This is a genomic window from Bacillus sp. J14TS2, from assembly GCF_018333015.1.
GTDB lineage: Bacteria > Bacillota > Bacilli > Bacillales > Bacillaceae_C > Lederbergia.
The window spans coordinates 1-115343 of sequence record NZ_BORE01000014.1; the positions used below are offsets into that span (position 1 = coordinate 1).

116 protein-coding genes, 3 pseudogenes, 1 riboswitch and 1 other annotated feature (1 of these 121 running past the window's edge) are annotated in these 115343 nt (G+C 38.2%); of the genes and pseudogenes, 20 read left to right on the top strand and 99 right to left on the bottom strand.

Annotation, left to right across the window (positions count from 1 at the left end):
• Window positions 1-423: 423 nt before the first annotated feature.
• The 8 genes from rpsA to prsW form a co-directional block, all read right to left on the bottom strand.
• Window positions 424-1560 carry a 30S ribosomal protein S1 gene (gene rpsA / locus KI375_RS19295; protein ID WP_212975079.1) on the bottom strand — a complete coding sequence of 379 codons (1137 nt, stop codon included), beginning with the start codon at window positions 1558-1560 and terminating at the stop codon, window positions 424-426.
• 143 nt (window positions 1561-1703) lie between these two features.
• On the bottom strand, window positions 1704-2288 hold the full coding sequence (locus tag KI375_RS19300; protein WP_207452262.1) for a lysophospholipid acyltransferase family protein: 585 nt from the start codon (window positions 2286-2288) through the stop codon (window positions 1704-1706).
• Entirely contained in the window at window positions 2288-2962 is a 675-nt protein-coding gene (cmk, locus tag KI375_RS19305) for a (d)CMP kinase (protein ID WP_212975080.1), read from the bottom strand. The genes KI375_RS19300 and cmk overlap by 1 nt, the downstream gene beginning before the upstream one ends.
• A gap of 170 nt (window positions 2963-3132) precedes the next feature.
• Window positions 3133-3336 carry a DUF5359 family protein gene (locus KI375_RS19310; protein ID WP_212975081.1) on the bottom strand — a complete coding sequence of 68 codons (204 nt, stop codon included), beginning with the start codon at window positions 3334-3336 and terminating at the stop codon, window positions 3133-3135.
• A gap of 33 nt (window positions 3337-3369) precedes the next feature.
• Complete coding sequence (locus KI375_RS19315) at window positions 3370-4023, bottom strand: flagellar brake protein (RefSeq protein ID WP_212975082.1); 654 nt, start codon at window positions 4021-4023, stop codon at window positions 3370-3372.
• A 386-nt stretch (window positions 4024-4409) separates the two neighbouring features.
• The gene (gene ypeB, locus KI375_RS19320) at window positions 4410-5756 is read right to left on the bottom strand and encodes a germination protein YpeB (protein WP_212975083.1); all 1347 of its coding nucleotides are present in this window, start codon (window positions 5754-5756) and stop codon (window positions 4410-4412) included.
• 18 nt (window positions 5757-5774) lie between these two features.
• Window positions 5775-6575: a spore cortex-lytic enzyme gene (gene sleB, locus KI375_RS19325; RefSeq protein ID WP_244852864.1), complete on the bottom strand. Its 801-nt coding sequence runs from the start codon at window positions 6573-6575 to the stop codon at window positions 5775-5777.
• A 707-nt stretch (window positions 6576-7282) separates the two neighbouring features.
• On the bottom strand, window positions 7283-7969 hold the full coding sequence (gene prsW / locus KI375_RS19330; RefSeq protein WP_212975085.1) for a glutamic-type intramembrane protease PrsW: 687 nt from the start codon (window positions 7967-7969) through the stop codon (window positions 7283-7285).
• Window positions 7970-8108: 139 nt separating this feature from the next.
• Between prsW and KI375_RS19335 the strand changes: the two genes are divergently transcribed.
• Together KI375_RS19335 and KI375_RS19340 are read left to right on the top strand one after the other, a co-directional pair.
• Window positions 8109-9086 (top strand): asparaginase, encoded by a 978-nt coding sequence (locus KI375_RS19335; RefSeq protein ID WP_212975086.1) that lies wholly within the window; start codon window positions 8109-8111, stop codon window positions 9084-9086.
• Window positions 9087-9167: 81 nt separating this feature from the next.
• A complete protein-coding gene (locus KI375_RS19340; protein WP_212975087.1) occupies window positions 9168-9965 on the top strand; it encodes a cytochrome c oxidase assembly protein in 798 nt (265 codons plus the stop codon).
• A 13-nt stretch (window positions 9966-9978) separates the two neighbouring features.
• Here the strand turns inward: KI375_RS19340 and KI375_RS19345 are convergent, their stop codons facing one another.
• The 3 genes from KI375_RS19345 to KI375_RS19355 all read right to left on the bottom strand — a co-directional run bounded on the left by KI375_RS19345 (window position 9979) and on the right by KI375_RS19355 (window position 13027).
• Window positions 9979-10938, bottom strand: coding sequence for a YpdA family putative bacillithiol disulfide reductase (locus KI375_RS19345; RefSeq protein WP_212975088.1), 960 nt, complete (start codon window positions 10936-10938; stop codon window positions 9979-9981).
• A gap of 247 nt (window positions 10939-11185) precedes the next feature.
• The gene (locus tag KI375_RS19350) at window positions 11186-11758 is read right to left on the bottom strand and encodes an adaptor protein MecA (RefSeq protein WP_212975089.1); all 573 of its coding nucleotides are present in this window, start codon (window positions 11756-11758) and stop codon (window positions 11186-11188) included.
• Window positions 11759-12217: 459 nt separating this feature from the next.
• The gene (locus KI375_RS19355; RefSeq protein ID WP_244852848.1) at window positions 12218-13027 is read right to left on the bottom strand and encodes a metallophosphoesterase; all 810 of its coding nucleotides are present in this window, start codon (window positions 13025-13027) and stop codon (window positions 12218-12220) included.
• A 203-nt stretch (window positions 13028-13230) separates the two neighbouring features.
• Here KI375_RS19355 and KI375_RS19360 point away from each other — a divergent pair, with 203 nt between their 5' ends.
• A complete protein-coding gene (locus KI375_RS19360; protein WP_212975090.1) occupies window positions 13231-13620 on the top strand; it encodes a YuzC family spore coat inner layer protein in 390 nt (129 codons plus the stop codon).
• A gap of 178 nt (window positions 13621-13798) precedes the next feature.
• Here the strand turns inward: KI375_RS19360 and KI375_RS19365 are convergent, their stop codons facing one another.
• From KI375_RS19365 to KI375_RS19385, 5 genes are all read right to left on the bottom strand, one after another.
• A complete protein-coding gene (locus KI375_RS19365; RefSeq protein WP_212975091.1) occupies window positions 13799-14254 on the bottom strand; it encodes a DUF2663 family protein in 456 nt (151 codons plus the stop codon).
• Window positions 14255-14632: 378 nt separating this feature from the next.
• The gene (locus KI375_RS19370; protein WP_212975092.1) at window positions 14633-15319 is read right to left on the bottom strand and encodes a LysM peptidoglycan-binding domain-containing protein; all 687 of its coding nucleotides are present in this window, start codon (window positions 15317-15319) and stop codon (window positions 14633-14635) included.
• Window positions 15316-15915: a CPBP family intramembrane glutamic endopeptidase gene (locus KI375_RS19375; RefSeq protein ID WP_212975093.1), complete on the bottom strand. Its 600-nt coding sequence runs from the start codon at window positions 15913-15915 to the stop codon at window positions 15316-15318. The genes KI375_RS19370 and KI375_RS19375 overlap by 4 nt, the downstream gene beginning before the upstream one ends.
• Window positions 15916-15921: 6 nt before the next feature.
• Window positions 15922-17376, bottom strand: coding sequence for a RecQ family ATP-dependent DNA helicase (locus tag KI375_RS19380; protein ID WP_212975094.1), 1455 nt, complete (start codon window positions 17374-17376; stop codon window positions 15922-15924).
• Complete coding sequence (locus KI375_RS19385) at window positions 17373-18428, bottom strand: YpbB family protein (RefSeq protein WP_212975095.1); 1056 nt, start codon at window positions 18426-18428, stop codon at window positions 17373-17375. Before KI375_RS19385 ends, KI375_RS19380 begins: the two co-directional genes overlap by 4 nt.
• 190 nt (window positions 18429-18618) lie before the next feature.
• On the opposite strand from KI375_RS19385, the gene KI375_RS19390 reads away from it, so the two are divergent.
• The gene (locus KI375_RS19390) at window positions 18619-18870 is read left to right on the top strand and encodes a ferredoxin (RefSeq protein WP_212975096.1); all 252 of its coding nucleotides are present in this window, start codon (window positions 18619-18621) and stop codon (window positions 18868-18870) included.
• A 66-nt stretch (window positions 18871-18936) separates the two neighbouring features.
• On the opposite strand, the gene KI375_RS19395 is transcribed toward KI375_RS19390, so the two are convergent.
• The 14 genes from KI375_RS19395 to KI375_RS19460 all read right to left on the bottom strand — a co-directional run bounded on the left by KI375_RS19395 (window position 18937) and on the right by KI375_RS19460 (window position 32568).
• A complete protein-coding gene (locus tag KI375_RS19395; protein WP_212975097.1) occupies window positions 18937-19518 on the bottom strand; it encodes an ECF transporter S component in 582 nt (193 codons plus the stop codon).
• Window positions 19519-19765: 247 nt separating this feature from the next.
• Window positions 19766-19900: riboswitch (FMN riboswitch) on the bottom strand.
• 58 nt (window positions 19901-19958) lie between these two features.
• Entirely contained in the window at window positions 19959-21134 is a 1176-nt protein-coding gene (locus KI375_RS19400; protein ID WP_212975098.1) for a hypothetical protein, read from the bottom strand.
• On the bottom strand, window positions 21127-21660 hold the full coding sequence (gene sigX / locus KI375_RS19405; protein WP_212975099.1) for an RNA polymerase sigma factor SigX: 534 nt from the start codon (window positions 21658-21660) through the stop codon (window positions 21127-21129). The genes KI375_RS19400 and sigX overlap by 8 nt, the downstream gene beginning before the upstream one ends.
• Before the next feature lie 173 nt (window positions 21661-21833).
• Window positions 21834-23606 carry an ATP-binding protein gene (locus KI375_RS19410; protein WP_212975100.1) on the bottom strand — a complete coding sequence of 591 codons (1773 nt, stop codon included), beginning with the start codon at window positions 23604-23606 and terminating at the stop codon, window positions 21834-21836.
• The gene (locus KI375_RS19415; protein WP_207452840.1) at window positions 23603-24316 is read right to left on the bottom strand and encodes a response regulator transcription factor; all 714 of its coding nucleotides are present in this window, start codon (window positions 24314-24316) and stop codon (window positions 23603-23605) included. The genes KI375_RS19410 and KI375_RS19415 overlap by 4 nt, the downstream gene beginning before the upstream one ends.
• Window positions 24317-24455: 139 nt before the next feature.
• Entirely contained in the window at window positions 24456-25646 is a 1191-nt protein-coding gene (ccsB, locus tag KI375_RS19420) for a c-type cytochrome biogenesis protein CcsB (protein ID WP_212975101.1), read from the bottom strand.
• Window positions 25639-27294, bottom strand: a complete 1656-nt coding sequence (resB, locus tag KI375_RS19425) for a cytochrome c biogenesis protein ResB (RefSeq protein WP_212975102.1) — start codon at window positions 27292-27294, stop codon at window positions 25639-25641. The genes ccsB and resB overlap by 8 nt, the downstream gene beginning before the upstream one ends.
• A gap of 15 nt (window positions 27295-27309) precedes the next feature.
• Entirely contained in the window at window positions 27310-27843 is a 534-nt protein-coding gene (resA, locus tag KI375_RS19430) for a thiol-disulfide oxidoreductase ResA (RefSeq protein WP_212975103.1), read from the bottom strand.
• An 87-nt stretch (window positions 27844-27930) separates the two neighbouring features.
• On the bottom strand, window positions 27931-28668 hold the full coding sequence (locus KI375_RS19435; protein WP_212975104.1) for a pseudouridine synthase: 738 nt from the start codon (window positions 28666-28668) through the stop codon (window positions 27931-27933).
• Window positions 28669-28774: 106 nt separating this feature from the next.
• Window positions 28775-29308, bottom strand: coding sequence for a spore maturation protein (locus KI375_RS19440; RefSeq protein WP_212975105.1), 534 nt, complete (start codon window positions 29306-29308; stop codon window positions 28775-28777).
• 3 nt (window positions 29309-29311) lie between these two features.
• Window positions 29312-29908, bottom strand: coding sequence for a nucleoside recognition domain-containing protein (locus tag KI375_RS19445; RefSeq protein WP_212975106.1), 597 nt, complete (start codon window positions 29906-29908; stop codon window positions 29312-29314).
• Complete coding sequence (locus KI375_RS19450) at window positions 29901-31025, bottom strand: D-alanyl-D-alanine carboxypeptidase family protein (protein ID WP_212975107.1); 1125 nt, start codon at window positions 31023-31025, stop codon at window positions 29901-29903. Before KI375_RS19450 ends, KI375_RS19445 begins: the two co-directional genes overlap by 8 nt.
• Window positions 31026-31229: 204 nt before the next feature.
• A complete protein-coding gene (scpB, locus tag KI375_RS19455; protein ID WP_212975108.1) occupies window positions 31230-31823 on the bottom strand; it encodes an SMC-Scp complex subunit ScpB in 594 nt (197 codons plus the stop codon).
• On the bottom strand, window positions 31810-32568 hold the full coding sequence (locus KI375_RS19460) for a segregation/condensation protein A (RefSeq protein WP_212975109.1): 759 nt from the start codon (window positions 32566-32568) through the stop codon (window positions 31810-31812). Before KI375_RS19460 ends, scpB begins: the two co-directional genes overlap by 14 nt.
• A gap of 166 nt (window positions 32569-32734) precedes the next feature.
• On the opposite strand from KI375_RS19460, the gene KI375_RS19465 reads away from it, so the two are divergent.
• Window positions 32735-33238 carry a DUF309 domain-containing protein gene (locus KI375_RS19465; protein ID WP_212975110.1) on the top strand — a complete coding sequence of 168 codons (504 nt, stop codon included), beginning with the start codon at window positions 32735-32737 and terminating at the stop codon, window positions 33236-33238.
• 74 nt (window positions 33239-33312) lie between these two features.
• Here KI375_RS19465 and KI375_RS19470 read toward each other — a convergent pair whose 3' ends face one another.
• The 21 genes from KI375_RS19470 to KI375_RS19570 all read right to left on the bottom strand — a co-directional run bounded on the left by KI375_RS19470 (window position 33313) and on the right by KI375_RS19570 (window position 55327).
• Window positions 33313-34659, bottom strand: a complete 1347-nt coding sequence (locus tag KI375_RS19470) for an ABC transporter substrate-binding protein (protein WP_212975111.1) — start codon at window positions 34657-34659, stop codon at window positions 33313-33315.
• Window positions 34660-34799: 140 nt separating this feature from the next.
• Window positions 34800-37187, bottom strand: a complete 2388-nt coding sequence (locus KI375_RS19475; RefSeq protein ID WP_212975112.1) for a glycosyl hydrolase family 95 catalytic domain-containing protein — start codon at window positions 37185-37187, stop codon at window positions 34800-34802.
• Entirely contained in the window at window positions 37180-38316 is a 1137-nt protein-coding gene (locus tag KI375_RS19480; protein ID WP_212975113.1) for a DUF6807 domain-containing protein, read from the bottom strand. Before KI375_RS19480 ends, KI375_RS19475 begins: the two co-directional genes overlap by 8 nt.
• The gene (locus KI375_RS19485) at window positions 38300-39184 is read right to left on the bottom strand and encodes a sugar phosphate isomerase/epimerase family protein (protein WP_212975114.1); all 885 of its coding nucleotides are present in this window, start codon (window positions 39182-39184) and stop codon (window positions 38300-38302) included. Before KI375_RS19485 ends, KI375_RS19480 begins: the two co-directional genes overlap by 17 nt.
• Window positions 39185-39201: 17 nt before the next feature.
• Complete coding sequence (locus tag KI375_RS19490; protein WP_244852851.1) at window positions 39202-41010, bottom strand: rhamnogalacturonan lyase; 1809 nt, start codon at window positions 41008-41010, stop codon at window positions 39202-39204.
• Between the two features lie 140 nt (window positions 41011-41150).
• Window positions 41151-42002: an AraC family transcriptional regulator gene (locus KI375_RS19495; RefSeq protein WP_212975115.1), complete on the bottom strand. Its 852-nt coding sequence runs from the start codon at window positions 42000-42002 to the stop codon at window positions 41151-41153.
• 56 nt (window positions 42003-42058) lie between these two features.
• Entirely contained in the window at window positions 42059-42427 is a 369-nt protein-coding gene (locus KI375_RS19500) for a GNAT family N-acetyltransferase (protein WP_207452824.1), read from the bottom strand.
• An 81-nt stretch (window positions 42428-42508) separates the two neighbouring features.
• Window positions 42509-42727: a hypothetical protein gene (locus KI375_RS19505; RefSeq protein WP_212975116.1), complete on the bottom strand. Its 219-nt coding sequence runs from the start codon at window positions 42725-42727 to the stop codon at window positions 42509-42511.
• A 154-nt stretch (window positions 42728-42881) separates the two neighbouring features.
• The gene (gene lysA / locus KI375_RS19510; RefSeq protein WP_212975117.1) at window positions 42882-44201 is read right to left on the bottom strand and encodes a diaminopimelate decarboxylase; all 1320 of its coding nucleotides are present in this window, start codon (window positions 44199-44201) and stop codon (window positions 42882-42884) included.
• A 93-nt stretch (window positions 44202-44294) separates the two neighbouring features.
• The gene (locus tag KI375_RS19515; protein WP_212975208.1) at window positions 44295-45752 is read right to left on the bottom strand and encodes a spore germination protein; all 1458 of its coding nucleotides are present in this window, start codon (window positions 45750-45752) and stop codon (window positions 44295-44297) included.
• 130 nt (window positions 45753-45882) lie between these two features.
• Complete coding sequence (sigF, locus tag KI375_RS19520) at window positions 45883-46641, bottom strand: RNA polymerase sporulation sigma factor SigF (RefSeq protein ID WP_212975118.1); 759 nt, start codon at window positions 46639-46641, stop codon at window positions 45883-45885.
• Window positions 46642-46653: 12 nt separating this feature from the next.
• Entirely contained in the window at window positions 46654-47094 is a 441-nt protein-coding gene (gene spoIIAB, locus KI375_RS19525; protein WP_212975119.1) for an anti-sigma F factor, read from the bottom strand.
• A gap of 1 nt (window position 47095) precedes the next feature.
• A complete protein-coding gene (gene spoIIAA, locus KI375_RS19530) occupies window positions 47096-47446 on the bottom strand; it encodes an anti-sigma F factor antagonist (protein WP_207452820.1) in 351 nt (116 codons plus the stop codon).
• Between the two features lie 556 nt (window positions 47447-48002).
• Entirely contained in the window at window positions 48003-49166 is a 1164-nt protein-coding gene (locus tag KI375_RS19535) for a D-alanyl-D-alanine carboxypeptidase family protein (RefSeq protein WP_212975120.1), read from the bottom strand.
• A gap of 157 nt (window positions 49167-49323) precedes the next feature.
• Window positions 49324-50517, bottom strand: a complete 1194-nt coding sequence (deoB, locus tag KI375_RS19540; protein WP_212975121.1) for a phosphopentomutase — start codon at window positions 50515-50517, stop codon at window positions 49324-49326.
• Between the two features lie 243 nt (window positions 50518-50760).
• Entirely contained in the window at window positions 50761-51660 is a 900-nt protein-coding gene (xerD, locus tag KI375_RS19545; RefSeq protein WP_374706876.1) for a site-specific tyrosine recombinase XerD, read from the bottom strand.
• Window positions 51660-51887, bottom strand: a complete 228-nt coding sequence (locus KI375_RS19550; protein ID WP_207452816.1) for a YqzK family protein — start codon at window positions 51885-51887, stop codon at window positions 51660-51662. Before KI375_RS19550 ends, xerD begins: the two co-directional genes overlap by 1 nt.
• 343 nt (window positions 51888-52230) lie before the next feature.
• The gene (fur, locus tag KI375_RS19555; RefSeq protein ID WP_212975122.1) at window positions 52231-52695 is read right to left on the bottom strand and encodes a ferric iron uptake transcriptional regulator; all 465 of its coding nucleotides are present in this window, start codon (window positions 52693-52695) and stop codon (window positions 52231-52233) included.
• Window positions 52696-52876: 181 nt separating this feature from the next.
• Window positions 52877-53521: a stage II sporulation protein M gene (spoIIM, locus tag KI375_RS19560; protein WP_212975123.1), complete on the bottom strand. Its 645-nt coding sequence runs from the start codon at window positions 53519-53521 to the stop codon at window positions 52877-52879.
• Between the two features lie 95 nt (window positions 53522-53616).
• The gene (locus KI375_RS19565; RefSeq protein WP_212975124.1) at window positions 53617-54777 is read right to left on the bottom strand and encodes an endonuclease Q family protein; all 1161 of its coding nucleotides are present in this window, start codon (window positions 54775-54777) and stop codon (window positions 53617-53619) included.
• Window positions 54770-55327, bottom strand: coding sequence for an NUDIX domain-containing protein (locus KI375_RS19570; protein WP_212975125.1), 558 nt, complete (start codon window positions 55325-55327; stop codon window positions 54770-54772). Before KI375_RS19570 ends, KI375_RS19565 begins: the two co-directional genes overlap by 8 nt.
• 277 nt (window positions 55328-55604) lie before the next feature.
• On the opposite strand from KI375_RS19570, the gene KI375_RS19575 reads away from it, so the two are divergent.
• The 5 genes from KI375_RS19575 (at window position 55605) to KI375_RS19595 (ending at window position 59735) form a co-directional block, all read left to right on the top strand.
• Window positions 55605-56522, top strand: a complete 918-nt coding sequence (locus KI375_RS19575; protein WP_212975126.1) for an aldo/keto reductase — start codon at window positions 55605-55607, stop codon at window positions 56520-56522.
• Window positions 56523-56952: 430 nt separating this feature from the next.
• Window positions 56953-57126 (top strand): anti-repressor SinI family protein, encoded by a 174-nt coding sequence (locus KI375_RS19580; protein ID WP_207452810.1) that lies wholly within the window; start codon window positions 56953-56955, stop codon window positions 57124-57126.
• A 193-nt stretch (window positions 57127-57319) separates the two neighbouring features.
• Window positions 57320-57649 carry a helix-turn-helix domain-containing protein gene (locus tag KI375_RS19585; RefSeq protein WP_212975127.1) on the top strand — a complete coding sequence of 110 codons (330 nt, stop codon included), beginning with the start codon at window positions 57320-57322 and terminating at the stop codon, window positions 57647-57649.
• 263 nt (window positions 57650-57912) lie between these two features.
• Window positions 57913-58569 carry a 5-bromo-4-chloroindolyl phosphate hydrolysis family protein gene (locus tag KI375_RS19590; RefSeq protein ID WP_244852853.1) on the top strand — a complete coding sequence of 219 codons (657 nt, stop codon included), beginning with the start codon at window positions 57913-57915 and terminating at the stop codon, window positions 58567-58569.
• Window positions 58566-59735 carry a toxic anion resistance protein gene (locus KI375_RS19595; RefSeq protein ID WP_212975129.1) on the top strand — a complete coding sequence of 390 codons (1170 nt, stop codon included), beginning with the start codon at window positions 58566-58568 and terminating at the stop codon, window positions 59733-59735. The genes KI375_RS19590 and KI375_RS19595 overlap by 4 nt, the downstream gene beginning before the upstream one ends.
• Window positions 59736-60070: 335 nt before the next feature.
• Here the strand turns inward: KI375_RS19595 and KI375_RS19600 are convergent, their stop codons facing one another.
• Window positions 60071-60400, bottom strand: a complete 330-nt coding sequence (locus KI375_RS19600; RefSeq protein WP_212975130.1) for an iron-sulfur cluster biosynthesis family protein — start codon at window positions 60398-60400, stop codon at window positions 60071-60073.
• 329 nt (window positions 60401-60729) lie between these two features.
• Window positions 60730-61530: an SDR family NAD(P)-dependent oxidoreductase gene (locus KI375_RS19605; RefSeq protein WP_212975131.1), complete on the bottom strand. Its 801-nt coding sequence runs from the start codon at window positions 61528-61530 to the stop codon at window positions 60730-60732.
• 217 nt (window positions 61531-61747) lie between these two features.
• Between KI375_RS19605 and proC the strand changes: the two genes are divergently transcribed.
• Window positions 61748-62569 (top strand): pyrroline-5-carboxylate reductase, encoded by an 822-nt coding sequence (gene proC, locus KI375_RS19610; protein WP_212975132.1) that lies wholly within the window; start codon window positions 61748-61750, stop codon window positions 62567-62569.
• 103 nt (window positions 62570-62672) lie between these two features.
• The gene (namA, locus tag KI375_RS19615) at window positions 62673-63692 is read left to right on the top strand and encodes an NADPH dehydrogenase NamA (protein WP_212975133.1); all 1020 of its coding nucleotides are present in this window, start codon (window positions 62673-62675) and stop codon (window positions 63690-63692) included.
• Between the two features lie 253 nt (window positions 63693-63945).
• On the opposite strand, the gene rnz is transcribed toward namA, so the two are convergent.
• Complete coding sequence (rnz, locus tag KI375_RS19620; RefSeq protein WP_212975134.1) at window positions 63946-64875, bottom strand: ribonuclease Z; 930 nt, start codon at window positions 64873-64875, stop codon at window positions 63946-63948.
• A 150-nt stretch (window positions 64876-65025) separates the two neighbouring features.
• On the opposite strand from rnz, the gene zwf reads away from it, so the two are divergent.
• Window positions 65026-66516, top strand: a complete 1491-nt coding sequence (gene zwf / locus KI375_RS19625; RefSeq protein ID WP_212975135.1) for a glucose-6-phosphate dehydrogenase — start codon at window positions 65026-65028, stop codon at window positions 66514-66516.
• 94 nt (window positions 66517-66610) lie between these two features.
• The gene (locus tag KI375_RS19630; RefSeq protein ID WP_212975136.1) at window positions 66611-67054 is read left to right on the top strand and encodes a YueI family protein; all 444 of its coding nucleotides are present in this window, start codon (window positions 66611-66613) and stop codon (window positions 67052-67054) included.
• 12 nt (window positions 67055-67066) lie between these two features.
• On the opposite strand, the gene KI375_RS19635 is transcribed toward KI375_RS19630, so the two are convergent.
• The 3 genes from KI375_RS19635 to KI375_RS19645 all read right to left on the bottom strand — a co-directional run bounded on the left by KI375_RS19635 (window position 67067) and on the right by KI375_RS19645 (window position 70308).
• Window positions 67067-68257, bottom strand: a complete 1191-nt coding sequence (locus KI375_RS19635; RefSeq protein ID WP_212975137.1) for a DNA polymerase IV — start codon at window positions 68255-68257, stop codon at window positions 67067-67069.
• A gap of 35 nt (window positions 68258-68292) precedes the next feature.
• Window positions 68293-68763 (bottom strand): chemotaxis protein CheW, encoded by a 471-nt coding sequence (locus KI375_RS19640; RefSeq protein ID WP_212975138.1) that lies wholly within the window; start codon window positions 68761-68763, stop codon window positions 68293-68295.
• 423 nt (window positions 68764-69186) lie between these two features.
• Window positions 69187-70308 carry a M20/M25/M40 family metallo-hydrolase gene (locus tag KI375_RS19645; RefSeq protein WP_212975139.1) on the bottom strand — a complete coding sequence of 374 codons (1122 nt, stop codon included), beginning with the start codon at window positions 70306-70308 and terminating at the stop codon, window positions 69187-69189.
• Between the two features lie 203 nt (window positions 70309-70511).
• Here KI375_RS19645 and prli42 point away from each other — a divergent pair, with 203 nt between their 5' ends.
• Window positions 70512-70604 (top strand): stressosome-associated protein Prli42, encoded by a 93-nt coding sequence (prli42, locus tag KI375_RS19650; protein ID WP_212975140.1) that lies wholly within the window; start codon window positions 70512-70514, stop codon window positions 70602-70604.
• A gap of 37 nt (window positions 70605-70641) precedes the next feature.
• On the opposite strand, the gene KI375_RS19655 is transcribed toward prli42, so the two are convergent.
• From KI375_RS19655 to KI375_RS19685, 7 genes are all read right to left on the bottom strand, one after another.
• Window positions 70642-71145, bottom strand: coding sequence for a L,D-transpeptidase (locus KI375_RS19655; protein WP_374706877.1), 504 nt, complete (start codon window positions 71143-71145; stop codon window positions 70642-70644).
• A gap of 136 nt (window positions 71146-71281) precedes the next feature.
• The gene (locus tag KI375_RS19660; RefSeq protein WP_212975141.1) at window positions 71282-71719 is read right to left on the bottom strand and encodes a BrxA/BrxB family bacilliredoxin; all 438 of its coding nucleotides are present in this window, start codon (window positions 71717-71719) and stop codon (window positions 71282-71284) included.
• A gap of 340 nt (window positions 71720-72059) precedes the next feature.
• Window positions 72060-73349, bottom strand: a complete 1290-nt coding sequence (locus KI375_RS19665; protein ID WP_212975142.1) for a dihydrolipoamide acetyltransferase family protein — start codon at window positions 73347-73349, stop codon at window positions 72060-72062.
• Window positions 73350-73371: 22 nt separating this feature from the next.
• Window positions 73372-74355 (bottom strand): alpha-ketoacid dehydrogenase subunit beta, encoded by a 984-nt coding sequence (locus tag KI375_RS19670; protein ID WP_212975143.1) that lies wholly within the window; start codon window positions 74353-74355, stop codon window positions 73372-73374.
• Window positions 74356-74359: 4 nt separating this feature from the next.
• Window positions 74360-75367, bottom strand: coding sequence for a thiamine pyrophosphate-dependent dehydrogenase E1 component subunit alpha (locus KI375_RS19675; protein WP_212975144.1), 1008 nt, complete (start codon window positions 75365-75367; stop codon window positions 74360-74362).
• A 36-nt stretch (window positions 75368-75403) separates the two neighbouring features.
• Window positions 75404-76822: a dihydrolipoyl dehydrogenase gene (gene lpdA, locus KI375_RS19680; protein WP_212975145.1), complete on the bottom strand. Its 1419-nt coding sequence runs from the start codon at window positions 76820-76822 to the stop codon at window positions 75404-75406.
• Between the two features lie 37 nt (window positions 76823-76859).
• Window positions 76860-77957: a Leu/Phe/Val dehydrogenase gene (locus tag KI375_RS19685; protein WP_212975146.1), complete on the bottom strand. Its 1098-nt coding sequence runs from the start codon at window positions 77955-77957 to the stop codon at window positions 76860-76862.
• 323 nt (window positions 77958-78280) lie between these two features.
• Here KI375_RS19685 and KI375_RS19690 point away from each other — a divergent pair, with 323 nt between their 5' ends.
• A complete protein-coding gene (locus KI375_RS19690) occupies window positions 78281-78526 on the top strand; it encodes a DUF2627 domain-containing protein (protein ID WP_212975147.1) in 246 nt (81 codons plus the stop codon).
• Window positions 78527-78870: 344 nt separating this feature from the next.
• Here the strand turns inward: KI375_RS19690 and KI375_RS19695 are convergent, their stop codons facing one another.
• The 28 genes from KI375_RS19695 to KI375_RS19830 all read right to left on the bottom strand — a co-directional run bounded on the left by KI375_RS19695 (window position 78871) and on the right by KI375_RS19830 (window position 103874).
• Window positions 78871-79614 carry a glycerophosphodiester phosphodiesterase gene (locus KI375_RS19695; RefSeq protein WP_212975148.1) on the bottom strand — a complete coding sequence of 248 codons (744 nt, stop codon included), beginning with the start codon at window positions 79612-79614 and terminating at the stop codon, window positions 78871-78873.
• Window positions 79615-79657: 43 nt separating this feature from the next.
• Complete coding sequence (gene spo0A / locus KI375_RS19700; protein ID WP_212975149.1) at window positions 79658-80443, bottom strand: sporulation transcription factor Spo0A; 786 nt, start codon at window positions 80441-80443, stop codon at window positions 79658-79660.
• Window positions 80444-80862: 419 nt separating this feature from the next.
• A complete protein-coding gene (spoIVB, locus tag KI375_RS19705; RefSeq protein ID WP_212975150.1) occupies window positions 80863-82146 on the bottom strand; it encodes a SpoIVB peptidase in 1284 nt (427 codons plus the stop codon).
• A gap of 108 nt (window positions 82147-82254) precedes the next feature.
• A complete protein-coding gene (gene recN, locus KI375_RS19710; RefSeq protein WP_212975151.1) occupies window positions 82255-83949 on the bottom strand; it encodes a DNA repair protein RecN in 1695 nt (564 codons plus the stop codon).
• Window positions 83950-84279: 330 nt separating this feature from the next.
• Window positions 84280-84729 (bottom strand): transcriptional regulator AhrC/ArgR, encoded by a 450-nt coding sequence (gene ahrC / locus KI375_RS19715; protein ID WP_212975152.1) that lies wholly within the window; start codon window positions 84727-84729, stop codon window positions 84280-84282.
• Window positions 84730-84840: 111 nt separating this feature from the next.
• Window positions 84841-85674, bottom strand: coding sequence for a TlyA family RNA methyltransferase (locus KI375_RS19720; protein ID WP_212975153.1), 834 nt, complete (start codon window positions 85672-85674; stop codon window positions 84841-84843).
• A 6-nt stretch (window positions 85675-85680) separates the two neighbouring features.
• Window positions 85681-87573, bottom strand: a complete 1893-nt coding sequence (gene dxs, locus KI375_RS19725; protein WP_212975154.1) for a 1-deoxy-D-xylulose-5-phosphate synthase — start codon at window positions 87571-87573, stop codon at window positions 85681-85683.
• Window positions 87574-87589: 16 nt separating this feature from the next.
• Window positions 87590-88198: a hypothetical protein gene (locus KI375_RS19730; protein WP_212975155.1), complete on the bottom strand. Its 609-nt coding sequence runs from the start codon at window positions 88196-88198 to the stop codon at window positions 87590-87592.
• A 747-nt stretch (window positions 88199-88945) separates the two neighbouring features.
• Window positions 88946-89824 (bottom strand): polyprenyl synthetase family protein, encoded by an 879-nt coding sequence (locus KI375_RS19735; protein ID WP_212975211.1) that lies wholly within the window; start codon window positions 89822-89824, stop codon window positions 88946-88948.
• Window positions 89825-89826: 2 nt separating this feature from the next.
• Window positions 89827-90057 (bottom strand): exodeoxyribonuclease VII small subunit, encoded by a 231-nt coding sequence (gene xseB, locus KI375_RS19740; RefSeq protein ID WP_212975156.1) that lies wholly within the window; start codon window positions 90055-90057, stop codon window positions 89827-89829.
• Window positions 90035-91405 (bottom strand): exodeoxyribonuclease VII large subunit, encoded by a 1371-nt coding sequence (gene xseA / locus KI375_RS19745; RefSeq protein ID WP_212975157.1) that lies wholly within the window; start codon window positions 91403-91405, stop codon window positions 90035-90037. The genes xseB and xseA overlap by 23 nt, the downstream gene beginning before the upstream one ends.
• A 141-nt stretch (window positions 91406-91546) precedes the next feature.
• Window positions 91547-92413 carry a bifunctional methylenetetrahydrofolate dehydrogenase/methenyltetrahydrofolate cyclohydrolase FolD gene (gene folD / locus KI375_RS19750; protein WP_212975158.1) on the bottom strand — a complete coding sequence of 289 codons (867 nt, stop codon included), beginning with the start codon at window positions 92411-92413 and terminating at the stop codon, window positions 91547-91549.
• Window positions 92414-92530: 117 nt separating this feature from the next.
• On the bottom strand, window positions 92531-92917 hold the full coding sequence (gene nusB / locus KI375_RS19755; RefSeq protein ID WP_212975159.1) for a transcription antitermination factor NusB: 387 nt from the start codon (window positions 92915-92917) through the stop codon (window positions 92531-92533).
• A gap of 175 nt (window positions 92918-93092) precedes the next feature.
• On the bottom strand, window positions 93093-93506 hold the full coding sequence (locus KI375_RS19760; protein WP_212975160.1) for an Asp23/Gls24 family envelope stress response protein: 414 nt from the start codon (window positions 93504-93506) through the stop codon (window positions 93093-93095).
• 15 nt (window positions 93507-93521) lie between these two features.
• A complete protein-coding gene (accC, locus tag KI375_RS19765) occupies window positions 93522-94877 on the bottom strand; it encodes an acetyl-CoA carboxylase biotin carboxylase subunit (RefSeq protein ID WP_207452770.1) in 1356 nt (451 codons plus the stop codon).
• 12 nt (window positions 94878-94889) lie between these two features.
• Entirely contained in the window at window positions 94890-95381 is a 492-nt protein-coding gene (gene accB / locus KI375_RS19770; protein WP_212975161.1) for an acetyl-CoA carboxylase biotin carboxyl carrier protein, read from the bottom strand.
• A gap of 303 nt (window positions 95382-95684) precedes the next feature.
• Window positions 95685-96218: a SpoIIIAH-like family protein gene (locus tag KI375_RS19775; protein ID WP_212975162.1), complete on the bottom strand. Its 534-nt coding sequence runs from the start codon at window positions 96216-96218 to the stop codon at window positions 95685-95687.
• Complete coding sequence (gene spoIIIAG, locus KI375_RS19780) at window positions 96218-96880, bottom strand: stage III sporulation protein AG (protein WP_212975163.1); 663 nt, start codon at window positions 96878-96880, stop codon at window positions 96218-96220. Before spoIIIAG ends, KI375_RS19775 begins: the two co-directional genes overlap by 1 nt.
• A complete protein-coding gene (spoIIIAF, locus tag KI375_RS19785; RefSeq protein ID WP_212975164.1) occupies window positions 96867-97484 on the bottom strand; it encodes a stage III sporulation protein AF in 618 nt (205 codons plus the stop codon). Before spoIIIAF ends, spoIIIAG begins: the two co-directional genes overlap by 14 nt.
• 12 nt (window positions 97485-97496) lie before the next feature.
• Entirely contained in the window at window positions 97497-98684 is a 1188-nt protein-coding gene (gene spoIIIAE / locus KI375_RS19790; protein WP_212975165.1) for a stage III sporulation protein AE, read from the bottom strand.
• A 29-nt stretch (window positions 98685-98713) separates the two neighbouring features.
• The gene (spoIIIAD, locus tag KI375_RS19795) at window positions 98714-99097 is read right to left on the bottom strand and encodes a stage III sporulation protein AD (protein ID WP_207452764.1); all 384 of its coding nucleotides are present in this window, start codon (window positions 99095-99097) and stop codon (window positions 98714-98716) included.
• Window positions 99098-99118: 21 nt separating this feature from the next.
• Entirely contained in the window at window positions 99119-99322 is a 204-nt protein-coding gene (spoIIIAC, locus tag KI375_RS19800; RefSeq protein ID WP_057983258.1) for a stage III sporulation protein AC, read from the bottom strand.
• A 130-nt stretch (window positions 99323-99452) separates the two neighbouring features.
• On the bottom strand, window positions 99453-99968 hold the full coding sequence (gene spoIIIAB, locus KI375_RS19805; protein ID WP_212975166.1) for a stage III sporulation protein SpoIIIAB: 516 nt from the start codon (window positions 99966-99968) through the stop codon (window positions 99453-99455).
• Window positions 99961-100890 (bottom strand): stage III sporulation protein AA, encoded by a 930-nt coding sequence (spoIIIAA, locus tag KI375_RS19810; RefSeq protein ID WP_212975167.1) that lies wholly within the window; start codon window positions 100888-100890, stop codon window positions 99961-99963. The genes spoIIIAB and spoIIIAA overlap by 8 nt, the downstream gene beginning before the upstream one ends.
• A gap of 191 nt (window positions 100891-101081) precedes the next feature.
• Window positions 101082-101639 (bottom strand): elongation factor P, encoded by a 558-nt coding sequence (gene efp / locus KI375_RS19815; protein WP_207452761.1) that lies wholly within the window; start codon window positions 101637-101639, stop codon window positions 101082-101084.
• 21 nt (window positions 101640-101660) lie between these two features.
• Complete coding sequence (locus KI375_RS19820; RefSeq protein ID WP_212975168.1) at window positions 101661-102722, bottom strand: M24 family metallopeptidase; 1062 nt, start codon at window positions 102720-102722, stop codon at window positions 101661-101663.
• Window position 102723: 1 nt separating this feature from the next.
• On the bottom strand, window positions 102724-103167 hold the full coding sequence (gene aroQ, locus KI375_RS19825) for a type II 3-dehydroquinate dehydratase (RefSeq protein ID WP_212975169.1): 444 nt from the start codon (window positions 103165-103167) through the stop codon (window positions 102724-102726).
• Between the two features lie 83 nt (window positions 103168-103250).
• Window positions 103251-103874: a YqhR family membrane protein gene (locus tag KI375_RS19830; RefSeq protein ID WP_212975170.1), complete on the bottom strand. Its 624-nt coding sequence runs from the start codon at window positions 103872-103874 to the stop codon at window positions 103251-103253.
• A gap of 111 nt (window positions 103875-103985) precedes the next feature.
• Between KI375_RS19830 and KI375_RS19835 the strand changes: the two genes are divergently transcribed.
• Window positions 103986-104336, top strand: a complete 351-nt coding sequence (locus tag KI375_RS19835; RefSeq protein WP_212975171.1) for an SA1362 family protein — start codon at window positions 103986-103988, stop codon at window positions 104334-104336.
• A 4-nt stretch (window positions 104337-104340) separates the two neighbouring features.
• On the opposite strand, the gene KI375_RS19840 is transcribed toward KI375_RS19835, so the two are convergent.
• The 7 genes and pseudogenes from KI375_RS19840 to KI375_RS19870 form a co-directional block, all read right to left on the bottom strand.
• A complete protein-coding gene (locus KI375_RS19840; protein WP_212975172.1) occupies window positions 104341-105225 on the bottom strand; it encodes a patatin-like phospholipase family protein in 885 nt (294 codons plus the stop codon).
• 222 nt (window positions 105226-105447) lie between these two features.
• Entirely contained in the window at window positions 105448-106662 is a 1215-nt protein-coding gene (gene tyrS / locus KI375_RS19845) for a tyrosine--tRNA ligase (protein WP_212975173.1), read from the bottom strand.
• A 397-nt stretch (window positions 106663-107059) separates the two neighbouring features.
• Window positions 107060-107312 (bottom strand) — a binding site (T-box leader).
• A gap of 208 nt (window positions 107313-107520) precedes the next feature.
• Window positions 107521-108117 (bottom strand): annotated as a pseudogene (locus KI375_RS19850) (vitamin B12-dependent ribonucleotide reductase); the annotation flags it as partial.
• 71 nt (window positions 108118-108188) lie between these two features.
• Complete coding sequence (locus tag KI375_RS27500; protein ID WP_244852856.1) at window positions 108189-109013, bottom strand: HNH endonuclease; 825 nt, start codon at window positions 109011-109013, stop codon at window positions 108189-108191.
• A 186-nt stretch (window positions 109014-109199) separates the two neighbouring features.
• Window positions 109200-110399: pseudogene (locus KI375_RS19860) on the bottom strand (vitamin B12-dependent ribonucleotide reductase); the annotation flags it as partial.
• Window positions 110400-110636: 237 nt separating this feature from the next.
• The gene (locus tag KI375_RS19865; RefSeq protein WP_212975174.1) at window positions 110637-111524 is read right to left on the bottom strand and encodes an endonuclease domain-containing protein; all 888 of its coding nucleotides are present in this window, start codon (window positions 111522-111524) and stop codon (window positions 110637-110639) included.
• A gap of 123 nt (window positions 111525-111647) precedes the next feature.
• Window positions 111648-112442, bottom strand: a pseudogene (locus tag KI375_RS19870) (ribonucleotide reductase N-terminal alpha domain-containing protein); the annotation flags it as partial.
• A 340-nt stretch (window positions 112443-112782) separates the two neighbouring features.
• Here KI375_RS19870 and KI375_RS19875 point away from each other — a divergent pair.
• The 3 genes from KI375_RS19875 to KI375_RS19885 all read left to right on the top strand — a co-directional run.
• Entirely contained in the window at window positions 112783-113178 is a 396-nt protein-coding gene (locus tag KI375_RS19875) for a rhodanese-like domain-containing protein (RefSeq protein WP_212975175.1), read from the top strand.
• Between the two features lie 161 nt (window positions 113179-113339).
• Window positions 113340-115022: a DEAD/DEAH box helicase gene (locus KI375_RS19880; RefSeq protein WP_212975176.1), complete on the top strand. Its 1683-nt coding sequence runs from the start codon at window positions 113340-113342 to the stop codon at window positions 115020-115022.
• A protein-coding gene (locus KI375_RS19885) for a YqhG family protein (protein ID WP_212975177.1) crosses the window boundary here: on the top strand, window positions 115009-115343 show its beginning. Its footprint extends 463 nt past the window's final position; only the first 335 of its 798 coding nucleotides appear in the window; its start codon is at window positions 115009-115011; its stop codon lies off the right edge, out of view. The genes KI375_RS19880 and KI375_RS19885 overlap by 14 nt, the downstream gene beginning before the upstream one ends.

The window sequence follows — 115343 nt, forward strand, 5'->3', positions numbered from 1 at the left end:
GGCTTATTGACCTCGGTGTTTAGCATTATCCACCTCGTCCTGCAAATGCGAGCAGTACGTTAAATTAAATTTGTACTATGCCAGGATGCACTTTCTGCAGAATTGAAAACGAGGCATTTCCACTTCAAATCCGAGAAAGCGTGGTGAATGAACATAGAGTTCACTGTTAGTTGCTACTTACTAAACCATTTTTTGGAAATTCACGGTGGTAGGTGTATTTCCTATACTTAAAAATGGGAAAAAAAGGATTTGACATAGTACGCTAAACCAGAACAAAAGCGCAAGCGCCCGTTTAGCGACGTACAAATTTTTTTAATAAGGATGAACGGCTTAAAACGTGCCATCCTGGCAGCAGACTCAAACGCGACGTCCTGTCGCTAAACGAAAAAAAACCTCCCGACGGTCTATTCGGGAGGGTGGCATTTATTTATTAAAGTCTTTTAATTTATCACCGATCATGTCACTTAACTGAAAACCGGAAGTTTCTTCTGGAAGCTCATAATCTTGATTGTTGTCTTCCTGTTCTTCTAGTTCTTTTATACTTAATGAAAGACGTTGATCGCCTTCATTAACATCCAATACTTTCACATGAACAGCTTGGCCCTCTTCTAATACTTCTTGAGGTGTTCCAATATGCTTATGAGAGATTTGAGAAATATGGACTAACCCTTCTACTCCAGGAAGTACTTCAACAAAAGCTCCAAAAGATACGAGTCGTTTTACAGTTCCTTCAAGAACGGAACCTACAGGTGCTTTTTCAGCAATATTTTCCCAAGGTCCAGGTAAGGTTTCTTTAATAGACAAAGAGATGCGTTCATTATCTCGATCTACTGATAAAACCTTAACCTTGACTTTTTCTCCTTCATGAACCACTTCAGAAGGTTTGTCAATGTGTTGGTGGGAAAGTTGAGAAATGTGCACCAAGCCATCTACTCCACCAATATCAACGAATGCACCAAAATCTGTTAATCTCTGTACAGTTCCTTCAAGCACCTGGTCTGCTGATAATTGATCTAATACATTCATTCTTTCTTGCTTCTTCTCTTCTTCAACTACAGCACGATGTGAAAGAATAAGTCTGTTTTTTTCCTTATCCAATTCTACAATTTTAAAAGAAAGCGTTTTTCCTTGATATTCTGCAAAATCCTCAACATAATGGTCTTCTACCATAGAAGCGGGCACAAAGGCTCTTACCCCTAGATCCACAACAAGACCACCTTTGACAATTTCATTCACTTCAGCATCAAAGATTTCGCCATTTTGATAGCGTTCTTCCAACTTCTCCCAAGCCTTTTCTGCATCTACTTTGCGCTTCGAGAGAACCAATAGTTCTTCTTCCACTTTTGTCACAATTAGGTCAAGAACGTCTCCCTCGTTAACAACATCCGATGCTTTTTCAACATGGAGGCTGGATAGTTCACTAATCGGGATGATACCATCAAGTTTACTTCCATCAATATTGACAAGAACTTGTTTTTCCTCGATTTTAGTGACAGTTCCTTTCACTAGATCTCCCTCAGAGAAATTTCTCACTTCAATATCATTCATATCCTCGGGCATATGTACTCCTCCTATCGGCTTTAAAAATATAAGAATTAATAAAAATTCCTTTGCCTTTAAGTTAATTTTAAATCGTCCTCTTATTAACTTCTTACAAATGAATACGTTTGTCAAGTAATTGTAACTATTGTGTCAATATTCAATTATCCAGTATGTTCATCTAAAAGTTTTTGAATTTCTGCCATGATTACCTCTGTTGCAATATCGGCTGATGTTTTCTTTTTACGAATCTCCGTAAAATCTATTGGTTTTCCAAAAACAATCTTTTGTTTTTTAAATGGCTTATAGGGTCCAATCACTGCACAAGGAAGTATCTGCGCATTCGAACGTAGAGCGAAAAAACCTGCGCCAGCGAGTCCCTTGCCAAGTTCCCCCGTTGAGCTTCTCTTTCCTTCTGGAAATAGCCCTACGACCCTATCTTCCTTTAATAACTTTAATCCGTTTCTTAAAGCTTCTCGATCACTCATGCCCCGTTTAACTGGAAAAGCATTGATTGCATTCATTAATTTCTTTGTGGCTGATTTTTGAAACAACTCTGCTTTTGCCATAAAATGCACTGGTCTGGGTGCTGACATTCCGACTGACGGGGGATCAAGATTACTAATATGATTAGAACATAGTAAAACCCCACCTTCTTTTGGAAAATGCTCAAGACCAATTACTTCAACACGATAAAGAGGCTTGATAATACATTTGACGACACCTCTTGCGAAATCGTAAAAACTCACTATTCCCCCATCCTTTCATTGGCCAACTGATAAATCCGGTCAGCCACTTCAACAATCGAAAGAAAAGATGTGTCTATTTCAATTGCGTCGTCTGCTTTTCTTAACGGAGAAACTTCTCGTTCTGAATCTTGTTGATCTCGTAAACTGATTTCTTTTTTTAGCTTCTCTAAATCTGAAGTATAGCCCTTGTCAATATTTTCAAGATGTCTTCTCTCTGCTCTTACTTCAACACTCGCTACCAAAAATACTTTTAATTCCGCATTTGGCAACACTTCAGTCCCAATATCACGTCCATCCATTACAACGCCGCCAGCTTGTCCTAATGCCTTTTGTTGTTTAACCATTTTTTCCCTTACAAGCCGATGAGCAGCTACGGTCGATACAGTATTTGTAACTTTATCTTCACGGATGACGTTTGTCACATCTTTTCCGTTGACAATGACAAGTTGTCCTTTTTCAGATGGAGTTAGTTCTATAACCGTATGAGATAATAGATCAGCCAATTCTTGATCATTTTGCACATTAACATTTTCTTCCAAAACCATGTATGTTAGAGCCCTGTACATAGCGCCTGTATCAACATATATATAAGTCATTTTCTCTGCCACAATTTTAGCTACAGTACTTTTCCCAGCACCTGCTGGTCCATCAATCGCAATACTGATTTTCTTCAAATTCCTTCACCTGCTTGCTTCATATAAATATGATTTTAATTTATTTCTATATTATCATATAACACGCTAAATTCCTTCTAAATATATTTAGAATTTAATTTAAATAAATCAGCAGGTGACCTTCCCTTTGCAACATGGAGCTCGAAGAAAGTTGAATCCCTTTTCATTTTTTATTCGTGTGATTCGATCTTTTGATGAAATACATCCAGTTTCTCTTGCTCTTCCATACCAGAGACCCCTTCATATTGAATTAACTTGTTTACATAATCAAACCAAGTTACATGTTGAAACAACATTTGAACACCAATTAGAATAAACAGGTGGACTAAAACTAATTTTAAGAAAATTCGTTCCAATCTCTTCATATTCACCATTCCGTTTTTCCATTTATTATCGCCAAGTTTGCATTAATTTATTTCACCCAACCCTCTTTTTCGATACTCTAATTGTTTTTCAAACGTAAAGCGAGTGAGCTGCTGTTGCTCTTGACTAGATAAATTTAAGAATTGTAAGGAAATAAGGTGCATCTTGCTTTTCTCAAAATTTCTTACAACTCTACAAGGAAGAGTAAGGTAAAGATAATCTTTTGAAGAAAATGGCAATACAAGCAAAACTTCACCTAATTCACCCTTTTTAATTTGGGTATGACGATTAATAATTGAACAACCTCCGGCACTTATATCTTTCGTTACGGTTGGAAAGTATGTTCCTGAAATTTTCAGTGAGGCATCTAGAGCTGTTTTTACACGAACAAATTCTCGGCGTTGGATCTTCATCAATCGATCCTCACTCGGGAAAAATAAAATCAATAATGGTATCTTATTTTTCATTTGTCCTAGCACCTTTGTCCTGAATAAATAAGCATCCCCTGAATCCTTGTCAATAAAGTTTGCAAATAACTCTTCCTCTTTTAGTAAAAAAATAACTTGATTTGATTCATTCCCCACCGGATAGGTTATATAAATTTTATTTTCAGCGTAATCAGCTATTTTTGCTTTAAAGCTTTCCCGTTTATTTTCCCTATCTAATTCTAATGTCAGTTCCATGCCCGCCTTGATCATCCAACATCCCACCCATTACTTTTTTACTAATCATTTAGTATTATCGCAAAGAATTTTGCGAATTTCTAGTATTTAGATCAAGAAAAGCGCCCGCATAGCAAAGAGGCCGGGACAAAAGTGTTTCACCAAAGAAAAAACCGAACTAGTATATCCCTGCTCCGGAAATATACTTCGCTTTCCACGGGCGGCTTGTGAGCTTCCTACAGAATGTAGGTCACGAAGGCGTTGCATCAGGACGGCGCATACTTAGCCTTTGATCCTTTCGCACTCCGAGATCTCACCAATGCCTTTCCTCCCGCTGAAGTCTACGTATATTTCCTCCGCTAAGGTAATACATTGTTCGGTTTTAGAGCTTAATTTTTTAGTTTTGTCCCAGTCTCTTCGACTTATAGAACGTCTTCGTATAATGGCTCGGCGTTTTGGAGTTTATCGACTTTTTCTTCCATTCCAGTTTCCGCATTAATAAAAATACGATACGTATCATTGTTCATGGTACCTACAAATTCATGACAAAATACATCTTTCCCTAGATCGTTAGCGATAATCGCTAACTGATGATCTCTAATTTCTACGTTTCCATTGATATATTCCTCTGCTTCTTGCTCAGTTAACTTCGGTTCAGGGATTTCCCGTTCATGTTGTCCTTTTAAATAATCCGAAGCAGCAAATCCAATAATCTGCCCATTATCAAGGGCAACCTTGACCTTAATTGATTCAGGGTAAATTGTTACATCATCCTGAATGGTCGTGAATGTAAACAATCCTTGGGTATCATATTGCAGACTTTCATTTAAGTGCAAATCTTTATATTGATGTGCTTGTAAATACTCTTCTGCTTTTGAAGCTGCTTCATTTAAGCTTATTTTTTGGTCTCCAATATCTCGATGATTAATTAACCAAATCGGATAGCCGCCTTTTTCAGTCATATCAAGACTAACTTGGTCTCCACCACTATCTAGATTTACACTATAAAAACGGTACTCTGAACCTTTTCCGCTCTTAGCTACCTTTACATCTGAAATATCTTTTAATCCTGCATAGTCTTTCGCAAGCGCAACAGCTTCTTCTTTCGAAATTGATTTACCTTTTAAATGCTTAAAATTCTCTTCTCTTTTTTGAAATGTGACCATCGTCGTATCTTCTAAATTTTCTTCATCAAATCCTTTAACTTTTTTATCAACTGTTTTGAATCCATCTATGATTGTATTATCGGCCGCTTCTTTTCCAGAAGCTAGAGCCAATTCAACATCCATCCACCGCAGATTGTTCTCCAACACTGAGTGTTGTACATTCCGCAGTTCTGAACGAATTTCATCACTTTGACTATACAGCTTTTGCAATGTTGTGTATTCCTTCTTGGATAGTGGTTCCTTATCTAAATCACGTACGGCTGTTTGATAGCTAAAATTTCCGATATTCGCAAGAAATTCCTCTGTCTTATTAAACGGTAACAATGTCAATGGCAATTGTCCTACCTGGGTTCTTGCTTCAGAAGTAATCCGCCAAACATCAGCAAGCGCTGGTGATAAGGATTTTTTAGAATTCATTGCAAGCGTTGTTCCAATTTTGTCGTGTAATACATCCATTTGATAGGACAAGTCGTGAAAAGCACGTTGATAGTTATTTTCCGAATTCATTAAAATGGCATTTTTTTCCTGGTGCTCCTGATACCCCCAATAGGCTGTACCAGCAATTCCTATTACTAAAACACCAATTAAGATAGACCTAATCAAAATTGAACACCTCCCTTATTACATGCAAAAGATATGTTTTCCAATTCGTTTGATTTGTGGACGAGTCCAAATCCACTCACTTGTTGCGGTATCCGGATTAAAGTAATACAGTGCGCTGCTTGTAGGGTCCCAGCCATTAATCGCATCCAAGACTGCACGTTTTGCGGTATCATTTGGCTCCAACCATATTTGACCATCCGCCACCGCGGTAAATGCGCGAGGTTCGAAGATAACTCCGGATACTGTATTTGGAAACGATGCGCTGTTCACTCTGTTTAAGATAACAGCTGCAACGGCAACCTGGCCTTCGTATGGTTCTCCACGAGCTTCCCCATGCACAGCATTAGCCATCAGTCGAATATCGTTTTGCGAAAAGCCTGCAGGGGTGTTTGTAGCAGATGGCTTTGGTTGAGAATCGCCACCACCTTGATTACCAGATTGTCCTTTATTAGGCGAAGATTGTTGAGATAGATCTGTTCCACCATAATGTGTAAATTTATTGCCTTTTTTAATTTGGTCCTTCACATACTGTTGATCGTACTTTGAAGCGTTCGCGAGTTTTGCTTTTGTATTTGCTCCAGCAAGTCCATCAATTGGTAAGCCAAATTCACTTTGGAAATTTCTTAGTGCCCAGTATGTTCCCCAGCCGAATACACCATCAATTTTTCCCTCATAAAAACCAATATACTGTAGTCTTGCTTGTAACTCGATGACATCGTCTCCAACTGCCCCTTTTTGAATCACTTGATTTGTAAATGCGCGTGTTTCATGTATTGTTGGGATAGATAGGACGATGATGCTCACAAATAATACAGTCAGTAGCTTGATCGCTTTGCTATCTCTCACTTTTATAGCCTCCAAAAATTGTTTTCCTATCCATATTGTCCTTAGGAAAACCCATTTTTATTCATAAAAGTCAAGAAAAATATCTATAGGACAAAAGCGCAAGCGCCTTGATCAGCCCCGACAAGCAAATGTTCCTGAACCTAGGAAGGGGCTTTTTCCCTTCATAGGTTCAGGGTTATTTGACCTCGAGGGGCTAGGCGCTGGAGCTGGATGACAAAACTCAAAATTACAACTTATCCACAAGCCAAGAATTTTATAGTTTCGCTTAACAATAAGAAAAGCGCAAGGCGCCCGCCTATCGGCGACAAGCAAATGTTCTGAGCCAAAGAAAGGCGTTCTTTGCCTTTCTTTGGCTCAGGTTATTATGCAGAACATCGGCTAAGCTTGCGCCGTCCTGGCGCAACACCGATGGACTCGCTCCTGCGGGCCTCGAGCCGATGGCGGTTGAAGCTGGACAACAACTGCCCAGCCTTGAAGCAATCTAAGAAAAACTTTATGCTTTCTTGTTTTAGTACAAAAAACTCAAGTGCTCGTTTAGCAATGTACAAACTTTTTAGAGCTTTGACTTATCGTAGGAAGAAGTCGAAAGTTTGCTAGCAGCAGCAATGACCTAAGCAAGTTATTCGCAAGCTACGATTTGATAAATTTCTGGCAATAAAAAAAACAGCCATCATTCTTAATTAGAATGCAGCTGTTTCGTCTTCGCTTTTATTTTGAAAATGACGTTTCGATAATACATGTGCATGTTTGGCTTTCTTCAGTCCAAAATACCATAGAAATAACATAAAAGGAATTATATAATAAATCCAGCTTTTCCCGACTAGAATAGAATCATAAAATCCATGCAAAATAAATGGAATAAAAAAGGATAAGCAAATCCATTTAGCCGGACTTCCCGCAATGTTGAATTTCGCTTTACCAAGATAATAGCCCATTAATACACCGAATAAAGCATGGCTAGATACAGGCAATAAAGCTCGCCCCATTGCAAACTCTACTCCATTACCTAGTAAATATAGAATGTTCTCGACAGTGGCAAATCCTAATGAGAGAGAAGCACCGTACACAATCCCGTCATAAGGCTCATCAAAGTCAGCATGCGGGTATACAGTTAGGAATAGAATAAACCATTTAAAAAACTCTTCTAAAAAAGCTGCGGAAATGAATGATCTAAAATATAGATTTACGATCATATTTTCAGCATCTATCACGTATTGCATAAACATAATCGGAAATGTTAAAATTGCGCCAAACAAAAACATTTTAAATACATTTGCGACAGGCTCTTGACCATATTGGTCACGCAAATAAAAATAACTTATTAAAGCTAACCCAGGAGCAATCCCGGCAGATAATATGCCAAACATAACCAGCTCTCATTTCTGTCTGTTTCTTTTATGTTAACATGGAAAAGGTGAATTGGGAATGATTTTGGTAATGAATCATACTAACAAGAAAAGCTAGGATTTTATAAATTCCTAAGCAACAATGAAAAGGTGAGAATAATTGAAAAACATACTTGTATTACATACTGGCGGGACGATTTCCATGCATGAAGACACTCAGTCAGGTGCGGTTGCTCCATCGCTGGATCATCCGCTCACAGACTTCACAGAGGAATTTAAAGATGTGGCGCATCTCACCACAAAACAACCACTCCACCTTCCCTCACCTCACATTAGGCCAACAGAGATGCTAATCTTGAAAACCTTAATTGAGGAAGAATACAGGCAACACTCATTTGATGGAGTTGTGATTACCCACGGAACAGATACCTTGGAAGAGACTGCGTATTTCCTAGATCTCACACTTGACATCGACATTCCAATTGTCATTACTGGAGCAATGCGGTCGAGTAATGAAATTGGCTCTGATGGTTTATATAATTTTATTTCTGCAGTTCGTGTTGCCTGTTGTAATGAAGCAAAAGATAAAGGTGTTCTCGTTGTTCTTAACGATGAAATTCATGCTGCAAAAAATGTGACAAAGACGCATGCCAGTAATGTCTCAACCTTTCAAAGTCCACAATATGGCCCCATAGGTTTAGTCACGAAGCGAGAAGTCCTGTTTCATTATAAACCACTCTATGGCGAACACTATGATATTCATCAGATTTCCAAAAGAGTCGCATTGTTAAAAGCTTACGCAGGAATGGAAGCAGATATGCTTGAGGCAATTTATGAGCAAAAATATGATGGAGTTGTGATAGAAGCATTGGGACAAGGAAATCTTCCACCTTACTGCTTACCTGGAATCGAAAAATTAATGAAGGCAAATATTCCTATTGTGATCGTTTCCCGCTGCTTTAAAGGTGTTGCTCAAGACGTTTATGATTACCAAGGCGGGGGAAAGCAATTGAAAGATATGGGAGTTATTTTTAGTAATGGTTTAAATGGACAAAAAGCAAGGATTAAATTACTCATTGCTTTAACAAAAACAGCTAAGCTTAACAAACTAACCCGCATTTTCCAAGATCCAGTTTGAAGCATGAAGAGTCAATAGTGATGATCCAACTCATAATAGCTGGCAAGAAGGCATATTTATAGAAAACATGGGGGTGATCACATGTTTTCTATGTATGTGCTTGTCAGTGATGAGTGGAGTGTTACTTTCTTGAGTATTCTAGTCTGTATTGCCATTCTGTATGGCTTCCTGATCAAACAGGCGACCAATTTAAAACTCTATTCTCCACAACCTCTGATTTTTTTATTGGGGTTATGTTTAACTTATTTAATTATAGAAAGCCCCTTATCTATCTTGAGTCACCTCTTATTTAGCTCTCATATGTTTTTCATGAGTATCCATTATTTTATTATCCCGCCTCTTCTGTTATTAGGGATCCCTCCTTCTGTATATGTTTATCTAAATCAATTTAAAATGATAGGTTGGATCAAACATTTACGAATCCAACCAACATTAGCCCTTTACTTATTTTCCATCCTATTCTTCACCTATCACTTCCAAATGATCTTACAAACCTTTACCCAATTTCCTTTTATCCATAAAATTTATATGCATTTGCTATTCTACCTATCGGTCAATATGTGGTATCCGCTTGTATATTCAACCATTAGCCATATGGAACAAAAAAAGAGCTTTGTTTTAAAAAGCTCTCTTCTGCTCATGCCTGCATGTTTATTTTTCATTTTAATTGGAATTTTGAATGAGACCAGTCATCTTCCTTTACAAGGTCAATTAACGGCAAGCCTTTGTCTACCTACTACCGATGTGATTAGTGATTTGTTGCCTATCAACGCTAAATACGATCCATTAATAGCCGGAATCCTCATGCTCGCTATTCACAAAATAAGTTTAATGGGCATTATGAAGTATGAGCATAGATTACGAAAACAAATGAAGTGAAAATCAATTTACATCAGCCTTCTTTTATACAATTTGCAATAAGATCGCCATGTAAACGGCCATTTTCAATAAAAATCTCATTGGCTTCATTTCCAGCTGCTATCACCCCTGCAATAAATAAATTTTTAATATTTGTTTCCATTGTTTCCGGATTAAATTGTGGTCTGCCTGTGATTTCATCGATTTCTACTCCCATTTTTTTGATAAAAGGATGATCCGGATGATAACCAATCATCGCAAAAACGAAGTCATTTTCAATTTCTTTCACTTCATCTCCCACTTGATAGCGAACAGAATGGGGGGTTATTTCTAAAACATGTGCGTTAAATTCCAATTTAATTTCTTCATTTCTGACCAAAGCTTGATATTCTGGTAATATCCATGGTTTTACACTAGCAGAATAATCATGTCCTCGATACAGGTTGGTTACTCTTGCTCCAGCATTATGAAGCTCTAACGCCGCATCAACAGCTGAGTTCTTTCCTCCAATCACCACTACATCGGTGTCAAAGTAAGGGTGTCCTTCTTTAAAATAATGAAGGACCTTGTCTAGATTCTCTCCAGGAACATTCATATAGTTTGGATGATCATAATAACCGGTCGCAATAATCATATATTTTGCTTCATATAGATCCTTCGAGGTTTCAACTGTGAAGCTATCATGTTCTTTTTTTACATTTGTCACTGTTTCATAGCGATTGATCCTTAAATCTTTTTCTTTCACTACTTCACGATAGTATGTAAGAGCCTGATTTCTTTTTGGCTTACGTTCCACTGTGATAAAGGGTACCCCCCCTATAGCCAGTTTTTCGCTGGAACTAAAAAAGGTTTGATGGGTGGGATAATGAAATAGGGCATTTGCAATATTCCCCTTTTCAATTATAAGTGGATCTTTCCCGATATTCTTTAAAGCGATAGCAGCAGCTAATCCACAAGGACCGCCACCGATAATTATACATTCTTCTTTTTGCATTTTATGATTCTCCTATTCTAATTAGAAAAGCGCACGGCGCCCGCCTATCGGCGACAAGCAAATGTTCTGAGCCAATAAAAGTCAAAACCGGACTTTTCTTGGCTCAGGTTATTAAGCGGAACATCGGCTAAGTTCGCGCCATTATCTAATCTTCTCCAAGTACTACACAAATCTATGTTCTGTAAAATAACGAAATCTCCCATCTATATATGATAGGAGATTTCAAAAATGAGTGCAAAGATTTTGATTAAAAGTTCGCATAAAGGGTCTGCATCGCTGTCTTATCAATGATAGTTGTTCCATATTCTTCCAAATAGGCCCATGTATAAGTACTTCTTTCTCCATATTCTTCTCCTAAAGCGAGTAAACGCTCTTGATACATATTCTCTTTCATCATGACTAAATAATATTGATCCTTAAATATATACAGAGAACTAATGCTTTGGATTCGCTCTAGATCGGACATTCTCTTAGTTAAGAAAATACAATCATCAATCGTGTCAAAAGTGAAGATGACAAACTCTTTCTCCAAGGCATTCTTTGGTTCATGGATTCCTATTGGAGAATCGATTATATCCTCTTCATCTAACGTTAATATTAGAACTAATTCATTTGCATTCATTGAATAAATTTCAACAGCCATTGCCTCACAATCCTGCAAATCATACATATGGCATGCCTCATCAAGCATTTTATCAAATAAAGCGTCCCAAACGTATGACTCTTCTAGCATTTCTTCTTCGGTCATCCCCTTAAAGGATAGTTCATCAAAGGAAATCGAGTATTTAATTTGATTTAGTGCTATGCGCTCCAGCTTCACGAAACCGCCCCCTGAAGTTGCTCTTTTCCTCCATAGTATGTAACACCATAAAGATGGTTCATGAAAGAAAAGCGCAAGCGCCTGTTTAGCGATGTACAAATTTAAAGACTTCTGACGAGATAAAGGAAACACGGTGAGGACGAAGGACGAAGCGATGTTGACTTATCGTAGGAAGAAGTTGTAAATTTGCTAGTCGCTAGGCGCTGGAGCTAGACAATGGAAAGCGGAAGGCGGTTGTCAAGGGGCGACAAGCAAATGTTCTGGAACCTAGGGAGAGTGGTTTTCTCTTCCAAGGTTCCGGATTATTTGACCTCGAGCCCCAACCGGCTGGAGCTAGACAATGGAAAGCGGAAGGTGACTGTTCAGCTGCGTCCACACTTGGATGATAAGGATGAACGGCTAAAAGCGCGCCGTCCTGGCGACAGACTCAAACCGCGACGTCCTGTCGCTTCGTCTGCACTAGTACATCCTATACGTCGCAACGCCGTTCTGACTCACGTTCTGCGGCCTCTTTTTTAAGATTAATAAATGTGTTTCAGGTTTAGCACCAAGTCGCAGAGGTAATAAGGAAGTTCCGTATCCATTACTAACTAAAAGAAGCGTCCCATTTCTTTCACGTATACTGCCTTTTTGATAAGGACCTAACCCAAAGATGCGAATTTGTCCACCGTGGGTATGGCCGCTTAAAATGAGTGAGAGTTGATGATCTTCAGGTAACATAGCTAAAATGGCTGGATTATGGCTGAACATAATTTGAAACGAATCTGGTTTTACATTTTCTAGAATTGATTCAATTGGTGGTAATTCTTGTGTACTTACATCATCGACACCTACAAAGCTAAGCTGTTCATTTTGTAATTCAAAAACCTCATTTTTTAATTCCCTTACATCAAAACGGACAAACAGTTCACGTAGTTGTTCTTCATTTACTTCATAATCGTTATTCCCCCAAACAAAATAGAGTGGGGCTATTTCTTTTAATATAGATAAATTATCAGCAATTCTTGCATAGGGAACCCCCTTTTCAGCTAAATCGCCGCCGATGACAATCCAATCCGGCTTTTGCTTGAGTTTTTTGAGTAACTCAACTGAGATTTTCCTGCGATGAATATCAGAGATAAAGAAAAGCGATTTTCCTTCTATTGAATGAGGAAGATTTTTAAATGAAAGTACCTCGGTATGCACATTGTCTTCAAATGCATTCCTTATCATATAAACAGTTAGGCCAATCCCTGCGAGTAAGATGATACAGATCCATATAATGATCAAGAAAATCCTCCATTCCCTCTTTTATCCCCGCCCGACTTGTAGTGTCTGCGGCATATAGTATCCTTCAAGTCATAAAATCCAAACTATTGGCCTGTGCTTCTAGTTTTAGAATAGACAGATTACTACCCATTATTACGGATCAATGAACTTAAATAATGAAATGCACATACATTGTATAAATAAAGCAGAGGGAGAGGTTTATTTTGTATTATATTCCATATACGTATTATCCATATTCTCCTTACCTTGTAGAGAATCAAGCATCTTTATATAAAAGACCAATGGTAAGAAAACAACATGTATATCCGACCGTGGAGACTGAGAAACTGCACCAATCTGCACAAAAATTTCAGACACTTATGCCGCAAGCGAACTTACTAATGAATAAAATTAATTCCTCCTCTACATTTGCTCATGAGCTAATGGAAGCCGCACAACAATCCAATAAACAAAAAGTTCAAAAACTGATCCAATCTACTGGCATTTCTTCCCCAGTTAAAAGCCACTTTAATCCTGATGGGATTATATTTGAATTCAGTAATGTAGAAAATGGAAAGGGCGGCTGCATTTTACACATTGCGCTCCAATGGTGAAAAAGTAAAATCTTATTCAATAGAGTTTATTGGTCTGCTGTTGCTCAATTTGTAAAAATCTAGATAATTTCTAAATTTAGCACCATATGCCAGTGAATCTCATACCCTCTATACATCCGATTTTTACAACCTTTTCCATAAAATCGATAAAAACAAGTAATCAAGTGTAAAGAAAGGATTACTTGCTTTGATGGTATAGATTAATATCGTACTTTTTCTTCATCTGCTCATATATTTTATGTCTTTCTCCCCATTGCTCTCCTTTCCATAAATCTCCACTCTTATCAATGACTTCACGTCGTAATGCATGAAAGTCTTGTTCACTTTTCTCCCTTTTTTCGAAGACAATCTTCACAGTTCCGAATAAACCAAAGGCGAGTAATAATAAAAATATAAAATGGTTTTGTTGTAAAACAAAAGTAATAAGATCGAAAACAGAGGAACGGTACGGCAAAACAGCCATATTGTAAACAGAATAAAAAAGAATAGTACTGAATAAGATCGCTGACGAAAATAAAATAAAATGTAATTGTTTAAATCGATTAAGCTTTAGCTTTCGATCAATTAAATTTTGTAAAATTCTTTTTGTTGTCGGATCCATCTTGTCCCCTTCTTCAAGTAGAAATGATTCCATTCTTACGACTCCCTCCCACATCCATTATAGAAGATGTTAAAAAGTCCGGTAAAAACGACACTGCTTTTAGCAAACTTGGTCCTTTTTATCCACCTTTTTAAACACGTATCTATATTGTTAAATTTATGTGAGAGGAAGTTGCTCTATGTCTCTTATCCCGCATTAACGGGCACTAATAGACTTTTGGGAATACGGCGGAGCATAGGCTGCCCGTAAAAGCCCGATTGGTTCAGGCCAACAAGATGTTGGTCACAAAGGCGAAGTGACGTATAGGGTGTACTAGTGCAGACGAAGCGACAGGATGTCGCGATTTTAGCCTTTGATCCTCTGAAATCAGTGGAGATGGAGGAAACCCCCACTGATTGAAGTTTCACTTTATCATTTAGGGATCTTTAACTTTTGCCCCACCGATATTTCATTTCCTGAGAGTCCATTCGCTTGGCGAATCTTTTCAATCCCATCTTGACTTTGGTAATGATTCATAGCAATACGAAAGAGTGTTTCTCCAGGTTGAACGGTGTGATAGACTTCTCCTCCTTCGTCTTGCGTTTGACTTTCATTCGAATCTTGTTTCTCTTGTTCTTCTTCTTTCTTTGGAGGCGCGGGCTCCTTCTCTTCCTTCTTCTCTTCCTGATCAGATTTCTTGTTATCCTTTATTTCCTCATTCTTCTGCTGATCTTTTTTATCAGTTTCCTTATCTTTCTGTGCCTTTTCTTCTTCTTTCTTATCACTCTGCTCTTTCTGCTCTTCTTGCTCTTTATTTTTTTCAGTTGATTCATCACTGACCGCTGAACGAATCGACGTATCTGTTGAATCCTCAAAGAGGAATTCCTCTCTAGACTGCCCACTCGATGTATTAGCGATAGAAATTTTATCTTTATTCGCATAAATCATAACCGCAATTGGCATCAATAATAATATGATGACTAAAATAGAGGGAATTGAAAGCTTCCTTTTTTTGGATGCCTCCTTTTTCCTTTCCGGTTTTTTCTTATTTTTTTTGCCATGAAGTTCTGCTCGAGACGGAAGCTCATTTTTGTACTTCTCATTTTTTTGTTCATTCATACTTCATTCCCCACTTTCCGCTTAGTGTTTAAACGAATAGAGATTCCTAACAAAAGATCAATGATAAAATGCATCAAGATGACTGGCCATAAAAGTTGCCCAGACCATTCAAAAACGAAACCTATCCATATACTTAAAACCAAAATATTGATGATTAAGTACCAATGTGCCCAATACCTCATATGAATCACAGCAAAAATAATACTTGTTGGGATTAAACCGAACTTCGTTTGAATAATGCCTCGAAACAGCCATTCTTCCGCAATGGCTATAATCAAAACAAGCAATATTATTTGTAGAAAATTAAGCTTTGAAAAGATTCTTTTATTGATACCACCATCATCATAATAATGTTGAGGTAGTCGTTTCATTAAAAATAAATCTAAACTCACAACCATCAGTCCACTAGTAATCCCGATACATATCCACTTGATATCCACCTGAAATAATCTAGAAAATGAGTGCCAATCCTTAAAAAACAAAGGACTTAAGATAGATGCGACAACTAAAAGGATCACTTGTGTAAAAATAACACTTACTATGATCTCTTTATCTGTTAAATTTTTAATTAATTCGGCTTGCTTGGTCTTTTTCATTTACACTCACTTTTCTAACAGGATTTTTTGCAATCTCCATTCCCAAGATTGGTTATTTTTCCGATGCTTTTCCTTTTGACTGCTAAAATAATAGGTCCTATCCACTTGGCATATATCGCAGCATATGTCCGGGGATACTTGGTCTGTTTCTTGAAAGTAAGTTAAGGCCTGCTTACGCCGACATTCCTCCGAATGAATCCAATTGGACATCGCCCATAGCTTGCTCAATTTTAGCTGTTTTCGAGCGTTCTTTATTTCTATTACTTTACCCGCTCTATCATGATGATCACAAAAAGCGGAAAAATAATATTCAAGAAAACGAAGTTGAGTTTCCGTTATGTTTAATTCAGTCATGATTTTTGCGCTATCGTTTACATTGGTCAATGAATCATAATTGTTAATCTGCCAATCTTCAGGTAGTTCCTGTTCAATCAATCGCATCGGTAACGTCTCATCGCCAGCTGCATAGAGAAGAAGAGCAATGCTTTCCTGTCCATCTCTTCCAGCACGTCCTATTTCTTGAATATATGATTCCATCTGCCCTGGCATGTGGTAATGAATGACAAAGCGAATATTTTTCTTATTAATTCCCATCCCAAAGGCACTTGTTGCACAAATAACATCTAATTGACCACATAAAAATTGCTGTTGAATTAAAATTCGTTGTTCTTGATCTATTCCTCCATGGTATGCTGCAGCATTTTCAACTCCATTTAACCGCAGAAAGTCTACAAATTCCTCTGTAAGACGCTTGCTGGAAAAATAAATAATTCCTGGCTTTTGAAAATTCCGAACTAACTCCAATAAGCGCTTCTTTTTTTCCTCAAAATGCTCATATTTTTCAACGACCATACTAATATTAGGGCGATCAATCGAATAAACAAATTCCTTTGGATATTGAAATTGGAGAAGCTGCTTAATATCTTCACGTACTTCTGGTTGAGCTGTAGCCGTTAAAGCAAGTAAAGGTGGATTTCCAATGGACATCCGGATCTTTCCTATATTCAAATAATCCGGCCTGAAATCATACCCCCATTGCGAAATACAATGAGCTTCATCAACCACAAATAGACTTATTTTAATCTGTTTTAATCGATCGACAATATTTTGCATTCCAAGCATCTCAGGTGATAAATAAATAAAGCGATAGTGATCTAATTGTCGTAATGTTTTCCCTCTCATTCTTCGATTTAAAAAGGAATTTATCGCGACAACTCTACGCTCCCCTAAGATATGCAGTTGCTCAACCTGATCCTGCATTAAGGAAATCAATGGAGAAACAATGACTACAGTACCTCCCAATAGATAGGCTGGCAATTGGTAACATAATGATTTACCTGTCCCTGTTGGAAGCATCGCTAATACATCATGACCTTGTAAAATAGCATCAATTGTTTCTTCTTGACCTTTATTGAACGATTCATATCCAAAAACCTTTTTTAAAATTTCTGCCTTTGTCATCCTTCTCCTCCTATCCTCGCAAGAGCAAGACGGATTTGAAAATATGTAGCCGCATCAATTTGTTCTTTAATCGGTTTAAGTTTTTTTACCTGCAAGTGTCGAGCTGCTCGAACAATTTCTTTAGCCAACTTGAAATCAATAAAAGGTTCAATAGAAAACGCAGGATCATTCATCGCTATTTCGATTATATGGTCTTCGATGGTACTCTTTTTTAAATTTCGCAAACATGCCACTTTCTCTACTGAGTGATGCATTGCCAATAATTCCGCTGTCTTTGCAGCTGTGTTCGTTAGCGGAATACTCTGATATACATCATCTACAAGGGAATGCATAATCCGAAATTGATTAGGCTTTGCTACGATCTGCGTTATCCAATAATGAAGAGCATTTAAAAAACGGAAATGATATTCGGTTTGCTCCAAATTCAAATATTCTGCTGTCTGCTTATCGGTATACCCGATCATTTGATAGCCGCTTAATCGCCAAATCACAGAAACGGGATCTTCTGGAAACGGCGTTGTTAATAATATTGACAGTTCTTCATGCAAATCAGCTGCTAGACTTCCTTTTTGCTCTTTATGGTGGAACAAATAGCTCTTTACCCAAGTTTGAATATCATGATCTCTTGTGACTGGGTAATAACGATTCTCCGCATGATTCATATAGGATAAAACTTGCACAAACAAGGTGAGTCTTTTCCACATTTGAATGGCTGCATCCTGAAATTTTAATCCATTTACATAATTAGGAATAGCTACCGCTTCAAAGTACGTTAAATAAGCTTCGCTTCCCTTATCGGTTATATGACCAATAAGAGTTTTGGGGTCATACTCAATATACTGTTGCTCGATGAAAATTTGTATATGATGGTCGAATTCCGACCGCCGCATATCTGGTATAGTTTTAAAAAAAGGCGCTAAATCAAAGAGATGAGCATCTTGTAATGTTTGTGATGACTTTTTCCCTACCAGTAAATGGTAAATCGAGTAAATGGTTCTTTCTCCATTTAGTTCCCGCAAACATTTTAATAGGAGTGCAGATAAAAATGTCATCCTTATTGACTCTCTCCTTCCCCTTGTTCTTACAATATTTTACCATGAATAAGGAATTTCGACTATGTTTCGACAAAGAAGATCCTAATAATATTGCAAACTTTGTAGAGATTGAAAAAATCAGGAACTAGCTATAAAATAATAAAGGAACCATGATTATTTTTTGAGTTGAAGGATGGAGGGAATTTTTGTGCCGAAATATACGATTGTAGATCAAGATACATGCATTGCTTGTGGTGCATGTGGCTTATCGGCACCTGATATATATGATTACGATGATGAGGGGCTTGCCTATGTAATCCTTGATGATAATTCTGGAACCGAGGCTGTTCCTGATATATTAGAAGATGACTTATTAGATGCATTCGAAGGGTGTCCAACAGAATCAATTAAAATAGCGGAAGAGCCTTTTGATGGGGATCCTTTCAAATATGAGGAATAACACAAGATAATCCGATATTAAACACCAATCAAAACGGAGATGCCAAACAAGGCATCTCCGTTTTGATTAGATATTTTTATATGAAATCTGTTTGCTTAACCAGCCATTTAAACGTTTATAGACAAGAAGAAATACAGCTGCAACGATTAAGCCTTTAATAATATTAAACGGTAAAACAGAGATGACCACGAGTTCACGTAAAGCTTCATTACTCATTGGTTCCCAGCCGCCAAGTCCCATGAAAGCTGGCAGAAACACAAAATAATTTAGAACCGTCATCAATACAGCCATAAATAAAGTACCTATGCAGAGGGAGACCATTAATCCCCACTTGGCTTTTAAATGTTTATACACCATATATGTTGGTAATACGAACAGCACTCCTGCAATAAAATTAGACACATTCCCAATCGGAATGCCTGTTGCACTTCCGGAAATAAGATAGTCTAATATATTTTTAAATAATTCCACAAGGATCCCTGCCGCTGGTCCAAGTATTAAGGCGGCTATCAGTGCGGGAATATCACTGAAGTCAACGGTTAGATAGGGTGGAAACGGTGGGATTGGAAATTTGATCAGCATGAGTACAAATGCCAAACTACTAAACATCCCAATGATAACAAACGACCTGACACTTAATTTTTTCAAGATTCTCTCTCCTTAGAGATCCATCCCTCGATGAAGCAAGGTTTACCCATAAATAGACGCTCAAAAATCCGATTTCCTTCATTTTGAACCTCCACTTTAAGCTACCACAAAATAAAAACCCTCAAAGAAAATGACTTTGAGGGAGAATATTCAGGTGCTTACAAAGGACTTAAACAAGGTAAATAGACATCATGACCATAAATATGATCATCATGAATATGACACCTTTGTTTAAATACAAGGCAACCTTCATCTTCTCCCATCCAGACTATACTGTCGGCTTTGGAATCACACCAAATCCTGCTTCAAAGAAGCTCGCGGGCTCAGAAACCAATGTTTCATTACCGCCGGTCGGGAATTTCACCACGCCCCGAAGATGAATCGTATTTTATTTTCAAATACATTATACAACAATTCTTTTTATTTGGGAAGAGGAATGCTTACTTTAAAACATTGGGCGCAATAGGGACCTGAATAGGCTGTTCGAAATCAAATCCTTCCCATTGCTCTGGCTCGATGCTTTCAAACTGAACCACTTGAAAACCATACTCTTTTGCAGCTAGTAAAATCCCTTCTAACATCCACATTTTTTCTTGCTGATCTCCGGCCGAAAGATCGAGTTGCTGATTAAATTGAATAGTAACCTGTTGTTCCTCTTCCTGAACAATTTCAAAATCGAGATTGCTAGGAATAAGAGTTTGGAGAGAATCATTAGGACTGTCTTTCATCACATGTAATGTATCATTAAAATTGTCCCCTGTTGTATTGCTATCCGAAACAATATAAGCTTGCCCATTATCAGCGTTATACAGATATTGAGCTCGATGTGGTTGTTTCTCAATGGGTTGATCCTGCACGATACCATTGTTGCCAAATTCAACAGGATTCCCATCTTGATCGGTAAATCGAACCTCTTCAATATCTGTATATTGGAATGTATTTTGAATAATATCCCCTAATCCATTTTGATAACCAAAGTTTTCCTTGAATTGATCATCAATGATAACATGGGCGGTTGTTTGATTTTCGATTACCATGGAATTTAGAATCGGTTCGATATCCATTAAATTTGGTGCATGTTTTTGGATAAGCTTTGCTTCCTGTTTATATTGCTCAAACCAATCGGTTCCCTCTTCTTTAGAGACAAGGATGCTAACGGAAACGGGAACTAATCCTCCATCATTTGTGAGGGTTGCGTAGGTTAATACTTGCTTGTTTCCTACATCCTCATTATACAAAGCAGTTCTGAATTGAGAGCCTTTTTTAGTTTCTTCCTGAGCTTCCATTGTTGAGTTTTTTTCATTCGATTTGAATAATTTTTTTTCATTTTGCTCGGTATTATCTTGATTACTCGTAACCCTTCTATCAGAAGTGGACGACTCTTTTTGTCCTGCATTCTGCTCAAATAAAGTAGGGGAAACTAACAGAAAGATCAATACAGCGGCAAGTAATGCGAAAGTGGGAATGAAAATTAATCCCTTCCTTTTCTTAGACTTCCGGTCCATATTTTGCTGCACTTTTCGATAAATTTCTTCTTTCGAACGTTGATCTGTCACTTCCGGAAGGTGCTTAATCATTTGGATCATCTTTTTCTTCTGTTTCATCTCTTCAGGCATGAAATGGACCTCCCTTCCTTGCGTGTAATTCCATTTTTTCCCTGAGTGCCTTTAATGCACGATGTTGGGTGGTTTTGACCTTACTTTCCGACCAACTAAGCGTTTGAGCCGTTTCTGCTACAGAAAAATCATTCATAAATCGCATTATGATGACGAGCCGATGATTCGTTGTGCACATATCCAAACAATTAAATAAACGTTCCATGTCCTCATTTTGGATTGTAACATCCTCCGGTAAAGGTCCAGTATCCTTGATTCCGCCACGGTCCCAATCAAATTTATCATATAGACGTTGTTTCCAATTTTTTTGTTTTCTAAAATGGTCAATGGCGACATTTTTGGCAATCGAAAAGAGCCAGGTTTTTTCACTACTTTTCCCTTCAAATCGATTATAAGAACTCATCACTCGGATATAGACTTCCTGTACTAAGTCTTCAGTTTCCTCCCGATTTTTCACCATATAAAATAAAAACTGAAAAAGATCGCGATGATATTTGTCATACAATTCATCGAACACGGAGTCCATCTACTTCCCTCCCCCGTTACGTATTAGTCGTTCACTATTTATAAAAGTTACAAAACTTTTGTTCGATTATATAAAAATAACGGATTAAACAACCTTTTCAAGTTATTCAATCCGTTTCGTTATCCACAATCGTTTCTTGTGGAACAAGATTTTATTGCAGCATTCAACATTTTTTATTTCGCGTTCGGTAAAAAGACGATAAATGTCGTTCCCACATCAACCTTACTTTGTACCGTTATTTCTCCATGATGAGCATCAACAATATTTTTCACAATCGCTAGTCCTAATCCTGTTCCGGCTTTTCCTCTCGTTCGAGCTTTATCCGCCTTATAAAATCTTTCAAATACAAATGGTAAATCCTCTTCCGGAATACCCGTTCCGTTGTCGGATACTTTAATCGTTATACCAGCATCATTTCTTGTTTGTGTAATAGTCACACGCCCATTCTCAGCAGTATGACGAATGGCATTATCAATCAAATTGGTTAAGACTTGCTCAATCCGATCTGGATCCATAGAAAACAGCTGATTATCATGGAGCTGACTCTCTAATATTACCTGCTTTTCCTTGGCTATACCACCAAATTTATGCATAATTCGTTGAATAAATGTACTAATTTCTAGATTTTCATAATTTAAGGAGATATGACCTGCTTCCATTTTAGCGAGATCTAATAATTCATTCACAAGTCGACCGATTCGTAAAGATTCATCATAAATAATTCTAGCAAGTTCTTTCTTTTCTTCATCTGAATCGACAATATCGTCAATGATCGCCTCACTATATCCTTGAAGCATTGAGATTGGTGTTCTTAATTCATGCGAGACGTTAGAAACAAAATCACTTCTTAATTTATCAAGTCTTCTTTCTTCTGTCATATCGCGTATAACTGCGACAGCCCCTCGAACGCTTTGCTGATTCTGTGTGTATAAGGGACTAACGATCACAACATAATACCGACCTTGTATCTTTAACTCCTCAGTCTGTTCTGTTTCTACTGATATCGCTTGTGCAAGCAAATCAGCCAGCTCACCTGGGATCGGGCTTTTGCTATTTTGCCCTTCACTATACCATTGTTGTAAAAACCGATCAGCAGGAGGATTGGTAATGAGTATATCACCACTTTTACTAAACGTCATAACTCCGTCTGCCATACTACTTAAAATGCTTTTCAATTGCTCTTTTTCTTGGCTTAAGACATTCATATTTATTTTTAATCTTTTAGCCATTTGATTAAAAGCAATCGCTAATTCCCCAATTTCATCATGACTTAAAAAAGGCACTTTTGTATCAAATTCCCCTTTAGAAACTTGAAAAGCGGCCTCTTTCATTTTTCTTAAAGGTGAAGTAATTCTCGTGGATAGGAAAAAGGCAAAAAAAGTTGTCAAGACGATCGCAATACCAGCTGCAAGGTAAATAATCCTTGTTGTTTGCTGTGTCGTATCCTTCAATACAGCTAAAGATTGGTAGATAAAAATAGCCCCATTTTGTTCATTAATGTGGAAGGGAACTGCTGCCACAATGACATTCTCATATCGACTTCCTTTATTCGGATAATCTGTTTGTGAAAATTCTTTGACTATACGTTTTTCATCAGAAAAAACTTTCATTAGCTCATGGTCGCTTAATAAGTCCTTTGCTGAATCTATCTCTTGTTCTGGAGCATCTGGTGAGAGCAGAAAATCTTCTTCATCGTAGGCAATAATCACTCCTAGAGGTTTATCGACTATTTCAAAAACAATTTCTTCTCCTAGTCCATCACCTGCATGCGCCTCCAGAATACTTGAAACTTTATTCGCCTGATTGGCCAATTCCTGCTCAATCTGACTGACATGATATTTTTCAAAAAACTCTAGAAGTAAAATGGTCAAAATGATTAAAACAAAGGAAACTAATAAAAGAATCGTCATCCATAGTTTCCCTACTACACTTCTCCAAAGTCTCATTCATTTGCCTCAAATTTATAGCCTACACCCCATACAGTAACAATCATTGCTGCTGCTTTTTCGGAGACTCGATTTAATTTTTCACGAAGTCTTTTTACATGGGTATCGACTGTTCTTAAGTCACCAAAAAATTCATATTGCCATACTTCTTTCAATAACTGTTCTCGATCAAAAACTTTATCAGGAGATTTTGCAAGGAAGTGAAGTAACTCATACTCTTTGGGTGTTAAATTCACTTCTTCACCATTTGCTGTTACACGATGCGCATCATGGTCAATCGATAAATAAGGGTACACAATGATGTCCCTTGCCGTAGCCGTTGAACTTTTGTAGCCTGTTTGTGAGGATCTTCTTAGGAGCGCCTTCACTCTTAATACTACCTCGCGAGGACTGAATGGTTTAACGATGTAATCATCGGCTCCCACTTCAAACCCTTGTACTCTATTTGCTTCTTCTCCTTTGGCCGTTAGCATAATAATAGGTGTATCTTTTTGCTCTCGTATCTCATTGCATACCTCAATCCCGTCTTTTTCAGGCATCATTAAATCTAACAAAATACAATCATAATCATGTTCCACTGCTAATTCTAGAGCAGAATTTCCATCCCCTGCTTCTTCAATCACATAATTTTCTCTTTCCAAATACATCCTAAGCAACCTGCGAATACGATCTTCATCATCTACTACAAGAATTTTCACTTGCTGATTCATTATGTACCCTCCCTGAATAATTAGTCCGTTTAGCAGCATCGGATAAGAAAAAGGCTCGCACTTTTGAGGGTGTGAGCACTTTTTCACTATTTCTATACCTCTAGTATGTTGATCTACCCTTTATCTCTCATTTTCCATTTTACGCATAGGAATGCAATCCAGCAAGAATGAGGTTCACAAAGATCAGATTAAATAAAATGATGGCAAACCCAACTACGGCAAGCCAAGCCGATTTCTCCCCATGCCAGCCTACAGATAATCGTAAATGCAAGAAAACTGCGTAAAATAAGAAGGTAATAAGCGCAAATACCTCTTTCGGATCCCATCCCCAAAAACGTGTCCACGCAATCTGTGCCCAAATCATTGCAAAAACAAGTCCCCCAAGACTAAATACTGGAAAACCAATGAGCACTGACCGATAACCAATCTCATCTACTAAATCTAAATTCGCTTTTTTCGTTAATGGCTGAAATATTGCACTAATACTTTTTCTGAAAATCAAACGTAGTAATAGATATAATATTGAGCCAATTAGTATACTCCAAATAACTGTGTTAAGCTTTTGGGCATTAATAAGCGCAGGCATTTTCACAAGTGGCTCCATACCTGTCCCGCCAATTTTTTCTGCCTCATGCGGGCCGACAATAGCAGGCAGCTGATAATTTGCTTCCAATGTTTGCCCTTCCCGATTGACCCAACTGAAATCTGTTTGATAATGAGCCATTGAGAAGGATGTTGTAATAATAATAAAACCAAGCGCGACAATTAATGTGTACATAATAAATTCCAGAGAAAAAGCTTTAAGACTTCTTTTGGTTGTATCTACTACCTTTAAAAGATAAATAAGTCCGGCAATAAAACTAATTGATAAAATCGCTTGTCCAATCGCCGCTGTTGAGACATGGATAATTAACCATTCACTTTGCAACGCAGGAATAAGTGGTGCAATATCCGATGGAAACATACTTGCATAAGCAATGATGAGCATGGCGATCGGTAGTGCAAAGAAACCTAAAACATTCAAACGATAAATAAAATAAATTAATATAAAAGCCCCTACTAACATCATGCCAAAAAATGTAGTGAATTCAAATAAGTTACTAATTGGGATATGTCCCCCAGCAATCCAGCGAGTTGTAAAATAGCCTAGCTGAGCGATAAAACCGATGATCGTAATAGTGATCCCAATCTTCGACCACATATTCGTTCCCTTTTGTTTTGCTCGTGCTCTCTTATCCCGTATGGCCCCTCCGAAGAAAAAGACGGCCACTAAGTACATTACAAAGGCAATATTTAGTAGATAACCGCTTATTTGTACTAAATTAGACATGTGCATTCTCACTTTCTTTCTCTTTAGTTTTTTCCTCACGTTGATCAAGAGGCTCTGGCACGGAGCTACCTTCTATAATGGTCGCTACTTCACGCTTTAAACCAAACCAGTTTTTGTTTGTGTGTCCAGCTATTAGAATGTTTCCATTCTTATTTTGTAACCAAATACGTCGATGATTCCAATATGCTCCTTGGATAACGCCAATCATAAAAATTGTTCCACCTATCGCTAGAATCCATAAGGTTAAATCCTTCCTTACAGTTAAGATCGTTGCATTTCGGGTGGTCACTTCTTTAAACGCCATCTTATAATCTGTTTCACCTAACAACTCAGTTGTGCGCATAATCTCCACAAAACTGTTTTCTCCTTTAGGATGATCGGGTGAAACCATATTAAAAATAAAGGCAGGGTTGTCTGGAACCGCAGAATCAGTCTGTGGTTCTCCTGACTCGTCAATCCCAGAAAAATCAGGGTAATATCCTAACAATTCGACCTTATATCCATCTCCAAGATCGTATTCTTTTTCAGGCTCAAATAAATCAATGGTGATTTCTCCCTTAGGTTCATCTGTTTCTTTATTTACAAGTTCAAACGTCATAGCCTTTAATTCATTTAATTTATAATCTGTTTGATATACAGCATAATGATCGAATTTCAAAGGTTCATTCACACGAATTTGCTTATGCTCTCTCTCTGTTAGTTCATCCTCAGAACCTACTGGTTGATCAGGATCCCTTTCGTACAGGATGACATCTGATTGAAAGTTCTTCGCAACCCCTCCTACTCGATCAATGGCATTATCGAAAACTTCCTTGTCCGTTCCTTTTTCATATGTTTCCAGAGTGAACTTTTTATTTTCTAACACATATTGCTTATGTGTGCCTGGAATAATCTTTTTTTCTCCTTCCCGCAACCAAATTGATTCATCCACATACATTCCGGGTACAAAACGCAACATTGCACCAAGTAAAAAAATAATTAAACCAATATGATTAACATAAGGACCCCAACGAGAGAACCGTCCTTTTTCAGCCAAAATTTGACCGTTTTCTTCTCGTACTTTATATCTCTTTTCCTTCATTCTTTGTTTGATCAATTCAAAATCACGCTTGGTTTCATCTGTTTCTTGAACGCGATTATAAAGCCTTTGTCGCTTTAAAAAACCTTCATGACGGCTAACTCGCTGATTCTTTAAAGCCCGATATAAAGGGATAAAACGATCAAGACTACAAATAACGAGCGAAACGCCGATCGAAGCAATTAATAGTAAGTACCACCACGAGCTATACAAATCATACAAACCAAATACATAATACATGGTTCCAAAGAAGCCATACTTTTCCGTATAGTATGTGGATGGGTCCGCATTCTGCGGTATGTACATAACTTGGGGGAAAATCGTGCCAAAAGATGACATTACTAATGTAATCACGATTAACCAAACGCCGACTTTAACCGAAGAAAAGAAATTCCATATTTTATCAATGATTTTTTGGTTGTAGGTTTGGGATCTACGTGCACTCCCCTCATAACGCATGTCATGTAGCTTTTCTTTTTTGGCTTGGTCGGTCAATGCCCGTCCACAAGATTCACAAAGAATCGTTCCGATCGGGTTAATATGCCCACATTCACATTTTACTTCTTTCATACCTTTAAAACTCCCTTATTCCGGCTTAATATGCTCCATCATGGCTTTAATTCTTCCTTCGGGTAGTTGACCTTCTACAATATCGACAATCACACCATCTGCATCGACTATAATGGTCGCCGGCAATTTATAAATATTATAAAGACCTGCCACATCCTTATTTTTGTCCTCTAAAATCGGAAAAGTAAAATCATACTTTTCTAAAAAGTTATTGATTAATAAAGTCGGTTCGCCCATGTTCACAGCCAGAACTTCAACATCTTGATCCTTATACTCATTATATTGCGTATTAATATCGGGCATTTCTACTTTACAGGGTTTACACCAAGTCCCCCAAAAATTAATAAAAACTCCCTTTCCCTTATATTCAGACAACTGATGCTTATTCCCTTCCAAGTCTGTAAGAACGAAATCCGGGGCCTTTTCCCCTATCGCAATGGTCGTTTTATCTTTTGTCAAACTTGCATAAAGGGTAAATGCTACAGCACCAAACAAAATCACTAATATAACTGTCCGCATTATGAGACGTCTTCTCTTTTTCCCTGACATCTTTATACTCCCTCCTAGCCCATCCACACTACAATCATTATACACCTTTGTGTACATTATGGTTTTGAAGTTTATGTGAAACTTCCTCTAGCTGTGGCCTATCTTTCCCGTTTGGGCTAATGTACGTAAAAGTTTTACCTCATGCAAGGTTAGTTCTCTTGATTCACCTGCATTTAGTCCGTGCAAATCCAAGAAACCATATTGCTCTCTTTTTAATTTCATAACAGGATGGCCAATGGCTTCCATCATTCTTCGCACCTGCCGATTTCTTCCTTCCTGCAAAGTAACTTCGATAATCGCTGTTCCCTTTCGCTTATCGAAGGAAGTAACTTTCACTTTTGCAGGAGCCGTTTTTCCATCCTCTAAATGGATTCCTCTCTCTAGCTTTTTTAAGGCTTCCTTCGATGGGATTCCTTTCACCTTCGCAATATACACCTTTTTTATTCTATAACGAGGGTGCGCAAGCAAATTAGAAAATTCTCCATCATTCGTTAGGATTAACAATCCAGAGGTATCGTAATCAAGTCGACCAACAGGATAAATTCTTTCTTCTATATTTTGAAAGAAATCCGTCACGACTTTTCTTCCTTTATCATCGGAAACCGCTGAAATCACTCCGCGTGGTTTATAAAAAAGCATGTATCTTTTTTCTTCTTGCACAACTGGAACTTCATCCACTTCAATTTTATCAGTAGGAAGAACTTTCGTGCCTAGCTCTGTCATTGTTTTTCCATTTACCTTTACTCGTCCAGTTATAATAAGTTCTTCTGCCTTTCTTCTTGAAGCAATGCCAGCATGCGCTATTACTTTTTGTAATCGTTCCATTTTTTCTTCACCTCATGGTTTTTCTGTTAGAATTATTACACATATACCTTAAAAATCAAAGAAAGAGGACTGGTTACACTCAAAAAAAACAACAATCATGTCCAGTTTATGAACTGAACATGATTGTTGTAATCAGAATTGCTGCTGAAATACCTGCTAAATCAGCAAGTAAACCCACCTTCAAAGCATCCCCCATTTTTTTTATTCCTACAGCACCAAAATAGACCGTTAACACATAAAATGTCGTGTCTGTACTACCTTGTAAAATAGAAGCCATCCTTCCTAGCAATGAATCAGGTCCATGAGCAGAAATCATATCTGTCATTAATCCTAATGCAGCATTTCCAGATATTGGGCGAATTAAGGCTAAAGGAATGATTTCTGCTGGAACTCCTATAAAGTCTAGGACGGGGCGGATCAATTGAATAAAAAATTCCAGAGCTCCTGATGCTCGAAAAATAGTAATTGCCACCAACATGCCAATTAGAAAAGGAATGATGGAAATCGCGATTTTGATCCCTTCTTTGCCACCCTCTACGAAATTTTCATAAGCTGGCTTTTTCTTCCAAAGGCTATGAACCAAGATGATGGCAATCATAATTGGGATAATCCATAAGGAGATGACAGAGATGATTTGCATCGTTTACTTTTTCACGCCCTTTCTTATTCGACGTCTATAAAAGTAGCGATCTACAATAATCGCTACAGCCGTTGCACAAATCGTTGCCATTAAGGTCGGCCCAACAATTTCTGTTGGATTTGCAGATTCATAGTTCATCCGGATTGCAATAACCGTAGTCGGAATAAGTGTTAACCCAGATGTATTTAAGGCGAGAAAGGTAATCATAGATCGACTAGCAGTCTCTTTTCCTCCATTCAATTCCTTTAATTGTTCCATTGCTTTAATGCCCAACGGTGTAGCGGCATTCCCTAACCCTAGCATATTTGCAATAATATTCGATAATATATAAGCAGCTGCAGGATGATCTGGCGGAATTTCAGGGAAAAGCTTTAAGACAATTGGTTTAAATAAAGCTGATAGCTTATCTAACAATCCACTCTCTTGTGCGATTCTCATCATGCCTAGCCAAAATACGAGAACACTAATTAATCCAATACAGATGGTAACTGCTTCATTTGCTGATTGAAAAATCGCTTCATTGACTTCCTTCATCGTTCCGTTGATCGCAGCATAAACCAATCCAATTAATGTCATCGCAATCCATATATAATTAATCATGTGCATCTGCTCTGCTAAACATTAAATTTTTAAAATGATCCCACCAATTTTCTTGCTTATGATTTTCCTCTAAATAAATAATTTCTTCTTTTACAGGCTGATCTTGCAAGTACATAATCGCTACTCCAGCCTTTCCATTCTCTAATGCTTTTAATTGATTCTCTGGTAACAGCTTATATTCCAACCGCACCTCATCTACCTCTTCCTCAGATAAAGGGTAAACGATTGAATCCTGAAGAAGGAATTTCTTTCCTTCCATTCCCGCTATGTTTAAGGAAAGTGAGCCTTTCGGTAAAATCGTTTTTGGCGAATATGTTTTAAATCCATGCTCATACATAGAAATGTGATCTGTCCAATCATCTGGAGCATCTAATGTAACAGCAATTAAATCCTTATTGTCTTTCGTTGCTGTTGAAATTAATGTTCTTCCTGCCCTTTTCGTAAAACCCGTTTTTCCACCTGTACAATACTCATATTTTTCTGTTAACAGTCGATTTTTATTTTTCCATTTATGTGCACCATTTTCTCTTTTTAGTGTATATGATTTAGTCCCTGAAATTTCTTCGAATGTAGGATTCATCATCGCATAACGGGTTAGCAAGGCCATATCATAGGCCGTTGAGTAATGTTCTTCATGATCATCTAAACCATGTGGATTCGCAAACATTGTATGGGTCATGCCGATCTCTGCGGCTTTTTGATTCATTAAAAAAACAAATCCCTCCACACTCCCTCCAACTTGTTCTGCAATAGCTGTTGCCGCATCGTTTCCTGAACGAAGCATTAATCCATAAACCAAATCCTCTAACTTAATCTTTTCCCCTTGTTGTAAATAAACAGAGGAACCTTCAGTATACACAGCTCTTTTGCTGACAGTTGTGGTTTCATCCATTTTTCCCGATTCTATCGCCAAAATTGCTGTCATTACCTTTGTAATAGAGGCAATACGATGGGTTTCATTAGCATTATGCTCAAATAAAACTCTCCCTGTTTCCTGCTCGATTAAAACCGCTGCAGAAGCACTTACCGAAACAGCTCCAGCCTTTTTCGGAAGTATCCATAACTGCACACTCAAGACGAATACAATCGCTACCAATAAATGTTTTCTAGCTTTCATTCACTCGCTCCCCAATACTTGATCTAACTATTTTCAACATTTCAACATCATCCATAATATGTGGTCATTCACTGTTTTTACAATGTACCTCATTCTTTTTCGGAATCCCTTTTGCTTACATGCTGGATCTATTTGTACAAGTTTATGCCCTTTGTTTTTTGATATGATAAAAATAAAAAAAACTGCTGATTTATCAACAGTTTTTTAGTCTTCCTCCATTTGTTCTTTAAAAGATGAAAAGAATAAATCCGCTTCATCTTCCTCAGCTGGGCTATCATGCGACATTTCCTCAAGTAGAGGTAATTCTTGCAGATCTTTCAGCCCAAAATAATCTAGAAACTCACTCGTTGTTCCGTATAATTTGGCTCTTCCTGTTCCTTCAGCTCTTCCCACTTCCATTATCAATCCCTTGGAAATAAGAGTTTGAATAGGTCGTTCTGTTTTTACGCCTCGAATCCCTTCGATTTCAACTCTTGTAATAGGTTGTTTATAGGCAATAATAGCCAATGTTTCAAGACCTGCTTGAGAAAGAGAAGACGCACTCGGACTTTCAACAAGTTTTTTAAGGTAATCAGAGAACTCTTTTTTTGTTACTAGTTGGTATGATTCTGCAAAGGCGACGATTGTTACTCCTCTTGTAGCATCCTCCTCATACTTACTCTTAAGAATGTCCAATAATTGGAGAGCTTTTTCTTCCGGTATTCCCATAGCTTCACCAATCTGTTTGATAGACAAGCCTTCGTCCCCTGCGGCAAACAACAAGCTCTCTAAGATTCCTAACTGTTTATCTTCCTCCAATAGCGACAAGCTCCTTTCGCAAGGATAGAAAAATATCACCGAACATATTTGTTTGTTCCACAATAATGTCATCACGCTTCATTAATTCCAACATGGCTAAGAAAGTAATCACCATATGTTCCTTATTTTCATATGGAAAGAACTGGTAAAAACTAATGCGATTCACTTGCGATGATAATTGTTGCAAAACTTCCGTCATTCTATCCTCAATCGATATTTCCTGATAACTAATTTTTGTTTGCATTGGCTTTTGTAATTTCTTTCTACGTATCAATTTATGATACGCACCAAGCATGTCTGATAGCGTTACATCTCCCAAGATCGGTTCTGTACCCATTTCTTTCGTATAATCCGATAGGTCCGAAGGGGGCTTTGTATACATTAGACTTCGATCAGCTTCTTTGTTTTTTAAAGTAATCGACGCCTCTTTAAACTTTTTATATTCGATTAGCTGCTCCACAAGTTCATCACGCGGATCTTCATCTTCGTATATATAATCTTCTTCAGGTTGATCATGATTAGGTAAGAGCATATTACTCTTAATCGAAAGCATTGTTGCCGCCATCACTAAATACTCACTTGCGTCATCTAATTTCAACTCTTGCATTGCATGTACATATGTCAAGTATTGTTCAGTAATTTCAGCCATAGGAATATCATAAATGTCTATTTCCAACCGATTAATTAAATGTAAAAGAAGGTCAAGCGGCCCCTCAAACTTCTCTAATTTTACTTGATACTCCATTCTATCACCAAATTTTTATTGATTTTCTTTCTTATCATATAACAGTGGCAGGAGAAAAAACAAGATTCTCTACTTTCATTTTTCTCTCAATGTTAAACTATAGTTTAAGAGCAGTGTTAAAGATCTATACAAAAGCGCATGACATGAAAGAAAGGAGACGGTCGTTTTGGAATACCCTTTATCCTATATCAAATATCTATACCATTTTCATGTAGATCGGGATTATTTTGAATGTCATGAAGTTCTAGAGGATTATTGGAAGGATCATGGAATGGAGCGAAATTCAATTTGGGTGGGCCTTATCCAAGTTGCTGTTAGTTATTACCATTATCGGTATGGCAATAGCAAGGGGGCTGTTAAATTAATGAATAAAGCCATCCGTTTATTAAAAGGCAAACAAACAGAAATCGAGCGGCTAGGCATTCACTATACAGAGTTCATCAAAATATTAAACGAGAGCGAGCAAAACATGATCAGACAATGCCCATACAAAGCTATTAATTTCCCCATTAAAGATAAAAAACTACATATCTTATGCCATTTCCAATGTCGAAAACAGGGATCGAGCTGGGGAAATCCGGATATAAACACACCCGTTCAAATTTTAAGGAAACATAATTGGAGAAGATTGCCCAATAATATTGGAAAGAAAAACATAAATTCTGTCTAAATAAACAGTAAAGAAAAGGCTTTGGTGAGACCTCACAATGAATATAGGAGGCTCACCACCCTCTCGAAGAAAGTTCAATTCTTAGATAATACACTTTTCATGTTTCCTTCTGCTTTATCTTGCATTTCCCGAATAATTGTATTAATATCTCTTCCCTCAAAGATACCCTCTCGATAGTCGACTCCCTCCATAATTTCACTTTCATACTGAGACATTCTTGGTAGAGGGGCTGGTTCTACATCTGTAATGGCTTCTAAGTTCTTATCCTCTAATATATCATCATAATGTTCATTGCCTTTCATAAATGCATCACGTACTTCTGGTGTCACTACTGATGGTAAATCTCCATTTTCTGACTTGACCATTTGATATTCATCACTTAATAAGTACTCGATTACTCGAAAGGCCTCCCTTGGATGTTCAGAGGTTGTGGTAGCCACAATTCCATTGCCAGGCTCATTCGGTCCGTAATCGCCAAACTCTCCTCCCCAACGTGGATACGTAACAAAATCAAAATTCAACCCGCTGTCGACGGCTGCACCTACATATGTCCCTGCAAATGCTCGATCTGCCGCCATCGCAAGTTGCCCTCGTCTCATCAAGTCAACGCCTCTTTCATCTATCATCTCTTCCACCGTATCAAAAGAATTACCTGGAATAGCATAGATCTCTTCTAGTCGTTGCAAATAAATTTTGAATGCTTCATTTTTATCAATGATTGGTTCATGAGTATCAGGATCCACAAGTTTTGCCGTTTCGGTCTGACGCATCATAAAGTCAAAATTACCTGGGTGAAGACCACGGTATTGGATCCCTCCCATCTCCCCTGTTACTTTACGGGCAAGTTCAATGACTTCATCCCAAGTCATATCATCTGTTGGATAGTCAACCCCAAATAAATCGAATATATCAGGGTTATAAACAAGTGCATATTCTGGTCGGATAAGTGGGAGTCCATTTAGCTCTCCCTCATTCGATTGTTCTTTTAAATAGTCTAAAATACTTGGCTCAAGTCGTTCTAAATCAAAGCCAGTTTCCTCAATGTACGGAGTAAGATCAAGTAATAAATCCATTTCTAGATATTCTGCGCTTACACTAGTCATAATTAAATCAGGGTAAAGCTGTTTAGCAAACACATTTTCCTCAATTTCATCCCAACGTGATTGCACATGTTCCATTGTAATGTGATCGAATTTAGCCTCGATCGGTTCTTTAAAATATGTCGCGAATTGTTCATCATTCCAATGTGTCATCATGAGTAAAGTGACTGGCTCTAATTCGGCTTCTTTTTCTTGACTTTCATCATTGCCAGTTGTTTGGGCTGAAGTTGATGACTTATTATTATTTTTTGAAGATGAACAACCCACAACTAAAAATAGAGAAAATAATATTGACAGTAAAATAAAGCCATTTTTTCTCATAAATTGACCACCCCTCCATTTTGTTAAGCGCTTACAAACAGTATAAAAAAAGGAGCTTCACCTTGCTCCACATTATTTGCGCAAAATAAAGCATTCAATAAAAATTGCTCTTCTGTTTCGGAGCTCAGGGGCCTTTAAAATTATTTTGACTGTATTGTCAAAACCTCGTCTCTATTTATCTTAATCTCCAAACAGTTAGCATCTATCACTCTTGTATTTGTATGAAATTGTCGGAAATCATACTCACAAAATTCAGGTAGTATTATCCTTATATTTGTGTCCCTTTGCGCTACTATCTTGCCAGAAAATACCTTTTCCTCTATGTCCCAAGAGAATGATATTTTCCCAGTTGTAAAACAAAAATCTCTCACTTTACCTTGCTTCCACTTCGTTGGAAGAGCAGGTAATATCTTTACTAACGATGGAGAAACATATATAAGCATTTCTTGAACCGCATTAATCCATCCTGAATTTGCGTCTAATTGAACCGGTGCTGTTTGTGAATTCATACAAATACCCATATCTCGCCAATCATTATGGAGAGTGAAGAAATTATTCATTAGACAGGATTGTGCGATAATATTTAAGCATTCAAGTGCTTGATCTCCAGCGCCAATTCGAGCATATATAGAGGACATATGAGCAAGTGACCATCCTGTTTGTGCACCAATTAATCGTTTCCTAACAGCTGCTTCAAAGGCCTTAAATAGGGACGGATTATCCTCCCTTGTAAATTCTTGACCAGGAAAAATTGGGTAGATATGAGACAAATGGCGATGATCATAGCGATCATCAAAATCAGGATGCATCCATTCACGGATTGCTCCATCCTCATTTATTTGGTAATCCGGGATTTTCGCTAACATATCTTCCCATTGAGCAATCCTGTTGCTTTCTTCTTCTCCAGCTATTCTACTTCCTTCGACCAAATGAGCTAATAATTCTTTTATGATCGCAAAATCAACCGTTGCATTAATCGTTGTCGGCATTGGATGTGCCAATGGTTGACCATTTTTCGGCATATGATTTTCTGGTGTGTTTTCTGGTGAAACGGATGGGTATATCTTATAAAATCCATCATCACCAAGCACTAGAAAATCCTCGTAAAACAGTGCCGCTTCACGCATAAAGGGCAAGGCCTTTTCTTTTAAAAAGTTGTGATCATTGCTAAATAAAAAATAGTCATAGAAATGCTTTGCTAGCCAACCCGCTGCACCGGTCCAATTCATGATGACAGGCACCACTTGATTTGGAACTCCAATACCGGGGGTCGTGCCAGCTGGGATAAAGATGCCACTACAGCCATATAATTGACGAGCATTTTTTCTAAAATCATCCATCATTTGATGATAATAATTGAACAAAGCAGGTACCAACTCTATGAATCCTCCAACATTGGCATGCCAGTACATCATTTGGATATTTTCATTGGCCATATTATGGCCCCACATTAACCGATAATCACCAAACCATAAACCATAGAGGCCAAGGGGCTGGCCTTCCGCTCTAGTTCCAGAAATAAACAGATATCTTCCATATGCCCACATTTTTTCAATTAAAGAAGTGGGTGCTTCACCACTATAGGCCTCAAGAAGAAGCTCTTCATTCGAACGCGGGTCATCACCATCCGTTAATTCAATTTCCGCTGACTGGAATAAAGGACAATGAATTTCTGTATGGCGATTAAGAAGTTCCTCATAATTATGTTTGATATCAGCTAACTCGTTTGTCAATCGTTGCCATTCTTTCTTACGTTCACCTTTCACAAATACCTTCACCAAGATTAAAATCTTTTCCGCATTCGTAAGTTGAATAGACTCTTTCTTTTCCTTCATTTGTCCATTAACTGGAATGACGCGAAAAACACCCCCAAAATCAGTACCGTCCTCATTTTTGGCTGCATAGTAATAATATGGTGCTTTCGGTTTTCCTTCAACGCTCTCAACAAGTAAAGGAACTCGGTCGATAAGCTTCCTCCCTTCACTCTTTTGAAGCGCTAAATGCACCTCGGCTTGAATAGAGGCATGATTAGATGTAATCTCATAAGCAATTAGATCGTCTGCTCTGGAGACAAATAATTTTCTTTCGTATCTTTTCTGACCATCCTCCCATTTTACCGATACTTCACCAGTCTCCATATTGAGTACTCTGCTATAATTTTTAAAGGCATATTCACAGGGCATGGTTACCTTTAATGCCCCAAGCGGTAACCTAGAAGCTAAACGCGTTTTGTATCCTTTTTCTTTTAACGCATTCGTTAAATTCCAACTAGCAGCCTTGTAGTCTTTTTGGGATATTAATCTTCTCGTTTCCGCAAGAGTATGGCTGACATCAGGAACTTCGTCTTTTTTTCCTAAATGCCATAATTCCTCATGGTTGATCAATATCGTCTCATTTTTAATTCCTCCATAAACAGCTGCACCCATTTTGCCATTTCCGGAAGGCAAGGCCTCTCTCCACATATTTCCCCACCAAGAAGCAGGGTAGCTTAGTTTTAGCTTATATTGATTATTCTTGCTTTCATTCATCAGCTTCTATCACTTCCACTTTTGGCGGGTGAATAAAATCATGATAGCGATCAGCAACTAAAGCTTCCTGTGTATTCCCTTTATGAAAATAAATTCGATAGTTATAAGTAAGTGACTCCCCTTTATTTAATAGTTGACCCCCACGAAAATAGAAATTATTTGGAGCGATTAGCCCATAATTACGAATATGCCAGTACGTAGGAAATTCACTTGTTTTTGGGTCTTCGAATGCAGCAATTCCGAGGAGGTCTTCACCTACTTTCCCATAATAATCACACCATGGGGCGCTTTTCCCCCAACACTCTTCTTCCCCTATGGATCCATAAGCATTAACAATCGTTCCACCATGATCAACACTCATCGTTTCAGCAACACGGATCCCCAGCGGTCCAGCTTCTTTTGTGGCTCCAAGTTCCACTCTTCCATAATCTGCACTGAGTGTGAATGATATATCAATGATACGAGCATGAGCTGGCGTATTATAGACAGTGAATGTTCGTTGATCGCGCATAAGGGATCGCCCCTTAAAGTTTGTCCACTCTGCTTCGGATGAGATTCTAGCAAAGACTGTTCCCGCTGTTTTTTCTCGAATATGATCCAGTTTCTGTTTACCATAGTCTGGTCGTTCATTCCAAGCATCTACACCGTTTACATCTCCAATTCCGAGCCAAATTGAACGATGATGTGGATGCTCAGTCGTTTCAAAATCAAGACGTGTATAACTTTGACCACTCGGTCCATTAATCGGTCCAAGATAGGGTTTTGCTAGCGTAGGATCAATTACATAAGAGGTTGCGAGCTCACGATCTATCAAAATATCAAACTGGTTTTCTTTTTCTACTATTTCTACTTTCCCTAATTCATCTTTTTGTTTACTGTCATTTAAATCAACTGTATAAATTATCGTTTCCTGTGCATCCAATTCTTCTATTAACCAATGTAGTACAATGGAAGCTTCTGTCTCTTCACATTGCACGGGTACCATCTTACCAATCTCATCATACAGGCGAACTTTGGACAGATTTATTTCAGATAACAGCAATGATATTTTTAATAATGGAAAAGAAACTGGACAAAATTTCCTGTTATGATTTCCAGCTGCTACCTTTAATTTAATCTGGTTTGACATTCGCGATACCTCCCTCAACTGTTGACCAAGTCCTTTTTACAAACTGTAGAGATAAAGCATTTTCATCTACAAGAGAAGCTGCATTACATTCCGAGGATATTAGGCCCCTATAATTTGCTTCCTGTAAAATCAAGAAAAGCTTAGAAAAATTCATCGCCTCTTTGCCTTCTACTTCTCCTGGAAATCGTCTTTCTCGATCGGAAATATGAACATGGGAAAGCCATTCATCCTTTATTGCTCGCTTTAAAATCGTAAAAGATTCATTTTCTAAATCCATATGATAACTATCCGCCAGCACTTTGATATGTGGTAAATTCACTTCTTCTGCTAATGATATTGCCTCTTCTACAGTATTAATAATATTACTTTCTAGTTTATTTAACGGTTCAATCGCAATAGTAATCCCATACTTCACAGCATATGATTCACACCGACATAAGAACTGTTTGATTTGTTCATATCCTTGCTTTTTAGAAAAGCCAACGGGGATAGTTCTTGCCCCACCACTTCCAAATATAATTTGTTCTCCGCCAATCTCCCGTACTCGCCTCATCGCCAAATCCAGATAATCATCTAACTCAATGATGGAAACAGTTGGACCCACAACCTTTAATTGCGGCGGGATGAAACTATTACAGACAGGAATATTTAGAGAGGATTGCTGAATGATTTTTTTTGCCTGTTGAAACTCCTCCTCTGATAGTTGTGTGAGAAATTGGACGGTCAACTCGGCAAAATCATAGCCATTTTCCTCTAGTAATTGAAGACCAGCTTGTAGTTGCTTCACTTTATCTGTCTCCATATCTTTCCCTTCGGTTTGCGGAACAAATGAACCAATGATAAGACAGCATCCAAACTTAGTATTCATCTACACATTCTCCCTTTCTAGATTTTCACTATGAAAATATTGGGTTTTATTGGCCGCTGCATCCCTTCTCCCAAATAGAAGCTAGGATGTGGCGGCTGATTATAAGCGATGTTTTGCCACGCTACTCCTAAGCGATAAACAGGATCATGCATTAATGTGTGAATTCGATATTTCGTCCTATCTGTTGTTGTATAAATTCTTAAAGCACTGCTATCCTTAGTCCGCCAAATGACTTCTTCTCGCCAATCTCCAAATAAATCTGCCTGTAAACATGGATTGCCTTTTGTCCCATTATTAGAGCTCGTTCCCTTCGCAGTAAGGAGATTGACTAACTTTTCATTTTCAAAATCCCATTTATCAATTTTTCCCACTCCATAGCCTTTTTCGGGGTCCCAATGATGGTCAAGTAATTCCCGCAACAAATCACCGTCCCACCAAATCCCGAAATTTATAGAAGCTGGTGCGCTTTCACTGATTTTTCTCCCATCATTTGCATACAATCCCATCCCAGATGCCCATACTTCTGCCCCTTCATATCGCGGATCGATATCAGCTGCCATTCCTCGCCCAGTATCCTCTCCTGAATGTATCCCCCATATAATCTTTGAGGAGTCTGCTTTCCGATAGGACATGCCATAAGAAGCGTTTTCATCTTCATGTACTTGAAATACATCTAAACCTTCACTTGGATTTAAATTTCCTACATGTAACGCATCTCCATGCCCCAAACTAGTCGTATACAACCCTGTTCCATCATGATTAACAACCATAGCCCCATAGATAATTTCATCTTTACCGTCACCATTTACATCAGCCACGCTTAGGCTATGATTTCCTTGCCCGGTATATCCCTCATTTTCATCTTGGTCACTATCAAAGGTCCATAGCTTTGTTAATTTTCCCTGACGCCAGTCATAGGCTGTTAACATCGTTTTTTCATAGTATCCTCGAGCCATAATAAAGCTCGGTCTTTCTCCATCTAAATAAGCAACCGCAGCAAGAAAACGATCGACACGATTTCCATAATGATCTCCCCAATCTGATACATGACCACGCGCGGGTTCAAACGATGTTGTCACAAGCTCCGTTCCTGTCTCTCCCTTAAATATGGTTAGATACTCTGGACCTGTTAAGATTCTACCAGTCTCATTACGGTAGTCTGCATGTGGGTCACCAATGACTGCACCCGCTCCATCCTTTGTACCATCTGCCGTTTTTAATACAACTTCTGCCTTACCATCACCGTCCAAATCATAAACTAAAAATTGTGTATAGTGTGCTCCCGCTCGAATGTTCTTTCCCAGACTTATTCTCCACATAAAGGTCCCATCTAACTTATACGCATCCAAAAACACTTCCCCTGTATACCCTTTATGTGCGTTGTCTTTTGAATTGCTTGGGTCCCATTTCAATATGATTTCATACTCTTCATCTCCATCCAGGTCTCCTACACTCACGTCATTCGCACTATAAGTATAGGGTGTACCGTCAGGACTTATTCCATCTGCTGGTTTCTGAAGCGGGACTGTTAAATAACTATCTTTCCACACATCAACAATTTCTGATATCTCGTTCAGCTGTTCATTTTTTACTGAATTCGCTTTCACAAAATAAGTTGAGTCAACTTTTCCCTCTGTATCAAAATAATTAGTGCTTTTTGTGATTGGTTTTTTGTTCACCTTTACATCATCACGATACAGATCAAAAAATGTTGATTCATCATCTGTTCCTAACATTCTCCAGCTAATAAAAACACCTTGTTCGACCTTCACCGCAATTAAGCCACGATTAAGAAATTCCATTTGTCGAGCTACTTTTTTACTCATAAAATTCACCTACATCCTAAACATCGATGTTCTCCTATTAGCATAAAAGCAATCAACGCCCTTCGCTAAACATTTTTTGCCATGTTATAAAAATCTCAACATATTTTGCTCTAGATGTGCTAGACCAAAAACTCTAAATACTAATTATTATGAATTTTACGGTAATAGGAAGGGGTATAGAGTGTATGATTTTTAAAAACTCTCCCAAAATGAGTTAAACTATTAAAGCCGACTTTTCCTGCAATATCAATAACTTTCAGTTGTGAATTTCGCAATAAATTTTGTGCTTCTTGAATTCGCACATGGTTTAAATACTCACTATAAGTAAAGCCTGTTGCTTTTTTAAAAATTCTACTTAAATAATATGAACTGATAAAAAACTCATTTGCTACGGAGTCAAGGGTGAGGTCTGGAGTGTGGTAATGTTTATTAATATAATGGATAATGTCCGTCATCTTATGATAAACACTTCCAGTAAATTCTTGTGTCTTGGCTGTATTTCTATTTAAATAGCGAACAGACGAGATTAGTAGTTGTATTAACAACGTTTTCAAAAATAGCTCAAAACCATCTTCTCCTTTTTGCATTTCCTGGATCATTTTAAATAAAATATATTCAATCTCTTGTTGCTCTTGTCGATTAAGCTGAATAATTAAAGTTTGATTAAAAACAGATTGTAAAAGAGAGGAATACGTGGCTTTTTCACTTCCAAATAATTGATCGGTAAAATTAATTAATAGTCTTTCATGCTCATAGTCATCAACATGGAAAGTTCTGTGAAGGACGCCTTTATTAATAAATACTAGATTTCCTAAGTTTACATAATAAGTTTTATCGTTAATAAAATATTTTCGTTTTCCATGTATGAGATAATATATTTCATAATGATCCACATGGGTGTGATACTCTGGCATAGCATCTTTTGTATCTCGCTTCCGATGACTAATATGTAACGGGTCGCCAGGTTTTTGATAGGAGAAATTAATATCCACTTTAACCCTCCTTATAAAAATACTTAATCATTCTTTATAGTTTTTAAAAGCTCGGATTAAGACATATCCGAGCTTTCTTCATCCATATTTTCACATTTTTCAAAGAAACTAGCCGTATAATCAGTAGGTATGATTTTCTTATCCTGATAAATTTGCTTTAATGACTTTACCATATTTTTGCCAATGCCTTCGTCTCGGTGGGAAGGATTAACGGAGATATGCTGAATTTCCACTACATCATCCATCTGGATTACACCTAGAAGCCCGGTAATATCCTCATCCTTCCATAAAAATAAGTGCCAATTGTCTGCTGTTTCATAGGTTTTCATTGTATTTTGGAGCTTTTTCAGATCTTTCTCATTCGGCATAAAGGAAAGAAGGCCCATCGCAATCTTTTCATAGGCTTTCTTGTATCGAATTAACATAACAGATCCCTCATTTTTCTTATTTGCTGCTGGCAAACTACATAAAGCGTTCTAACTTCATCGGGAAAGTTTGTTCACATATCATTTGGTAATACGTACATTCGGTGCAATAAACACCCAATATAAGATTCCCCATACGATAGCCGCAATTAAGATCAACATAAATAAAGTGATATTCTTTTTGCGCAAAGAATGCACACCCCTTAATTCTCTATCTTTATAAACACATGATTTATTGTACTGGCTATGCTTCGTTTTAGCAAATGTTTCTAATCTTGAGCCATAAAAATTAGGCAGCAAACACTTTATTCCCCAAATTCAAAACATTTATACCTATTTAGACGAAAAATAGCAAAAAAAGTTTCACTTTATCACTAAATATGCAATTGCTTGATTACAGGACAGAAGAACTTCTGTCTTTTTCCCCAAGAAGTGTAACCCGCAAATCTGCGGGTTACACTTGTGTTTTTTCAGCATAGGCCAAATCTAATCGCAATAAATCTTCGTACGATTCTCTCTTTACGACTAGTTGACTTGTTCCATTTTCTACAAATACGACCGGTGGTCTCGGGATGCGATTATAGTTGTTGGACATGGAATATCCATAAGCACCTGTACAAAAGACAGCAAGAATATCATTGGGAGATGCTACTGGTAAGGGTAGGTCCCAAATGAGCATATCTCCAGATTCGCAACATTTCCCAGCAATCGCAACAGTCTCAGTCGCTTCATCATTGGCTCGATTGGCCAAAACAGCTTCATATTTAGCATCATAAAGAGCAGGTCTTAGATTATCTGTCATGCCGCCATCCACGGCTAAATATTTTCGAATATTCGGTACATCTTTTTGAGAGCCAACCAAATATAAAGTGGTACCAGCGTCGCCTACCATTGAACGGCCCGGTTCAATCCAAATTTCTGGCAAAGCTAACCCAAGTCGAGCTGTTTCAGTCCTTACTTCATCAATCATTTCCGCAACATAAGACTCAGGAGATAATGGAGCATCTTCATCTGTATAGCGAATACCAAAGCCCCCGCCTAAATTTAATACGGAAGCTTTGAAATGAAGTGTGGCATTCCATTCAGCTAATTTTTCGAGAATTTTTTTTGCCGCTAATTTAAAGCCTGTCGTTTCAAAAATTTGTGATCCAATATGACAATGCAGACCAAGTACATCTAAATGCTGATTCTGTATAGCATAAGTAAGCGCCTCTTCAGCCTGCCCATTTTGCAAGTCAAATCCAAACTTAGAATCCTCTTGGCCTGTCAAAATATAATCATGAGTATGTGCTTCAATACCTGGAGTTACACGTAATAAAATCTTCATATTCTGTTCCCGATGTTCACAAAGCTGTGCAAGTAAATACAATTCGTGAAAATTATCGACCACGATGCAACCAACATGGTAATCTAAAGCCATGTTTAATTCGGCCTCACTCTTATTATTCCCATGAAAGTGGATTCTTTCGCTCGGAAATTCCGCTTTGATCGCCGTAAACAATTCTCCACCTGAAACAACATCCAGCGATAAACCTTCTTCTTCAGCAAGCTGAATCATCGCTATTGTAGAAAAAGCTTTACTTGCATACGCTACTTGTGCTTCAATACCCATACGCTCAAATGTCTTTTTAAATGCCCTTGCTCTTTTTCTAATAAGGGCAACATCATATACATACAGGGGAGTACCGTATTTTTCAGTAAGCGCTACAGTATCTACCCCTCCAATTTCTAAATGCCCCATTTGATTAATATTAGCTGTTCCATATAAATGCATTTTTCCCCACCTCAACGGTTGTATAAACAAAGATTGTCTTCTTCTGATAAGTAGAATTACTTTATCATAATCTAAAAATTTATGCAATGACAATCAATCTTTAGTCGGTTGACGAAATCGATCTCTTGGCCGTACGATACTTGGACGAAGCACTGCACCAGGTACAGGTCTTCTCACTAAAATACTAATGAGAGCTTTCGGATTGAACGGTATTAATGGCCATAGATATGGTGCACCTAAAGGTCTACTTTGCGCTAAAAAGAGGATATAGAAGGTACAGGCAATAATGAGTCCTGGTCCTTTAAAGACAGCCACACACAGCAATAAGAACATGCGAACCATTTTATTCGCCACACTTAGCTCATAGCTTGGAGTAGAAAAGGTTCCAACGGCTACAATAGAAATATACAGAATGACTTCTGATTGAAAGAGACCTACATCAACAGCGATTTCACCAATTAATACAGCCGCAATCAAGCCCATTGCTGTAGAAAGAGGAGTTGGTGTATGAATGGCAGCAATTCGCAAGAATTCCACACCAAGATCAGCAATAAGAAGCTGAAAAATCAAAGGAATATGCGATTGTTCATTTGGTCCTATAAATGCAAGTTGATCCGGCAAGAAAGTAGGATCCATTACAAATAAATACCATAATGGCAAAAGGAAAATAGATGCCCATATCCCGAGAAACCGTGTCCAACGCACGAAGGTACCAACTGAAGGTGATTGCCGATATTCTTCAGCATGTTGAACATGGTGGAAATAAGTTGTCGGGGTAATCATAATACTTGGTGATGTATCAATATATATTAATACATGCCCCTCCAATAGATGAATGGCACCAACGTCCGCCCTTTCTGTATAGCGAACAAGCGGATATGGATTATATCCTTGCTTCATTAAATACTCTTCAATGGTTTTATCAGCCATTGCAACTCCATCAATATCAATCGATTTTAATTCCTGGCGGATTATATGAACCATTCTAGGGTTGGCTACGCCTTTTATGTAGCCGATTGCTACATCTGTTTTTGAACGTTCCCCTATTTGCATAATTTCGAATCTTAATCGTTCATCACGAATTCTTCTTCTTGTTAAGGCAGTATTAATGATAATGTTTTCAACAAAGCCATCCCTCGAACCCCGAACGACTTTTTCTGTGTCAGGCTCTTCTGGCTGTCTCCCAGGATAATTACGAACATCAACAATGAGGACTGTGTCTGCTCCTTCTACTACCACAGCCATAAGGCCTGATAATACCTGGTCAACCATCTCATCCATTGTTTTTGCAGGCTCAACGGATGAGCTGCTTATTCTGTTTTCAATTAACTCAAATAGCTTTGATGTCGTCTTTTCGGTATCATTGAGCTTTTGAAGTTCCTTTACGATTTCGGTAATGACATAGGAATCGCAAAGTCCATTCACAGTATACAAATGTACTTTTTTCCTTAAGATCACTAATTTTCTTATATCAAGATCAAAACTGGTGCCTAGGCCAACCCGATCCTCAAAATACTTTTCAACGACATCCGGATTTTTATCAATCTTCATTGATTTTCCTTGAGAGTCCTTACTCAATCTTTAGAGCCTCCTTTCCATTTTTCTACCTCTGTTCTTTCTAAACTTTAGTATGTGGTCATTTTATTATTTTCATACAAAAAGGAACATATGGATGCCCTATTCAGGCATCCATATGTTCCTTCATTTGATCTAATATTTTCTTTTCCAAACGTGAAACTTGAACTTGTGATATTCCTAGACGTGAAGCCACCTCTGATTGTGTTTGATCTTTATAATAACGCAGATAAACAATTAATCTTTCACGTTCATCAAGTACTCTGATCGCTTCCTCTAGTGCAATTTTATCAAACCATTTATGATCATTCTCATCTGAAATCTGATCAATTAGAATAATAGGGTCCCCATCATTTTCATACACAGTCTCATGAATAGAGGCTGGAGATCTGCCTGCATCTTGGGCCATTAGCACTTCCTCTTGGGAAACATCCAGATAAGTAGCAATATCAGAAACCGTCGGTACTTTTCCGTCTCTTTTTGCCAACTCATCCCTGGCCTTTCTAATTTTGTTGCCTAGTTCTTTAATGGACCGACTAACTTTTACCGCTCCATCATCACGAATGAAACGTTGAATTTCACCAATAATCATGGGAACCGCATACGTTGAAAACTTCACATCATAAGATAGGTCGAACTTATCAATTGATTTCAACAAACCGATACTGCCAATTTGAAATAAATCATCCGGATCATATCCTCGATTCAAGAATCGTTGAACGACGGACCAGACCAATCTAACATTTTTTTCAACAAGATGGTCTCTTGCATGTTGATCGCCATCTTGACTTTTTTTAATCAGGTCTTTAACTTCCGTGTCGCTCAAAAAGCCCTTTCTCGCCTCTTTTTTTATTTGCACGTCCATAGGCACGGCTCCTTAATTGCATAACGCTTTGTTTTTCGTTACATATTTTGTTAAACGGACCGTGGTGCCTGAACCTAGTTGCGATTCTACTTCTATCTTGTCCATAAAGTTTTCCATAATCGTAAAGCCCATCCCTGATCTCTCTAACTCGGGTTTGGTTGTAAAAAGTGGTTGTCTTGCTTCATCAATATTATCAATTCCCATACCATTATCGCGGATGACAAGATCAATCATTTCATCCTCTATCGTAGCGGAAATATAGATAATTCCTGCTGGGTTTTGATCATAACCATGAATGATCGCATTCGTAACAGCTTCAGAGACAACTGTCTTAATTTCAGTTAATTCATCCATAGTCGGATCTAATTGAGCAATAAAGGCGGCTACTGTTACTCTAGCAAAGGATTCATTTTGACTTAAAGCACTAAATTGTAGTTGCATTTCATTTCTCATTTTATGCAACCCCCAATCTTTCCAGAGCTAATTGCTCTGAGCTTTCTAAATTCATAATTTTAAATAAGCCCGACATTTCAAATAGTCTCTTAACTGGGGCTGAAATCGCACAAACGACCATTTCACCATTCTTTAGCTTAATTTGCTTATACCTTCCCAGGATGACACCCAATCCAGAACTGTCCATGAAAGTAAGATTTGCCAAGTTCAACACAATGTGATGAATTTGATACGCTTCAATTGTTTGATTGACCTTTTCCCTTAGCTCCTCCGCTGTATGATGATCCAGTTCTCCCGATAGTCGTATGCATAATACGTCTTGTCTTACATCTAATTCAATATTCAAACTCAATTGCCTAATCCTCCTCGCATATAGAAGTATAAAGAGTCATTTCTACTCTTATCCCCCTAATTCCTTCTTGATGACAAAACTAGAAGAATTTCGGCAATTTATTTAAGAAAAGCGCAAGCGCCTTGATCAGCCCCGACAAGCAAATGTTCTGAGACAAGAAAAGTCCGGTTTTGACTTTTATTGGCTCAGGTTATTTGACCTCGAGGGGCTAGGCGCTGTAGCTGGACAACAATTGATCAGCCGCAAAGCAATTTTAAGATAAACTTTTATACTTTCTTATCTCTTTAAAAAAGCGCAAGCGCCTTGATGTAAGACGAAAGGTTAAGTTCGCGACATCCTGTTGCTTCGTCTGTACTTGTACATCCTGTATATCGCAACGCTGTTTTGATCCACATCCAGCAGTAAATTGTTCTTGAACCTAGGAAGGGACGATCTTCCTCTTCCTAGGTTATACGCTGAAGTTAGATCCAAACACAAGCCAAATCTTATACTTTCTGGTCTATAAAATGGCATACTTCTCGTTCAGTGCATTCGAAAGTATTAAGATATCTTGACATTAATCTGTTTTTGTAAACATTCCAAATGCTCGTTTATACAAATGCCACCAAGAAGCTTTTTTTACATTTTCCTTTGCAACTAATGGCACCTCGACTAGTTCTTTCCCGTCTTTCTTTACTTTTAAAACGCCAATTTTCTCTCCTTTTTTAAGAGGCGCTTTAATATGTTCATTCAATTCTATTTCTTCTGTAAGCTTATCTAATTTTTCTCCTTTTTTCGTTAGGACCGATACGCTTTCTCCTGTTTCAGCTTCTATATATTTTTTATCGCCCTTACTAACTTTCGCTTTTTCTAACGCTTTTCCCTTTTCATACAAGGGATGAGTGGCGTATTGAGAAAAAGAATAATCAAGCATTTTTGTTATTTGCGCATTTCTACTTTTCGATGTTGGAGCGCCAAAGACCACAGCGATCACCCGCATCCCATCTTTTTTTGCTGTAGCAGTTAAACAATACTTCGCTTCACTAGTAAATCCTGTTTTCAGGCCATCTACACCTGGATAAAATTTCACAAGTTTATTTGTATTTACGAGCCAAAATTTCTTATCCGTGTCTTCTCTTAGGTAGGATTCATAGTTTTTGGTGAAGTCTGTAATCTCTTCGTGCTTTAACAACTCTTTTGCCATCAAGGCCATATCATTAGCTGTACTATAATGATCCTCTACTGGTAGACCTGTTGTGTTTTTAAAATGAGTATTTTTTAAACCCAACTCTTTGACACGGTCATTCATCATCTCGACAAACGCTTCTTCACTTCCTGCGATTTTCTCCGCCAATGCGACTGAAGCATCATTAGCTGATCCAATGGCCATTGCTAATAAAAGTTCTTTCACCATCATTTCTTCACCAGGTTCAAGAAAAATTTGTGACCCGCCCATTGAAGCAGCATACTCACTTGTTGTGACCTTCTCATCCATCTTAATTTTCCCAGTATCAATAGCTTCCATAATTAATAACATCGTCATAATTTTTGTCATGGAAGCAGGTGAATACTTTTCATCCTTATTTTTCTCATATAAAACCGTACCAGTATCTCTTTCAATTAGGATTGCTGATTTCGAATCATCCGCAAGCTCTGTTTTCTTTTCCTCCGCAAATGCAGCTCCTGAATATAATGAAAGAATTAAACATAAGGCAACAAACATGGTTACAACTTTTTTCATATCAATCCCTCCATCCCTTAGTTCCGGAAATGTTTTCCATAAAACCATTCTCTCCCAGGTCGTATGGATTTATACAAAAGGCAAAAAGAAAAAGCCCGAAAGATCATTTTCCGGACTTTTTGGACATCCTCTAAGAGATAAAAGGATTCTAACTAGACTATTCTTCTTTTTGTAAATCCTCTAAAAAGCTTGTCCCTTTCCCTTTCCAACTTACTTTAAAGTTCTTCGCGATCGTTGCACCAATATCTGCAAAAGTCTTGCGTATCGGCAGCTCTTTCCCATAGGTGAATTTCTTTGAATAAGCAAACATCGGCACAAACTCCCTTGTATGATCCGTTCCATGATGGGTTGGGTCATTTCCATGATCTGCTGTAATGATTAATAACTCTTCTTCACCCATTTGATCTATTATTTCGGGAACTCTTTGGTCGAATTCCTCCAATGCTTTTCCGTAGCCTTCGGGATTCCTGCGGTGACCGAATTTCGCATCAAAATCCACCAAATTGATAAAATTTAATCCAGTGAAATTTTTCCCCATCGTTTGTAGGAGTTTATCAACCCCATCCATATTAGACTCTGTTCTAATCGATTCTGTTATGCCTTCCCCATCATAAATATCATGAATTTTCCCAATCGCAATCACATCAAAGTCAGCATCTTTTAATTCATTCATCACGGTTCGTGCAAAAGGCTTTAAAGCATAGTCATGACGATTAGCCGTCCGTTGGAAATTACCTGGTTCTCCAATAAAAGGACGGGCAATGACACGACCAACCTTAAATTCTTCCTTTAAGGTTAACTGTCTTGTTTTTTCACAAATACGATATAACTCTTCTAAAGGAACAATTTCTTCATGAGCCGCAATTTGTAACACTGAATCAGCAGAAGTATAAACAATTAATGCCCCTGTTTCCATATGCTCTTTCCCAAGCTTTTCAATAATTTCCGTTCCACTAGCTGGAATGTTTCCAATCACCGTTCGTCCTGATGCTTGCTCAATTTCCGTAATTAGTAACTCTGGAAAACCGTTTGGAAAGACTTTAAAAGGATGACTCGTGACAAGTCCCATTAATTCCCAATGCCCTGTCATCGTATCCTTTCCATTTGAAGCTTCTTGCATTTTTGTATAAAAGGCGATTGGTTTGTCTACTGGATCTACTCCTTTAATTTTTCTTATATTGGATAATCCAAAGTTTTGTAGATTCGGTAATGCTAAACCGTCCATTTTTTCAGCAATATGACCTAATGTATCTGCCCCTTCATCATTAAAATCAACTGCGTCCGGTGCTTCTCCTATTCCAACAGAATCTAGCACAATTAAATGAATCTTTTTAAATGTCATATACTCCATGCCTATTCCTCCTACCAAAATACATTTATCCCGGTGCAACCGTCCGTAAGACCCCAACTTCAAGACTAGGAAATTTCAAAGAAGGCTAAGTAGGGATAACGGACGCTAACACCCCGATAAGTCTCGCTAACCATCAGTGGGGATGAAGAAAACCCCTACTGATGTCAGTCTCGCTTTATACCTTTAACATACCCTTTTAAATCTAAAATAAAAACCGCATAGGCGGTTTTTTGATGTTATTTCTTAAGCCCGTGGATGATATTTTGTGTAAACATCTTTCAATCTTGTTTTTGTTACATGTGTATAGATTTGCGTAGTTGAAATATCAGCATGTCCTAACATTTCTTGTACCGCTCTTAGGTCAGCCCCATTTTCAAGCAAATGGGTAGCAAAGGAATGCCTTAATGTATGGGGCGTAAGATCTTTCTCTATATTTGCTTCAGCTGCTAACTTTTTAATTATCTTCCAGAAGCCTTGGCGGGTCAGTCGATTACCATGATGATTTAGAAATAAAGCTTCTGTTTTATATTTTGTTTTTCTAAGTTGAGGCCGAGATTCTCGTAAATATTGTTCGACAGAATCTGAAGCCATTTGCCCAAGAGGAATGATTCGCTCCTTATCCCCTTTTCCAATGCATCGAACAAATCCCATTGTTAAATGAACATTGTCCAAGTCTAAATTGATGAGCTCACTGACCCTGATGCCGGTCGCATAAAGCAATTCCATCATCGCTTTATCCCTTATCCCATAAGAAGTCGTGAGATCAGACGTATTCAGTAATTTTTCAACTTCTCGGAAACTTAATACTTGAGGTAATGTTCTTTCCATCTTCGGTGTTTCTAAATGAACAGATGGATCATGATCAACTACCTTATCTCTTAATAGAAATTGATGAAAAGCTCGAATCGATGCAATATGTCGAGCCAGTGTCTTTGAAGACTTTCCTTCTTTCTTCAAAAAGGCTAAAAATTGGATAATATGGATACGGGTCACATCATTCAATTTCTTTACTTGCTCTACCTGCTGTAAATATTCCAAATAGCGCTTTAAATCTCGTTTATACGATACAATCGTATTTTGGGACAATCCTTTTTCTACTGTCAAAAAGTGGATAAAATCCTGCATTTCATCTTGCACAACCATTACTCTCCATTCTGGTAAAAAAGGATTAGGCGTGAAAACCAGGCGTCACTTTTTTGACTTTCTGGTTGAAAGGCCTTTACCGCACTCCCTTCCGGCTCATCATAACGCCGGTAATTTTCATATTCTTGATTTATCCACATAATACCATAATAGAAGAGAATCGTGCATCCAATAAGCAAAACAAGTAATCGCAATGTTCCAAAAAAAGTTTTTAAAATATTTCTCATTATTTTCATCCTTTTGTCTTAAATACTTTCCATATACGTTGCTGGACAGGCGCTTCCGTTTTTCTTTTGTCCAGCTTCAGGCGGTAGAGGCTCGAGGTCAAATAACCCTGAACCACTGAAGGGAAAATTCACCCTTCTTTGGTTCAGGAACATTTGCTTGTCGCCTCTGGACAACCGCCTTCCGCTTTTCTTATTACCATCATATGCCAAGCTTGTTTTCATTTATTCATTAAACCATGGGCTTTGAAGGATTTTTTTCAGGTAGGATATGTTGCAACGGTTATTGCTGGAGGGGGATTAACAGTTGAAACTAAAAAAACCTTCTCCAACTAAAGGAAAAGGTTTAATCTGTTTTTTTATTAGCATCTGTTTTTTCTTGACACTTCCAACAAATCCCGTGAAAAATGAGCCGATGATCTTTTATTTTAAAACGCCAATCTCTTTCTACAATTCTTTCTACATCTTCGAGTAAATCATCTTGAATCTCTTCCACAGCACCACATTCAATGCAAATAAGATGATGATGGAAATGTGCTGCTCCTTCTTTTCTAAGATCGAAGCGTGACACACCGTCACCAAAATTAATCTTATCAACGACTTTCAATTCTGTTAACAATTCTAAAGTTCTATATACTGTTGCAAGCCCGATTTCGGGGGATTTTTCTTTGACGAGAAGATATACATCTTCCGCACTTAAATGATCTTCCTCATGTTCAAGCAATACCCGAACCGTGGCTTCACGCTGGGGAGTGAGCTTGTAGCTTGCGGAATGTAGTTGTTTCTTTATCCGTTCTATGCGACTTTCCATACCTCAATATCCTCCCTCGCGTTTCTCCACTATAATTATATCAGATTGATGCTCATATTCAAACTAAAATAATTATAATGTGCGAAGGTTTCTATAGATTTTTTAAAAGATAGGAAGCATAAGATCTGGCCAATGCCGGATCTGGCCAAGTTCCCATCGGTTTCTTGCGCTTTTCATGTCATTAATTGATTGAGAGAATGACAGACTTCATTAGAGCAGGAGAGATGTAAGCTTCAATACTTGCCGCCACTGTAATAACAGCAATCGCCCCTACATAAACCATCATATATTTAGCGAAGATCGGAACAAACTGAAAATGAAATGTTGGTCGAATAAAGACCTTTTTGATAATTTTCATCGATAACGCAATCGAACTGACTGATATAAAGATCAATATTGGGATCATAAATAAATTTTGTGGCAAAAGAGATACAAAAGAAAGCAATAATCCTTGCCAACCCATTTGACTCACTAAAAAACCGATGGAAAAACCAACGACAACACCTTTTAAAAAAATCAATAAAAAGATTAGCGGAAAGCCAATAATGGAGATGCCTAGTACCCATATTAAGCCAGCTATCTTCACATTATGGAAAAAGCTCAACTTTAATAACTCCTCAGGTGGTACTATCTGTCCATCTCCTACTTGACCGAAAAATTGATTTAAATAATAAAACAGATCTTCTTTTTGATGAGCAGATAAACTGTTTACCATCACTGCTCCAAATATAACCCCCATTAAAAATAAAACAGTCATAAAGGTATACAGAGAAGAATGTTCTTGAAAATGACGAGTTATCACGTTTGTTGAAAGTCTATAGCGCATTGATTATTTCCTCCTGTCCCACGATTGTTACATCATATGTAGGACAGGCTGTAAATATGACTGGCAAACAAGCTAAAATTCCCCGTCGCAAAATTTCAGTTTTTCTTCACTTTCCCGTATTTACCGCCGCCCCCAGCGGCAATTTGTAATTTCCCTTCACGTGCTTGGATGATCATATCAGCAAGTTGAATATTGACAAGTGCTTTCAGATCGGCCTCTTTCACCCGATGCAAAATATTCATCTCTGTTCCAAAATGATCCAACAGGTGTAGCATCGTTTTTGACCCTAAGCCCGGAATAAATTCTAATGGTACTTGATGAATATAAGGAGGTCGCTTCGGAGCATCAACCGCATTCGCCAATTCGGAAATACGTTCGGATACTCCTTTAGTGAATTTTTCGGAACCACAATGAGAACAGGTAGATCCGTTCATGGGTGCGCCACAAACGGCGCATGTGGTCCGATAATATTTTCCCAAACGAGGGTTTAAACCATAGTTTGCCATTACTCGATTCTCACCTTGGTTCTTTAAGGACTTAGAAAATGCTGCAAATGTAGGTGCTTCTAAATCAAACTTTTGATATTCGCGAGCAATTTTTTGCGTTGAGTGTGCATCCGAATTTGTTAAAAAAGTAAATGCATGCAATTCAGTTATTTGATCAGCCATTTCGGTATCTGAACTTAATCCAAGCTCTACAGCATCTATAAAAGCAGGATTTAGAATTTCTGTCAATGAATTTAAAACGCCTTTTCCATATAGGCTTTTAAAAGGAGTAAAAATATGTGCTGGGATAAACAAGCCACCTAGACTTTTCACCTTTTCTTGTAAGACCTGCGCGTTTTCATATATTCTTTGCGTGCTTAATTGAATATTCGTTACTCGAGCTGAAAGCCAACCCGAAAAATCTTTTAAGGTTGTTAATGATGGAAAATAAGCTAGAACATGTAGCGGTCCACGACAATTCTTATCATATACCTCTATCTCAGCTCCTGGTATAAGGGTGACCTCATCTTCATAGCGAAATCCCCCCTCCTCCATTTCTACTAGCTTTCCTTTAGCAACCAATTGCTCTATTTCTATTATTACTTCTGGCGAATGACAATCAATAACACCAACCATATCAAGGCCTTTCGGATATTTGGCTGCCTCGAGAATAGCTGATAAGGTAAGATTCCTACTGCCAGTTATTTTAACGGCCTTCCCTGTAAAGGTTCTTCCGATGTGAATATGTAAATCAGCAAACACTTCACTCATATTGCTCTAACACCTTCTTCATTTGGAGATAAAGAACTGCATACGCTGTTTTTGCATCATAAATACGTTTCTCATCTATAAAGATAGCAGCGGACTTCAAATCTACCTCTAACAAATCAACAAATTCATCTTCATCACCTGGAAGAGGATTTTCTACCTTTTCCAAACCAGTTGCGATGTAGAGATGAATCACTTCATCTGAAAATCCAGGGGCTGTATAGAAGGATGTTAAATGGTCCATCTGGTTTGCACGAAATCCTGTCTCTTCCTCCAATTCTCTCCCGGCTGTTAACAGTGGTTCTTCACCTTGCTCAAGCTTACCAGCAGGTATTTCCAGCAAAGATCGTTCCAGCGGTTTGCGAAATTGTTCTACCATTAAAATGTTCCCGTCATCTGTTATCGGGATAATTCCGACAGCGCCCGGATGCTTGACAATTTCACGTTTGGCCATTTTTCCATTTGGAAGTTCGACTTCATCTACTCGCAATTGAATAATTTTCCCATTAAAAATTTCTTGGCTCTGAATTGTTTTTTCCTCAAATTTCTTCACATTCATCCGCTCCTTACTTCTAACTATTATTATCATACCATAGCCGATTGAGAACATTAATTTTGTTTTCTCTACCAACTTTTAGGTAAAATGTAAGAAAAGCGCAAGGCGCCCGCCTATCGGCGACAAGCAAATGTTCCTGAACCTAGAAAGGGTGCATTTTCCCTTTATAGGTTCAGGGTTATTTGACCTCGAGCCGATGGCGCCCTGGAGCTAGATCATGCATTAGCCAATTTTTATGCTTTTCCTGAAATAAAGACTGAAAGGACGAGATAATATGGAAAAGAGACAATTAGGAAATTCGGACCTGTGGGTTTCCAAGATGGGACTTGGCTGTATGTCGTTAGGGACAGACAGTAGTCATGCAAAAAAAATTATTCAAGCTGCCTTTGACCAAGGAATTAATTATTTTGACACAGCAGACTTGTACGATTATGGAGTGAATGAGGAAATCGTTGGAAAAACATTATCTCCTATTCGAGATCAAGTGATCATTGCCACCAAAGTTGGCAATCGTTGGAATGATCAAAAAGATGGTTGGCATTGGGACCCTTCAAAAGCTTACATTAAAGATGCGGTTAAAAATAGTTTAAAACGCCTACAAACGGACTATATTGATTTATATCAATTGCATGGGGGGACAATCGATGATCCATCAGAGGAAACGATTGAAGCCTTTGAAGAATTACAGGAAGAAGGGCTGATTCGCTGCTATGGCATTTCTTCCATTCGACCAAATGTGATCAAATTATTTGCTAAAGAATCTTCCATTGTGAGCAATATGATGCAATATAGCCTTTTAGATCGGCGTCCAGAAGAATTATTTCCTTTCATGCAAGATCAAAAAATTAGTGTCGTGACAAGAGGTTCTGTTGCAAAAGGACTACTGAGCGATAAAGTGCTAGAAAAGCTACAATCGGATGAATTACCAGGCTATTTACAGTATACCCCTGTGGAAATAAAAGAATTAATTGAAAGCATTCAAGCGAAATTATTAACAGATCGAACCATGAATGAAGTAGCTCTTCAATACACGCTTGCTCATGAGACAGTAGCGGCTGTTGTAACAGGGGCAAGTTCAATAGAACAAGTACAAGATAATTCCCGTGCTGTCAAAGCAAAACCGCTTCACAAAGAAGAAATAGAATATTTAAAATGGATTACAAAAGATACAAGATATGAAAATCATCGCTAAAATCCTAAAATGTGAGTCTGTATAGAAGGCAAATTGGAGATCCTGTCGATAAACATAAGTATATGAAACAAATTCTAACAAAATTCAACCTGAATCCATCAATTTATTGTTCTTATGGGTTCAGGTTATTTTTCTCGTTAACAATCCTGCAAAAAATTTCAGCAATTCTCCCTAGAATTCAATCTATTTACTCACTTACTCATACTAAAAAACATAATCCTACTTGCTGGGAGTAGCAATTTCCACCAAAAAACGTCATAGAAAGATACCCTTCCCTATCTTACTACCATTTAACGACATCGACATTTTTTTCGGGTTTGTGACTTTTGTAACAGTTATACTATCACTAGGAATATAGTTCTATATAATTTCAGATAAACACCTTTAGTAGTGGTTATCTAATCATTGGAGGGGCATTAGGGGGATATAAATGGATAAAATAACAAATCAAGCATTGGACCATGAATGGAAAGATCTAATTTTAAAAGCGCTAGAGGCGGGAATGACCTCAGAAGCAATCCGGGATTTTTTTCGCCAGTATATTACCACGCAAAAGACACAAGCACCTGTTGAACGAAAAGCACAGTTTAAAAACCTTAACTAAGATATTATCAAATTTCTTAGGGACTAACTGGCCCACCTTATCTTTCAAACTATGTTCATTAATTCATTTTACCTAGTACAATAGACTGTTTTATTCTGATCACGATCTAAAAAATCAAATTAATTCGTTCTAAATACAAAACAAGCCTTCGTTATATGATATAATATGGAATGTAAGGAAGGTGAAGACATCCATGATTGGCGAACGAATACGTGAATATCGAAAACAAAACAATATGTCTTTATCAGAGTTGGCTGAAAAAGCCGGGATTGCCAAATCATATTTAAGCTCTATTGAGCGAAACATTCAATCAAATCCCTCCATTCAATTCTTAGAAAAAATCTCTTCTGTCTTGAATGTTTCCGTCCAATCATTATTACACGAAAATCCTGAACAACTACCCGACGGTCATTTGGATGATGATTGGGAAGCCCTTGTTCGAGAAGCGATGGCTTCCGGTGTTTCAAAACAAGAATTCCGTGAATTTCTTGAGTTTAATAAGTGGAAAATGGAGCATAAGTAAAAACGTGCAGAGGCAAACTGTCTCTGTACGTTTTGCGTTGTCGTAGCTGTTTGTTCCTATTTTTGTAACACCGCAATCGCTATTTCAGCTCTGGTTAATTAGCGGTAAGCCCCGATGGCTGAATGTCATTTTTTTAATTTTAATCTGGAGTGCTTTTAAAAGTTCCGTTTTTTCCTTATAATAGAATGAAATAGCTGAAACTTTTTAGCATGAAAAACGTATTTACACATAAGGAAAAGAATGAGACAGGAGTCGATGTTGCCTTGAAACCTATTCTTCTATTTTTATTAGGGATGTTTTCCGTTGCTGAAGCGTTCATATTATGGATCATATTGTTATTAGGTTTTGACCTCCCCTATTGGACTGCTTCTTTAAGCTCTATCCTCGTTGGTGGTCTCACCTTTTTCGGTGTGAAGTTCTTTGTCGATCATAAATTTTTGAAGAAAAATAAATTGACCAGAAAAGAATATGCCTACATCCAAAAAAGCATGCAAGATGCAAAGTCAAAAATGGCTAGGCTCCAAAAGGCGTTTTTATCCGTACGCTCAATGGGTGCTTTTAAACAATTATACGAACTAAATAAGTTAACGAAGCGCATGTATCACATCGTTCATAAAGATCCACGGCGTTTTTATCAATCCGAGCGGTTCTTTTTCTATCATTTAGATTCGATTGTCGAGCTTTCCGAGCGATATGCATTGTTAGCCTCACAGCCAGTTAAAAATGAACAAATGTATATCTCACTTAAAGAAACACAAAGTACGCTTGAAGACTTAAGTGAATCCGTAAAAAAAGATATTTATGATGTGCTATCACGAGACGTGGAAGATCTGAATTTTGAATTAGACGTTGCAAAACATTCCCTAAAAAAACTTGAATATAATCCTATGGACAACGATGAAAGGAGTACCAAACAATGAGTGAACAAAATAAAGAAACTGAATTACAATTTGACAGTATAGATGATCTTTTAGCCAATCCTTTTGGAGAAGAAGAATTAATCAAACCCGAACAGAGTCCACAACCTCAAGAAGCAAAACCCGTTAGACTCGTAGATAGTCTTCCAGAGGAAAATAAAAAACGGGCTCTAGAGCTTGCGAGTCAAATTGATCCAACTAATCATCAAGCTGTGATTGCCTATGGCACCAATGCTCAATCACAATTACTAAATTTCTCAAGTTCGATGCTTGAACATGTGCAAAATAAGGATATTGGACCAGTAGGAGATATTTTGAGTGAACTAATGGGAAAACTAAAGGATGTTAATCCAGATGAACTTACTCCCGAAAAGAAAAACTTCTTTTCAAAAATGTTTGGAAAAATGTCAAATTCAATTCAAGAAGTAATGTCGAAATATCAGAAGACAGGTGCACAGATTGATCGAATTACAGTAAAGCTCAATCAGTCCAAAGAAGTTTTACTTACAGATGTAAAAACGTTAGAACAATTATACGAAAAAAATAAGGATTACTTTCGCGCTTTAAATATTTATATCGCGGCAGGAGAATTAAAAATTGAGGAACTTCGAACCAAAACCATTCCAGAGTTGAAGAAAAAAGCAGAAACAACGGATGATCAAATGATGTATCAAGAAGTGAATGATATGGTACAATTTGCTGATCGACTTGAGAAACGATTGTATGATTTAAAACTAAGCAGACAGATTACGATTCAAAGCGCTCCACAAATTCGCATGATTCAAAATACGAATCAAGCCTTGGCGGAAAAAATTCAGACATCCATTATGACAGCGATCCCTCTTTGGAAAAATCAAATTGCAATTGCCCTGACACTCATTCGCCAGCGCCAGGCAGTGGAAGCACAAAAACAGGTTTCACAAACAACGAATGACCTGCTCTTAAAAAATTCGGAAATGTTGAAATCAAATACGATTGAAACCGCTCGTGAAAATGAACGAGGCCTAGTAGATATCGAAACATTGAAAAAGACACAATCTAACTTAATTTCTACTTTAGAAGAAACCATTAAAATTCAGCAGGAAGGACGAACAAAACGTGCCCAGGCTGAACAAGAACTTGTAACAATGGAAAATGATTTAAAAGAAAAGCTTTTGAAATTAACATAAGCCAGATCCCTCATATGTAAATACTTGAAGGCAAGGCATTACACCCATAATCAAAACCGGACGTCGTGAAAGATGTCCGGTTTTATTTTATCCCGCATTTTAGAGAACACGGTGAGGCGCAGGCGGGAGATTACTGCCTTAATCTAGTTTAATTTATGGTCTGCGTGTGTAAGTCAACATCGATTTACCCTTGGGCTCATCGCATTTCCTTTATCTCAGTCCTACAGGATGCAGATCAGAACAGCAGGATGTACTAGTGCAAACAAAGCGACAAGACGCCCGAATTTAGCCTTTGATCTTCTCAAATCAATGGGTATGTCCCATTGATTGAAGTTTCAATTGATTTGGCAACTCATACGTCCATTTAATATTTCGCTCGGACTACTAAGTCGAAAGATTTGTTTTTCTTGTAAATAGTCTATCTTCATTTCATCATCGAAAAAAACCAATTTCGTTTTTTCTATGTACACATCCATTGCATCGGTCGCAACCCTCACATAATCTTCTTCATTTACTTGTTGTTGATTGATTAATTCTAAAGTTGGGATACCACTAACTGCACAGCCACAGCCCTCTGTTTCATATTTTAAAGTGACGATCGAATGATTCACCCTCATTTTTTGCTTTATTTGTTTCTCCGCTTCTGGTGTAATAAATAACTTCATGCAACCTCTCACCTTTCATTTTATCTTGATGCAACCACTTGTATGCCCTCACTGATTGAAGCTCCACTTGATTTTAACATGAATCCGATTTATGATCCCTTTTTGCACTTCTCTACAAAAATGAAGAGGAATAAGGTGAACCTTCAATCAGTGGGGGTTTTCTTTCATCCCCCGCTGATTGTTAGTTGAACCAATCGGGCTTTTACGGGCAGTGTATCCCCCACCTATGCTTCTCCGTATTCTCTAAAGTCTTGAGGTGAGGGGTATTACTGCCCGTTAATGCGGGATAAACGAACAGCTAGATACAATTTAAGCTGGAATTAGTTTTGCTACTTTTTATAAAAAGCTTTTTTCCCTATCTTTTCTACTATTCTTGGCATAAGAATATGAAGGGTAGCAGCAACATTCATCCACCAGGGCAAATTAATCTCTCTTTTTGATGTAAGCATCGCCCTAACAATTTGCTTCGCCACATCGTCTGGCTCCAAGACGACTCTTCCTAATTGATCCAGATACTCCCCATTCGGGTCTGTCTGTTCAAAGAAATGTGTACGAATCGGACCCGGATTCACCGCCGTTACAAAAATTCTATCAGCTGACAATTCCATCCGTAAACTATCCGTATAACCAAGCACCGCATGCTTTGTAGCTGCATAGGCGCTCGATTTAGGAGTGGCCAGCTTCCCTGCTTGGGAGGCAATATTGATAATATGGGCAGACTTACTTGATCGCAGCAAAGGGATTGCTTCTTTTGTACAAGCAATCAATCCTAAAACGTTCACAGCAAACATTTTTTCGACTTCCTCTATATTTGCCCTTTCAGCCTTGGCAAAAATCCCATACCCTGCATTATTAATGAATACATCAATCTTTCCAACCTTCTCACGAATATGAGAGAACACATGCTGGATGTCATCCCTGCTCGTTACATCTAATTTAATTGCCGTACAATTTACTTTATAAGTTTCTTGAAGGTGGTCAGCTAGTTCTGTTAGTAACTCTTCTCGTCGTGCAAGTAAAAAAAGATCTGCTCCATGTTGAGCACACTGCTCCGCAAGTGCTCTTCCCAGCCCTCCTGAAGCCCCTGTGATGACAATTATTTTTCCTTGAATCCGCTTGTTTTTCTTCATGAATATATCTCCACTACCCATCCTTATTCATAATCATGATCTACTCAATAGTATAGATGAAATCTCACTAATCGAATAGGCTTAAATTTTTTCAACTTCTTTCTCTTGACAAGCGCAATGATGATTTGCATAATCAAAGATAACTTCAAGTCGAAAAAGATCTTTCATCCTAGCTTGGATGGAAGTTTTTTATTTTCTAAAGAAAAGAGTGAATACAATGAAAATAACCTTTATTGGGGCAGGTTCCATGGCTGAAGCAATTTTAAAAGGAATAATAGATAAGAATGTTTGCACTTCCCAAGATCTTTGGGTCACAAATCGCCATTCGATAGCTAGATTAGAAAGTTTACGGAAACAATATGGTGTGCAAACGACTTATGATCTGCAAAAACTATTGCAAGACGCGGACATGGTGATTCTAGCTGTTAAGCCAAAGAATGCTGAAGAAGTTTTACAACAACTGCATCCCTATCTTCCAAAACAAGCTTTCATCGTTTCGGTGATGGCAGGGATATCCATTGATACTATTTCTACTTATCTTAAAAACAATTATGCTATCGCACGCGCCATGCCCAACACTTCAGCTAGTGTTGGAAAGTCTGCTACAGCCATTGCCTTTCGTTCATCTGTTTCTCAGGCGCAGCAACAATTAACCCAAACGGTTTTTACGGCGATTGGTCGCACTTTTATCGTAGAAGAAAATCAACTTGATGCGATTACGGCCCTCTCGGGAAGCGGTCCAGCTTATTTTTATTATATTGTCGAAGCAATGGAAAAAGCGGCTACGCAACTGGGACTTGAAAAAGAGATGGCACAACAGCTCATTCTTCAAACGATGACAGGTGCCGTTCACATGTTGGAGGAGACAAGCCAAGAAGCAGCTGAATTACGAGAACATGTCACTAGTCCAGGAGGAACAACGGAAGCTGGACTTAACACCCTGCAAAAACATGAGGTCGCACAATCCATTACTGCTTGTATTTTAGCTGCTGAAAAGCAATCTAAGAGATTAGCTACTTTATTTGACAAACCAAACTAATTATTTTTCTGATTGTTCATGAGCTTACCGCTACCTCTTCTATTCAACCATTGATATAATGGTACACAGTCATATTTTAAAGAAGTAAAGGAAGTGGACTGCATTGTCAATCAAGCTATTCGAGCCCTATGAGATAAAAAATGTAAGATTAAAAAATAGAATTGTCATGTCCCCTATGTGTATGTATTCCTGTGAACAGGAAGATGGAATGGTGAATGCTTGGCATGAAACCCATTATACGAGTCGAGCTGTTGGGCAGGTAGGCTTAGTCATGATAGAAGCTACAGCTGTTACTCCTGAGGGAAGAATAAGCCCTCAAGATTTGGGAATTTGGGGCGATAACCATATTACAGGTTTAAAAAATTTAACATCACGGATGAAGCAACAGGGAGCGGCTTCTGGTATTCAACTTGCTCACGCTGGAAGAAAGGCTATTTTAGAAGAAGATATTCTAGCTCCAAGTGCACTTCCATTCGATGAACATACAAAAACACCAAAAGAAATGACGAAAGCGGAAATAAAAAACACCATTCAAGCTTTCGCTGATGCAGCAGGACGAGCAAAAAAAGCCGAGTTTGATGTGATTGAGCTTCATGCGGCACATGGATATTTAATCAATGAATTCCTATCCCCGCTTACGAATCATCGCACAGATGATTATGGTGGCACACGTAAAAATCGCTATCGATTTTTACGTGAAACGATTGATGCCGTTCAACAAGTTTGGGATGGGCCTTTGTTTGTGCGGATATCTGCAAGTGAATATCAAAAAGAGGGACTTCAAGCAGAGGATTATATCCAAATTGGACAGTGGATCAAAGAGCAAGGTATAGACCTAATTGATGTAAGCTCAGGTGGAATTGTTCCTGCTTCACCCCGTGCCTTCCCTGGTTATCAAGTGCCTTTTTCCGAAAAAATCCGTCATGCTGCTAATATTCCAACTGGTGCTGTTGGCTTAATTACAAGCGGAATTCAAGCAGAAGAGATTTTACAAAACAACCGAGCAGATCTAGTCTTTATTGGACGGGCCTTATTACGAAACCCTTATTGGGCCAAGGAAGCCGCAAATGAATTAAACTATGCCCTGCCATCTCCTAAGCAATATCAGAGAGGCTGGGATTAAGAACCAAAGCGCAAGCGCCCGTTTAGCGACGTACAAACTTTCATAGTAAGGATGAACAGCTAAAAACGCGCCGTCCTGGCGCAACGCTGTCCTGACCTACATCCTGTAGCCCTGAGATAAAGGATACACGGCGAAGCATGAGCCGATGTTGACTTATCGTAGGAAGAAGCTGAAAGTTTGCTAGTCGCTGGGCGCTGGAGCTAGACGATGAAACTCGATAAATTCGTAAGCCACAACAAAAAACGATTGCCCATCAGGATTTATGCGGGGCAATCGTCATATGCGAAAAGTCGTTGGATAACTGCGTATTTGGAAAAATAGATCTTGCTTCTTTAAGAAGCTGCTCCCAATCTGCCTTTAAATATCGAGAGCTAATATGATTTAGGATCAATTCTTGTACGCCTGCTTGTTTGGCTATTTTAGCTGCTTGTGTGGTGGTAGAATGAAAATATTCTGCAGCCATTTCTTCATTACCAGCTGCAAAAGTGGCTTCGTGGACAAGCACGTCTGCATTTTCAGCTAAATGAAGGGCATTTTCACATGGACGAGTATCACCAAGGATCGTGATAATCCGTCCTTTGATATCAGGACCTAAATAATCTAATCCGGAAACAGTTTCACCATTATCTAGTTGAACGGTTTCACCCATTTTTAACTGTTTGTAGATTGGACCAGGGGGAATTCCATTTGCCTTAAGTCGTGCTGAATCAAGGGTTCCAGGAAGGTCTCGCTCTGTAATTCTAAAACCAAAACTGGGGATGCCATGATCCAAAAAGGCTGTTTCGACAAGAAATTGATCATCCTCAAATATATGTCCTTCTTCTATTTCGACAATAGTTAGAGGATAACGCAGCCGAGTTTGGCTGACACTAAGAGAGATTTCAATGAAGTCACGAATTCCCTTTGGACCGTAGATGGTCAATTCAGTCGTTCCACCTTGAAAGGATCGACTCCCTATTAGCCCAGGCAAGCCATATATATGATCTCCATGCAAATGCGAGATAAAAATCTTTTCAATCTTTCCCGGTTTTAAAGACGTATGTAAAATTTGATGTTGGGTTGCTTCCCCGCAATCGAAAAGCCAGACCGCATTTCTCTCTTGAAGCAACATGAATGCGAGTGATGAGACATTGCGCTGTTTAGCGGGAATCCCAGCTCCTGTACCTAAAAATAAAAGTTCCATGCCAAACCCCCAATAATCGTTTTCATATATTTTACATTATGAGCTTGGGAAATGGAAATTTGCAAATTTTTGATCCAATAGTCGAGTTTTTCCAATAAAATTGATAAAATAAATATATAGGTATTACTTATAAAAAGTGAGGTTGACGAAATGATCCAATCAGAAACACCTGCATCTTTGTTTACCATATTCGGAGCAACAGGCGATTTAGCGAAGCGAAAACTTTATCCTTCTCTTTATCACCTTTTTACAAAAGGACAACTAGCCGAACATTTTGCTGTAATCGGGGTCGGGAGACGACCTTGGAGCAATGATATATTACAAGCTCATGTAAAAGATTCTGTGCTTTCTTCTCTTCCTGAAGCCAAAAATGTCGAAGAATTTATATCTCGTTTCTATTATCAATCCCATGATGTATCCGATTCTTCATCATACATAAAACTGAACGAGTTAGCGAACGAATTAGACGAAAAGTATTCCTTACAAGGGAATCGAATCTTCTATCTAGCCATGGCGCCTGAATTTTTTGGTACGATTGCCGAACATCTAAAACAAGATGGTTTAACAGAGACAGATGGCTTCCAGAGACTTGTCATTGAAAAGCCTTTTGGGCATAATTTGGAATCAGCCAAAGAATTAAATACGCGTATTCGTAATGTGTTTGATGAAAATGATATTTATCGTATCGATCATTATCTTGGGAAAGAGATGGTACAAAATATTGAAGTTATTCGCTTTGCAAATGCCATTTTTGAACCGCTCTGGAATAATCGCTTTATTTCTAATATCCAGGTGACTTCAAGTGAAGTCTTAGGAGTTGAGGAACGCGGTGGTTATTATGAAAATAGTGGTGCCCTAAGAGATATGGTTCAAAACCATATGTTACAGATGGTGGCCTTACTAGCTATGGAGCCCCCTATTCGCTTGACACCTCGAGAAATTCGTAGTGAAAAAGTAAAGGTTCTAAGAGCGTTAAAACCAATGGAAGACGAAGAGGTTGAAAACTATTTTGTTCGCGGTCAATATGGACCAAGCAACAATCCAGAACAACCCGTTCTTGGTTATCGTGAAGAAACAAATGTACAACCTGATTCAAATACAGCCACGTTTGTAGCAGGAAAATTAATGATTGATAATTTCCGCTGGGCAGGTGTTCCTTTTTACATTCGAACAGGCAAACGGATGTCAACAAAATCAACCAAAATTATTATTCAATTTAAAGATGTGCCAATGAATTTATATTATAATTCTGATGACAAATTGGCTCCTAATCTGCTTGTCATTCATATCCAGCCTGAAGAAGGAATCACATTGCATTTGAATGCTAAGAATACAGGACATTCCATGGAGACAAAGCCAGTTAAATTGGACTTTTCTACCAATGATATCGCTGGTTATAATACTCCTGAAGCATATGAAAAATTGCTTCATGATTGCTTACGTGGTGATGCGACTAACTTTACGCATTGGGATGAAGTTGCTCTTTCTTGGAATTTCGTTGATAAAATTAGTCGTGTATGGGAAGAAAACAAGGCGCAATTTCCAAATTATCCTGCCGGTTCAATGGGTCCCGTGGAATCTGACCAATTATTGGAGAAGGATGGGTTCCAGTGGTGGTCTGTCACTCACGATAAAAACTGATTGTCAACTCAACTGTTGGAAGGGCTGTGAACCCACGCCCTTCCAGTTAACAGTCCATAATCTTAATGAATATAGTATCGCGGAGGTGTTTGCCGTGGAGAAATCAAATATAGACGATTATCTTGAAAAAGGGATGTATGGAGAAAAACAAATTAAGCCTGAAGAACGCAAAAAATACCTTGGAACATTGCGAGAAAGAATTGTTGTAGTTTTAACAAAAGGTCAAGTTATGGAACAAGGTACTTATCCAGAAGTCGCCCAATTGATGAAAGAAAATCCGAAAGCAACTCTTTTACTGAACGGGGATCTCGATTATAGTTATTTATCCGACTACATCGTCATAGCAAGAAACAACCAAATTGCCTTTTCGATTATTAATAACCACACATCTGTTACAAATATCGGTTTAGTGCTAACGTATAATCATGCGATTGATAAAGAAGAAATCTTTGTTTCTAAAAAAAAGGAGCAGCTACCGCCGCCCACGAAGAAAAAAAAGGGGATTTTTTCTGGATTAAAAGGATTTTTAAGAAAATAAGATAATAAACATTTACTTAAAGTCCTTCCCTTTTTTAAAGATCGTATCACCATATTTATCACGAAGTTGGCTGACTACTTGATGAAGCGGCTCTAGCTTCGCCGCTTTTTCAAATGTAAAAAGATTAAGCTGTTCATAGGCTTGATCTTCGTCTATAAGGTCCATCCCTGTAATCCCTAGAAGGCGTACCGGGTCCCCATTCCAATGTTCAATAAATAAATGTTTAGCCTCTAAAAATATCTCTTCTGACTGAATCAAAGAATTTCTTAATTTTCTGCTTCTCGTAATTGTTTTTCGATCTTTATACCGAATGGTAATTCCCACATTCATAGTTAAATATCCTTTTTTCTTCAGTCTAGCTGAAACACTCTTGGCTAATTTTTCAAGCACAGAAAGCAGCTCGGCTTGGTTCGCTAAATCTTGTGGCAAGGTCAAAGAATTGCCCACACTTTTATTTTCCGCTGCAGCTTCCGGATCCACAGGACGAATGTCCTCACCATTTGCCCTCTCCTTTAATTTTATCCCCCGAATGCCCAATGCAGCACGAAGCTGCATGTCATGGGCTTTAGCCAAATCGCCAATCGTTTGAATTTGTATTGACGCCATTTTTATTGCTGTTTTTTCGCCAACACCATGCATTTCCACTACAGGCAAAGGCCACAAAATTTGAGGAACCTCTCTCTTACGTAAAATCGTGATCCCTAGCGGTTTCTTCATATCGGAAGCCATTTTTGCTAAAAACTTATTAGGAGCAATACCAATACTACAGGGCAAGTCCAATTGATTCAGTAAAAGTTGTTGGATTTGATCGGCAATTTCCAATGGGCTTCCAAGTTCTTGACATGCAGAAATGTCTATATATCCCTCATCGATTGAAACAGGTTCCACTATATCAGAGAACGTACGTAACAATTCAAACATGGCTTGAGAAGCCTGACGGTAACGCTCAAAGTTAGGCTTTCTCACAAGTAATTCTGAGCAAAGTTTTTTCGCTTCCCAAAGAGGCATCGGCGTCTTGATTCCGAATTTTCGCGCTTCATAACTGCATGTCACAACGATTCCCTTTCGTTGCTTCTCATCTCCAGCAATGGCTAAAGGTTTCCCCTTCAATGTTGGATCATAAGCCATTTCAACAGAGGCAAAGAAGCTGTTCATATCCACATGTAAAATAACTCGTCCTTTTTTAGGATAGAATTGTTGCACCTTCAATCATCCTCAGAAAAAAATAAGGTAAACCATTAAGCCTCTTGCTTTAACGTAGACATATAATTCTTTATTTCCTTTACACCCTCTAATACATTTAGTAATTCTTCCGGATCAATCATCGTGATCAATCGATCTTGTAAATTAGCAATAGCGGAAAAATACTTGGTTTTATGGTAAGCGACAAGTCCTACTTGTTGCAGTGTTTCAGAAGGAATTTCCAGAATCTCTTTAGCCTCATGAACAACTAAACCATACGAAAATTCCATCGTATGAATGACAAGTAAACGTGTCTCTATATCCACCTGGGTTGCGCTTTCATATAAAATAGCTGCTAAATCTAATACGGGAATTAATTCACCTCTCGCTAGTACAACGCCCCTTACATAAGAAGGGAGATGGGGGATTGGATTAATTTCCTCCATGTTTTCAATTGAAATGATATATTGCACAGGAATAGCATATTCTTCCTTTCCTGCATTAAAAACAACGGATTTCTCTGGCATTTTCCACACATTCCTTTCAAAAGAGGTAAAGGCTGGGACATAAATTAAGCTTCGGGGACGAACAAGGCATTCGAGAAGTGAGAGAGCCCACTGTGAAAAAGTCCTAATAATGGAATTACGGTCGCAGGACGTGCAGTGAGCTTCCTCCGGTCTACAGGGTAGGTCAAAAAGGCGTTGCGTCATAGAGGATGTAACTAGAGCAGACGTAGCGACAGGACGGCGTGTATTAATGCTCCTGCGGCTCACCTGTTCACGTTAATCCTCCCAGGAGTTGCCGCCTTACTGCTCATAATCAATGGTTCTTCAGTTGGCCCTCCCTGTGGAGGCTTGCCATTCACCCGCGAAAAGCAAAGTATATTTCCGAAACCAAGGTAATATGTACCCCAGTATTTTGTTTATGTCCCAACAATCTCTACCTATATGTTATTGATTAGAAACTTCTTCAATAATAGCGACAGTCATTTCTGCTAATTTGCTAAGTTCTTCAACTGGCATCTTTTCGTTCGTTGTATGAATTTCTTCATATCCAACAGCTAAATTCACTGTAGGAATATTGAAGCCTGCAAAAACATTCGCATCACTACCTCCACCACTTTTTAATAGTTTAGGTTCACGTCCAACTTTTTCTGCTGCTTTTTTCGCAATCTCGACAACAAGATCACCATCTGAATATTTAAATCCCGGATACATAATATCAATAACTGTATCGGCAGATCCACCCATTTCTTTAGCTGTTTCTTCAAAAGCCTTTTTCATTGCGTCTACTTGTGCTTCCATTTTTTCACCTACAAGAGAACGCGCTTCTGCTAATACAAATACCTCGTCTGCCACAATATTGGTGGCCTTTCCACCTTCAAAACGTCCAATGTTCGCAGTCGTTTCTTCATCAATCCGGCCAAGAGGCATTTTAGAAACCGCTTTGGCTGCAATTGTAATCGCTGAAACACCTTTTTCTGGTGCTACTCCAGCATGCGCTGTTTTACCATATATATGAGTAGTAATCTTTGCTTGCGTTGGGGCAGCTACAATGATATTTCCTACTTTTTCATCACTATCAAGCGCAAAGCCGTATTTTGCGTGTAATAATGTAGGATCCAATGCTTTTGCTCCGACTAAACCGGATTCTTCTCCTGCGGTAATAACGAATTGAATATCACCATGCTCGATATTTTCTTCTTGAATAACGCGAATTGCCTCTAACAAGGCAGAGATTCCCGCTTTGTCATCCGCGCCTAAGATCGTTGTTCCATCTGTTACGATGTATCCATCCTTAATTGTTGGTTTAATTCCATTCCCCGGAACGACTGTATCCATATGACAGGTGAAATAAATCGGATCGACCCCTTGTTTATTCCCCTTTAACGTACAAAATAAATTTCCAGCACCATGCCCTGTTTTTTCCTTTGTATCATCTTCATAGACGTCAAGACCAAGGGAGGAAAATTTATCCTTTAATACTTTTGCAATATCTGCTTCCTGAGTTGTTTCAGAATCAATTTGCACTAACTCTAAAAATTCATTAACAATACGTTCTTGATTAACCATGTACATACAACCTCCCAAAATTATCATTCCTAATAGTATTTATCTTACAATTTTAACACGATTTAAGTAGAAAACAACGATTTACACACCGCGCTTATTTATTTAAAATCTTTATTTTCTATGTCAAATGAAAGAATAAGCTTGTATCCTTTGCTTTTTCCATCTAAAATAAAGATAAAGAAATAATGATGGGGTGCTTCAAAATGTCCAATAAAAAAATACAAAAAGTCGTCATTTATCTTATGATCTTTTCCATGCTTGCTACTGCGATTATAGCGGGTCTTTCTTACTTATAGGAAAATGAAAGGTGAGGACATAGTTGTCTCTCACCTTTTATAATACTCCTTGTGATTGAGCAAGTTGTTCAAAGGTTAAGGAAGAATCGGTAATGAATACTTTTGTATTAATTGGAACTTGGTCATATAAAAGTTCCAAAGGTTCTTTATCCAGGCGAACACATCCATCTGAGATATACTGCCCAATTGAATTTGGCTGATTCGTACCATGCAAACCATAGGTACGCCCATCTGTCTCCTTCGCATCAAAGCCAATCCATCTTGAGCCAAGTGGGTTATTCGCAGCCCCTCCAGGAATATTCAATTTTCGATAGTAGGGATCCTTGGCTTTTACTGTAATTGTGAAGATTCCTTCTGGTGTCCAATCCTTCATTTTCCCTGTCGCAACTTTTGTCTTTATTTTTATTCTCCCTTGATCAAACCAAGCAAGTTCATTGGTCTGTTTATTAACAATAATGAGCGAATCTCCTGGCAACATTGCGGTATCTATTGGCCAAAATGGTGTAGAAATAAAAAGAAACATCAACATCCATAATTTCACTGTGAACACCCTTTTTATCTATAGTTTGCGCTAGAGCCTTCTTCTCCATGCATCCGACTCATCGCAACTCCATAGACAATAGTAGCCAGTTATATGATAGACGTCAAAAAACCCTAACCTAAGTTAGGGATCTTTATCAAACTTCTTCACAGTATTCATCAAAATATTGTTGAAGTTTATTGACTACTGACATAGGATCATGTCCCTCAATCTCATGGCGCTCAACCATTGTACAAATTTTCCCATCTTTTAATAGAGCAAAGGATGGAGAAGATGGAGGATAATCGGTAAAAAAGCTTCGCGCCTTTGCAGTGGCTTCTTTGTCTTGGCCAGCAAAGACTGTCACAAGGCGGTCTGGTCGCTTATCATAATGAACAGCATGGGCAGCTGCAGGACGAGCAATTCCACCAGCACATCCACAAACTGAATTGACCATTACAAGCGTTGTTCCTTTTTGCGTTAATTTCTCTTCCACTTCCTCAGGGGTTGTAAGCTGTGTATAACCTGCTCTATCCATATCTTCACGTGCCTGAGTCACAACATCATTCATATAAAGATTAAAATCCATATTCACTTCATTTTCACTCCTTCGCACAAACATTCTTCTATCTTATCATAGCAGTTTCTTGACCTTTTAGGCAAATAATCAGTATTAAATAAAGAGAAACTTCAATCAGTGGGGTACGGAATAAACAGTAGAAATGTCTGCCTTTTTAATTAAAAAGGTTTAACAAACCAAAAAATGGGTATTCTAATAATACATCTAGATCCATACCCCTAAACTCCCTAGATGTTTTGGACAGCAAATTGGCTGTCCTTTTTTATGGCTTAGGAATTTCACTAGCGTTACATAAAAAAGAGGAGCTTCAAAAGGTGATTCTATCCCAACTTTTTGAAAGCTCCTTTTTTTATGCTTAATAAACCGACGTATTTTCTTTTGGTATATTTTCAAGAATTTCTTTAATCCGTTGCATAAAATGCCCAGAGATAAGCCCGTCCAATATTCTATGGTCTAATGAAAGACAAAGATTTACCATATCACGAATGGCGATCCCTTCATTTAGAACTACAGGGCGCTTAATAATCGATTCGACTTGTAATATTGCTGCTTGTGGATAGTTGATGATCCCGATCGACTGAACAGATCCAAATGAACCTGTATTATTAATCGTAAAGGTTCCACCTTCCATATCCTCATTGGTTAACTTGCCTTCTCTAGCTTTTTTAGCAAGATCAGCAATGTCTCTAGCGATGCCTTTAATCGACTTTTCATCAGCATGCTTAATCACAGGCACAAATAATTCATCTCCTGATGCAACAGCAATGGAAATATTAATATCCTTTTTCTGAATAATTTTATCTCCTGCCCACATCGAATTCATCATAGGGTATTCTTTCAAAGCTTGCGCAACAGCTTTAATAAAGAAAGCGAAATAAGTTAAATTAAAGCCTTCTTTTTGTTTAAATGCCTCTTTCAAGGAATCACGATATTGAACAAGCTTTGTGACATCCACTTCAATCATCATCCAAGCATGAGGGATTTCTTTCTTACTACGAACCATTTTAGTCGCAATCGCTTTGCGAACATTTGAAACGGGAATTTCGATATCTCCCATCCCTGTTTGGATCTGTGGCTTTGGTGATGCTGGTTGTGGTTTTTGTGACTCCTGGGTGTTTATTGACTGAGCTTCAGGCTCTTGTATGCGATTTTCTTCTTTAACAGGAGTAGAAGCCACACCAGTTTCAATGAATCCCAGTACATCTTTTCTCGTAATTCGACCACCATGACCTGTCCCTGCTACTTGTGACAAATCAATTTGATGTTCTTGAGAAAGCTTAAGGACAGCTGGTGAAAATCTAAGTTTTTGCGATTTTTCACTTTGTGCCTGCATATGCATCGGTTCCTCCCGCTTCGCACTTGCTTTGGCGGTGATCTTTGGCTGATTTTGTGCGTAATCTTCGTTCTCAATCTCAATCGTACAGATATTCTTTCCTACTTCTAAGGTATTTCCTTCTTCTACGAGTAATTCTACAATAACTCCCTCAAAAGAAGAGGGAATTTCAGCATTTACTTTATCCGTCATAACTTCTGCAATCGGGTCATATTTTTCTACATGATCGCCTGGCTGTACAAGCCAGCGGCTAATTGTTCCTTCAGTGACACTTTCTCCTAGCTTGGGCATGGTGATGTTTTCCGTTGCCAAGATGTTACCCTCCTTACCTGCATTAAAATTCAGCTAGCTCACGCATTGATTTTTCGACTTTATCAGGATTAATCAAGAAGTTTTTTTCCAACGATGGAGCGAAAGATGTTGCGGGAACATCTGGCCCAGCCAATCTCATAATAGGTGCATCTAGTTCAAACAAGCAGTGTTCAGCAATAATCGCTGCTACTTCACTTATGACGCTGCCTTCTTTATTATCTTCCGTGATAAGTAATACTTTACCTGTCTTAGCTGCTGCATCGATAATAGCTTGTTGATCAAGCGGATAAACTGTTCTTAAGTCAAGAATATGAACCTCTATTCCCTCCGCTGCTAAACGTTCAGCAGCTTGTAGAGCAAAATGGACACATAATCCATAGGTAATAACCGTAATATCATCGCCTTCTCTTTTTACATCAGCTTTTCCAATCGGCAATACATAGTCCTCTGTTGGTACTTCCCCTTTAATCATACGATAAGCTCTTTTATGTTCTAAAAATAGCACAGGATCTTCGTCACGAATAGCTGCTTTTAACAATCCTTTTATATCATATGGAGTAGAAGGCATGACAACCTTCAAACCTGGCTGATTAGCAAAAATCGCTTCGATTGATTGAGAATGGTATAAGCCACCGCCGACGCCAGCTCCATAGGGTGCCCGAATCACGATGGGACAATTCCAATCATTATTAGAACGATAGCGAATCCTAGCTGCTTCTGAAATAATTTGATTGACTGCTGGCATAATAAAGTCAGCAAACTGCATCTCTGCGATAGGTTTATATCCATACATTGCCGCGCCAATACCAACTCCAGCAATGGCAGATTCAGCTAGTGGAGTATCTATAACCCTATTTTCTCCAAATTGGTCATATAAACCTTTGGTTGCCTTAAAAACGCCGCCTTTTTTCCCAACATCCTCTCCAAGGATAAAGACGGTTTCGTCTCGCTCCATCTCTTCCTTCATAGCCAGAGTGACAGCTTCAATATAAGATAGGACTGCCATGATTTTATTCCCCCTGTTTTTCCGTTGCATAAACGAAATTTTCCATCGTATCCGGGTCCGGATATGGTGCTTTCTCTGCGTATTCCGTTGCCTCGTTTACTTGTTTCATCACTCGATCATTTATTTCCTTTTCTTTATCTTCATTTAAAATGCCAGCTTTTGTTAAATATCGATTGAATAACACGATCGGGTCATTCTCTTGCATTTGCGATAATTCTTCCTCTGAACGATAATAACGATGATCATCATCTGATGAATGAGGAGTAGTTCGTTGTGTCATCGTTTCAATTAGTGTTGGTCCTTCCCCGCGCTTTGCCCGTTCAACAGCCATTTTCACGGCCTCATAGACGGCAAGAGGATCCTGCCCATCTACTGTAAATCCTGGCATGCCGTACCCTTGTGCACGATCGGCAACATGCTTACATGCTATTTGCTTTTCAAGGGGAACGGAAATAGCATATTCGTTATTTTCACACATGAAGATGACCGGTAATTTATGAACACCTGCGAAATTAGCTCCTTCATGGAAATCGCCTTGGTTAGATGAACCTTCCCCAAAAGTGACAAAAGTGACAATATCCTCTCCCTTCATACGGGCAGCTAGAGCAATCCCAACAGCATGAGGAACTTGTGTTGTAACCGGCGAAGACCCAGTGACAATTCTATTTTTCTTATCACCAAAATGTCCTGGCATTTGTCTTCCACCTGAGTTTGGGTCCTCAGCTTTAGCAAAGCTTGAAAGCATGATATCCCTCGCTGTCATCCCGAATGAAAGGACGACCCCAAGATCTCGATAATAAGGTAATGTATAATCCTTCTCCCTGTCAAGTGCAAAAGCTGCTCCTACCTGTGCAGCTTCTTGTCCTTGACAAGAAACAACAAAGGGGATCTTTCCAGCACGATTAAGTAACCAAGTTCGCTCATCTAATCGCCTTGCCATCAGCATCGTTTCATATATTTCCAAGACTTCTTCCTTACTAAGTCCGAGCTCAGTATGACGGTTTTTTGCCATGTGAAATCCCTCCCTAATTTTTGCATCTATACGGCATTATATATGGATTGCAGCTCGGTCCACAGCCAATGCTGCTTCACCTATTGTTTCGCTTAACGATGGATGTGGGTGGATCATCGTTCCTACTTCCCAAGGAGTTGCATCTAAAACATGGGCTAAGCCTGCTTCGGAAATTAAATCTGTTACATTCGGGCCAATCATATGAACTCCCAATAGGTCATTGGTTTTTTGATCAGCTATAAGCTTAACAAAGCCAGTTGTATCACCAAAAACAAGCGCCTTCCCATTCGCTAAGAAGGGAAATTTCCCTGTTTTAACTTGAATGCCTGCATTTAAAGCTTCACTTTCTGTCATACCAATACTAGCGACCTCCGGATGGCTATATACACATCTCGGTACATTTTGATACTGAATAGGATCTGGATTCAGGCCGGCGATATGTTCTACAGCTAAAATTCCCTCATGTGATGCAACATGAGCAAGTTGTAATCCACCAACAACATCCCCAATTGCGTACATATGTGATTCTTGGGTTTGCATATTATGATTGACTTGAATAAAGTTATCTTCAAGGCGAATATCTGTATTTTGTAAGCCAATTTGTGCGATATTAGCTTCTCTTCCCACAGAAACAAGGATTTTTTCTGCAGAAAAGCTCTTTATTTCGTCCTGCTTTTCTACTTGTATTGTCGCTTCATCCTGATCGATCTCAAGAGTTTCAGCCAATACTTTTGCATTTGGGATGATCTGAACTCCCTTTTTCGTTAGAGCTTTTGTCAGTTCTTGAGAGATTTCTTGATCTTCGTTCGGTAAAATGCGCTCTGCATATTCCAATACCGTTACTTCCACTCCAAAATCTGAAAGCATGGAAGCCCATTCTATCCCAATTGCTCCTCCACCTATAATTAAGATCGATTTTGGCAGTTGCTCTAGTTCTAAAGCATGTTCTGATGACAACACAACCTCACCGTCTATTTCTAAGCCTGGTAAAGTGCGTGGGCTCGATCCTGTCGCAATGATTAAGTTTTTCGGGATTAATAGTTCATTATCGTCTTCTAATTCCACAGACACTGTTCCAGGGAGTGGTGAGAAAATGGAAGGACCTAAAATGGTACCTACTCCCTTATAGACGTCAATATTTCCTTTTTGAACCAGTTGCTGAACCCCTTGATATAATTGGTTGACAATTTTCTGCTTCCGTTCTTGTACTTTTTCAATTTGCAACTGAACATTATCCGTAACAACGCCAAATTCAGTACTTCGTTTTGCTAGAGAAAAAACCTCTGCACTTCGGAGCATAGCCTTACTTGGTATACATCCTTTATGTAAGCATGTACCACCGAGTTTATCATGTTCAACGATCGCTGTCTTTAAACCAAGCTGAGAGGCACGAATCGCAGCGACATATCCACCTGTTCCGCCTCCCAAAATAACTAAATCATAATCTGTAGCCATTAATATCCCTCCCTATCATTTTCTATGGACCGTTAGCTTAAAGTCTATTCGTCAAAATATGTTTATCATTAAGAAGGAATTGACCGCGAGATTTTCTCATTTGCTCGATTCTTTCTTCAGCCATACGATCAGCAGCTAGATATGTTGGGATGTGGTCTCGCTTCGAAATTTCAATAACCTTTGCGACATTTTGATAAATGGTTTCAACTTTTTTCAATGCCCTGTCATGATTATAACCGGATAATTCATCTGCCACATTGATTACTCCTCCAGCATTAATGACATAATCTGGAGCATAAACAATTCCCAGTTCATGAATAAGCTCGCCATGCTGAGGATCTTGCAATTGATTATTGGCCGACCCAGCAATTACTTTTGCCTTTAATTGGGGGATCGTTCGGTCATTAATAATGGCTCCTAAGGCACACGGTGAAAAAATATCTGCCTCTACACCATAAATCTCTTCTGGATCTACAGCTTTCGCATTAAAAGCTTCAACCGCGCGATGAGCAGCCTCCCTATTGATGTCTGTTACAATCAAAGAGGCACCTTCCTCATGTAAATATCGACATAATTCAAACGACACATTCCCCACACCTTGAACGGCTACAACTTTCCCTTCAAGAGAATCAGAACCATAAGCTTCTTTAGCAGCAGCTTTCATCCCCACATAACAGCCATAAGCTGTCACAGGAGATGGGTTTCCTGATGACCCAGCAGCTTGGGAAACCCCCGTTACAAAATTGGTTTCTTCATGGATCAAATCCATATCTTCCACGGTTGTGCCAACATCCTCAGCAGTAATATAGCGACCGTTTAATCCTTGAATATATCGACCAAAAGCTCTAAACATCGCTTCATTTTTGTCCTTTTTTGGATCGCCGATAATAACCGTCTTTCCACCACCTAAATTAAGACCGGCTGCCGCATTTTTATATGTCATTCCTTTTGCCAATCGCAAAGCATCTTCAATCGCCGCTTCTTCTGTTTCATACGTCCACATTCTTGTCCCGCCTAAAGCAGGGCCAAGCGTTGTATCATGTAACGCAATGATCGCCTTTAAACCTGATGCTTCATCTTGACAAAATAAAAGTTGTTCATAATCATATTTCACCATATAATCAAAGATTTTCAATTTGAGCGCCTCCAGAAATATCTCTTTAAGACGTGTTCAAAAAGGAGGATAAATTCGATATTCGACACCGGGCGTATCAGCACCTAGTCGAAGATCCTTTATCTTACAGTGTTATTTCACCGGACTTTTTGAACGTCCTCTTTAAGACCTAATCTTGATACCTAATCATAATTCCTACTCTATTATTGTAACGAAAAGCCCGTTGCTTGACAAATCTTTAAGGTGTACTATGATTTTTTTATATAGAAATTGACAAAGCTTGCCACATGTTTGCTTGAATTGAAGCGACTTACTGAAGGCGGCTAAATAGAAGGAGTATATATATGGGTAGAATCGTGGCACTAGTTTTATTAGTCATTCCCGTTATTTTAGCAGGATATGGGATCAAATTAATGCGGGATATGCTATTTGGTATTTTGCAGCCCCCTTTTCCTTTCCTCTGGTTACAATTTTTAAGTGGGGCCTTACTTTTGGTGATCGGTTTAGGGTTTATTTCAGGGTTTGTCCTACATCGTGACAAAAAAAAGAATAAAGTGCAAGATCGTTTCAATAAAAATGAAGGAAAATAATATAGAGATTATTGGCTTTTATGAAGCCGGACACTGTTCAAACGATAAAAAAACGCAAACTGAAAGGTAGTAGTTCAGTTGCGTCTTTTTTGTGGCCTGAGAAATTATAAAATTGTCACCTGTGGATAACTTGCTTACCCTATAGTTGTCGTCTAGCTCCAGCGCCCAGCGACTAGCAAACTTTCAGCTTCTGTTTGCGTAGCTCATGCTTCGCCGTGTATCCTTTATCTCAGGGCTACAGGATGTAGGTCAGGACAGCGTTGCGCTAGGACGGCGCGTTTTTAGCTGTTCATCCTTACTATGAAAGTTTGTACGTCGCTAAACGGGCGCTTGCGCTTTTGTTCTTACTTATTTTTACGTTCTAACACTTTTTTAAAATTTACCGCTTTTTCGGGATAATCGGTAATGATCGCCGAACATCTTAATTGGAAGAGTCTCTTCATGTCCCTGCGTTTATTAATCGTATAAGGCCGGACATCAACGCCAAATTCCAAGGTTGTTTTGATGATATCATCTGTCAGTATTTTTAATTTTGGATGAATCCCATTTGCCTGCAAAATTGCGGCATATTCCCATGGTTTATATATATGATGATTATACAATGGGGCAGTTTCAACTGCCGGACAAATTCCTTTCATTTTCTGAAGGGAAGAATGATTAAAAGACGAAATGATGATCCGCTTCTCATAAGAATATTTATTAATTAAAGCTGCAACTTTTTCTTCAAGCTCCTCATAAGGTATGATGTTATTTTTCAATTCTATATTGCAAAGGCATTCATTTTCTTGCATCCAATCAAATACTTCTGTGAGGGTTGGAATTTTACACGCCTTTTTAAAATAATGCTTAAAGTGATGATTTGCTTTTAAACTTTGCAATGAAGATCTTGTAAAATCTTTAACAAGCCCACTACCGTTCGTTGTTCGATCAACAGTGGTATCGTGAATCACCACAATTTCTCCATCTGAGGTTAATTGGACATCCAGCTCTATCCCATCTGCGCCGGCCCGTTCTGCCGCAATAAACGCCTCCATCGTATTTTCTGGCTTGGTCCCCGAAGCACCTCGATGTGCTAATATTATGGTCATTTTTTCACCACCGTTGTCTGATCCAATCTGCTATGAATCCAAATTATGATGCCTTATGCTCAAGTCTTAGCTTGTCTGCGACCATCGCTATAAACTCTGAGTTAGTTGGTTTTGCTTTTGACATGCTGACTGTATATCCGAATAACGAGGAAATAGAATCAACATTTCCTCTGCTCCATGCTACTTCAATCGCGTGTCTGATCGCTCGTTCAACTCTACTAGCCGTTGTATTAAATTTCTTAGCAATATCTGGGTATAAAACCTTTGTGATGGAACCAAGCAATTCGATATCATTATAAACCATCGTTATAGCCTCTCTTAAGTATAGATACCCTTTTATATGAGCCGGAACCCCAATTTCATGGATCACAGACGTGATACTTGCTTCGAGATTCTTTTCCGATTTCGGTTCATGATGACTTTTCACTTGATTTGTGCTCCTCTTCAATCCACTTGCTTTTCCACTGACCTGACGGATATGTGTCACCAAATGCTCCATATCAAAAGGTTTTAAAATGAAATAAGAAGCTCCTAATTCAACAGCTTTTGTTGTAACATCTTCCTGTCCAAAGGCTGTTAACATAATGACATTTGGGACCCGCTTATTAAGCTCTCGCAATTTACCTAATACCCCTAATCCATCTAAATGGGGCATAATAATATCTAAAACCAGAACATCTGGTTCAACATCGTCCAATAGCTCCAAACACTCTTGTCCATTATGAGCCGTTCCAACCACTTCGATATCTTCCTGTGCAGAAAGATACTCATCTAATAAACCTACTAGTTCTCGATTATCATCCACAAGACATACTTTAATTTTCTTCAAATTTTTTCCTCCTCAACCCGTCGATTCCTTATTTTGACACTAATAGATAAATACGCCAAAGAAATTAAAAATCCTTTAAATTTATCGCTTTTTTTTATAAAAACTTACTCACACTCTGTTTTACTCTTGTTTTCGCCCTTATTCGACTTTGTTTTTTCATTTTGTCGAATTTTCTTTATGATCCATAAGAAAAGCACAAGGCGACCGTTTAGCGACGTACAAACCCATCCTGGCAGCAGAACCAGAACTCAAACGCGACGTCCTGTCGCTTCGTCTGCACTAATACATACGTCGCATCGCCCATGTACTCACACATCCTGTGAGCTTCTCCGGGCTAGGCGTTGGAGCTGAATGTCGCCCCAAAGAATTTTATAATTTCTCAAAGCATAAAAAAAGCGAGGGAACGCAGTTGCGGTCCCTCAGCTAGCTTTATCAGTCTGATCTTCATATATATCAATACCTGCTTCGTTTAACATCCATTCAACATGAACGCCATAGCCTGATGTTGGATCATTTACAAAGACATGAGTGACGGCTCCAACCATCTTCCCGTCTTGTACGATGGGACTTCCGCTCATTCCCTGTACAATCCCCCCTGTTTTCTTTAATAATTCAGGATCAACGACCTTTAATACCATTCCTTTTGTCGCAGGGTATTTTTGCGGAATCGTACTAACGATTTCAATATCAAAAGGCTCGACCTTATCTCCATCTGTCACTGTTAAAATTTGAGCCGGTCCTTCTTGTACTTGATTCGCTAATGCAATGGGAAGAGGCTTATCCATAATGCCATTGGTAATCGGCTTCTTTAATTTTCCAAAGATTCCAAATGGACTATTGGTTGTGATATCACCAATCACTTCCCGATTCGCGGAAAATCTCGCTAATTTCTCTCCTGGTGCACCGTTTTTCCCCTTCTCAATGGCTGTAACAGTTGATTTTACAATTTGCCCATGATCCACGACAATTGGTTTTTTCGTGTCCATATCTGAAATAACATGTCCTAAGGCCCCATATTTTTTCGAATTTGGTTCATAAAACGTCATTGTCCCAATTCCTGCCGCCGAATCACGTATATACAAGCCTAATTTAAAAGATTTTTCTTTATCATCTTTTACCGGCTGCAAAGTCGCATTTAATTTCTCTTTCCCTCTTTGTAAAGAAATATCCAATTCCTTTTGATTATTTCCAGCTTCATCTACAAATGGTGCAACATCAGCCATATTATTAATTTTTTTTCCATTTATCTTTGTAATAATATCTCCAAGCTGGATTCCAGCTTCTTCGCCTGGGGATACCTTTTTACCATCTGCTAATACTAAATGGTGCCCTACAACTAAGACACCAAGGGTATTTAGCTTCACTCCCACTGATTGTCCGCCAGGATATACTTTCATATCCTTTAAAACATTCACATCGACCTTTTTCACCGGAAGACCGGCAAATTCTAAAACAAATTCATCCGTCCCAGGACTTTTTCCTTCTAAAGAAATGGCCTGCTGACTTTCTTCTACATCGACCTTCTCTGAAGATGATGTAGAAACTGTCATTGCATTAGCTTTCATTATTGATTGCTCTTGACCTTCAAATAAGGTAATGCTCCCTGGTATCTGAATGAATTGTTGAACAGGTTTACTAAAACTTAACATTAAAAGTGAAACAAGGAGAATTCCACCTATCGCTTTTCTTATCCAATCATGCATGTACTTTTCACTCTCCTCGCTTTCTAGCCCACATCTTTAATTTAGCCCGGTTGTGCTTTATTTATAAGTGGAAGAAAGTAAAAAAGCTGTCCAATATAGGATAGCTTTTCAAGTATTTTTTAAAGTACCTGCGATTTCTAGTAATTCCTTTGCATGTTCCTTCGTTAATTCAGTCATTTCGGCGCCGGAAATCATTCTGGCAATTTCATTTATTTTTTGCTTTTTTTGTAAAATGGTCAATTGCGTCTTCGTTCTGCCAGATTCTTCTTTTTTTGAAATTAGAAAATGAATATCAGACATCGCAGCAACTTGTGGCAAATGGGTAATACAAAATACTTGGGATTGGTAAGAGATTTTCGATATTTTTTCGGCTATTGCTTGTGCAACCCTGCCACTCACGCCTGTATCCACTTCATCAAAAATAATCGAGGTGATGCCTTGATGCTTGGAAAAAATTGTTTTTAGCGCTAACATAATCCTTGATAACTCTCCACCAGAAGCCGTTTTAGATAATGGTTTTAAAGGTTCGCCAGGATTTGTGGAAATATAAAACACTACCTCATCTAGGCCATCTTTTCTAAATTCCAAATGATCTTTTTTATCCGATACAAAGACCGGTTTAAAAACCGCCTTATCCATATAAAGCTCTTTTAATTCACGATGAATAGAGGTGGACAATGCTTCTGCACTCTGCTTTCTTAATTTACCTAAATATTTTCCTTCAACAGCCAAGTCCTTTTTAATGGAATCCAATTTTTCCTCTAGCTGGTCAATCCGCGCTTCTCGATTTGTTAAAGTTTCCATTTCTTCTTCAATTTTAGCGCCATATTCAAGAATTTCTTCAATCGTTTCCCCATATTTTCTTTTCAGTTGGTTTATCTCATGGATTCGACTTTCAATTTCGTTTAATCGTTCTGGGTCAAATTCCATATTCTCCAAACCTTCTCTTATTCGTGTTGAAACATCCTCTAATAAATAGTAACTATTTGCAGTGGTTTCATAAGCATCGGAATATTGTTCATCTAGCTCAGCAGCACTTTCTAAATGGCCCATAGCATGTCCAATATAATCTAGTCCACTTTTCTCTCCTTGCAGTCCTTCATAGCTAGCCTTTAATGAGGCATAAATCTTCTCAAAATTTGCTAATTGCTTTCTTTCTACAAGCAATTGCTCATCTTCATTCAGTTTTAGGTCAGCATTTTGGATGTCTTGAGCTTGAAATTGTAAAAGATCTAATCTCTGAGCGATTTGTTGCTCATTTAATTTAAGATCATTTATTTGTTTAAGTGTTTTGATATAAGTTGAATAAATATCTCTGTAATTCATTAACGCGTTTGCAATTTTTTCACCACCAAATTGATCAAGCAAAGCAAGGTGGCGTGATTCATCCATTAACTCTTGATGCTCATGCTGACCATGAATATCAATAAGAGTCCGTCCCATTTCGCGTAAAATAGAAATCGTCACCAATTTTCCATTTATCCGACAGACACTCTTCCCATTATGAGAGATTTCTCGACGTAAAATTAACATACCATCTTCTATCTCAATGCCAAATTCACGCGAGCGCGAGTAACACGGATGATTTGGCGCTAAATCAAATAAGCCTTCAATCTCCGCCTTTTTTTCTCCATGACGAACAAACTCAGATGAACCTCGTCCCCCCATTAGCAGATGTAAGGCATCAATAATGATTGACTTCCCTGCACCTGTTTCTCCTGTCAAAACTGTTAGACCTTTTTCAAAAGAGACATGTATTTCATCAATAATTGCAAAATTTTTAATTGATAATTCCTGTAACACAATCAATTCCCCTTTTCTAAGAAAAGCGCAAGTGTCTGGTGTAAGAAGAAAGGCATGACGTCTACCACTAGTACGTTACATCGCAACGCCTTCTGACCAACATCCTGTTGCCCTCCAACAAGCAAATGTTCTGAGACAAGAAAAGTCCTGTCTGACTTTAATTAGCTTAGGTTATTAAGCGGAACATCGAGTAAAGCTACGACATCCTGTCGGCAGACTCACTTCGTCTGCACTAATACATCTATACGTGACGCCGATGAACTCATGGACTAGGCGCTGAAGCTAGTTCCAGCAGTAGCCGAATTTATCCTTTCCTAAATTTAACACATTTCAGAGCATATCAATAAATTTTTGATTCACTGATGTGGCATCTTCCGAAGTTCTGCAAATAATTAAACATGTGTCATCTCCACAGATACTGCCCATTATCTCCTCCCAATCTAACTGATCAATCAATGCTCCCACTGCTTGAGCGTTTCCTGGTAAAGTTTTCATAACAATTAAATTTTGTGAGTAATCAATTCCTACGAATGAGTCAGTCAAGGATCGTTTTAATTTTTGTAAAGGGTTAAAGCGTTGGTCTGCTGGAAGGCTATATTTATAACGACCATCCGCTAAGGGAACCTTTACAAGATGTAATTCTTTAATATCACGAGAGACAGTAGCTTGCGTAACATTAAATCCTGCATTTTCCAATTCTTCAACAAGATCATCCTGTGTTTCAATTTCCTTCTTCCCAATTAATTCACGTATTTTTATATGTCGTTGTCCTTTTGTCATTCGTTTTACCGCCTTCAAATTTATATAGTGTGGATTTGTATAATTATACTGTATTATACAACAAAAGACGGAACAAGCAAAAGAGGGGTATCCAATTGGACATCCCTCCTCTTACTTTTTAAATTGATTATGAGCTTGTTCTATAATCTCTACTGTGGAATGGGCAGAAAAGTCCTCCCCAATTGGATTGTGCTCATCTAAACCAAGCCATGAGAGGTGGATAAGAAATTCAATATTTCCTTCTCCTCCTGTAATCGGAGAAAATGATACGTTTTGTATATCATATCCCTGCTGTAAGGAGAATTGTTTAATTTTATCCACGACTTTTACATGAGTGCCTTTTTCTCTCACAATACCTTTCTTCCCTACATCTTCTCTTCCTGCCTCAAATTGGGGTTTTATTAAAGCTACGACATTGCTTTCAGGTGATAACAACCCTTTTAATACAGGTAAAATTAAAGTTAAAGAAATAAAGGAAACATCAATTGTTGCGAAACCAGGCATTCCCTCATCTAAATCTTCGGGCTTTACGTAACGAAAATTGGTTCTTTCCATCACCACAACACGTGGATCATTTCTTAATTTCCAAGCAAGTTGGTTATAGCCGACATCAAGGGCATACACCATTTTCGCACCATTTTGTAAGGCACAATCAGTAAAGCCGCCCGTTGACGCACCAATATCCAACATTACTTTATCTTGGACTGTTAATTGGAACTCCGTCAACGCTTTTTCTAATTTTAAGCCACCGCGACTAACATATGGCAATGGATTCCCTTTGACCTGAATGGGAATATCAATCGCTATTCTTTCTCCTGGCTTATCCAATCGAGTTTCATTTGAAAAGACAATCCCCGCCATAATCGCTCGTTTGGCTTTTTCACGTGTTTCTACTAGACCTCTTTCAACAAGTAAGATATCTAGCCTTTGTTTTTGTATCTTCATATTTGGTTACGCCCTTTTTTTCTTAGCAGGGAGCATAGAATTTATCTTATTCATAATCTGATCTGTAGTTAATCCAATCTCATTCCACAATTCTTTGACACTCCCATGCTCAATAAAGCGGTCAGGGAGCCCCATTCGCTCGATCGTTGTACTACTATACCCATGATCATGAGCAAACTCTAGGACGGCACTGCCAAATCCACCTTCAAGTACGGCTTCTTCCACCGTCAAAATAGGACCACCTGTACTTAAAATACTTTCAAGCATCTTTTCGTCTAGCGGTTTAATAAAGCGAGCATTTATTACTTGCACAGAAATCCCTTGTTTTTCGAATTGATAAGCGGCTTCCATTGACATTGGAATTGTTGTACCAAAAGTTAAAATCGTCGCTGTGGTCCCCTCTTTCAACACTTCCCAACTTCCGATTGGAATTGTTTTATATGTCTCATCCATTGGGACGCCATACCCGTTTCCTCGAGGAAATCTCATAGCAATGGGACCATCATCATATTGATTTGCTGTGTACACCATATGCTGTCCTTCATTCTCATCTTTCGGCATCATAATGACCATATTAGGTAATGAGCGTAGAAAAGCAATATCAAATACACCTTGATGAGTCTCCCCATCTGCTCCTACTAAACCAGCCCGATCTATTCCGATAAAAACATTCAAATTTTGCCGGCAGATATCGTGAAGCACCTGGTCATATGCTCTTTGCAAAAAGGTTGAATAAATAGCAAGGAAAGGTTTCATTCCTTGTGTTGCCAATCCAGCAGCCATTGTCGCTGCATGTTGCTCAGCAATGCCAACATCAAACATTCGATCAGGAAATTCCTCTGCGAATTTTTCAAGCTTAGAGCCCACTGGCATTGCAGGTGTTACGGCTACAATTCTTTGATCCTCACGAGCAAGTTTACGCACGGTTTCACTTACTAATGCACTCCAAGCTGGGGCCGTGTTAACTGGCTTGATAAGATCTCCTGTTTCCGTTTTATACGGACCAGTACCATGCCATGTTCCAACTTTATCATCTTCCGCTGGGCTAAATCCTTTTCCTTTTTTTGTAATAACATGAAGCAGAACAGGACCATCCGTTTTTTTCGCGTATTGAATATTTTCCAACAGTTCATCTAGATTGTGGCCATCAATAGGTCCTAAATAAGTGAAACCTAATTCTTCAAAAAAGATACCGGAAACGAGTAGATATTTCAAGCTGTCTTTCACACGTTCTGCAGTAGAAGCAAGCTTACCACCCACAGCTGGGATCTTTTTCAATAAATATTCTAGTTCATCTTTTACCCACTGATATTTTCCCGCAGTTCTTAATTTTCCAAGCACATTATTTAAGGCCCCTACATTCGGTGCAATCGACATCTCATTATCATTTAGAATAACCGTCATATTCGTTTGGCTGTCACCAATATGATTAAGAGCCTCTAACGCCATTCCACCGGTCAATGCTCCGTCCCCTATTACTGGTATCACATATGAGTTTTCTTTTTTGACATCACGTGCTATAGCCATTCCCATGGCGGCAGATAATGAAGTAGAGCTATGTCCCGTTTCCCAAACATCATGCATACTTTCTGACATTTTTGGAAAACCACATAAACCCTTGTGCTGCCGCAAAGTGTCAAATTGGCTCGCTCGACCGGTTAAAATTTTATGCACATAAGATTGATGCCCAACATCCCAAATAATTTTATCTTTTGGGCTTTCAAAACATTTATGAAGGGCGAGTGTTAACTCAACCACACCTAAATTAGGACCAATATGCCCGCCTGTCCAAGATAATTTCTCGATTAAAAATTCGCGGATCTCTTCACTTAGCTGCTCGAGTTCCTCCTTATTCATCGTTTTTAAAAAAGAAGGGTCTTTAATTGATAAAAGATCCAAATTGGATCACTCACTTTCATTTCTTTGATTTGGACTTAGTGTTCTTTTTCTTGTGATCTTTTATAATCGTAATGTGTATTTTTTCCTCAAGAAATTGCAGTACCTTGCCAACCTGAAAAATAATATTTCTTGAATAGGTAATCGCAAAGGTTTTTCCAAATGCTTTACCACCTACAGTAATGGCAGCTATAAGACTAGTTAAACCTACATTTAAACTATAATCAAGAGGGGAATTATTAGCAATATTATTGCTTTGTGCCAATTGGATGACAACTAATGTTGCCGCTGTACCACTAATGATTCCGGAAATATCTCCAATTACATCATTACAGAAATTAGCAAAACGGTCTGCATTTCGAATGATACGAATAGAATGCTTAGCTCCATAAACTTTTTCCGCTGCCATGGAGTGAAAAGGAGTTTCATTTGCCGCTGTAGCTGCAATACCTATCATATCAAATATTATTCCAATCAGGACAATAAAAAGCACAATCATCAAGCCAAAAGTCCATGATAGCCCATGCAAAGCTCCGTTGGAAGCGATTGAAAAAATAGCCGCTAACACAAATGTGATAACGGCTATGGTGATGCTCCATTTCATTGATTTATGTACAATTTCTTTCATAACCATTAAATTCCATCTTTCCATTAGTGTGCCGGATGGTCATAATAAGAGTAAAAATTACGGCTTAGGTCCAGTAGGTTTTCCCAAGCAAATACCGAATGTCACCATATCGGCGGTTTCCCTTTAAATTCGCTTTGACAAAGTCACCTTATGTCAGACTGGATTACCACTTAGTCCGCACTATAATCCCCTTATTATGTCTAAGAACAGTCTAGGAGATTTCCTCAACAACCCTGAACCTAGTTCCTAGCCTCTTTTGCAAAGTAGATTTCATATGGACGGAAGAAATAGGGACGATGGCCAACCGTATCCTATTCCTTATAACCATAATCCCCTCTAACTTCACTCAAGGCAGGCTACGCTGCTAGTGATACCCTTTTGTCACATTGCAGGTCTATACTTCACTATTCATGCAGTGCTTTTTGCCAGCTGAATAAATGAAGCCTCCGCGGTAAAGGGTCTACGCCCACATGCCTTTGTGGATCGCCCTTAAACCTTTACTCCCAGCTCCGACCCAAGGCTGGGCTCCTCAAGCCGAAACAAGGAACTTCATCGATATGCCCTTTAGTGAATTTTTAGGCCCACCTTCAGAACAGGTAGATTGACTAGAATACTGCACCATCCAGCAGTGTAGCGAAATTATATCATATATTTCTTTTTTCATCAATAAGTGGGAAGTTTACAAAACCTAATATTTTATTTCGTTCATATCCCACGATACAATGCTCTTGAATACATATTTATCCTTTAATTTTGCCGATCTGCGATCAAATCCGTTAGATAATAAAGCAACTCTGTATTTTGTTTTGTAAGATGTAAAGCAGTTTTAGCCTGTTTCGTATGATAAGCTAGCTGTTCTTTTGCACCCTCGAGTGTTAGTAATGCAGGATACGTACTTTTCGATTTCCCATCATCGCTGCCAATAGGCTTTCCAATCAGCTTTTCATCTCCAATCACATCTAAGATGTCATCACTAATCTGAAAGGCTAATCCTATATGTTGGGAAAATTCTTCAAATAATTTTAACTCTTCACTATTCGCACCAGCAATTTTAGCACCTGCTAAAACACTAAATGATAGTAACTTTCCCGTTTTGTGTTGATGAATGTATTCAAGCTCCTTCATCGTTAATTCTTGGTTTTCTGCTTCGATATCCGCGACCTGTCCTCCGACCATTCCAACTGGTCCAGCGTTTTTGGCTAATAATTGGATCAACCAAGCTTTGTCAGCGTTATTTAATTGATCATCATTCGCAATAAGCTCAAAGCTATACGTTAACAGTCCATCCCCCGCCAAAATAGCAAGTGCTTCTCCATATACTTTATGGTTTGTCGGCCTTCCCCGCCTTAAATCATCATCATCCATGCTAGGCAAATCATCATGAATAAGGGAATAAGTGTGAATCATTTCTAATGCACAAGCTGTTGACATTCCCGCTTGTGGATCCTTTCCATACGCATGTATAGTAGCAAATAACAGAAGCGGGCGAATTCTTTTGCCGCCAGCCGTTAAAGAATACTTCATCGCTTCCTGTAGCGATTGTGGTGCTTGCAAGGCATCAATCGCATTAATAAGATTCGTTTCAAGTTGATGTTTATAATGGTTGAGGTATTCCTCCTGATTCACGCTCACTCTTGCTCCTCCTCTTGGAGATGAAAATCCTCCTCTCCTTGATCTGTTAAGACTTTTGTTAATTGCTCTTCTGCATTCTTTAGGCGGTCATGACAAAATTTAGAATACTCCATCCCTTTTTGATAGATGGTCAAGGCCTCTTCTAGTGGGATATCACCTGATTCTAGGCGCCCAACAATTTTTTCAAGCTCATTTATCGCTTGTTCAAATGTCATTTTTTCTTTCATTTCTTTCACCTTTCTCCGCATAATCGACCGTGCAATAATAGTGTCCATCCATCACTCTAACAATTATCTTTTCACCGGTCCCTGCAGCTTCCGTACTTTTAATTAACTCGCCTTTTTCATTATACGTAACACTAAAGCCTCTCCGTAAAATATTCAAAGGACTTAGAGCATCTAATTTAGAAACTTTGTTCAAAAAATCGTGATTCTTCTGGTCAAAAACATACTGAATCTGCCTATTTAACCGCTCGTGAAGATAACGTAATTTTTCCTTATGTAATTCGATCTTTGTAGCAGGATGACGTGCCGCCAAAGCTTGATCTAACTTGCGGAAACGCTCCAGCTTCTGATGTAATAAACGTTCTTGCGCTGTGCGCAACCTTTCACTCCAACGATCTACAGTCTCCCATTTTTGCTCATAAATTTTATGAGGATGGCGATAAATATACGATTGGCGCAAATAGTTTAATTGAGTTTGCTTTAGACGAATCGTTTCAACCATTCCTCGATTCAATCGTTTTTGCAAATTTAATAATCGCTCCATTAATTCCTCTACATGAGGAACAGCCAGCTCGGCCGCGCCAGTAGGGGTAGGTGCTCGTAAGTCTGCAACAAAATCTGTAATCGTAAAATCTGTCTCATGACCAATCGCTGAAATAATTGGAATCGTAGATTGAAAAACAGCCCTTACAACGGCTTCTTCATTAAATGCCCACAGATCTTCGATTGACCCTCCCCCTCTTCCTAAAATAAGCACATCAATATCCTGGCGATCGTTAGCAGCCTGAATCGCTTCAACGATTGATTTTCCTGCTTGCGTTCCTTGCACAAGAACAGGAAGTAAGAGGATTTCGCCCATAGGATAACGTCTTTTGATGGTTGTTATAATATCTCGGACGGCTGCGCCAGTAGGAGAAGTAATGATCCCGATCTTTTGCGGATAAGCTGGAATCGACTTTTTATGAGAAGCTTGGAACAGGCCCTCTTTTTCTAACTTTTCTTTCAATTGCTCATAAGCAAGAAATAGCTCTCCAATCCCGTCTGGTAACATCTCTTGCACATAAATTTGGTATTGGCCCGATTGTTCATATACTGAAATATTTCCTTTTATTAACACATGCAAACCGTTTTCCGGATTAAATTTCATTTTTGTAGCCGATCTCGAGAACATAACAGCCATAATTCTTGCTTGATCATCTTTTAACGTAAAATATAAATGGCCACTTGTATGTTTTTTAAAATTCGAAATTTCACCTTTTACAAAAATATTCATTAAATGAGGGTCTGCATCAAATTTTCTTTTTATGTACTTGGTTAAAGCTTGGACAGATAAGTATGATGGATTCTTCATTTCTTCACCTTCTAATTAGTAAAAACGCAAGGACCTACTTTGAAGTCTGAATAACAATGGTTTTCTTTCACAGAAAAAGCTGCATTCCAATAATCTGGATGACAGCTTTTTCTCATACTCTTAATTCTATTGTACTTGTTTTTATCCATGATTGCGATGATTTAATTTATTTTTAGCCGACTTCACAGTGTTATATAATAACATTGTAATCGTCATAGGGCCGACACCACCTGGGACAGGAGTAATATATCCCGCTTTGTTGGAAACATCTGTAAAATCAACATCTCCACATAACTTCCCATTTTCATCACGGTTCATTCCTACGTCAATAACAATAGCGCCATCCTTCACATATTCAGATGTAATCATGTTTGCTTTACCAATAGCTGCGACGACTATATCTGCCTCTTTTGTGTGTGAAGCCAAATCGGTTGTTTTTGAATGCGTATAAGTAACTGTCGCATTTTCGTTTAACAATAACTGTCCCATTGGCTTTCCAACAATATTACTCCGACCAACAATAACAGCATTTTTTCCAGCAATGGTGATTTTCTCATACTTCAACATTTCAATAATGCCAAATGGTGTACAAGGAAAAAATGTATCTTGACCTGTCATCATTTTCCCAATATTAATCGGGTGAAATCCATCCACATCTTTTTCAGGAGAAATGGATTCTATTACCTTTATCTCGGAGATATGGTCAGGTAATGGTAACTGTACCAAAATTCCATGGATGTCGTTACGATTATTTAGTTCTGCAATATGCTGCAATAATTCATTTTCGGATACATTAGTTGGCAGCTCAATTAAAATTGATTCCATTCCGATCGCTTTGCAACTTTTTTGCTTGGATGTGACATACGTCCGTGAAGCTTGGTTATCTCCCACTAAGATTACCGCGAGTCCTGGCTTCATTCCCGCCTCTGTCAGCTCTTTTACTTCTTCTGCAAGCTTTTTGCGAGTTGCTTGTGCTATTTTCTTTCCATCAATTAATTTGGCAGTCATCCTCTTCCCCCTTGCATGGATTTATCCCAGTACAACCTGTCTGCTAGTCTCGCTATATTTAAAGATGCCTTCCATGATGATAGATACTAGCTACACGCCCTGTTGAACCAATATAAATCAGCCTTCTTTTTTAGCTTTTGAAAGGATCCCGTTAATAAATTTTCCTGATTGATCATCACCAAATATTTTTGCGACTTCAATGGCTTCATTGATTGCCACATTCTCAGGTATGTCATCATGAAATAATAATTCATACATACCTATCCTTAATATGGTGATATCGACTTTTGCAAGACGATCTAGTGTCCAGTTTTCCAAATGTTTTTGGATTTCAGCATCAATTTCCGGTAAATGTTGAATAGTCCCTTCCACCAATTGCTGTAAAAAAGAATCCTTCTTTTCGCCTTCTAATACATTCTCGATTGCTTCTTCTGCTTCTATTCCACTTATATTCATTTGGAACAAAGCTTGTAATGCCTTTTCACGTGCAGTTCTTCTTTTCATGTAGTATGATAATCTCCTTTAGGCCCGCATAGGAGGCGGGTCAAAACGGTATTGCGATGTACAGGCCATACTTAGAGCAGGCGAAGCGACAGAATGTCGTAGCTTAGCCTGCATTAGTACGTCGCGAACTTAGCCGTTCTTCCTTAATATCTAAGTTCCTCGCGTTTTGAGTGCCTTATTCTTCAATCTCTAATTCATGTTCTAATTTATGTGTTTCAAATGCAACGCCCACAATATGAATATTGACTTCTTCTGCTTCTAAGGCAGTCATATTATAAAGTGTTTGTTTGATATTATCTTGTACCTTTTGGGCTACAGTCGGAATTGATACACCAAAATCCATTAGACAGAATACATCCACTTTAATCCCATCATCTGTCAACTCAACTCGAATGCCCTTTCCATGATTTTTCTTTCCTAGCTTTTCAACAACACCACTAGCAAAATTCCCACGCATTTGCGCAATTCCATCTACTTCAGAAGCAGCAATCCCTGCGATTACCTCAATTACTTCTGGAGCGATCTCGATTTTACCATGACTTTGTTCATCGTCTTGAATCATTTCCAACATATTCATTGCTTCTTCCATGCTTTGCACCCCCAATTATTTTTGGCCCATTACATCGTGGATCTCTAGAAACTTCGTATTAAAGTCCCCTTGTACAAATGTTTCATTCTCCAATAAATTTAAATGAAATGGGATGGTTGTTTGAATTCCTTCAATCACAAATTCTCCTAAAGCACGTTTCATTTTGGCAATTGCTTCTTCACGAGTTTTCCCATAAGAAATTACCTTTGCTACCATTGAATCATAGTATGGTGGGATTGTATAGCCTGGATATACACCTGAATCCACTCTTACCCCAGGGCCCCCCGGAGGCAAATACATTTCAATCCGTCCTGCAGAAGGCATGAAGTTCTTTTCTGGATTTTCTGCATTAATTCTGCATTCTATGGACCAGCCACGAAATTCAACATCTTCCTGTTTTACATAAAGTTTTTCTCCTGCAGCGACACGAATTTGCTCTTTAATTAAGTCGATCCCTGTTACCATTTCTGTAACAGGATGCTCTACTTGGATTCTCGTATTCATCTCCATGAAATAAAATTCCTGACTTCCTCGGTCATAAATAAATTCAATCGTACCTGCTCCTGTGTACTCTACCGCTTTGGCGGCCTGAACAGCAGCCTGTCCCATTTGCTCCCTTGTTTCGGGATCAATAGCTGGAGAAGGTGTTTCCTCTAGTAATTTTTGCAGCCTCCGTTGGATGGAACAATCTCTTTCACCCAGATGAATTACATTGCCAAACTGATCTGCCAAAACTTGAATTTCCACATGACGAAAATCCTCTATATATTTTTCTAAATATACTCCTGGATCGCCAAAAGCTGTTTCAGCTTCTTGTCTTGTAATTTTAATTCCCTTGATCAATTCATCCTCTGTACGAGCTACTCGAATCCCTTTCCCGCCTCCACCGGCGGTGGCTTTAATAATCACCGGATAGCCCATTTCATTCGCTAGTTCAACGCCATCCTCAATTTTTTCAATAATGCCGCGAGAGCCCGGAACAATCGGGACACCTGCTTCTTTCATTGTTTCCCTAGCTACATCTTTTGTACCCATTTTAGAGATCGCATCAGGACTAGGCCCTATAAAGATGATATTGCAGACACGGCATAATTCTGCAAAATCTGCATTTTCAGCTAAAAAACCATACCCCGGATGAATGGCGTCACAGCCTGTTAATTTTGCAACCCCGACGACATTTAATGTATTTAAATAACTATCTTTAGAGGCATTAGGCCCTATACAATAGGCCTCATCAGCTAGTTGAACATGAAGCGCCTCTTGGTCTGCCTCAGAATACACAGCTACTGTCTCAATGTCCATTTCCTTACAAGCTCGAATAATTCTTACCGCGATCTCGCCTCTATTAGCGATTAATATTTTCTTTATCATAGCCCATACTCCTTACTTTTGCTTAACCAAGAATAATGGTTGACCATATTCAACCAATTGACCATCCTTGACAAGAATCTCGACAATTTCACCTTCGACTTCAGCTTCAATTTCATTAAATAACTTCATTGCTTCTACGATACAAACAACTGAATCCTCATGGACAATAGAACCTACTTCAACATAAGCAGGAGTATCAGGAGATGACGCCGTATAGAAAGTTCCAACCATTGGAGAAACAATTTGATGATATTGATCTGAATGAGCTTCTGAAGACTTTTCTTGCTCATTATTTTGTTGAACTGTTACATCCGGTGCTTGTGCAGGGGTAGATGGTTGAGTGGCCGCTACAGGCAATGGATTAGTAGGTGGTGCTTGAATTGATTGTACAGTCGATCGTTTTTTCAATTCTACTTTAGATCCTTCATGTTTATACACAAATTCTTCTATAGAGGATTGATCAATTAATTTGATAATCTCGCGAATTTCTTCTATTTTTAACATAATGACACTCCTTAAAATTTATGAGTAGCTGCTAATATCATAATATAATACCTCATAAAAATTCAATCCTTCCTTCTCTATTATTAAAAAAACATGAAAGTGCGTGTTCAAAAAAGAGGATAAAAAGGACCAAGTCGGTTAAAAATGCTAACGTCCTGTCAGTAACACCGAGGCCTGCAGGACGCAGGTCACAAAGGTGTTACGACAGGATCTTGCGGATTTAGTCTTTGATCCTTCTGGACATCCTGAACATCCTCTGAGAAAAGAAATGGGACGGATGGGAATCCCCCCTCCGTCCTCAGTTTATTTCGTGTCAAATTCGATATTCGGCACATAACTCGTACTGATTTCATCTTTTACAACTTTAAGGATACTCACAGCATCTGCTGCTGAATGTTCTTCTGCTTTCACCATAATATTGACTGTATGATCTTCTATTTCCACTAGTGCATCACTATATCCCAAACCTATTATACTTGTTTCAATAATATTTTCTTTTGTTGCCATTTCATCAATTTTTTCCATTTCATCATACAATTTATTTTTTTCATCTGCTGTTAATTCTTTCTCCCCTAATTGGCTTTGCAAGTTTAGCTTTTCTTCACTACGCTTATCTTGCAAATCCATGCGCATGGCTTCATAGATTTCATCACCCGCTGCTTGAGTCATGATGTCTATATCCTTATCGCTCATTTGGTTACTGGCACTTTCTGCTTCCTCTTCCCCGCTTGTCGCCAAATCATTAGATGTTGGATTCTGCAGAACATAATAGACCGATAATACGACCACAAGACTTAACATTGTTAATAACCAAACCGTTTGCTTTTTCAAGAGCATTAAGATTCCCCCTTAGATTTTTTTGGAATAACGGCCACTTTATGAACAGGTACATTTAAAGACTTGGTTACAGCCTCTCTAATCCATTTTTTCACTTGCATATTATCTGCTCCCTCCGCCACAACCAAAACACCTTGAATATCTGGCTTTCTTGTCTCTGAGGTGAGAGGCGTTTCTTTATCTCCATTTTGGATGATAACAATCTGTTCTTCCTTTGACTGATCTTCAACTTGTCTTGTCCCCCCGTTTGTATCGCCTTCTTGGGTTGTCTGATTTCTTAAGACAGTATCTTTCTCGTATACTTTTTTTTCTGTTCCAGAGACAGTGACAATAACGGTAGCACTTTGAACACCTACAATCGACTCCAAAGCCTCCTTTAACTGCTGTTCATACTGATCTTCAAATAATTGCATCCCATCATTTGATTCTGATTGCTTCGAACCAAATGCCTCAGAGCTTTCATCATATTCTTTATCTAGTACGGCTGCTGGATGTTCCTCGACATCACTTTTCCATAGGCTACCCATGATCATAAATAAAGCTCCTAATGCAAGTAAGATGAGAAGATAAGTTGTTTTACCGCCATTTTTTCCGGGAGGCTTTTGTTTAAGGTTTTCTAATTTTTCTTTTATCCATTGAAAAGGATTATTATGATTCGCCATCTTTTCCTGGTTCCTCCCCCGAAACAATTTCAATGACATCTTCAGGAATTTCCCATCGATTAGACAGTAAGGCTTTGATTTCACTGTTTGGCTGACTGCTTTCCTTCGGCTTTTCTTCTTTTGTATTGATATTAACTGGTTCTACAATCGTTATTTCATTTTCGGAAGGGGCGATATGAACCACCACCTGATTGATCTGTTCTTCTGGTTGATCCATATTGGCATCGGCAGAGATTTGTATGTGGTTAATTACGACCTGATAATGATCCATCAACTCCTTTTCCACTTCCTTTTTCATTTGGACAGCCATCTGATCTAATGTATATGCATCTTGTGAGGCTTGTATCTCTATTTTTTTCTTTTCTAGCAAATTTCCTGTTGATTGTTCACTTGCTTCTATCTTTTTTGTAAAAGAGGTCAATACTTGTTCATAATCACTTGATAATAATTGAAATAAAGGTGTGATAATGATGGAAATAAGCAATAGGCCTGTCACAAGCTTTACGTATTTTCGCATATTATTCGCCGGCAAAAGCATGTCGATAATCATTGCTAGAAGAAGGAAGATAATAATATTCAGAATCCAATCTTTTATAAATTCCATATGCTCTCCTCCTTACCGAACCATCATCGTAATATTGCCAGAGGTAATAATAATCGTCATACTAACAAAAAACATGAAAGAAACAATGGCTAATGAGGCAAACACATAAATCATACTGTTGCTTACAGCATTTAAACAAGAAATTACTGGGCCATCTCCAAGCGGCTGTAGTAAAGCTGCTGATAGTTTGTAAATAAAGGATATGATCAATATTTTTATAGCTGGAAAAGCGGCGATTAAAAGAAGAATGACGACGCCTGCAATTCCAATGGTATTCTTCAATAAAACGGAAGCCGATAGTACCGTATCAGCTGCATCTGTAAACATCTTCCCAACAACTGGAACAAAATTTCCTGTTACAAACTTAGCTGTCTTAATCGCAACCCCATCTGCAACAGCAGAAGCAGCTCCACGCAAGGACATCACACCGAGCAGAATCGTAATAAAAGCACCTAACAGGCCAACACTCGCTTTCTTTAGCAAACCAGCTAATTGAGAGACCTTGATCTCGCCATTCAAGGCATTGGCGATGCTCAACAATGTAGAAAGAAATAATAGGGGTAAAACGCCGTTTTTAATCAACAAACTACTAATATTTATTAAAAACACAAGGATCGGATGATAAAAACCTGAGGAAGTAACTCCTCCAGACGAGGCAATTAAGGCTAGTAAAAGCGGCAATAACGCCAAAATAAATTGACTCATTTGGTCAATCGCTTCAATTGCATATTCACTTGCAACCCGAAAACTATTGAGCGCGATAATAATAAGGACCATAAAAATAATTGAATAGGCAACCTTACTAACAGCACCTTGTTCAAATGCGTTATGAAGAGATTGCAAAAACACACTAAAAATTGTCAAAAGCATCAAAGTGCCTAAAAGCTTTAAATTCAGCGATATTTCTTGAACGATGAACGCAATAATTCCATTCATCCAGGCTTGCATAGAGGAGGTCCCGTCTCCTTTGACAAAGTCGATCAGGGTCCCCCGTTTACTTTCGGGTAAATAATTCCCGTAATTTTCAACAACTGTGTCCCAATATTGATTCAATTCCTCAAGTCCTAAATCTTCCATATAACGATCTAACGTACTCTCTTTTTCATCTTCTATAGGTTGTTCCTCTTGAGCATTAACTTGTCCGGGTTCCATAAACATAAGTATAAAGAACAAAAGAATCATCCAATGGCGGAATTTCATCTATTTCCACTCCGTTCTACAAATGCATTTTAGGCAGGCATTAGAGCAAGAATTGTTTCAATTAGAACTGTTAAGATTGGCACTGCCATCGCTAATATTAATATTTTCCCAGCTAATTCTACCTTGGCTGCAAGAGAACCTAGACCCGCATCTTTGCTAATATGAGATGTGAATTCTGCAATATAGGCAATTCCAATTATTTTTAAAATTGTCTTTACATACATAGAGTTCACATTAGCATTTGCCGCCAGCGTATCAATCATCATAATGATCTTCTGAATTTGATCAACAAGAAATAGGAATACTCCTGTTCCTGTAAATAATATAAGCAAAAAAGCAAACCCAGGCTTTTGCTCCTTAATCGCTAATACCAGAAATGTCGTAATCAGGGCGATCCCCGCAATTTGCAACATAACAATGACGGACTCCCCCTATCACTGAAATAAAAACACCGAACGGATTTTCTGAAAAAGCCCGTCAACGATTGTCACAACCATAAATAAGATATAAATAAAACCAAACAAAGTGACCCACTGGGCATATTCTTTTTTTCCCACCTGGTCAAGGATCGTATGCAAAAAAGCAACAACGATGCCGACTCCAGCAATTTTGAAGATGACATCTACCTCTATGCCCATTCTCGTAACCTCCTATTTATCCCGCATTTACGGGTAGTAAGCCCCCATTTCAAGAATTCATGAAAAAGCATAGTAGTATATATTCGGGAGATCACAGCCCTAATTTAGCTCTAGCACTAGAAATTAATCGTTATATCAATAAAATAATTATCAGCATTCCAACCAAAACGCCTAAATTCCTGGACATTTTTTCGTAAGTTTTTTGTTTCTCCCTTGCTTCCTTTTCTTCTCTTCCTAAATGATTCAATGTTAAGATAATTTGTTTTTGCTGAGACTCACGATCATGTTTCCCAAGATTAGCACCAAATTGTTGCAGGATTTCAAATTCATTTTGCTTTAAAACTGTTTGTTTCCATGTTTCTTTTAATGCCTCGTCCCATGCCTGATAAACGGTTATTTCTTCTTTCTCCAGAAAATGAGCAAACCTTTCGTAATGAACACAAATTGGATTAGGTAGCTGCTTTGATATTTTCATACAGGCCTCGCCAAGTGGAGTATGACCATACATGATCTCCGTCTCTAATGTTTCAAGGGAAGCTGCAAACAATTGAATTTGTTTCGGTCTCACACTTAATCTTCTTGCTATTTCAAATCCAATAAACGTTGTGGCAGCTAAGATGAGGAGAGAGCCGATCAATTTAAACATGATGGAACAGCTCCGGATTTCTAATTGGTTGCCCTTTGATATTCTTAATCGCTGCAATCGTTCCAGGACCGTCTATACGAGACAATTCAATAAATCGTTCAAATACTTGGGAATCAATAATTCTCTGAAGCAATGGCCTTTTCCTCACTTCCTCAAAGGAGTGACCATGGGTTGTCATCATTAAGGCAATCCCGGCATTGACTGCTTCCATAATTGCTAATTGATCTTCTTCCCGGCCAATTTCATCTACAACTAATACATCCGGACTCATCGAACGTATGAGCATCATCATCCCTTCTGCTTTAGGACACGCATCTAATACATCGATCCTTGGACCAAATTGAAGTTGCGGAATTCCATGCACACAACCGGCAATTTCTGAGCGCTCATCTACAATACCAACTTTTTTCGCAGCAAGCTTTTGATGGGATGAACCAGTTGAGATCATCCGAGCTATATCTCTTAATAAAGTCGTCTTTCCTGTTTGCGGAGCACCAATAATCATCGTGTTTTTCCAGTTTTCTTGATACAAAAATGGCAAATATTTTTCGGCAATACCAATTTTCTCCCTTGCGATACGAATATTAAATGAGGCTAGATGGCGGATCGCCTTCACATGACTGTTTTCAAGAATGACTTTTCCAGCTAAACCTATTCGATGACCACCATCAATGGTGACATATCCCTTTTTTAATTCTTCATCCAGTGTATAAAATGAATGATTGGCTAGCTTTGCAATAAATTGCTCAGCATCTTCTTTTGTAAATATATAGGAAAGAAAATGAGGTTGTCCTTTAGCAGCCACTTCCACCTGTCTCCCAATCCGTAGTCTAATTTCCTCCATCTCATTCCATATATGACTAGGAAGCTGAGTGATTAAATCACTGATTCGGCGAGGCATCATTTGCAATACAGCTCTCATTTGTTCCTCCCCCTCTATCAATCCTCTAACTAATATGTATTCAGCTTGTCTCTAAATATGAAATAACCTCTTAGAAAAAAACAAAAAAACGACTCTACATTCACATTTCGAATGTTAGAGTCGTTTTTACTGTCACAGTTTATTCTGTTTAACAATTAGAAAAAATTTCAGCGCTCTTAAGAATAGTTCGTTTATGCTCTCGAAACATAGCTTGCATCAGATGTATTAATAACTAGACGATCTCCCGTGTTGACAAAGAAAGGGACTTGGACCGTTAGACCTGTTTCTAATGTTGCCGGCTTTGAACCACCAGAGGCTGTATCCCCTTTTATACCTGGTTCTGTTTCACTCACCTCAAGTTCGACTGTATTTGGTAAGTCAACACCTAATGTTTCCCCTTGGTACATAATAAGATGAACTTCCATGTTTTCCTTTAGGAACTGCAATTCATATTCAATTTGCGCTTCTGGTAATTCAATTTGTTCATAGGTTTCATTATCCATAAACACATGCATATCCCCATTAGCATAAAGATATTGCATTGTTTTATTATCAATTTGTGCTCTTTCTACTTTTTCACCAGCACGGAATGTCTTTTCTTGAATCGCACCCGTGCGTAAATTTCTCAACTTTGATCTTACAAAAGCAGCTCCTTTTCCAGGTTTCACGTGTTGAAAATCAATCACACGCCAAATCCCTCCATCTGTTTCAATTGTAAGTCCTGTACGAAAATCATTTACTGAAATCATCTTTATTCCTCCAAGTTTGCATTAAATTATAATTAAATCTTTCGTTGAATGGGTAAGGGCTTCGTTTCCTTTTTCAGTGATCAGGGTGTCATCCTCAATACGTACACCGCCTACATCCGGCAGATAGATACCTGGTTCGACTGTGATCACCATACCCGGTTGCAGTGTAATCTTAGACCGTTTAGAAAGCCCAGGTCCTTCATGTACTTCTAATCCAATCCCATGGCCGAGAGAATGCCCAAAATAGTCTCCATATCCTTTTTCCGTGATATAGTCTCTGGCAATCGCATCCGCTTCGATGCCGGTCATCCCAGGTTTAATTTGTTCCATTGCTCGTAATTGCGCTTCTAATGTCACATCATAAATTTCTTTTAAAGTAGCAGCTGGCTCTCCCACCGAAATCGTGCGAGTAATATCAGACACATACCCCTTATGAAGGGCACCATAATCCATTGTCACAAAATCTCCCTTTTCAATCTCTTTATCACTGGCAACGCCATGTGGCATGGAAGATCTTTTTCCAGAAGCGACAATAATGTCGAAGGATGAAGAGGTGGCTCCACATTTTCTCATAAAAAACTCTAATTCATTCGATACTTCTAATTCGGTTTTTCCAGGTTTTATAAAATCAAGGATGTGTTTAAAGGCCGCATCCGCTATGTCTGCTGCTTCTTTAATTTTAGCAATTTCATCATTCGTCTTAATTAACCGCATATTTTCCATCAAATTCGAAACAGGGACAAATTCTGCAGAGACAGCTTGGTCGTATTGAGTCCAAGTAGAATAAGACATATAATCTTGTTCAAATCCTAACTTTGTTATACCTAGCTCTTTTACTTTCGCTGCCACCTCATCCATAATCGGTCCTGAATGAATAGAAATCTCATATTCTTGTGCCTGATTTTGAGCTTGTTCCGCATATCGAAAATCAGTAATAAAGATCGCTCGGTCCTGTGAAATTAAAGCTAAGCCAGCTGTTCCTGTGAAGTTCGTCATGTAGCGTACATTATATGGACTTGTCACAAACATGCCGTCAATTCCCAGTGATTGGAAAGACGAACGGATTTTATCTAACTTGCTCATTTTACCCTCTCCCTTGTATGTATTGCTTTAAAGCTAGAAGTGCTAATTCATAACCGTATAGTCCTAAACCCGTAATTTGGCCAATAGATACAGGGGCAGTTACTGATTTACTTCTAAATTCCTCTCTAGCATAAACATTTGAGATATGCACTTCGATCACTGGTAAATCAATAGTGGCAATTCCGTCTCTCAGGGCAATACTATAGTGTGTAAACGCACCTGGATTCATAATAATGCCCGCATATCCTTTGTTTTCTGCTGCATGTAATTCATCAAGAATGGCGCCCTCATAATTAGATTGGAACAGATCGATTTCTATGCTTTCTTTCTGACACAATTGATGTAGGTTTTCTTCCAATTTAGCTAACGAATCTGTCCCATAAATATCGGGTTCTCTTTTTCCCAACATATTTAAGTTAGGGCCATTTAAAACGAGTATTTTCATTTTTCTCCCACCCAAAAATCAAAATCCTTTCGCAAACACATTTTACCATAAAAAGCCAACCAGCATCTAGTTATAGTGTAAGGTCAATGAGATTCAACTTTCTTCCAGTATTGTTGTTCATTATACTCATATGAAATCGAATAGCCAATAAAAATTCCATACAAAATGAAAAAGCTCGCTTCCGTTAGAATCGTCATGATATTATAGTTCGTAATAAACTGAATGGTGGGAATAACAGGATAGAAGACTAAAAAAACAAGACAAAAAAGTGCCGCTCCGTAAACTCCTCCCCATATAATCGATCGCTTCGTTTTCAATAAAGCATAATAGCCACTCGCCACCGCTATTGAAATCAACCCATATATTAAACAAGATATCAAGATCCCCAGCCAGCCATCTTTCCAATCGCCGTTAAAAATCATTAATATGAATGATGGCTTAATCTCGGTAAAATGAAAGTAATGAGCGGCAAAGCATAATAAAGTCCCTCCGGCACCTGCAACGAAACCTGTATAAATCGACAATTGCGTTAATGACATATAAAATTGCGTGTTATATTCTCTATTGCGCACAATTCTCACCTCAGCCTTATCTTGCCCATTTTCAGCTGTTACATTTATAACTGGTGAAATTTTTATTTTTTTAGTAAGATATAGATGAAGCCTTTTAAGCGAAACTTGATCTTCTAGAAGAATGATTGTTTGCATTATTGGTTTCCAGTGGAAAATGAATTAACATCTATTCTATTAATGTTCAAAATAGTATATTTGGTTTTCTTTTTGGGAATACTGTTCAATACTCCCGAGGAGGTGGCATTCTTGATCATACGGAATTGGTTATTTGGTGGAATTATCATCGCTGCTCTTATTGGATTAGGTACTTGGCTTTATTATAATCCTGCCAGTCTATTTCTTCAGCTGTTTGTCACGGTTCTCATTGCAGGAATTATTTTTCTTGTTATTCGTGCTTTTATGAGGAGAAAGAACAGTTATAAAGAAAATAGATCTTACGCGAAAGCAGCTAAATTCTCGAGAAAAAAGTATGAGCAGCCAAAGAAAAGTGCTCATACAAATAAGTCTACAAAAAGACCGCTTCGCAAAAAGTCAACAGCCCATTTAACAGTGATTGAGGGAAAAAAAGGGAAGAAAAAAGACCGTGCTATTTTTTAATCAACTAATATGTCCAAGTTTTCAAAAATTCTCTTGTTCTGATACGTCCTGTTTCAACGAGGACGTCTTTTTTTTGATCTGATAAATGAAATTCAGTCGTTAGACCCTCACCTAACGGGATAAAAATGATGTTCTTCTCATGTCTCCTTGAGATATAGCGCGCATCATGAACGTTTTTCATGGTACTAAATAATGCCTCAAATAATGATAACGCATTTTTTATTTCTCTTTTTGGTTGTTCATCAGCTCGATAACTAAGTTTGATTCCAAGGATGGGACGCTTCTTCTTCCCTTTCTCTTCATCAAATAACCAGATCGGGAAATTACTTAATAAGCCCCCATCCACGATAATATTTTTTCCAGACAGGGAACGTAATTTCACAGGCTCAAAGAAAAAGGGAAGCCCGCAGCTCATTCTTACAGCCTTAGCAATCGGGAATGTTTCTTTTGGAATCCCTAATGCCTCAAGGTCATCTGGTAATACGAGTAGTTTTCCCGATGAAAGATCTGAGGCAATCAGTCTTAACTTTCCCTTAGGTAAATCTGCAAACGTATAGACCCCTTTATCCGCTAATGTTTGACGAATCCATTCCTCCAATGCTTTCCCTTGATATAAACCCATCCGCCAGTATAAACATAACCATTTTGAGATGGTTAAGGGAATAAGGGTCTTTTTTTGATCTAAAAAAACGGAAATCTCGGTCTCATTCAAGAGTTTTAGAATTTCTTTGCTTGTATAACCCGCCGCTATAAAGGTAGCCATAATTGCCCCAGCGCTTGTTCCCGCCAATCTGTTAAAGTTAATACCCTTTTCCTCCAAGACCTCGTAAGCCCCTATAAGGGCATAACCCTTAATCCCACCACCTGAAAATACGCCATCTACGTCCATTCCCTACCCCTCCTGTTACTGCCTTTTTATTATTTTAGAAGAGGAAAACATTTTTAGAACAGAAGACAGGCTTTGATTATTTTATGTGATACACTTTTCAACAAAACGCTTGATTGTTGAAGCGCATTTATATGTCTTACAGAAGAAAAGTAACTTAGTACAATAAGAAAAAAGGGCGTTAATATTGAAATGCCCAATTAACGCTCCCAAAATATTTCTATATTATTTAATGAGACGTATAAATCGCTTTTTACCAATTTGTAATACTTCTTCATTCATTAATACACGGTCTAAATCATCTACATTTATTTTTTCTTTATTGAGCTGTACACCATTTTGTTTAACCAATCGTATAAATTCGCTTTTACTTTTTACGAATCCTTTTTCAATTAGCTGTGGGATGATGGCTTCAACTGTTTCTGCACCAGCTTCTATTAATAATTCTGGGATATCATCTGGTATTTCTTTTTTACTAAAAGCCGTTTCAAAATATGATATCGCTCTTTTCGTTTCTTCTTCTCCACAGTATAAATTCGTAATAATTTTAGCCAATTTAAGTTTAATATCTCTTGGATTTACTCCTTTTTCAAGAAGCAGTTTAATGTTTTCTATTTCTTCTGGATGTTCATCCGTTGCCAGCTCAAAGTATTTAATAATTAAGCTGTCTGGTACTTCCATAACTTTTTTAAACATTACTTCTGCCGGTTCATATATTCCGATATAATTCCCAAGACTTTTACTCATCTTTTCTATACCATCAAGACCTTCAAGCAAGGGCATAAAAATGGCAATTTGCTTTTCTAATCCCCAGTGCTTTTGAAGAGTACGGCCCATAAGAATGTTAAAGGTTTGGTCTGTACCACCTAATTCAATATCCGCTTGTATCTCTACCGAATCGTACGCTTGCATTAGTGGATAAAAAAATTCGTGAATTCCTATTGGTACTTGATTATTATATCTGTTTTGGAAATCATCTCGTTCTAATATTCTTGCAACTGATGTTGTTGCTGCTAATTTAATGACTTCCTCGAATGTTAATTTTGAAAGCCACTCACTGTTATAGCGGACAGAAGTTTTTCCTGAATCTAAAACTTTAAAGATTTGTTCAAAGTATGTTTTTGCATTTGCTTTAACCTGTTGATCACTTAGAGCTACACGACCTTTTGCTTTTCCAGTTGGATCTCCAATACGACCTGTAAAATCGCCGATAATAATTACAACTTTATGACCTAGATCTTGCATCTGTTTTATTTTTCTTAATACAACTGCATGACCTAAGTGAATATCAGGTGCAGAAGGATCAAGCCCTAATTTAATAATAAGCGGAGTCTGTGACTGGTACGATTTCTTTAATTTAACCAGTAATTCTTCCTCGTTTACTATTTCTTGAACACCTTTCTTAATAATTTTTAATTGTTCTTCAGGTTTTACTATCATACTAACATCTCCTTGAAATATTTTTTCTCTAATATTGCAAGCACTATAAGGAGCAAAGGATGAGAACAAAAGCGCAAGCGCCTTGATGTAAGAAGAAAGGCTAAATTCGCGCCGTCCTGGCGCAACGCCTTTCTGACCAACATCCTGTTGGCCTCCGACAAGCAAATGTTCCTGAACATAGGAAGGGGCTTTTTCCCCTTCCTATGTTCAGGGTTATTAAGCAGAACATCGGCTAAGGCCGCCACGTCCGCATGTCTTCGCCGATGGACTCGCCTCCCGCGAGCCTCGAGCCGATGGCGCCTGGAGCTAGACAACAACTGCCCAGCCTTGAAGCAATCTTAAGAAAAAATTTATACTTTCTTATCTTATTCAATAAAAAAAGCCCTTTTGGATTAACCAAAAGGACGATTCATCTCGTGTTACCACCTTTAATTCATAAGCAACTCACATAGCTTATCTTAGTAAGTACAGTCATTTGACGATACCTTAGCACATGATTACGGGTGCTTAACCGTTATAGCCTACTAAGGAAATCCTGTTCGGTACACAGCTCCAAGATGTATTCACAATCGTTCAACATGCACCTCTCATCAACCGGTAACTTTCTGTCTGTTTACATGATTGCTACTCTTTCTTATCATAGCCTTTGTTCTTATACTCCGAATGCTTTAAACAAATCTTCGTTATGCAAATACTAATTGATACATATCATATCTATTTATTTAAATTTGTCAATCCGAATATTCTTGTTCATTCTAGCTCTTTCGGACATAAAAACACCCCTTTAGATAAAAATAATCTAAGGGGGTGTTGCATCGCGACTTTATTTTAAATCCACATTTTTTGTTGCATAAAAATTTATAAACCACATTTTAATTGGGCGTTACAGTTGTCACAAGTATTGCATCCACCAATATCTTTAACATTTCCTTTGCGGCAGACTGGACATGTATCTCCTACCTCAGATCCAAATGTAACACTTGTTGAGCGGAGGTCTTGGATTGTATCAACAAGTACCACTGGTTCACTAAACTGTAGCTGCTCACTTGTCTCCGCTGTATTATCTTCTGCTTTCAAGGTAAGTACCTGTGAATCACGGCTTCCATCCACATAAACGGTTCCGCCCTTTGCTCCTCCCTGATAGAGTCGCTCATACACCTTTTGTACTTGTTCTACCGCATATCCTTTTGGTGCATTCACAGTTTTAGAAATAGAGCTATCAATCCATCGTTGAATGATACATTGTACATCCGCGTGAGCCTCTGGCGCTAGACTCATTGAAGTCACAAACCATTCTGGTAAATGGTCTGGATCGGTATCAGGGTTTGCTTGTAGAAATTCTTCCACAATATCTGCTTTGACCTCAATAAACTTCCCGAGGCGTCCGCTGCGATAATACGTGAAGGAAAAATAAGGCTCTAAACCTGTAGAAACGCCAACCATTGTGCCTGTACTCATTTTTGTTACTCTCTAGAAATTATAGAGGGCGGGATTATTAGTACCCGCTCCCCATGTCGCCATGGGGATCAGACTATATCATCAACCATGTTTTTATGTCTATTGCGGTGACACGGATGTTCACATAAACAAACCAAATTCGTTAATCTATTTGCTTCTTCCCAGTCTCCATTAAACTCCCTAAAAGGGATAATATGATGAACAGATAGTTCTTTACCATATTCTTTCTCGGTTAGTCCGCAATCTTGGCAAGTAAAATTATCTCTAATTCTGGCTTTTTTTCTTTGAGATCTCCAGTTAGGACCATAATAAACAATATCGCCACCTTGCCAAGCCAAGTTATTTTCCCCCGAAAAAGCTCCGGATTTTGTATAATATTCAGCCATACAAGTACTATCGCAAAAATTCCATTGCCTTATTATGGAGGGTTTACGTTCTAATGTACGTGAGCAATTAGTACATTGAATTTTAACTCGTTTTCTATACTGAATTTTACCTCTTTCACCATTTGCTTTTCCCAGACAAGACCTAGAGCAATATTTTGCAGTTTCTTTTCTTGATTCAATTACCTTGAATTCTTCCCCGCAAGCAAGACAAATTTTCGTGATTTGTTTTTTTAAATGTTGATTTGTGTTTTTGCCATTAGCTCTTAAGTAAGCCGTACGACAAGTTCGATTGCAAAAGTTACTCTTACTAATGGAAGAAGGTTTTCTTAATAATTTATTACCGCAATATGCACAAATTACAGTTGTCTTTTTACTTAAATGTTGAAAAGCATCTGGTTTTTTTGAGTGGTATTCCGCTTTACATTTTCGGGAACAAAATTTCTTTCTTTGATAAAGACTGGGTTTAACATTCATTGTAATTCCGCAATTTAAACATAATTTTTTCATTATGTCACCTCATTATATTCTTATTTCTCTGAGGTGCATATTTCATGGTTGCTCAGCGTGTAGTCGTTGAAGGGTCAGCCACGACTTCCCTGCGGATTGTCTCCACCATTCGATTTTTACTCTAATTGAGCGTTGGCAAGACGCGAGTACGAATGGATACTGAGAGTTTCCCGCATATAGCCAAGTTTACGCTACATCTTCACAGATATAGGGGGCAATCACTTTACCCGTAGGCGCAACAGTTAGTAAATGTGAATTACGAATACCGTATGCTAAAATATCTTCCCTTATCTCCTTTGGCATCTGTTTCATATAACCTGTTTCAATAAAGGCTTGACGTAAATGTTTTGTTTCTTCTTCCGATTCCCCTTGAAGGAATGGGAAACTACCTTTTTCTTGCGCAATTTCAATCGACTCTTTGTAGGCTTCTGTTGCAATGGTTTCAAATACTTGATCAACTAAAGTGTTTCCTGCAGCTGATCCATATTCTTTTTCACAATAGATTAAGAGATCTGCAAGTCCCATGACGCCAAGGCCTACGCGTCTTTCTCCAAGTGCTTGTTTTTTATTGTCTTCTAGGAAATAAGGAGTTGCGTTGATGACATTATCCTGCATTCTTACACCGATTTTAACGGTTTGTCTTAGTTTTTCAAAATCAACAGTCTTCTTTTCTTTATCTGCCATATTTGCAAGATTGACAGCCGCTAGATTACAAACAGAATATGGCGCGAGTGGTTGTTCTCCACACGGATTAGTGGCAACAACTTTTTGTCCATATGCTTTCGCGTTGGTCATGTCATTCGCATTATCAATAAAGAAAATGCCTGGTTCTGCTGAATAGGTGGCACAAATATTGATTAAATTCCATAGTTCCTTTGCTTTCATTTTTCGGTATGTACGCACTTTATGACCAAGTTTCTCCCATTCACGTACATCGCCAACATTATGCCACTCTTCATTATAAATCTGCATGGATTCCTGATCATAATTTTCAACATCAGGGAAACGAAGCTCATATTCACCATCTGCATCGACTGCTTCCATAAAATCATTTGTCAAACAAACAGAAATATTAGCTCCCGTTAAAAATTCAGAGTTATGAACAGAATACGTTCCACCTTCATTTAATTTCTCCTCAGCCTCAAGAAAAATAGACTCATCAAAACCGCCATATCCAGGCATATTACGATAATTGAGAATCCCTTGGTACATTGATTCCTCTGTGTGTGTTAAAGGAGTAAATTTCAGTTTATCTTTGGCATGTTTTTTAATGACAGGATCTGTTGTATTCTCGATTAGGAATTTTAAAATTCTTGGGTTCTGCATTTTGGAAATAATAAATTCCACAATATCAGGATGCCAGGAAGACAACATGATCATTTGAGCCAATAATGTTTCGTTGATTCGTTAAATCAACTCTCTAAGTCACCTTAGAGTTCAGACCATATCTTACACTCATCTGAGTGTCCTCGCACTTCGGAATCACTTGATTCCTACTCTACTCGCTTCCACATAATGTGTGCTTTCGATGGTCGTTGAACCTTCGCCAATTTAACAGGCGCTTGGCTGCTGATTGTCTTTGTCCACTTACTGTTTTCCAGCATTCACGCTTACTGTTTCCAGTTACGTTGTAGCCAGTAAGTCATCTATGACGCTTTTTACATATTCGAAATTGTTTAGGATATCATCTTCCCAAAAACGAAATATTTGATATCCATTATTTTTAGCTATCTCATTTTTTTCTTGGTCAATTTTAATTCTCTCGATTTGCCAATCTTGTGGATTTGGATAAAATTTGGGATTAGCATGCCAATAATCTCCATCACATTCGATAATTAAATTATGATCCTTTAATAGAAAATCATATTGTCTTTTTTCTAAGATAAAAGAGTATTGATAATTCACATTATTTTTTTGTAAATAGCGTTCAATAATCTTTTCAATATTAGTTTTTTGGAAGCTCTGATTTTCCATCTGTTTTAGTGTAGCGGCACGTATTTTTGCAATAGTTTCTTTGCTATAAATTCCTGTTTTACCACTATTCCATGAAGGAGTACGATTTTTTCTTCTTGTCTTAGCTGTCTTGACAATAATTCTGTCAAAATGTGTTTCTTTCTCTTCTTTAGTCATAGATTTATGCCATGCAGTTGTTTTTATTGATCTTAACTTACTTGCACAAGTATCACTGCACGTCTTGGTCAATCTATGAGGCCTCGTACAGGTATCAAATTTAGAATTGCAAACAATACAAACAAGCGGCTCTCCTTTACTTCCACAAGAAGAACTACAATATTTCTTAGGTTTTCCCCTATAAAGTCCTACGGTGCCTTCACAAAGTTCATAAGAGCATTTTAAATCTTTTGGTTCATAATAGTATTTTATTAAATATTCTTCTAATTTTAGATCGTGTTCCTTTTTCAAATGTGATGTAAATCGCCCTTGTTTATTATGAGATAATTCGAATCCACAAATTTTGCATTCTTGTGGCTGCTTTGCGTCATATGGTATCACGTTTTTCACCCCAAATAATTTAAAATAATTATACCAAACTTGGGTGTTAATTAACATGCATGACCATAAAGAGTTCCCAGCAATTCACGAGGTTTATTTATAGACGAGGCACTATGCTAATTTACCACGTCTTGACCCACCTTGTTCAACTAGATGTGTAAGCTTTGCAATATCATCAAGCCATGAAACAGATCCCGATGATTTCCCGTTGACACCACGAGCGAGTGTATTCCGGGGTCTTAAAGTGGAACCATTCGTACCAACTCCGCCCCCTCTACTCATGATCTCCATTACTTGCTTACGGTGCTCCGAAATGCCTTCTCTAGAATCTGGGACAAAAGGCATAACGTAACAATTAAAGTACGTTACATCCGTCTCAGACCCAGCGCCATATAAAACTCGTCCCGCCGGAATAAAATTTAAACTTGAAAGTTCTTGATAAAACTTCTCAAACCATTCTTGTTTTTTGTCGGCTGTCTTTTCTACCGCAGCCAAACCATTGGCGTTTCTTTTAGCAATTTGTTCATAAAAAACTTCCAACGGTTTTTCGATGACATCAAGCGGACGATCAATGAGTCCTGTCTGTCTTTCTTCTGCCTCATCTAACGAATTACGGAATTCCTCTTCTACAAGAACTTGGGCTGTATTCTCTTCCCAATCAATTGATTGGATAAAACCTAATCCTCTTGCCGGAAATTTCGGATCTTCTTTAATCGTTAAAACAATAAAGTCACCTGCTGCTAATGTTACTTTTTCTGTATCCTTATATGCATACCGATCAATCATAACTAGGCGGGATACTCCCTTATGTGTGATCTTCATGTCTGCTGTAATGGAAAATACTTGTTCGAACTGTCGAATATCCTTGTTCAATCTTTCAATATTCAAATCTGCATATTGTTGAAAAGCTGTTGCCATTTAACTAACTCCTTTCCATCTTAGAAACACATAAATCCCTATAAAATAATCACTCTCCATACTATATATTGTTTCTAAACCATTATTAAACACAATATATTGTAAATCAAGTAAAAAGATTTTGCCTTTTGTCAAATTCGAAAATGGATGATATCGTGAGAAAAACAAAGATTCATTATGAAAGAATCAAAAAAAACGACAGTTTTGGATATTTTTCTTTTTCGTATTCATTACCCATTTTACTAAATTTCCTCACAACTCATATAAAAGTTTTGATAAAGGCCGCATTGAATAATATAATAAAAAATAGGCTTGTTTACCAGAGGGGGGAAGAAAAAAATTGACAGCTTTATACACATTACTTATTATTTTAGGGATTATCATCATATTTTCTCTATATAATTTTTTTCATCAAAAGAAAATTATAAACACACTTTCAGAAGATGAATTTCGTTCAGGCTATCGAAAAGCGCAACTCATTGATGTGCGTGAGACAAATGAATTCGATGCCGGCCATATTTTAGGGGCTCGCAATATCCCTATTTCTCAATTAAAAAATAGAATGAAAGAAATTCGTCCTGATAAACCAGTATATCTTTACTGCCAAAGTGGAATGCGCAGCGGAAGAGCTGGGCAAATGCTATCCAAAAAAGGATACAAGCATCTTTACCAACTACAAGGTGGATTTAAAAAGTGGACCGGAAAAATAAAGGCCACAAAAAAATATAATAGTTAATCTAAGCACCGCAGAGTCCTAATTGTCTGCGGTGCTTTTATATGCCTTAATAAAAGCCTAATCCTCCACACAGAAATAGATATTTAGTTTTTTGGCTATACTAATACCTAACTGCTAATAACCCCACCTGATATGTCTCGCTTTATTTGTAGGAGGTACTTATGTCCGTAAACATACAATTCGACCAAAATTGGAGAAAAGATTTTATAGAAAGACTAGAAAAAGACGGTCCTTGGGCTAATGTAGAACTATTTAAACTGGCAATGAAAACCGAGAAACATTTAACAATTCCTAGCTTTGAAGGTTTAGTAGCACCAAAATATTTGCAGCAATTAACCCCATTGCCCCATCAACTGGAAACCGCTCAACAAGTGGTTGAAAAAATGAACGGAAAGGCGATTCTAGCTGATGAAGTGGGATTAGGGAAAACGATTGAAGCGGGGTTGATTTTAAAGGAATATATGATTAGAGGGCTGGTCAAAAAAGCGCTCATTTTGGTACCAGCCTCCCTTGTTTCTCAGTGGGTTAGCGAATTGAACGAAAAATTCCATATCCCAGCTGTTCCCCAAAGGAAAAGTTATGTATGGGATCAATTTTCTGTTGTGGTCTCCTCAATCGATACGGCTAAACGCAGCCCACATCAAGAAATAATTGCTAAGCAAAATTATGATCTTATTGTGATTGATGAGGCCCATAAATTAAAGAATCCTAAAACGAAAAACTATCAATTTGTCCAATCTCTTAAGAAAAAATTTTGTCTTTTATTAACAGCTACCCCTATTCAAAATCGTATGGAAGAAATTTTCCACCTTGTTTCTTTACTTAAGCCTGGCCATTTAGGGTCAGAAAGTGGCTTCTTAGACCAGTATAAAAATAATAAAGCCTCACTTCAACAAGATGAATATTTAAAAGAATTAGTGAATAAAGTGATGATCCGAAATAGACGAGGTGAAACAGGAGTAGAATGGCCTGAACGCCATGTCGAAAGTATCTTTATCGATTTTTCAAGAGAAGAAAAAGCATTATATCAATCCATTGATACATTAAAAAACGCAGTAGATGGATTTGCTGCACATGGGTTTTCGCTTCTCACCCTAAAAAGAGAAGCATGTAGTAGTAGAGAAGCAGTATTCATGACGTTAAAAAATATGCTGAATAAAATGGATAACCCTTCTCCAGCTATTGTTGAGAAAATGAATGATGTCAAGCAAAAAATTGATGCCGTTCAACAAAACTCGAAAGCTGAAAAAGCGTTAGAATTAATTCAAACGATCAATGATAAAGTCATCATTTTCACAGAATACCGCGCAACCCAATTATATTTACAGTGGTTTTTGCAAAAAAATGGCATTCTCTCTGTTCCTTTCAGAGGTGGGTTTAAACGTAGTAAGAAAGATTGGATGCGAGAGCTGTTTAAAAATCATGCTCAGGTGTTGATCGCCACAGAAGCGGGTGGAGAAGGGATCAATTTACAATTTTGCTCCCATATTATTAATTTCGATTTACCTTGGAATCCGATGCGACTAGAACAACGAATTGGACGAATCCACCGTTTAGGACAAGAAAAAGATGTTCATATTTATAACTTCTCAATTAAGGAAACAATTGAAGAACATATTTTAAAACTACTTTATGAAAAAATAAATTTATTTGAACGAATCGTTGGAGAGTTGGATGAAATACTCACGAGGTTTGATCATTTAAACATGGAGGAATATGTCCAAGATATTTTCCAAACCTCTCATTCTGAAGGGGAAATGAAAATTAAAATGGATAATCTCTCTTCTATCATCCAATTTGCAGATTCTATAAGAAAGGATGAGGATAATATTGCAGCAGAATGACATTCGCGAATATCTTGAAACCTTTTTTACAGAAAATGATTGCCCGATTGAACAAAATGAGCCAGGATATATGACCGTACAATTAACCATTGATATGGATAAAGCATTAATGAATCGTCCTTTTTACTGGACTTATTTAGAAAAGACGGGTGGAACGCCGAATCCAATGAAAATTCACCTAATCACAGATCCAAAACAAGCACCAGAAGATTTGAAAGGCGAAGTGATTCATTTCGGAGCTCCACGTCTGCATCAGCTCTTCGCTATCACGAAGCAAAGGGCTGGGTTTATACGTCTTTATGAAAATCCTGCGAAAGGAAG

Coding starts and splice junctions, on each gene's coding strand:
- rpsA (WP_212975079.1), bottom strand. CDS start 1,560: ATGCCCGAGGATATGAATGATATTGAAGTGAGAAATTTCTCTGAGGGA.
- KI375_RS19310 (WP_212975081.1), bottom strand. CDS start 3,336: ATGGTGAATATGAAGAGATTGGAACGAATTTTCTTAAAATTAGTTTTA.
- KI375_RS19315 (WP_212975082.1), bottom strand. CDS start 4,023: ATGATCAAGGCGGGCATGGAACTGACATTAGAATTAGATAGGGAAAAT.
- prsW (WP_212975085.1), bottom strand. CDS start 7,969: ATGTTTGGCATATTATCTGCCGGGATTGCTCCTGGGTTAGCTTTAATA.
- KI375_RS19340 (WP_212975087.1), top strand. CDS start 9,168: ATGTTTTCTATGTATGTGCTTGTCAGTGATGAGTGGAGTGTTACTTTC.
- KI375_RS19345 (WP_212975088.1), bottom strand. CDS start 10,938: ATGCAAAAAGAAGAATGTATAATTATCGGTGGCGGTCCTTGTGGATTA.
- KI375_RS19365 (WP_212975091.1), bottom strand. CDS start 14,254: ATGGAATCATTTCTACTTGAAGAAGGGGACAAGATGGATCCGACAACA.
- KI375_RS19370 (WP_212975092.1), bottom strand. CDS start 15,319: ATGAATGAACAAAAAAATGAGAAGTACAAAAATGAGCTTCCGTCTCGA.
- KI375_RS19375 (WP_212975093.1), bottom strand. CDS start 15,915: ATGAAAAAGACCAAGCAAGCCGAATTAATTAAAAATTTAACAGATAAA.
- KI375_RS19380 (WP_212975094.1), bottom strand. CDS start 17,376: ATGACAAAGGCAGAAATTTTAAAAAAGGTTTTTGGATATGAATCGTTC.
- KI375_RS19385 (WP_212975095.1), bottom strand. CDS start 18,428: ATGACATTTTTATCTGCACTCCTATTAAAATGTTTGCGGGAACTAAAT.
- KI375_RS19400 (WP_212975098.1), bottom strand. CDS start 21,134: ATGCCTGAAGAGATGAAACAGAAGAAAAAGATGATCCAAATGATTAAG.
- sigX (WP_212975099.1), bottom strand. CDS start 21,660: ATGGACTCCGTGTTCGATGAATTGTATGACAAATATCATCGCGATCTT.
- KI375_RS19410 (WP_212975100.1), bottom strand. CDS start 23,606: ATGAGACTTTGGAGAAGTGTAGTAGGGAAACTATGGATGACGATTCTT.
- KI375_RS19415 (WP_207452840.1), bottom strand. CDS start 24,316: ATGAATCAGCAAGTGAAAATTCTTGTAGTAGATGATGAAGATCGTATT.
- ccsB (WP_212975101.1), bottom strand. CDS start 25,646: ATGTCTAATTTAGTACAAATAAGCGGTTATCTACTAAATATTGCCTTT.
- resB (WP_212975102.1), bottom strand. CDS start 27,294: ATGAAAGAAGTAAAATGTGAATGTGGGCATATTAACCCGATCGGAACG.
- resA (WP_212975103.1), bottom strand. CDS start 27,843: ATGTCAGGGAAAAAGAGAAGACGTCTCATAATGCGGACAGTTATATTA.
- KI375_RS19435 (WP_212975104.1), bottom strand. CDS start 28,668: ATGGAACGATTACAAAAAGTAATAGCGCATGCTGGCATTGCTTCAAGA.
- KI375_RS19440 (WP_212975105.1), bottom strand. CDS start 29,308: ATGCAAATCATCTCTGTCATCTCCTTATGGATTATCCCAATTATGATT.
- KI375_RS19445 (WP_212975106.1), bottom strand. CDS start 29,908: ATGATTAATTATATATGGATTGCGATGACATTAATTGGATTGGTTTAT.
- KI375_RS19450 (WP_212975107.1), bottom strand. CDS start 31,025: ATGAAAGCTAGAAAACATTTATTGGTAGCGATTGTATTCGTCTTGAGT.
- KI375_RS19460 (WP_212975109.1), bottom strand. CDS start 32,568: ATGGAGTATCAAGTAAAATTAGAGAAGTTTGAGGGGCCGCTTGACCTT.
- KI375_RS19470 (WP_212975111.1), bottom strand. CDS start 34,659: ATGAGAAAAAATGGCTTTATTTTACTGTCAATATTATTTTCTCTATTT.
- KI375_RS19475 (WP_212975112.1), bottom strand. CDS start 37,187: ATGAATGAAAGCAAGAATAATCAATATAAGCTAAAACTAAGCTACCCT.
- KI375_RS19480 (WP_212975113.1), bottom strand. CDS start 38,316: ATGTCAAACCAGATTAAATTAAAGGTAGCAGCTGGAAATCATAACAGG.
- KI375_RS19485 (WP_212975114.1), bottom strand. CDS start 39,184: ATGAATACTAAGTTTGGATGCTGTCTTATCATTGGTTCATTTGTTCCG.
- KI375_RS19490 (WP_244852851.1), bottom strand. CDS start 41,010: ATGAGTAAAAAAGTAGCTCGACAAATGGAATTTCTTAATCGTGGCTTA.
- KI375_RS19500 (WP_207452824.1), bottom strand. CDS start 42,427: ATGTTAATTCGATACAAGAAAGCCTATGAAAAGATTGCGATGGGCCTT.
- lysA (WP_212975117.1), bottom strand. CDS start 44,201: ATGCATTTATATGGAACAGCTAATATTAATCAAATGGGGCATTTAGAA.
- KI375_RS19515 (WP_212975208.1), bottom strand. CDS start 45,752: ATGAAGATTGATAAAAATCCGGATGTCGTTGAAAAGTATTTTGAGGAT.
- sigF (WP_212975118.1), bottom strand. CDS start 46,641: ATGGACGTGCAAATAAAAAAAGAGGCGAGAAAGGGCTTTTTGAGCGAC.
- spoIIAB (WP_212975119.1), bottom strand. CDS start 47,094: ATGAGAAATGAAATGCAACTACAATTTAGTGCTTTAAGTCAAAATGAA.
- KI375_RS19535 (WP_212975120.1), bottom strand. CDS start 49,166: ATGAAAAAAGTTGTAACCATGTTTGTTGCCTTATGTTTAATTCTTTCA.
- deoB (WP_212975121.1), bottom strand. CDS start 50,517: ATGGAGTATATGACATTTAAAAAGATTCATTTAATTGTGCTAGATTCT.
- xerD (WP_374706876.1), bottom strand. CDS start 51,660: ATGGTTGTGCAAGATGAAATGCAGGATTTTATCCACTTTTTGACAGTA.
- KI375_RS19550 (WP_207452816.1), bottom strand. CDS start 51,887: ATGAGAAATATTTTAAAAACTTTTTTTGGAACATTGCGATTACTTGTT.
- fur (WP_212975122.1), bottom strand. CDS start 52,695: ATGGAAAGTCGCATAGAACGGATAAAGAAACAACTACATTCCGCAAGC.
- spoIIM (WP_212975123.1), bottom strand. CDS start 53,521: ATGCGCTATAGACTTTCAACAAACGTGATAACTCGTCATTTTCAAGAA.
- KI375_RS19565 (WP_212975124.1), bottom strand. CDS start 54,777: ATGAGTGAAGTGTTTGCTGATTTACATATTCACATCGGAAGAACCTTT.
- KI375_RS19575 (WP_212975126.1), top strand. CDS start 55,605: ATGGAAAAGAGACAATTAGGAAATTCGGACCTGTGGGTTTCCAAGATG.
- KI375_RS19580 (WP_207452810.1), top strand. CDS start 56,953: ATGGATAAAATAACAAATCAAGCATTGGACCATGAATGGAAAGATCTA.
- KI375_RS19585 (WP_212975127.1), top strand. CDS start 57,320: ATGATTGGCGAACGAATACGTGAATATCGAAAACAAAACAATATGTCT.
- KI375_RS19595 (WP_212975129.1), top strand. CDS start 58,566: ATGAGTGAACAAAATAAAGAAACTGAATTACAATTTGACAGTATAGAT.
- KI375_RS19600 (WP_212975130.1), bottom strand. CDS start 60,400: ATGAAGTTATTTATTACACCAGAAGCGGAGAAACAAATAAAGCAAAAA.
- KI375_RS19605 (WP_212975131.1), bottom strand. CDS start 61,530: ATGAAGAAAAACAAGCGGATTCAAGGAAAAATAATTGTCATCACAGGG.
- proC (WP_212975132.1), top strand. CDS start 61,748: ATGAAAATAACCTTTATTGGGGCAGGTTCCATGGCTGAAGCAATTTTA.
- rnz (WP_212975134.1), bottom strand. CDS start 64,875: ATGGAACTTTTATTTTTAGGTACAGGAGCTGGGATTCCCGCTAAACAG.
- zwf (WP_212975135.1), top strand. CDS start 65,026: ATGATCCAATCAGAAACACCTGCATCTTTGTTTACCATATTCGGAGCA.
- KI375_RS19640 (WP_212975138.1), bottom strand. CDS start 68,763: ATGCCAGAGAAATCCGTTGTTTTTAATGCAGGAAAGGAAGAATATGCT.
- KI375_RS19645 (WP_212975139.1), bottom strand. CDS start 70,308: ATGGTTAATCAAGAACGTATTGTTAATGAATTTTTAGAGTTAGTGCAA.
- prli42 (WP_212975140.1), top strand. CDS start 70,512: ATGTCCAATAAAAAAATACAAAAAGTCGTCATTTATCTTATGATCTTT.
- KI375_RS19670 (WP_212975143.1), bottom strand. CDS start 74,355: ATGGCAGTCCTATCTTATATTGAAGCTGTCACTCTGGCTATGAAGGAA.
- KI375_RS19675 (WP_212975144.1), bottom strand. CDS start 75,367: ATGGCAAAAAACCGTCATACTGAGCTCGGACTTAGTAAGGAAGAAGTC.
- lpdA (WP_212975145.1), bottom strand. CDS start 76,822: ATGGCTACAGATTATGATTTAGTTATTTTGGGAGGCGGAACAGGTGGA.
- KI375_RS19690 (WP_212975147.1), top strand. CDS start 78,281: ATGGGTAGAATCGTGGCACTAGTTTTATTAGTCATTCCCGTTATTTTA.
- KI375_RS19695 (WP_212975148.1), bottom strand. CDS start 79,614: ATGACCATAATATTAGCACATCGAGGTGCTTCGGGGACCAAGCCAGAA.
- spoIVB (WP_212975150.1), bottom strand. CDS start 82,146: ATGCATGATTGGATAAGAAAAGCGATAGGTGGAATTCTCCTTGTTTCA.
- ahrC (WP_212975152.1), bottom strand. CDS start 84,729: ATGACAAAAGGACAACGACATATAAAAATACGTGAATTAATTGGGAAG.
- KI375_RS19720 (WP_212975153.1), bottom strand. CDS start 85,674: ATGAAGATACAAAAACAAAGGCTAGATATCTTACTTGTTGAAAGAGGT.
- KI375_RS19730 (WP_212975155.1), bottom strand. CDS start 88,198: ATGAAAGAAATTGTACATAAATCAATGAAATGGAGCATCACCATAGCC.
- xseB (WP_212975156.1), bottom strand. CDS start 90,057: ATGAAAGAAAAAATGACATTTGAACAAGCGATAAATGAGCTTGAAAAA.
- xseA (WP_212975157.1), bottom strand. CDS start 91,405: ATGAAGAATCCATCATACTTATCTGTCCAAGCTTTAACCAAGTACATA.
- folD (WP_212975158.1), bottom strand. CDS start 92,413: ATGACTGCCAAATTAATTGATGGAAAGAAAATAGCACAAGCAACTCGC.
- nusB (WP_212975159.1), bottom strand. CDS start 92,917: ATGAAAAGAAGAACTGCACGTGAAAAGGCATTACAAGCTTTGTTCCAA.
- KI375_RS19760 (WP_212975160.1), bottom strand. CDS start 93,506: ATGGAAGAAGCAATGAATATGTTGGAAATGATTCAAGACGATGAACAA.
- accC (WP_207452770.1), bottom strand. CDS start 94,877: ATGATAAAGAAAATATTAATCGCTAATAGAGGCGAGATCGCGGTAAGA.
- accB (WP_212975161.1), bottom strand. CDS start 95,381: ATGTTAAAAATAGAAGAAATTCGCGAGATTATCAAATTAATTGATCAA.
- KI375_RS19775 (WP_212975162.1), bottom strand. CDS start 96,218: ATGCTCTTGAAAAAGCAAACGGTTTGGTTATTAACAATGTTAAGTCTT.
- spoIIIAG (WP_212975163.1), bottom strand. CDS start 96,880: ATGGCGAATCATAATAATCCTTTTCAATGGATAAAAGAAAAATTAGAA.
- spoIIIAF (WP_212975164.1), bottom strand. CDS start 97,484: ATGGAATTTATAAAAGATTGGATTCTGAATATTATTATCTTCCTTCTT.
- spoIIIAE (WP_212975165.1), bottom strand. CDS start 98,684: ATGAAATTCCGCCATTGGATGATTCTTTTGTTCTTTATACTTATGTTT.
- spoIIIAD (WP_207452764.1), bottom strand. CDS start 99,097: ATGTTGCAAATTGCGGGGATCGCCCTGATTACGACATTTCTGGTATTA.
- spoIIIAC (WP_057983258.1), bottom strand. CDS start 99,322: ATGGGCATAGAGGTAGATGTCATCTTCAAAATTGCTGGAGTCGGCATC.
- spoIIIAB (WP_212975166.1), bottom strand. CDS start 99,968: ATGTTTAAATTGATCGGCTCTCTCCTCATCTTAGCTGCCACAACGTTT.
- spoIIIAA (WP_212975167.1), bottom strand. CDS start 100,890: ATGAGAGCTGTATTGCAAATGATGCCTCGCCGAATCAGTGATTTAATC.
- efp (WP_207452761.1), bottom strand. CDS start 101,639: ATGATTTCAGTAAATGATTTTCGTACAGGACTTACAATTGAAACAGAT.
- KI375_RS19820 (WP_212975168.1), bottom strand. CDS start 102,722: ATGAGCAAGTTAGATAAAATCCGTTCGTCTTTCCAATCACTGGGAATT.
- aroQ (WP_212975169.1), bottom strand. CDS start 103,167: ATGAAAATACTCGTTTTAAATGGCCCTAACTTAAATATGTTGGGAAAA.
- KI375_RS19830 (WP_212975170.1), bottom strand. CDS start 103,874: ATGCAAACAATCATTCTTCTAGAAGATCAAGTTTCGCTTAAAAGGCTT.
- KI375_RS19840 (WP_212975172.1), bottom strand. CDS start 105,225: ATGGACGTAGATGGCGTATTTTCAGGTGGTGGGATTAAGGGTTATGCC.
- tyrS (WP_212975173.1), bottom strand. CDS start 106,662: ATGATAGTAAAACCTGAAGAACAATTAAAAATTATTAAGAAAGGTGTT.
- KI375_RS27500 (WP_244852856.1), bottom strand. CDS start 109,013: ATGAAAAAATTATGTTTAAATTGCGGAATTACAATGAATGTTAAACCC.
- KI375_RS19880 (WP_212975176.1), top strand. CDS start 113,340: ATGTCCGTAAACATACAATTCGACCAAAATTGGAGAAAAGATTTTATA.